At 49.3% G+C, this 115343-nt stretch carries 108 protein-coding genes, 1 pseudogene and 1 riboswitch (2 of these 110 running past the window's edge); of the genes and pseudogenes, 49 read left to right on the top strand and 60 right to left on the bottom strand.

Annotated features, from left to right (window positions below):
- The 3 genes in view from NZM01_05280 to NZM01_05290 are tightly spaced (at most 12 nt apart) and all read right to left on the bottom strand, a layout consistent with a single transcriptional unit that may run on beyond the window.
- Positions 1–305 carry the 5' portion of a hypothetical protein gene (locus NZM01_05280; protein MCS6959442.1) on the bottom strand. It extends 661 nt beyond the left edge of the window, so 305 of the gene's 966 nt are visible here — the first part of the coding sequence; its start codon is at positions 303–305; its stop codon lies off the left edge, out of view.
- Entirely contained in the window at positions 268–876 is a 609-nt protein-coding gene (locus NZM01_05285) for a hypothetical protein (GenBank protein MCS6959443.1), read from the bottom strand. The genes NZM01_05280 and NZM01_05285 overlap by 38 nt, the downstream gene beginning before the upstream one ends.
- A 12-nt stretch (positions 877–888) precedes the next feature.
- Positions 889–2235 carry a dihydroorotase gene (locus NZM01_05290; protein MCS6959444.1) on the bottom strand — a complete coding sequence of 449 codons (1347 nt, stop codon included), beginning with the start codon at positions 2233–2235 and terminating at the stop codon, positions 889–891.
- Between the two features lie 67 nt (positions 2236–2302).
- Between NZM01_05290 and rpsL the strand changes: the two genes are divergently transcribed.
- The 8 genes from rpsL (at position 2303) to NZM01_05330 (ending at position 9205) form a co-directional block, all read left to right on the top strand.
- Complete coding sequence (rpsL, locus tag NZM01_05295) at positions 2303–2710, top strand: 30S ribosomal protein S12 (protein MCS6959445.1); 408 nt, start codon at positions 2303–2305, stop codon at positions 2708–2710.
- Between the two features lie 10 nt (positions 2711–2720).
- Entirely contained in the window at positions 2721–3191 is a 471-nt protein-coding gene (gene rpsG / locus NZM01_05300; protein MCS6959446.1) for a 30S ribosomal protein S7, read from the top strand.
- Between the two features lie 62 nt (positions 3192–3253).
- Entirely contained in the window at positions 3254–5377 is a 2124-nt protein-coding gene (gene fusA / locus NZM01_05305; protein MCS6959447.1) for an elongation factor G, read from the top strand.
- 32 nt (positions 5378–5409) lie between these two features.
- Positions 5410–6642 (top strand): elongation factor Tu, encoded by a 1233-nt coding sequence (tuf, locus tag NZM01_05310; protein MCS6959448.1) that lies wholly within the window; start codon positions 5410–5412, stop codon positions 6640–6642.
- 68 nt (positions 6643–6710) lie between these two features.
- Entirely contained in the window at positions 6711–7133 is a 423-nt protein-coding gene (ruvX, locus tag NZM01_05315; GenBank protein ID MCS6959449.1) for a Holliday junction resolvase RuvX, read from the top strand.
- Positions 7134–7165: 32 nt separating this feature from the next.
- Positions 7166–7693: a DUF3727 domain-containing protein gene (locus tag NZM01_05320; GenBank protein ID MCS6959450.1), complete on the top strand. Its 528-nt coding sequence runs from the start codon at positions 7166–7168 to the stop codon at positions 7691–7693.
- Positions 7674–8693, top strand: a complete 1020-nt coding sequence (gene mltG / locus NZM01_05325; GenBank protein MCS6959451.1) for an endolytic transglycosylase MltG — start codon at positions 7674–7676, stop codon at positions 8691–8693. Before NZM01_05320 ends, mltG begins: the two co-directional genes overlap by 20 nt.
- Positions 8690–9205 carry a YqeG family HAD IIIA-type phosphatase gene (locus NZM01_05330; protein ID MCS6959452.1) on the top strand — a complete coding sequence of 172 codons (516 nt, stop codon included), beginning with the start codon at positions 8690–8692 and terminating at the stop codon, positions 9203–9205. The genes mltG and NZM01_05330 overlap by 4 nt, the downstream gene beginning before the upstream one ends.
- Here the strand turns inward: NZM01_05330 and NZM01_05335 are convergent.
- The 6 genes from NZM01_05335 to NZM01_05360 form a co-directional block, all read right to left on the bottom strand.
- The gene (locus tag NZM01_05335) at positions 9177–11114 is read right to left on the bottom strand and encodes an FAD-dependent oxidoreductase (GenBank protein MCS6959453.1); all 1938 of its coding nucleotides are present in this window, start codon (positions 11112–11114) and stop codon (positions 9177–9179) included. The two genes, NZM01_05330 and NZM01_05335, sit on opposite strands and share 29 nt — an antisense overlap.
- Before the next feature lie 153 nt (positions 11115–11267).
- Positions 11268–12713 carry an Hsp70 family protein gene (locus tag NZM01_05340; GenBank protein ID MCS6959454.1) on the bottom strand — a complete coding sequence of 482 codons (1446 nt, stop codon included), beginning with the start codon at positions 12711–12713 and terminating at the stop codon, positions 11268–11270.
- Position 12714: 1 nt separating this feature from the next.
- Positions 12715–13560, bottom strand: coding sequence for a carboxylating nicotinate-nucleotide diphosphorylase (nadC, locus tag NZM01_05345; protein MCS6959455.1), 846 nt, complete (start codon positions 13558–13560; stop codon positions 12715–12717).
- 1 nt (position 13561) lies between these two features.
- Positions 13562–13846 (bottom strand): hypothetical protein, encoded by a 285-nt coding sequence (locus tag NZM01_05350; protein MCS6959456.1) that lies wholly within the window; start codon positions 13844–13846, stop codon positions 13562–13564.
- Complete coding sequence (gene plsY / locus NZM01_05355) at positions 13846–14481, bottom strand: glycerol-3-phosphate 1-O-acyltransferase PlsY (protein MCS6959457.1); 636 nt, start codon at positions 14479–14481, stop codon at positions 13846–13848. The genes NZM01_05350 and plsY overlap by 1 nt, the downstream gene beginning before the upstream one ends.
- Before the next feature lie 2 nt (positions 14482–14483).
- Positions 14484–15446, bottom strand: coding sequence for a DUF3086 domain-containing protein (locus tag NZM01_05360; protein MCS6959458.1), 963 nt, complete (start codon positions 15444–15446; stop codon positions 14484–14486).
- 147 nt (positions 15447–15593) lie between these two features.
- Between NZM01_05360 and NZM01_05365 the strand changes: the two genes are divergently transcribed.
- On the top strand, positions 15594–16691 hold the full coding sequence (locus NZM01_05365; protein ID MCS6959459.1) for a response regulator: 1098 nt from the start codon (positions 15594–15596) through the stop codon (positions 16689–16691).
- Entirely contained in the window at positions 16672–17781 is a 1110-nt protein-coding gene (bioF, locus tag NZM01_05370) for an 8-amino-7-oxononanoate synthase (GenBank protein MCS6959460.1), read from the top strand. Before NZM01_05365 ends, bioF begins: the two co-directional genes overlap by 20 nt.
- Before the next feature lie 74 nt (positions 17782–17855).
- On the opposite strand, the gene NZM01_05375 is transcribed toward bioF, so the two are convergent.
- The 5 genes from NZM01_05375 to NZM01_05395 are packed head-to-tail and all read right to left on the bottom strand — an operon-like array spanning position 17856 to position 23301.
- Positions 17856–19337, bottom strand: a complete 1482-nt coding sequence (locus tag NZM01_05375) for an FAD-binding protein (protein MCS6959461.1) — start codon at positions 19335–19337, stop codon at positions 17856–17858.
- Positions 19321–21015 (bottom strand): pilus motility taxis protein HmpF, encoded by a 1695-nt coding sequence (hmpF, locus tag NZM01_05380; protein ID MCS6959462.1) that lies wholly within the window; start codon positions 21013–21015, stop codon positions 19321–19323. The genes NZM01_05375 and hmpF overlap by 17 nt, the downstream gene beginning before the upstream one ends.
- A 9-nt stretch (positions 21016–21024) precedes the next feature.
- On the bottom strand, positions 21025–22041 hold the full coding sequence (locus NZM01_05385) for an ABC transporter permease (protein MCS6959463.1): 1017 nt from the start codon (positions 22039–22041) through the stop codon (positions 21025–21027).
- Positions 22022–22885, bottom strand: a complete 864-nt coding sequence (locus NZM01_05390; GenBank protein MCS6959464.1) for an SPFH domain-containing protein — start codon at positions 22883–22885, stop codon at positions 22022–22024. The genes NZM01_05385 and NZM01_05390 overlap by 20 nt, the downstream gene beginning before the upstream one ends.
- A 29-nt stretch (positions 22886–22914) precedes the next feature.
- The gene (locus tag NZM01_05395; protein MCS6959465.1) at positions 22915–23301 is read right to left on the bottom strand and encodes a GIY-YIG nuclease family protein; all 387 of its coding nucleotides are present in this window, start codon (positions 23299–23301) and stop codon (positions 22915–22917) included.
- A 67-nt stretch (positions 23302–23368) separates the two neighbouring features.
- Here NZM01_05395 and NZM01_05400 point away from each other — a divergent pair, with 67 nt between their 5' ends.
- A complete protein-coding gene (locus NZM01_05400) occupies positions 23369–23896 on the top strand; it encodes a cob(I)yrinic acid a,c-diamide adenosyltransferase (GenBank protein ID MCS6959466.1) in 528 nt (175 codons plus the stop codon).
- A 385-nt stretch (positions 23897–24281) separates the two neighbouring features.
- Here NZM01_05400 and NZM01_05405 read toward each other — a convergent pair whose 3' ends face one another.
- Together NZM01_05405 and clpB are read right to left on the bottom strand one after the other, a co-directional pair.
- A complete protein-coding gene (locus tag NZM01_05405) occupies positions 24282–24488 on the bottom strand; it encodes a hypothetical protein (GenBank protein MCS6959467.1) in 207 nt (68 codons plus the stop codon).
- Between the two features lie 116 nt (positions 24489–24604).
- A complete protein-coding gene (gene clpB / locus NZM01_05410; GenBank protein MCS6959468.1) occupies positions 24605–27226 on the bottom strand; it encodes an ATP-dependent chaperone ClpB in 2622 nt (873 codons plus the stop codon).
- Between the two features lie 1153 nt (positions 27227–28379).
- On the opposite strand from clpB, the pseudogene NZM01_05415 reads away from it, so the two are divergent.
- The 3 genes and pseudogenes from NZM01_05415 (at position 28380) to thrB (ending at position 31267) form a co-directional block, all read left to right on the top strand.
- Positions 28380–28942 (top strand): annotated as a pseudogene (locus tag NZM01_05415) (Uma2 family endonuclease).
- A gap of 41 nt (positions 28943–28983) precedes the next feature.
- Complete coding sequence (locus tag NZM01_05420; protein MCS6959469.1) at positions 28984–30267, top strand: hypothetical protein; 1284 nt, start codon at positions 28984–28986, stop codon at positions 30265–30267.
- Between the two features lie 88 nt (positions 30268–30355).
- Positions 30356–31267: a homoserine kinase gene (gene thrB, locus NZM01_05425; protein MCS6959470.1), complete on the top strand. Its 912-nt coding sequence runs from the start codon at positions 30356–30358 to the stop codon at positions 31265–31267.
- Here the strand turns inward: thrB and NZM01_05430 are convergent.
- Positions 31264–31938: a DUF1614 domain-containing protein gene (locus tag NZM01_05430; GenBank protein MCS6959471.1), complete on the bottom strand. Its 675-nt coding sequence runs from the start codon at positions 31936–31938 to the stop codon at positions 31264–31266. The genes thrB and NZM01_05430 overlap by 4 nt on opposite strands.
- Before the next feature lies 1 nt (position 31939).
- A complete protein-coding gene (locus tag NZM01_05435; protein ID MCS6959472.1) occupies positions 31940–32686 on the bottom strand; it encodes a ChaB family protein in 747 nt (248 codons plus the stop codon).
- A 239-nt stretch (positions 32687–32925) separates the two neighbouring features.
- Here NZM01_05435 and gyrB point away from each other — a divergent pair, with 239 nt between their 5' ends.
- The 8 genes from gyrB to NZM01_05475 all read left to right on the top strand — a co-directional run bounded on the left by gyrB (position 32926) and on the right by NZM01_05475 (position 42199).
- Positions 32926–35475, top strand: coding sequence for a DNA topoisomerase (ATP-hydrolyzing) subunit B (gene gyrB, locus NZM01_05440; GenBank protein MCS6959473.1), 2550 nt, complete (start codon positions 32926–32928; stop codon positions 35473–35475).
- A 2-nt stretch (positions 35476–35477) separates the two neighbouring features.
- A complete protein-coding gene (gene argS, locus NZM01_05445; GenBank protein MCS6959474.1) occupies positions 35478–37202 on the top strand; it encodes an arginine--tRNA ligase in 1725 nt (574 codons plus the stop codon).
- A 54-nt stretch (positions 37203–37256) separates the two neighbouring features.
- Positions 37257–38240, top strand: a complete 984-nt coding sequence (gene plsX, locus NZM01_05450; protein ID MCS6959475.1) for a phosphate acyltransferase PlsX — start codon at positions 37257–37259, stop codon at positions 38238–38240.
- The gene (locus NZM01_05455) at positions 38237–39190 is read left to right on the top strand and encodes a ketoacyl-ACP synthase III (GenBank protein MCS6959476.1); all 954 of its coding nucleotides are present in this window, start codon (positions 38237–38239) and stop codon (positions 39188–39190) included. Before plsX ends, NZM01_05455 begins: the two co-directional genes overlap by 4 nt.
- Positions 39191–39238: 48 nt before the next feature.
- Positions 39239–39535 carry an acylphosphatase gene (locus NZM01_05460; protein MCS6959477.1) on the top strand — a complete coding sequence of 99 codons (297 nt, stop codon included), beginning with the start codon at positions 39239–39241 and terminating at the stop codon, positions 39533–39535.
- Positions 39532–40683: a lipid-A-disaccharide synthase gene (lpxB, locus tag NZM01_05465; protein MCS6959478.1), complete on the top strand. Its 1152-nt coding sequence runs from the start codon at positions 39532–39534 to the stop codon at positions 40681–40683. Before NZM01_05460 ends, lpxB begins: the two co-directional genes overlap by 4 nt.
- Positions 40684–40767: 84 nt before the next feature.
- Positions 40768–41751 (top strand): solanesyl diphosphate synthase, encoded by a 984-nt coding sequence (gene sds / locus NZM01_05470; protein MCS6959479.1) that lies wholly within the window; start codon positions 40768–40770, stop codon positions 41749–41751.
- 199 nt (positions 41752–41950) lie between these two features.
- Positions 41951–42199, top strand: coding sequence for a replication restart DNA helicase PriA (locus NZM01_05475; GenBank protein ID MCS6959480.1), 249 nt, complete (start codon positions 41951–41953; stop codon positions 42197–42199).
- On the opposite strand, the gene dacB is transcribed toward NZM01_05475, so the two are convergent.
- Positions 42156–43442, bottom strand: coding sequence for a D-alanyl-D-alanine carboxypeptidase/D-alanyl-D-alanine-endopeptidase (gene dacB, locus NZM01_05480; protein MCS6959481.1), 1287 nt, complete (start codon positions 43440–43442; stop codon positions 42156–42158). The two genes, NZM01_05475 and dacB, sit on opposite strands and share 44 nt — an antisense overlap.
- 112 nt (positions 43443–43554) lie before the next feature.
- Here dacB and NZM01_05485 point away from each other — a divergent pair, with 112 nt between their 5' ends.
- From NZM01_05485 to NZM01_05505, 5 genes are all read left to right on the top strand, one after another.
- Positions 43555–44640 carry a GGDEF domain-containing protein gene (locus NZM01_05485; protein ID MCS6959482.1) on the top strand — a complete coding sequence of 362 codons (1086 nt, stop codon included), beginning with the start codon at positions 43555–43557 and terminating at the stop codon, positions 44638–44640.
- Positions 44641–44662: 22 nt separating this feature from the next.
- Complete coding sequence (locus tag NZM01_05490; protein MCS6959483.1) at positions 44663–45133, top strand: YlqD family protein; 471 nt, start codon at positions 44663–44665, stop codon at positions 45131–45133.
- 20 nt (positions 45134–45153) lie between these two features.
- Complete coding sequence (locus NZM01_05495) at positions 45154–45792, top strand: 1-acyl-sn-glycerol-3-phosphate acyltransferase (GenBank protein MCS6959484.1); 639 nt, start codon at positions 45154–45156, stop codon at positions 45790–45792.
- A 52-nt stretch (positions 45793–45844) separates the two neighbouring features.
- Positions 45845–47785 (top strand): cation:proton antiporter, encoded by a 1941-nt coding sequence (locus NZM01_05500; GenBank protein ID MCS6959485.1) that lies wholly within the window; start codon positions 45845–45847, stop codon positions 47783–47785.
- 71 nt (positions 47786–47856) lie between these two features.
- Positions 47857–48021 (top strand): hypothetical protein, encoded by a 165-nt coding sequence (locus NZM01_05505; GenBank protein MCS6959486.1) that lies wholly within the window; start codon positions 47857–47859, stop codon positions 48019–48021.
- Here NZM01_05505 and NZM01_05510 read toward each other — a convergent pair.
- Both NZM01_05510 and NZM01_05515 read right to left on the bottom strand, forming a co-directional pair.
- Positions 48008–50710: a cation-translocating P-type ATPase gene (locus NZM01_05510; GenBank protein ID MCS6959487.1), complete on the bottom strand. Its 2703-nt coding sequence runs from the start codon at positions 50708–50710 to the stop codon at positions 48008–48010. The genes NZM01_05505 and NZM01_05510 overlap by 14 nt on opposite strands.
- A gap of 28 nt (positions 50711–50738) precedes the next feature.
- On the bottom strand, positions 50739–51911 hold the full coding sequence (locus NZM01_05515; GenBank protein MCS6959488.1) for a DNA double-strand break repair nuclease NurA: 1173 nt from the start codon (positions 51909–51911) through the stop codon (positions 50739–50741).
- 74 nt (positions 51912–51985) lie between these two features.
- Between NZM01_05515 and NZM01_05520 the strand changes: the two genes are divergently transcribed.
- Complete coding sequence (locus tag NZM01_05520) at positions 51986–52600, top strand: hypothetical protein (GenBank protein ID MCS6959489.1); 615 nt, start codon at positions 51986–51988, stop codon at positions 52598–52600.
- Here NZM01_05520 and NZM01_05525 read toward each other — a convergent pair.
- Positions 52597–53310 (bottom strand): response regulator transcription factor, encoded by a 714-nt coding sequence (locus NZM01_05525; GenBank protein ID MCS6959490.1) that lies wholly within the window; start codon positions 53308–53310, stop codon positions 52597–52599. The genes NZM01_05520 and NZM01_05525 overlap by 4 nt on opposite strands.
- Between NZM01_05525 and NZM01_05530 the strand changes: the two genes are divergently transcribed.
- From NZM01_05530 to NZM01_05540, 3 genes are all read left to right on the top strand, one after another.
- Positions 53309–54433: an AI-2E family transporter gene (locus NZM01_05530; GenBank protein ID MCS6959491.1), complete on the top strand. Its 1125-nt coding sequence runs from the start codon at positions 53309–53311 to the stop codon at positions 54431–54433. The two genes, NZM01_05525 and NZM01_05530, sit on opposite strands and share 2 nt — an antisense overlap.
- A gap of 315 nt (positions 54434–54748) precedes the next feature.
- A complete protein-coding gene (locus NZM01_05535) occupies positions 54749–55432 on the top strand; it encodes a zinc metallopeptidase (GenBank protein ID MCS6959492.1) in 684 nt (227 codons plus the stop codon).
- 88 nt (positions 55433–55520) lie between these two features.
- Positions 55521–56180 (top strand): ATP-binding cassette domain-containing protein, encoded by a 660-nt coding sequence (locus NZM01_05540; protein ID MCS6959493.1) that lies wholly within the window; start codon positions 55521–55523, stop codon positions 56178–56180.
- Here NZM01_05540 and lysS read toward each other — a convergent pair.
- Positions 56170–57693 (bottom strand): lysine--tRNA ligase, encoded by a 1524-nt coding sequence (lysS, locus tag NZM01_05545; GenBank protein ID MCS6959494.1) that lies wholly within the window; start codon positions 57691–57693, stop codon positions 56170–56172. The genes NZM01_05540 and lysS overlap by 11 nt on opposite strands.
- 100 nt (positions 57694–57793) lie before the next feature.
- On the opposite strand from lysS, the gene NZM01_05550 reads away from it, so the two are divergent.
- From NZM01_05550 to NZM01_05560, 3 genes are all read left to right on the top strand, one after another.
- Entirely contained in the window at positions 57794–58174 is a 381-nt protein-coding gene (locus NZM01_05550) for a RidA family protein (GenBank protein ID MCS6959495.1), read from the top strand.
- Between the two features lie 6 nt (positions 58175–58180).
- The gene (trpS, locus tag NZM01_05555; GenBank protein MCS6959496.1) at positions 58181–59188 is read left to right on the top strand and encodes a tryptophan--tRNA ligase; all 1008 of its coding nucleotides are present in this window, start codon (positions 58181–58183) and stop codon (positions 59186–59188) included.
- A gap of 378 nt (positions 59189–59566) precedes the next feature.
- A complete protein-coding gene (locus NZM01_05560) occupies positions 59567–60481 on the top strand; it encodes a CbiQ family ECF transporter T component (protein MCS6959497.1) in 915 nt (304 codons plus the stop codon).
- On the opposite strand, the gene NZM01_05565 is transcribed toward NZM01_05560, so the two are convergent.
- The 5 genes from NZM01_05565 to gatA are packed head-to-tail and all read right to left on the bottom strand — an operon-like array spanning position 60450 to position 65167.
- The gene (locus tag NZM01_05565; GenBank protein ID MCS6959498.1) at positions 60450–61019 is read right to left on the bottom strand and encodes a thermonuclease family protein; all 570 of its coding nucleotides are present in this window, start codon (positions 61017–61019) and stop codon (positions 60450–60452) included. The genes NZM01_05560 and NZM01_05565 overlap by 32 nt on opposite strands.
- A gap of 50 nt (positions 61020–61069) precedes the next feature.
- Complete coding sequence (locus NZM01_05570; protein ID MCS6959499.1) at positions 61070–61690, bottom strand: hypothetical protein; 621 nt, start codon at positions 61688–61690, stop codon at positions 61070–61072.
- A 6-nt stretch (positions 61691–61696) separates the two neighbouring features.
- On the bottom strand, positions 61697–62881 hold the full coding sequence (locus tag NZM01_05575; protein MCS6959500.1) for an aspartate aminotransferase: 1185 nt from the start codon (positions 62879–62881) through the stop codon (positions 61697–61699).
- Positions 62882–62894: 13 nt separating this feature from the next.
- Entirely contained in the window at positions 62895–63698 is an 804-nt protein-coding gene (gene sppA / locus NZM01_05580) for a signal peptide peptidase SppA (GenBank protein ID MCS6959501.1), read from the bottom strand.
- Positions 63699–63703: 5 nt separating this feature from the next.
- Positions 63704–65167 (bottom strand): Asp-tRNA(Asn)/Glu-tRNA(Gln) amidotransferase subunit GatA, encoded by a 1464-nt coding sequence (gene gatA / locus NZM01_05585; GenBank protein ID MCS6959502.1) that lies wholly within the window; start codon positions 65165–65167, stop codon positions 63704–63706.
- 79 nt (positions 65168–65246) lie between these two features.
- Between gatA and NZM01_05590 the strand changes: the two genes are divergently transcribed.
- A complete protein-coding gene (locus NZM01_05590; protein MCS6959503.1) occupies positions 65247–66863 on the top strand; it encodes an asparagine synthetase B family protein in 1617 nt (538 codons plus the stop codon).
- Here the strand turns inward: NZM01_05590 and NZM01_05595 are convergent, their stop codons facing one another.
- The 5 genes from NZM01_05595 to acnB all read right to left on the bottom strand — a co-directional run bounded on the left by NZM01_05595 (position 66864) and on the right by acnB (position 74222).
- The gene (locus NZM01_05595; protein MCS6959504.1) at positions 66864–67784 is read right to left on the bottom strand and encodes a hypothetical protein; all 921 of its coding nucleotides are present in this window, start codon (positions 67782–67784) and stop codon (positions 66864–66866) included.
- Between the two features lie 400 nt (positions 67785–68184).
- Positions 68185–69366: a decarboxylase gene (locus tag NZM01_05600; protein ID MCS6959505.1), complete on the bottom strand. Its 1182-nt coding sequence runs from the start codon at positions 69364–69366 to the stop codon at positions 68185–68187.
- Complete coding sequence (locus NZM01_05605; protein ID MCS6959506.1) at positions 69356–71020, bottom strand: asparagine synthetase B family protein; 1665 nt, start codon at positions 71018–71020, stop codon at positions 69356–69358. Before NZM01_05605 ends, NZM01_05600 begins: the two co-directional genes overlap by 11 nt.
- Positions 71020–71637 (bottom strand): DUF3859 domain-containing protein, encoded by a 618-nt coding sequence (locus tag NZM01_05610; protein ID MCS6959507.1) that lies wholly within the window; start codon positions 71635–71637, stop codon positions 71020–71022. The genes NZM01_05605 and NZM01_05610 overlap by 1 nt, the downstream gene beginning before the upstream one ends.
- A 59-nt stretch (positions 71638–71696) precedes the next feature.
- Entirely contained in the window at positions 71697–74222 is a 2526-nt protein-coding gene (gene acnB, locus NZM01_05615; protein MCS6959508.1) for a bifunctional aconitate hydratase 2/2-methylisocitrate dehydratase, read from the bottom strand.
- A 232-nt stretch (positions 74223–74454) separates the two neighbouring features.
- On the opposite strand from acnB, the gene NZM01_05620 reads away from it, so the two are divergent.
- From NZM01_05620 to NZM01_05630, 3 genes are all read left to right on the top strand, one after another.
- Positions 74455–74745 (top strand): hypothetical protein, encoded by a 291-nt coding sequence (locus NZM01_05620; protein MCS6959509.1) that lies wholly within the window; start codon positions 74455–74457, stop codon positions 74743–74745.
- A 430-nt stretch (positions 74746–75175) separates the two neighbouring features.
- On the top strand, positions 75176–76609 hold the full coding sequence (gene atpD / locus NZM01_05625; protein ID MCS6959510.1) for a F0F1 ATP synthase subunit beta: 1434 nt from the start codon (positions 75176–75178) through the stop codon (positions 76607–76609).
- Positions 76610–76672: 63 nt separating this feature from the next.
- On the top strand, positions 76673–77461 hold the full coding sequence (locus NZM01_05630; protein ID MCS6959511.1) for a HEAT repeat domain-containing protein: 789 nt from the start codon (positions 76673–76675) through the stop codon (positions 77459–77461).
- On the opposite strand, the gene accD is transcribed toward NZM01_05630, so the two are convergent.
- From accD to NZM01_05665, 7 genes are all read right to left on the bottom strand, one after another.
- A complete protein-coding gene (gene accD / locus NZM01_05635) occupies positions 77453–78337 on the bottom strand; it encodes an acetyl-CoA carboxylase, carboxyltransferase subunit beta (protein MCS6959512.1) in 885 nt (294 codons plus the stop codon). The genes NZM01_05630 and accD overlap by 9 nt on opposite strands.
- Positions 78334–79713 (bottom strand): glycogen synthase GlgA, encoded by a 1380-nt coding sequence (gene glgA / locus NZM01_05640; protein MCS6959513.1) that lies wholly within the window; start codon positions 79711–79713, stop codon positions 78334–78336. The genes accD and glgA overlap by 4 nt, the downstream gene beginning before the upstream one ends.
- 15 nt (positions 79714–79728) lie before the next feature.
- Entirely contained in the window at positions 79729–80481 is a 753-nt protein-coding gene (locus NZM01_05645; protein MCS6959514.1) for a response regulator transcription factor, read from the bottom strand.
- 100 nt (positions 80482–80581) lie between these two features.
- Complete coding sequence (locus NZM01_05650; protein MCS6959515.1) at positions 80582–81517, bottom strand: PhoH family protein; 936 nt, start codon at positions 81515–81517, stop codon at positions 80582–80584.
- A 4-nt stretch (positions 81518–81521) separates the two neighbouring features.
- On the bottom strand, positions 81522–82643 hold the full coding sequence (locus NZM01_05655; protein ID MCS6959516.1) for a peptidylprolyl isomerase: 1122 nt from the start codon (positions 82641–82643) through the stop codon (positions 81522–81524).
- Positions 82644–82689: 46 nt separating this feature from the next.
- Entirely contained in the window at positions 82690–82881 is a 192-nt protein-coding gene (locus NZM01_05660) for a hypothetical protein (protein ID MCS6959517.1), read from the bottom strand.
- Positions 82882–82891: 10 nt separating this feature from the next.
- Positions 82892–83059 carry a hypothetical protein gene (locus NZM01_05665; protein MCS6959518.1) on the bottom strand — a complete coding sequence of 56 codons (168 nt, stop codon included), beginning with the start codon at positions 83057–83059 and terminating at the stop codon, positions 82892–82894.
- A gap of 54 nt (positions 83060–83113) precedes the next feature.
- Here NZM01_05665 and NZM01_05670 point away from each other — a divergent pair, with 54 nt between their 5' ends.
- Complete coding sequence (locus NZM01_05670; protein MCS6959519.1) at positions 83114–83608, top strand: DUF2993 domain-containing protein; 495 nt, start codon at positions 83114–83116, stop codon at positions 83606–83608.
- Here the strand turns inward: NZM01_05670 and ruvB are convergent.
- Positions 83605–84630 carry a Holliday junction branch migration DNA helicase RuvB gene (gene ruvB / locus NZM01_05675; protein ID MCS6959520.1) on the bottom strand — a complete coding sequence of 342 codons (1026 nt, stop codon included), beginning with the start codon at positions 84628–84630 and terminating at the stop codon, positions 83605–83607. The genes NZM01_05670 and ruvB overlap by 4 nt on opposite strands.
- Positions 84631–84693: 63 nt before the next feature.
- Between ruvB and bioB the strand changes: the two genes are divergently transcribed.
- Entirely contained in the window at positions 84694–85626 is a 933-nt protein-coding gene (gene bioB, locus NZM01_05680) for a biotin synthase BioB (GenBank protein MCS6959521.1), read from the top strand.
- Positions 85627–85642: 16 nt separating this feature from the next.
- On the top strand, positions 85643–86920 hold the full coding sequence (locus tag NZM01_05685; GenBank protein ID MCS6959522.1) for a hypothetical protein: 1278 nt from the start codon (positions 85643–85645) through the stop codon (positions 86918–86920).
- Between the two features lie 28 nt (positions 86921–86948).
- On the opposite strand, the gene NZM01_05690 is transcribed toward NZM01_05685, so the two are convergent.
- From NZM01_05690 to NZM01_05715, 6 genes are all read right to left on the bottom strand, one after another.
- Entirely contained in the window at positions 86949–87581 is a 633-nt protein-coding gene (locus NZM01_05690) for a DUF3386 domain-containing protein (protein MCS6959523.1), read from the bottom strand.
- 41 nt (positions 87582–87622) lie between these two features.
- Entirely contained in the window at positions 87623–88963 is a 1341-nt protein-coding gene (locus NZM01_05695) for a hypothetical protein (GenBank protein ID MCS6959524.1), read from the bottom strand.
- Positions 88963–90189: a Fe-S cluster assembly protein SufD gene (gene sufD / locus NZM01_05700; protein MCS6959525.1), complete on the bottom strand. Its 1227-nt coding sequence runs from the start codon at positions 90187–90189 to the stop codon at positions 88963–88965. The genes NZM01_05695 and sufD overlap by 1 nt, the downstream gene beginning before the upstream one ends.
- A gap of 1525 nt (positions 90190–91714) precedes the next feature.
- Complete coding sequence (sufC, locus tag NZM01_05705; protein MCS6959526.1) at positions 91715–92482, bottom strand: Fe-S cluster assembly ATPase SufC; 768 nt, start codon at positions 92480–92482, stop codon at positions 91715–91717.
- Positions 92483–92503: 21 nt separating this feature from the next.
- The gene (locus tag NZM01_05710; GenBank protein MCS6959527.1) at positions 92504–93550 is read right to left on the bottom strand and encodes a class A beta-lactamase-related serine hydrolase; all 1047 of its coding nucleotides are present in this window, start codon (positions 93548–93550) and stop codon (positions 92504–92506) included.
- Entirely contained in the window at positions 93543–94253 is a 711-nt protein-coding gene (locus tag NZM01_05715) for an RNA methyltransferase (protein ID MCS6959528.1), read from the bottom strand. The genes NZM01_05710 and NZM01_05715 overlap by 8 nt, the downstream gene beginning before the upstream one ends.
- Before the next feature lie 68 nt (positions 94254–94321).
- Here NZM01_05715 and rfbB point away from each other — a divergent pair, with 68 nt between their 5' ends.
- Both rfbB and NZM01_05725 read left to right on the top strand, forming a co-directional pair.
- A complete protein-coding gene (gene rfbB / locus NZM01_05720; GenBank protein MCS6959529.1) occupies positions 94322–95383 on the top strand; it encodes a dTDP-glucose 4,6-dehydratase in 1062 nt (353 codons plus the stop codon).
- An 83-nt stretch (positions 95384–95466) separates the two neighbouring features.
- A complete protein-coding gene (locus tag NZM01_05725; protein MCS6959530.1) occupies positions 95467–96081 on the top strand; it encodes a radical SAM protein in 615 nt (204 codons plus the stop codon).
- 51 nt (positions 96082–96132) lie between these two features.
- Here the strand turns inward: NZM01_05725 and NZM01_05730 are convergent, their stop codons facing one another.
- Together NZM01_05730 and NZM01_05735 are read right to left on the bottom strand one after the other, a co-directional pair.
- Positions 96133–96285, bottom strand: coding sequence for a hypothetical protein (locus NZM01_05730; protein MCS6959531.1), 153 nt, complete (start codon positions 96283–96285; stop codon positions 96133–96135).
- Between the two features lie 90 nt (positions 96286–96375).
- The gene (locus NZM01_05735; GenBank protein MCS6959532.1) at positions 96376–96978 is read right to left on the bottom strand and encodes a hypothetical protein; all 603 of its coding nucleotides are present in this window, start codon (positions 96976–96978) and stop codon (positions 96376–96378) included.
- On the opposite strand from NZM01_05735, the gene NZM01_05740 reads away from it, so the two are divergent.
- Both NZM01_05740 and NZM01_05745 read left to right on the top strand, forming a co-directional pair.
- On the top strand, positions 96977–97510 hold the full coding sequence (locus tag NZM01_05740; GenBank protein MCS6959533.1) for a CGLD27 family protein: 534 nt from the start codon (positions 96977–96979) through the stop codon (positions 97508–97510). The two genes, NZM01_05735 and NZM01_05740, sit on opposite strands and share 2 nt — an antisense overlap.
- A gap of 59 nt (positions 97511–97569) precedes the next feature.
- On the top strand, positions 97570–97800 hold the full coding sequence (locus NZM01_05745; protein ID MCS6959534.1) for a hypothetical protein: 231 nt from the start codon (positions 97570–97572) through the stop codon (positions 97798–97800).
- On the opposite strand, the gene NZM01_05750 is transcribed toward NZM01_05745, so the two are convergent.
- The 6 genes from NZM01_05750 to NZM01_05775 form a co-directional block, all read right to left on the bottom strand.
- Entirely contained in the window at positions 97797–98405 is a 609-nt protein-coding gene (locus NZM01_05750; GenBank protein ID MCS6959535.1) for a hypothetical protein, read from the bottom strand. The genes NZM01_05745 and NZM01_05750 overlap by 4 nt on opposite strands.
- 22 nt (positions 98406–98427) lie before the next feature.
- On the bottom strand, positions 98428–98925 hold the full coding sequence (gene coaD, locus NZM01_05755) for a pantetheine-phosphate adenylyltransferase (GenBank protein MCS6959536.1): 498 nt from the start codon (positions 98923–98925) through the stop codon (positions 98428–98430).
- Positions 98926–99211: 286 nt separating this feature from the next.
- The gene (locus NZM01_05760) at positions 99212–99346 is read right to left on the bottom strand and encodes a hypothetical protein (GenBank protein MCS6959537.1); all 135 of its coding nucleotides are present in this window, start codon (positions 99344–99346) and stop codon (positions 99212–99214) included.
- Between the two features lie 224 nt (positions 99347–99570).
- Positions 99571–100488: a tRNA epoxyqueuosine(34) reductase QueG gene (queG, locus tag NZM01_05765; protein ID MCS6959538.1), complete on the bottom strand. Its 918-nt coding sequence runs from the start codon at positions 100486–100488 to the stop codon at positions 99571–99573.
- Between the two features lie 88 nt (positions 100489–100576).
- Entirely contained in the window at positions 100577–101890 is a 1314-nt protein-coding gene (gene aroA, locus NZM01_05770) for a 3-phosphoshikimate 1-carboxyvinyltransferase (GenBank protein MCS6959539.1), read from the bottom strand.
- A gap of 66 nt (positions 101891–101956) precedes the next feature.
- The gene (locus NZM01_05775) at positions 101957–104374 is read right to left on the bottom strand and encodes a DNA topoisomerase 4 subunit A (protein ID MCS6959540.1); all 2418 of its coding nucleotides are present in this window, start codon (positions 104372–104374) and stop codon (positions 101957–101959) included.
- 180 nt (positions 104375–104554) lie between these two features.
- On the opposite strand from NZM01_05775, the gene NZM01_05780 reads away from it, so the two are divergent.
- Genes NZM01_05780 through NZM01_05790 form a run of 3 tightly spaced genes read left to right on the top strand, consistent with a single transcriptional unit; the run spans position 104555 to position 107971 of the window.
- The gene (locus NZM01_05780; GenBank protein ID MCS6959541.1) at positions 104555–105883 is read left to right on the top strand and encodes a cation:proton antiporter; all 1329 of its coding nucleotides are present in this window, start codon (positions 104555–104557) and stop codon (positions 105881–105883) included.
- 10 nt (positions 105884–105893) lie between these two features.
- Positions 105894–107447 (top strand): DUF3685 domain-containing protein, encoded by a 1554-nt coding sequence (locus tag NZM01_05785; GenBank protein ID MCS6959542.1) that lies wholly within the window; start codon positions 105894–105896, stop codon positions 107445–107447.
- Between the two features lie 8 nt (positions 107448–107455).
- Complete coding sequence (locus NZM01_05790; protein MCS6959543.1) at positions 107456–107971, top strand: SMI1/KNR4 family protein; 516 nt, start codon at positions 107456–107458, stop codon at positions 107969–107971.
- Positions 107972–108116: 145 nt separating this feature from the next.
- On the opposite strand, the gene rocD is transcribed toward NZM01_05790, so the two are convergent.
- The 5 genes from rocD to NZM01_05815 all read right to left on the bottom strand — a co-directional run bounded on the left by rocD (position 108117) and on the right by NZM01_05815 (position 114777).
- Entirely contained in the window at positions 108117–109349 is a 1233-nt protein-coding gene (gene rocD, locus NZM01_05795) for an ornithine--oxo-acid transaminase (GenBank protein MCS6959544.1), read from the bottom strand.
- A gap of 325 nt (positions 109350–109674) precedes the next feature.
- Positions 109675–110640 carry an iron ABC transporter permease gene (locus NZM01_05800; GenBank protein ID MCS6959545.1) on the bottom strand — a complete coding sequence of 322 codons (966 nt, stop codon included), beginning with the start codon at positions 110638–110640 and terminating at the stop codon, positions 109675–109677.
- Between the two features lie 23 nt (positions 110641–110663).
- The gene (locus NZM01_05805) at positions 110664–111608 is read right to left on the bottom strand and encodes an ABC transporter substrate-binding protein (GenBank protein MCS6959546.1); all 945 of its coding nucleotides are present in this window, start codon (positions 111606–111608) and stop codon (positions 110664–110666) included.
- A gap of 232 nt (positions 111609–111840) precedes the next feature.
- Positions 111841–112707, bottom strand: a complete 867-nt coding sequence (locus NZM01_05810) for a (2Fe-2S) ferredoxin domain-containing protein (protein MCS6959547.1) — start codon at positions 112705–112707, stop codon at positions 111841–111843.
- 12 nt (positions 112708–112719) lie between these two features.
- Positions 112720–114777, bottom strand: coding sequence for a TonB-dependent receptor (locus NZM01_05815; protein ID MCS6959548.1), 2058 nt, complete (start codon positions 114775–114777; stop codon positions 112720–112722).
- Positions 114778–114799: 22 nt separating this feature from the next.
- A riboswitch (cobalamin riboswitch) is annotated at positions 114800–114942 on the bottom strand.
- A 301-nt stretch (positions 114943–115243) separates the two neighbouring features.
- Here NZM01_05815 and NZM01_05820 point away from each other — a divergent pair.
- Positions 115244–115343, top strand: the start of a protein-coding gene (locus tag NZM01_05820; GenBank protein MCS6959549.1) for a chlorophyll a/b binding light-harvesting protein. The gene runs 935 nt beyond the window's last position; only the first 100 of its 1035 coding nucleotides appear in the window; it begins with the start codon at positions 115244–115246; its stop codon lies off the right edge, out of view.

A 115343-nucleotide genomic window follows, 5' to 3' on the forward strand; every position in this document is an offset into this window, starting at 1 on the left:
TGTTGACAGATTTGCCCTAAATTCCGCCTCTGCGTTTTAATTAGTCTGGGTTTGGGAATATTCTCGAAAGCTTCACGAGTGATATTGCCGTCTTTGTCAAAATAAACCGAACACTCCCTCGTCACCTCTTCGTTGGGGTCTCCACAGGCACTCAGTAGTCCCACTAGCATCAGCCCCATTGCCACGGCGGAATATTTGCGCATACCTGACTTCAACTCCTTCGCCACGATTCTAGTCCCTTGGGGCAGATTTGGCAACCATAAAAAGTCATTCCTCTTGGTCAAGACCATGGGTGAATTCAGCATTGTTTTGTTCCAAAATGACAAGAGGACGCTCACTAACTTCGATCGTTTTTACCAGCACTTTGTTATCTGCTAAACGCTCCCCTTCTGTGACATATTGGGTTGTACCGCCCGGCACAGACACAATCGCATAGTTTTTGCCGCCAATTGCCATAGCGCCCATGACTCTGATCTTTTCTGCTTCTAGGGGGGGAGGCGTGGTTTTTTCCACCACAGTTGGGGCAGGTAATTCTTCTTTTTGTGCTGGCACAGGAACTGTGGGTCTAGGGGGTAATTGTGGCATTGGGGGAGGGGGTAATGCTGTGGCAAAGGATGGGGGTTCAGGAGTTGTCTCTGGTATAGGTAGTTCCTCAACCACCGCAGGTGGACTCGCTAAATTAAAGGAAGGAATGCTACTTACTTCTCCTTTGGCAAACAGCACACCTGAATATCGAGGATTTGTTTTTACAGACTTATTTTTACCAGAATCTGCCAGGTTAGGCAGTTCACCCGATCGGTCAATTCCTGAAAACAGCAAACTGTGGAGAATCCCTATCCCTATAACACAAGCCCCAATTGCCACATACCTCTTCATTGTTTTGGGCACCTAAACCATCACCCTATTCCCTACTACAAAAGGCAAAAATTGTAAAGGCTTACCTCTAGTTTCACTGATAATTTTACCCTGGGCATAGACCACCTGACCATTGACGATTGTATATTGGGGAAATCCTGTTAACCGCCAGCCAGTAAACGGGCTCCAACCGCATTTTGTCTGTAATTGTGTAGTTTCTACTGTTTGCCAGCGGTTAAGATCAACTAAGACTAAATCGGCATCCCAACCAACTCTAATTTCCCCTTTGCGGGGAATGCCATAGGCTATAGCCACATTGCGACTCAACCAATTACTCACTTGGAAGAGAGTGCATTTGCCCTGGACAGCGGCTGTCAACATTAGAGGGAGAGAAGTCTCTACCCCTGGCATACCTGAGGGGGAGTGGGGGTAGGGTTTGGCTTTTTCCTCTAGGGTGTGGGGAGCATGGTCAGTAGCAATAAAATCTAGAATACCGTCCTGTAATCCCTGCCAGAGGGCAGCGTTATCTGCTTCCGATCGCAGAGGCGGGTTCATCTGGGCTAGGGTGCCTAGGGTCTCGTAGGCAGCGGTATTGAGAAATAGGTGCTGGGGTGTAACTTCGGCGGTGATCCAGGGAGCCTTGTACTGGCGGAGGTAGTCCACTTCTAACTTAGTGGAGAGATGGAGAATGTGCAGACGACGACGATACTTAAGGGAGAGATGTACAGCTTTAATGGTGGCTAGCAGAGCGGCTTGATCGTCTTGGATCAGGGAATGTAAACAGGGGTTAGCTGCCGGGAGATTGTCCAGTATTGCCGCTCGTCTCTGGCGAATACGCTGTTGGTCTTCCGCATGCACGGCAATTAGACGACTACCCTGGGCAAAAATTCGCTCTAACAACTCGTCGTCATCTACTAGCAAATCCCCGTGCATTGACCCCATGAAAATCTTGATGCCGCAACAAGGCTCTACCTTCTCCAGTTCCTCTAGGTTGTAGCTGGTGGCACCGATGAAAAAACCGTAGTTGACGATCGATTTTTCCCTGGCTCTGCGCAACTTATCTTCTAAGGTAGCCTGATTGACCGTGAGGGGTTTGGTATTGGGCATTTCCAAAAAACTGGTCACTCCCCCCCTAGCGCAGGCATAACTAGCGGTCTGTAAATCTTCTTTATGCTCCAACCCTGGCTCGCGGAAATGCACCTGGGGGTCAATTACTCCTGGCAGTAGAGTCAACCCCGTGCCATCAATTACCCGATCGGTCTCTAGGGCAATCTCTTCCCCAATTTGGGCTATCTTTTCTCCCTGTACTAGCACATCCAACTGTTGCACTGTCCCTGTTGGCAGGAGGACATGACTACCGCGAATTAACAAATCCTGCATGGCCAGCTACCTTGACTCACTCTATTTTATTGTGGTAGATTTTTAGACCGTTGACAAAATAGCCCCTATGCCCACGATTCAGCAACTGATTCGGAGTGAGAGAACCGCTTTAAAGCAAAAGACCAAATCCCCTGCCCTTAAAGCCTGTCCCCAGCGGCGGGGAGTCTGCACTAGGGTTTACACCACCACCCCCAAAAAACCCAACTCTGCTTTACGTAAAGTAGCGCGCGTACGTCTTACCTCTGGGTTTGAAGTAACAGCCTACATACCTGGGATTGGTCATAATTTACAGCAGCACTCCGTAGTTCTGATTCGGGGCGGACGGGTTAAAGACTTACCCGGTGTACGTTACCACATCATCCGGGGCACCCTGGATACCGCAGGGGTCAAAGACCGCAAGCAAGGGCGCTCCAAATATGGGGCAAAACGACCTAAACCAGGACAAGCCGCTGCTCCCACTGGCAAGAAGAAGTAGGAGGTGAGAAATGTCCCGTCGTAATCGTGCTATCAAACGTGTAACTCCCCCTGAGCCTGTTTACAACAGTCGCCTAGTTAATATGCTCATTAAAAGGCTGATGCTCAACGGCAAGCTGGCCCTGGCATCCCGTATTGTCTACAAAGCTTTGGATTTGGTGGGTCAACGCACAGGTAATTCGCCCCTAGAGGTCTTTGAGCGGGCAGTCCGCAATGTCACACCCCTGGTGGAAGTCAAGGCAAAGCGAGTAGGGGGAGCCACCTATCAAGTGCCAATGGAAGTGCGCAGCGATCGAGGTGTTTCCCTTGCCCTACGATGGATTATCCAGTATGCCCGTCAGCGCAATGGCAAGGGGATGATCATCAAGTTGGCAAACGAGATTATGGACGCTTCCAACGAGACAGGGGGAGCTATTCGCAAGCGGGAAGAGACTCACAAGATGGCAGAAGCCAACAAAGCCTTTGCCCACTACCGCTACTAAAGGCAGTTTGTGCTATTCTTTATACTGGTTTCAGATTTTCGCCCTGTGACGAGGACAACAACGTGGCAAGAACTATCCCCCTAGAGAGAGTACGCAACATTGGTATCGCCGCCCACATTGATGCGGGTAAGACGACGACAACGGAACGTATCCTGTTCTACTCCGGTCTCATCCACAAGATGGGGGAGGTGCATGAGGGTACATCGGTCACCGACTGGATGGCACAAGAGCGGGAGCGGGGTATCACCATTACAGCAGCAGCTATCAGTACCGCCTGGACTATAAGAGACCCCAACAACCCCAGTCAGCCCTTGCCTGGTGCACCAGAACATAGGATTAACATCATCGATACCCCTGGTCACGTTGATTTCACGATCGAAGTAGAGCGATCGATGCGGGTACTAGACGGGGTGATTACGGTTTTGTGCTCGGTAGGTGGTGTACAGCCCCAAACAGAAACGGTGTGGCGGCAGGCAGACCGCTACAGGGTGCCCCGCATTATCTACGTCAACAAGATGGACAGGACAGGGGCTAACTTCTTCAAGGTGTATAACCAGGTAAGGGAACGGTTGCGGGCTAACGCTGTGCCTATCCAGATTCCCATTGGCAGCGAGTCTGACCTCAAAGGCATTGTTGACCTAGTGCGGATGAAAGCCTACATCTACTACGACGACCTGGGTAAAGACATCAGGGTAGAGGAGATTCCTAGCGAAGTCAAAGAAGTGGCTGAAGAGTATCGGGTCAAGATGGTGGAATCGGTAGTAGAAACTGACGATGACCTGATGACCAAGTACCTAGAGGGAGAAGACCTGACAGAGGAAGAGATTAAAGCAGCTTTGCGCAAAGGGACAATTAACGGCACGATCGTGCCCATGCTATGTGGTTCCTCCTTCAAGAACAAGGGGGTACAGTTACTCCTGAATGCAGTGGTGGAGTACTTGCCATCCCCGATTGATATTCCCGCAATTAAGGGCAAATTACCCGATGGCACAGAAGTGGAGCGCAAAGCCAGTGACGAAGAACCGATGTCTGCCCTGGCATTCAAGCTGATGAGTGACAAATTTGGTGACCTGACCTTCGTGCGCATATACTCAGGGGTGATGACCAAAGGCTCCTATGTCCTCAATGCCAGCAAGAATAAGAAAGAACGAGTATCCCGCCTAGTGGTGTTGAAGGCAGATGAACGGATTGAGGTAGATGAACTGCGGGCGGGCGACCTAGGGGCAATTATTGGTCTGAAGGACACCACCACAGGCGACACCCTCTGCGACGAAAGCGCGCCTGTCATTCTGGAATCCCTGTTTATTCCTGAAGCGGTGATTTCCGTAGCAGTGGAACCCAAGACCAAAGCCGACATGGACAAACTGTCAAAGGCACTGCAAGCACTGTCCAAGGAAGACCCCACCTTCCGTGTTTCTCTGGATACAGAGACCAATCAGACAATTATTTCGGGAATGGGTGAGTTACACCTTGAAATTCTGGTTGACCGCATGATGCGGGAATTCAACGTAGAAGCCAACGTGGGTGCACCCCAGGTAGCTTATCGGGAGACGATTCGCAAGCCTGTCAGTCGTGTAGAGGGCAAATTCATCCGCCAGAGTGGTGGTAAGGGACAGTATGGTCACGTAGTGATTGACCTGGAACCAGGGGAACCAGCCAGTGGGTTTGAATTCGTCTCCAAGATTGTCGGTGGGGTGGTACCCAAGGAATATGTGCCAGCAGTGGAGCAGGGGATCAAAGAAACCTGTGAATCAGGGGTACTGGCAGGGTATCCTTTGATTGATATTCGTGCTACCTTAGTGGATGGTTCCTACCATGAGGTAGACTCTTCGGAAATGGCATTTAAGATTGCCGCATCGATCGCCCTCAAAGAAGCAGTGATGAAGGCATCACCAGTCCTGCTGGAACCCATGATGAAAGTAGAAGTGGAGGTACCAGAGGATTACATTGGTACTATAATAGGAGATCTCAACTCACGGCGCGGACAGATCGAAGGACAAACCGTAGAGATGGGAATTGCCAAGGTGACAGCGAAGGTTCCCTTAGCCCAGATGTTTGGCTATGCAACGGACATTCGCTCTAAGACTCAAGGTAGGGGCATCTTCACTATGGAGTTTAGCCACTACGAAGAGGTACCTCGGAATGTTGCCGAGACTATCATTGCTAAAAGCAAATCCAAGGAATAATACATAGTAGGAAGGAAGGGACAACTCAAACAATGGCACGCGAAAAATTTGAACGGAGTAAGCCTCACGTTAACATTGGCACGATCGGTCACGTTGACCACGGCAAGACTACTCTGACTGCGGCTATTACCATGACTCTGGCAGCAGCAGGAAAGGCGAAGCCAAAGAAGTACGATGAAATTGATGCTGCTCCTGAAGAGAGAGCGCGGGGGATTACAATTAACACTGCCCACGTAGAGTATGAAACGGAGAAGCGGCACTACGCCCATGTTGATTGCCCTGGTCACGCTGACTATGTGAAAAACATGATTACGGGGGCAGCTCAGATGGACGGGGCAATTTTGCTAGTGTCAGCAGCGGATGGACCTGAACCCCAAACCAGAGAGCATATTCTCCTTGCGCGCCAGGTAGGTGTACCACGGATGGTGGTGTTCATGAACAAGGCAGACCTGATGGAGGGGGAAGAGGAGTTGATTGAGCTAGTGGAGCTAGAGGTGAGAGAACTACTTAGCTCCTATGGTTTTGATGGAGACAATGTGCCCATCATTCTTGGTTCTGCCAAAAAAGCCCTTGACCATATGCTGGAAAACCCTAACACTCAGCGGGGGGAAAATCCCTGGGTAGATAAGATTTGGGAACTAATGGATGCAGTGGATGAGTACATTCCTACGCCTGAACGGGATGTTGACAAACCTTTCTTGATGGCAGTAGAAGATGTATTCTCCATCACAGGTCGGGGTACAGTAGCCACGGGGCGGATTGAACGTGGTCGGGTTAAGCTGGGTGATCAGGTGGAACTGGTAGGGATTAAGGAAACGCGCAGCACCACAGTTACAGGAATTGAAATGTTTAAGAAGACCCTGGACGAAGGTATTGCTGGCGACAACGCTGGTCTACTACTGCGCGGTATGCAGAAGGACGATGTACAGCGAGGTATGGTGCTAGCAAAGCCTGGCTCAATTACGCCTCACACGGAATTTGAAGCACAGGTATACGTCCTGACGGAAAAAGAAGGCGGTCGCAAAACTCCTTTCTTTGCCGGCTATCGTCCCCAGTTTTATGTGCGCACTACCGATGTAACAGGAACAATTAAGTCCTTTACGGCAGATGATGGCAGTCCAGCAGAAATGGTGATGCCTGGTGACCGCGTGAAGATGACAGTAGAACTGATTAATCCTATTGCCATTGAGCAGGAGATGCGCTTTGCTATCCGTGAAGGCGGTCGTACAGTTGGTTCGGGAGTAGTGACTAAGATTCTTAAGTAGTATTGCCCGTGGTTACGGAGAAGTCAGACCAGCCTTAAGATAAAAATTTAGGGTTGGTCGACTTTATCTTGGAAAGGGTAGCAGCTTTAGGGTTAGACGTAGGACGGAAACGCATTGGTGTAGCAGGCTGTGATGGCTTGGGTCTGTTCGCCTGGGGCATCACCACGATCGAGCGCAAGAGCTGGGCACAGGACATGGCACAACTAGAGCAGATCGCCAGGGAGCGCCAGGTGGATGTTCTGGTAGTAGGGTTGCCCTACAACATGGACGGTAGTTTGGGGTACCAGGGGCGGCAAGTACAAAAGTTCGCTGAGCGTTGTAGTGAGTATCTCAAACTACCTGTTGAGTATGTGGATGAGCGGCTGACTTCCTACATGGCAGAACAACTCCTGCTTGAGGAAGGTGTTTCCCCTAGAGAATACAAAGCCCTTGTCGATCGCAAAGCAGCGGCAATTATTTTGCAGCAGTGGCTCGATCAGCGGCGAAAATAGGGTAGATTTTTATTATTATCTAGGAAATGGGTATGGAGTCGGAAATCGTTACTTTGAAAGATGAACAGGGAAGGTCACTGTCTTGTATTGTGGAGAAAGTTTTGCCTGTGGAAGATGAGAAATATCTCCTACTCCAACCCGTCGACCCCTGTGTGTATATTTTTGGCTGGGAAGGAGAAGGGGAGGAAAGTGCCCTCAAAGATTTAGATGACGAAGAGATAGACGTAATTTTTCCCACTGCCCAGGCGGTCTTGGCAGAATTAAATCTCAATTTGCTGCGCACCGCTTTTAGCTTGACAGTGGAGGGAGATATTCCCGAACCAGAGGAAGAAGACATTTATGTCCTCAATGAAGACGAAGAAACCTATGAAGAGCTACAACAACTAGCCAGTTTCTTCCATGAAGAGCAAGAATATGCCATTTTTGTTGCCCTAGAGCCGATGATTTTTTTTGCCAAATACAACGATAGGCAGGAGTTGGAAATCCTGGGAGAAGAGGAACTAGAAAATCTACAGATGCACCTAGAAGCTCTGATGCTTGATGAAGCGGAAAACGCTTAAGCCGGGCTTATGGCTACTCTGTCTCCTGTGGGGATGGTTAGCAGGGTTACTGTGGCGGACAGGGACAGCTGCGCCCCAGGGCAACAGGCGTGTAGTGCGGCTCCATGTGCCCGCTAATACTCCCACCCAAGCACTGATTCAGGAATTGAGAGCCCAGGGGTTAATCCGATCGCCATGGGCAATGCGTCTATGGCTGCGGTTGACGGGGCAGGGCATTCAAGCAGGGACTTACGACTTGGCCAGCAATCAATCTCTTTTCCAAGTGGCAGGGCAATTGCAAAAGGGTTTTGTTGCCACTAATCGAGTCACTATTCCCGAGGGCTGGCGGATTGAGGAGATGGCAGCACACTTTGCCAGGTTGGGCTACTTCAGCAGCAGAGAGTTCAAACAGGCAACCCAGCGGGCTACTGCTCAATATTTTCCCGACTGGCTACCGCCCGAAGTGGATACCCTAGAGGGTTTTCTGTTCCCTGATACCTATGAATTGCCTTTGCAGGGGGTCACTGCCTCTGAGGTGGTGAAAATGATGACCGATCGGTTTGCTGCCGTTGCTTTACCCCTCTATCGGGAGAAAAATCAAACTAACCTTTCTTTAGTGCAGTGGGTAACTTTAGCCAGCATTGTGGAGAAAGAGGCTGTTTTGGACAGGGAACGCCCCACAATAGCAGGGGTATTTTGGCAGCGCTTACAGCGGGGCATGAAATTGGAAGCTGACCCCACGGTGGAGTACGGGTTAAACATTAAACAGACTCCTGAGGCACCCCTCACCCTGGAGCAGGTGCGTACCCCTCACCCCTTCAATACCTATGTCAACCCTGGCTTACCCCCCCACCCCATTGCTGCCCCTGGGTTAGCTAGTCTGCAGGCAGCCCTTGCCCCCCCCCAGACAGATTTTCTGTTTTTCGTCGCTCGCTACGATGGCAGCCACATATTTAGTCGTACACTGGAAGAACACGAACAAGCAGTGGCAAAGATAGCTGAACAGTTCCCTGGGCAATGAAAGTCTGGCAATTACTAGTCCCTAAACTAGTGGTGAAGCAGCCCATCTGGCTGCTGGATGTGAATTCATTGCAACAGAAGGGCATCAAGGGCATGGTGCTAGATGTGGACAATACGCTCCTGGGCAACAGGGAAGTGGAAGTTTCCCCAGCCGTGCGCCACTGGGTAAAACAGGTGCGCCAACAGATGCCCCTTTGGTTGGTCAGTAACAATTGTTGGCACAAGCGCATCAAAACCATCGCTGACTCGTTGGAACTACCTTTCTATGCCAGTGCTGCCAAGCCGTCCCGACGGTGTGTAAAAAAAGCGATCGTGGCAATGGGTCTGGAACCTGCACAGGTGGCAATGGTAGGTGATCGGCTGTTGACGGACATCTTAGTGGGGAATCGCCTTGGTATGTACACAATCTTGATTCAGCCCCCCGCCCCTGTAGAAGGGACATCCCGTCTAGTGCGAGAGGGGGAATTTTGGTTAGCCCGCCTATTTAACGCCAATTATCCCAGTTGTTATTGAAAATTGAGGTATCGGGAAACCTAGTGGGATTGCCATTACTGTTGAGAATTTGTTGTAGTTCTTCCAGCAGGGGTTCCGATCGGGGCAAGTCATCTACCAGCGTGTAGGGCAGGATACCCTTGCGTAGGGCAAAATCAGCGGTAGTACCAGCGGCAGCCCCCGATGACCACTCAAAACTGTGCACACGATAGGCGGCAGCAGCAATGTGACTAGTAGCTATACTTTTGCCGGCTACAATTAAGTTGTCAATTTTCTGGGGAATCATGGCACGGAGGGGAATTTGGAAGGGATAGGCTGATCCTTGGGCACGGCGTTCCCCTGGGCGTTCCCGATTGCCTGGCAGCTCCACAGGGTATTTTTCCATACAGGGGTGAAAGTCAATGGCGTAATGCCCAATTCCCACTGAGTCCACAAAAATGGTGGAACGGGACCGTTTTTTCACCTGTTCAGGCTTGACCTGTCCTGTAATGACTGTAGCACTCTCTAAGCCTGCCAAGATCGCCATTACACTGCGGTACTGTGCGGGAGTCAGCACTTGCCGATAGTAGGGGTCTGTGTAGTCGCGGCGGGAGATGTCTAGTTCCGTCACAGTGAAGCCCTGGGGATGCCCCCAACCAGGACGACCAATGATGCGTCGACTTTCGCGGATGTAGGGGTACTTAGACAAACCATGGGCTGTATTCATGGGGCTGGCAAACCCCTCTAGGTAACGGATGTTGGGATAGGGCTTCTTCACACCATCTCCCAGCTGGGAATCCGTTGTGCCTGAATGCAACCAGTGAAAATACCCCCTAGCCAGGAGTTCCCCCTGCCTCAGAGTTTCTACCCGCAGTCCCCCCTGCCAGCCCCCAGGTTTTAGTTGCCCCAGTTGCTGCAGTTGGTCTCTGGTGTAAATGAGGTTGTCCTTGCTGGTACCCGGACGGTAGTCGTTGCCCCATGTCCAGTTTTGCATGGAAATATCCCCCACCACGATCGCATCATCGCGCTTGAAGTCGGCAAAGGGGAAATTGCGTTCAAATCTTTCTGGGGTAGGGGTGAAAATGCGCCGATAGGTGAAGACAAAGGGAAAGCTAGCCAGATTGGGCAGTTCGTAGCTGTAGTAGGGAGCATAGCGCTGGTAAAAATCAGGTAGGGGAATCTCTTGAGGTTGGGCGGTGGCTTCCATGGCAAAAGTGTAGGTGAACCCCTGCGTGCAGTAGGGGTCAGGAACAGCACTAGAGGAGGAAGGTTCTAACACCGATCGGGCATCAATACCTAACCTATAGGGGACATCCGCTAGGGCAACAATCTCGCCTGTCTCCGTCGCTTCAATGACAAATTGGGGGATAACACGGGTGATAGTTTTAGTGAACCGCGGAGAGTTCTCATAGCTGTAAGCCTCCGGCAGCAGTTGGGACAGAGGCAGGGTATTGAGGGGAAAAGCACCTGGAGCAGGGGTGTGGGTGATGACAATTGCCGATCGGATTTGTCTGTCTTTAATTTCCAAGTCCTTCACTACGGAGGAGAGGAGAAGATGAAGTTTCCCCTTGCCCTTTTGTTCTGCCTCTTGCAGCATAGCGAGAATAATTTCATGGCCATCCTTGGGCAAAAAGCAAGCAGCACTTACCCAGCAGCCGCCAGGATTCTGTCTGCCATACCTTTGCACAATCCGATCCCGTAGTTCCCGATAACCCCGATCGAAAAATAATAGCTCCCTTTGGGTCGGTCGTTCATCTAGGGCTGCAGTACCCTGGGCGGAAATCTGTCCCCCTACCCAGTCTGTGATCTCCGTTAGGCAAACCGTCCTACCGGCAAGGAGCGCTTCATAGGCAGCCCCCGACCCCGCTAACCCACCCCCTACAATCAAAATATCGCAGCGCAACTCCCGATCGATTCTCTGCCCCCAGGCAAACAACGGACAAACTGCCACCAGGAACCCTAGCCCTAACCAACGCTGTAACAATTCCTTGCTCCTCCCTAGCCCAAAATCGGGTCTATGATACAACAGACCTTACATCCTGTCCCAGCCTTCAACCAGGCTCACACAAGCTGACAGTCTTAGTATTAGTAGCTAAGCGGAGTGTCAAAGCAGTTTGACGAGGGGCTGCTCTGCCAGGAGTGTTTTACCTGTCTGTAAGTCCACCACTGTTAAACGGAGGTTTCTCTGATTGTCCACATAGAATGTCAATTTGACCCGATCGATACCTGGCTGGCCTGGGGGATCAAGTTGGGCAATTTGCGGTTGGCTTTCGTTGAGAGGCACAGCCCGAAAATAGGGTTGGTCTAACAGGCGGTTAATCAGTTGTCCCCGTTCAAAAATAATTTCCGTCGTGGCTTCCCCCAGTTCGCCAATGATTAGTTCTATGCCAGTTTGATCGGGACTAGAGGCACCCAAAATCAGTTCGTAGGTGAGGGGATAGGTCTGTCCTTTCTTGATGATGGGATGCCAACTGTGCTGTTTTAATCGCTTGTCCCAATACCGTATGCCGTAGTCATGGTACAGCCGGTCTTCCAGTTCCCATTCCCCTGCTTTGAGTGCCCCTAAAGCAATCGCTTCTAACGGTCTGTCGCATTCTACTTTCTCAGCTGAAAATTTCTGCTTGACCCATGCCTGCACTGCTGGCAGTAGAGATGTGCCCCCCACTAATAAAACCCGATCGATTTTCTCTAGGGGGATTTTGCCCACTGCCTGTTCTAACCGCTGGAAAAAGTGCTTTTCTGTGAGTATCTGTTGCAAACCAGCACGATCGAGTTCTAATTCTCTATCTTGCCAGGGAACGGCAGCACTCTCCTGCTGGGAGAGAGTAATTTTTAACTGTTCTGCTAGCTGTAGGGTCTCATTGGTGCAGGGCAGGTCGGGAAAATGTTGCACAATCCACCGATCGATGTCTAGCCCCCCCAAATTCTGTCCTACTTTGGCTATTATTCTGGCACTGGGCTTGAGTTTGGTCTCTTTTCTGTGATACCAACGGAGAATATTTCCCCAGCCTAAATCCCGATCGGGGGGTTGCCTTTCTACCAAAACTATATCCAAGGTGCCACCACCAAAATCTATCACTAACAGACGGGACTGCTCCTCCGGCACACCATAACCCAGAGCTGCTGCTGTCGGCTCATCTAAAATCCGCACCTGGTCAGTATTTGCTACACTCGCCAGCCAAGCCCCATAGGTTTCATAACTATCGATCGGGACGGTGAAGACTAACCGGGAACAATCGATCAACTGTTCTAAAATCCGTTGTAAAAAGCGCTGTCCCAACCACTCAAAGCTAATTTCCCGTCCCTCAATCTGGGGTAAAAAACCAAACTTCTGTCCAATCCCCCGCTTAATGCCAGCAAAACAGTGGGGATGCTTCTCCCAACCCCTTGCCTTTACTTCCTGACCGATGTAACAACGCTCGACCGTTTCTACATAAATCAAACTGGGAATCAGAGGGGCATCAGGAAGGGATAGACCTGGTAAAGATAGACAAGTATTGTTGCAGGCAACGACGGTGTTGCTGGTACCAAAATCGATGGCGTAGAGCATCCTACAAAAACTTCATACTAATATCCAACCAATGGGAACGACTCATCATGGCACTGGTGGAAATATAGTCTACACCCAGTTCTGCCACCGATCGGATGTTGTCTAGGGTGATATTACCCGACACTTCAATTTTAGTGTGGGGAGCAGCACGGCGAATCATCTCCACTGCTGTCCGCATACTGGCGAGATTCATATTGTCCAGCATGATAATGTCTACTTCCAGGGCGAGGGCTTCTTCCACCTGGTCAAGGGTTTCCGTTTCCACTTCAATCACCGTCGTAATTGGTAGCTTTTGCCGCACCTGATAGACCGCCTGGGTAATAGAACCAACAGCCCGAATGTGGTTGTCTTTGATAATTACAGCTTCATCCAGACGACTGCGATGGTTTTTGCCACCTCCCACTAAAACGGCGTATTTCTCCAATGCCCGTAGACCAGGGGTCGTTTTGCGGGTATCTACTAGTTGCGCGGAAAAATCTCTAATCTCCTGTGCCAACAAATAAGTAGTAGTGCTAATCCCTGACAGACGCATGACGCAATTGAGAGCTACCCTCTCCCCCATCAACAAAGCAGCGGTTTTGCCTTCAATTGTGCATAAAATTTTCCCCTGTTCTAACCACTGCCCTTCCTGACAGGCAATAATAAAGCGAGAATTGGGGTCAAGGAGTTGAAACACCCGCTGGGCAATCCCTAAACCACAGACTACCCCTTCCCCTTTAAGTAGCCACTTGGCGACATGCACTGCCTCAGGGAACTTCAGCGCCTGAGTCGTGCGATCGGCAAAGCCTATGTCCTCTGCCAGCCATTCCAAAATTAAACGATCGAGTAATGGTGGGGGGGGTAGCATCTTACCTCTCCGTCAAGGACTGCCAGTCTTGCCAGGTTAAACCCCGTTGTAGATAGACAGGGGCAGCAGGATTGTAGGGTGCTCTTACCCGATCGATCGTTTTCAGTTCTGCACCAGGGGGAATGACAGGTTCCTCGGGATTAGCAGGCGTGGGATTGGTCAAAGAGCTAGTAAAACCTCGAAAGACAATTAGTTGTTGCTCTTCGTCATCTACCACGATCGTGACCAGCAGGGCTTCGTCTTTGTGCTTGGTTGTGTATTCTTCCAGTTGTCTTTCCAGCATCATTATTCGCCTGTCCCTGTTGATACTTTACCCCAAATCTGGGGTTCCGTGCCCGCGAGGATGCGTTGGATGTTGCTACTGTGCCGCCAGATGACAAACAAACCTGCTACCGTTGTTAACAGCAAGTAGGGCAAACGACCATCAAGGAAATAAAACAGAACAGGGGTGGCAAAGGCTGCCAAGATGGAACTGATAGAGACCGTCCGCCAAATCAACAAACTCACACCCCATACCCCAAAGGCAACAAGGGCTACCTTTGGATTTAAGGCAAACAGGACTCCCAAGCCACTGGCTACCGACTTGCCTCCCTGGAAACCCAACCACACCGATCGGCTATGCCCCAGCACCACCATTAGAGCACTGCCCACCACCCACCAAGAATGCAAAGGGTAGTTAGGAAAAAGCTGACCCCAGTGCAGAGCCAGCCATACGGCACCATAGCCCTTGAGGGAATCAACTAGCCAAACAAATACCCCTTCTTTTTTGCCAATCACTCGCCAGACATTGGTTGCCCCTGTCGAACCAGAACCGTGTTCGCGAATATCAATCCCCTTGACTTTTCCTACTAGATAGCCTGTCGGAATTGAGCCTAACAAATAGGCAACCACTAAGCAGATCAGACCACTGGTATATTCCATAGCTAAAAGTCAAAATCGCGGAAGGCAGGCTTGGCATTTCTATCTCTAGCAAAGCACATCAGCAGGGGAAATTTCAACATCTCCACCGCAATAAATTCCTCCGACTCGTCCACAATCACGAAGGGCATGAGGTTTTCCTTGAGCATCTTCTCCCCTTTATCTACCAGGGGTTCAGCATCTTCAAACAGAGTTACACCCCGATCGGGACCAAAGGCATCACGGTTAATCCCCAAGCAATCCTGTAGACCCCGTCGCCATTCCCCCAATCGCTCTGGTGATGTAGCTAGAATCAACAACTTGACCTTATTGCCATAGAGTACCCGTAACACCGAAGTTGCTGCTGATGCCACTAGCACATTTTGTAACCGCGTCCCCAGGGAGGGCACCGCTCCCCGCCCTGCTAGCTTAAAGAACCAATCCGCTACCCGATCGCTATGGACTTTTTCAAAGGTGCGGCGCAATTTCCAGGCAGGACCATAGTAATCAGGCATGGTGCGGTAACGATCGAGGAGTTGGGTAATCTTTTCTTTATAGTCGGCAAAGACCTCTTCCGTAAGGGGTGGTGTTTCGGGTGGTTTGGGTGCAGGGGTTTCCACCACAGTGGGGGCAGGGGCTGGTAGGAGGGGCAACTTTTCTACACTAGTGACTAAATCTTGCAAGCTACCCACTAAATAGTCCCGAAATCCTTGCACCCGCACAGCAATATCCTGGGACACGCCTGCATAGGTAGTTTTCATCTCCTGTTGGATACGCTCTAACTTGCGCTGCAGCACAGTAATTTGGTCTTGCAGTTCCTGCTTACGCTGTTCGTAGACACCCAGGCTATCCTGTAACACCCTAGGCAAATCCTCTAGGAGCTGAGCTTTTTGGGTCTGCAAATGGGCAATTTCCCCTCTCAGGTTGGCAATCGTTCTTTGCAGTTCTTCCAGTTCAGGGTTTTCCCCTAAGGGAACATCTTGACTCATGGACATCTGTAGCGCCTTTTGTTTATATTAAACCCGATCGGTAGATTTATGCAGATTAAGGACAAGCCTTGAAATTAGCAGCTTTTGCTACCATGGTCTAGGGACTAATAGGTAACATCTTTTGCTGTAGAGGAACTAGGGGGCGTAATGGGCAAGCATAAAGTCCTGATAGTAGAGGATGAACGCCTAGTAGCGCGGGATATTGCCCTTGCCTTAGAGGAAGCCAACTACGAGATAGTGGGGATTTTGAGTTACGGCAATGAGGTCATAGAAAAAGTACCCCAATTAAAACCCGACCTTGTGCTCCTGGATATTAAAATTGCAGGACCGATCGATGGCATCCAAGTTGCGGAATATTTGTACAGATATTGGCAAACAGCAGTAGTATTTTTAACTGCTAACTCTGACCAGGAGACGATTGAGCGTGCTAAGAAGGCTTCCCCCTACGGATTTTTAATTAAGCCCTTTCAAGACCGCCAACTACTAACTGCTGTTGAGTTTGCCATTGAAAACCATCAGCGGCATCAGGAGCGCTTAGAACACCTACGGCGCAATATCACTACGGCTCTGCCCCATGAACTGAACACTGCCTTAAATAGTATTCTGGGACTATCAGAAATCATCATCACTGAGTTTACTAACCTGGAACGAACAGAGATTTTGGAATTTGTTACTGATATTAGAAATTCTGCCCAACGACTGCACTTCTTCACCCAGCGCTATCTATTCTTTACCCAACTAGAGCTACTATTGTCTCGCCCCGATCGGTTACAAATTTTAACCAAAATGGAGCCGACCTTACATCCTGCTGCCCAAATTGAGCTGGTTGTGCAAGAGTTAAATCGGGAACAGCAGCGGGAATTTAGTCTGGAATTGTTCGATCAACAGTTGAGCATACCCTTGGAATTTTTTACCAAGTTAATCAAGGAACTGATCGATAATGCCCTACGCTACAGTATCCCCCATACACCTATCGCTATTGTTACCGCCTTGGAAAATAGTTACTATCGTCTGTTGGTTAGGAATGAGGCAGCTAAATTTGAGTTAGATAGCATTGCCGATAGTGGTGCCTACGTTCTCTCCAGTTCTGTATTCCATGACTACCATGGCTCTGGTTTAGGTCTCGCCATTGTGCATAGAATTTTGCGTCTAGTGGAAGGTATTATTAATTTCAACTTTACTCCCCCCCACGTAGAAGCTATAGTTCAGTTGCCTGCTATTCCCAATGCCCTACAGTTGGATTGACCACGATCTACAGGTACTAAAGCGCGCTAAGTGGTTGCGATCGGTTACAGAAATTCCCCCCCATTTCCTCAATTTCGGCAGTAATGATTATTTGGGTCTAGCCCAGGACGATCGGTTAAAAACGGCAGCCATAGAGGCAATTCAGCAATACGGTACGGGAGCCACGGGTTCCCGCTTGTTGTCAGGGCATCGGGATTTGCATCAAGCTTTGGAAACTAAAATTGCCCACCTCAAGGGGACAGAAGCAGCCTTGGTATTTAGCTCAGGATATTTAGCCAATTTGGGGACAATTTGTGCCTTAGTGGGCAAACGGGATTTAATCCTTGCTGATGCCTATAATCACAGTTGTTTGGTACAGGGGTGCCGTCTTAGTGGCGCTTTAGTCCTAAACTATGACCATTTGGACTGTAATCATCTGCAGCATTTGTTGCAAAGTAATCGATCGTCTTTCCCGCGCTGTTTAATTGTCACTAATACAGTCTTTAGTATGGACGGGGATATTGCCCCCTTACCTGATATTGTGCAGCTTGCCGATCGGTTTGGTTGCATGGTGATGGTGGATGAAGCCCATGGGACAGGTGTATTTGGGGCACGGGGGAGTGGTATCGTGGAACTGCAATCCATTGACTATCCCTTGGTGCAGGCGGGCACGCTGAGTAAGGCGATCGGGAGTCTGGGGGGGTACGTAGCGGGGTCAGCTAAGTTAATTGAATACCTCAAAAGTCGCACCAGCACTTGGATTTACACTACTGCCCTTTCCCCTGCTGATACTGCAGCTGCCCTCAAAGCCGTAGAAATCATCATGACCGAGCCAGAACGTCGTTATAAACTATGGGACAATGTTTTCTACCTGCGCAAGTTGCTGGGGGATGAGCAAAAATATGTCTCTCCCATTTTTCCCCTCATCGGCAAAGATATAGACACTGTCCTGGCCCTGTCCCAACTCTGCTGGCAAGAGGGTATCTATGCCCCTGCCATCCGCCCCCCTACTGTCCCCACAGCCCGCATCCGCCTCAGTATCACTGCCCAACACTCCCTAGCAGACCTCGATCGGGTTTGGCAACTCCTCCGTAGACATTTAGCAAAATAGACGGTGGTTCGACAAGCTCACCACACCTAGGCACAGGGAGAGAGTTTTGGGTGAAAAAATGGGAAGAGAACAACTCACCACACCTTGTCTGCCAGAGTCTCCTTCGCGGCGGGATTAGACAGCAAGAATTTGGCACTTTCACTACAGGTACGGGGTGTAGGGAAGATTTTACTAGGGTTAGCTAACTGCTGAGGATCGAACACCTGGCGTACCCATTGCATCGTCTCTAGGTCAGCAGCAGTAAACATAGTGGGCATATAACAGCGTTTGTCTGCCCCAATCCCATGTTCCCCCGAAATACTACCCCCCACCTGCACGCACAGCCTGAGGATTTCTCCCCCTAGATGCTCCACCCGTTCTAACTGCCCTGGAATAGACTGGTCATACAGGATGAGGGGATGTAAATTGCCGTCCCCTGCATGAAAGACATTTGCCACGCGGAAGCCATATTCTGCCCCTAGGCGCTCGATCTCTGCCAAAACGTAGGGTAATTGGGTACGGGGAATTACACCATCCTGGACGTAGTAGTTGGGACTGAGTTTACCCATCGCCGCAAAGGCTGCCTTGCGTCCCTGCCATAGCTGCAATCTCTCAGTAGGAGTGGTGGCAACCTTGACTTGCTTGGCTCCGTTCTTAAAACAAAGTTCTCTGACCGCCTCTGTATACACTGCCACTTCAGGGGTCATGCCGTCCACTTCTACTAGCAAAATCGCCTCTGCGCCCTCTGGGTAGTAACTACCTGCCCCCGCTGTCTTTACCGCTTCCAGGCTCAACCTATCCATGATTTCCATGCCCGCTGGCACAATTCCTGCTGCAATGATGTCGGATACAGTTGCCCCTGCCGCCTCTACTCGATCGAAATCCGCTAACAGCACTTGTACTGCTTCGGGACTTTTTAACAACCTCAGGGTAATTTCTGTAGCCATCCCCAAAGTCCCCTCCGAGCCTACAAACAACCCGCAGAAGTCATAGCCTGGCATTTCTGGGATTGTGCCCCCCACTTCTACCACGGTGCCATCCGGTAAAACCCACTTCATCCCCAGGACATGGTTAGTTGTCACACCGTATTTGAGACAATGCACACCCCCTGAGTTTTCGGCAATATTTCCCCCAATGGTGCAGACGCTCTGACTGGAGGGATCGGGCGCATAGTAGAAACCCGCCCCGCTCACTGCCTGGGTCACCCAATTGTTTACCACCCCTGGCTGTACAACTACTCGCTGATTTTCATAGTCAATACTGAGAATTTGCCGCATCAGGGAGGTGACCACTAACACACAACCTTCTACAGGTAGCGCTCCCCCTGATAGCCCCGTCCCCGCTCCCCTAGGGACAAAAGGTACACCCTCTTGATAACATAATCGCAGTATCTGAGAAACTTCCTCTGTCGATCGGGGCAAAACCACCAAGCCCGGCTTCTGTTTGTAGCTGGTTAGTCCGTCACACTCGTAGGGCAACAGGTCTGCGGGGGCACGAATTACTCTGTCCTGGCCTAGGAACCGCTGGAATTGGGCATACAGACGATCGAGGGGAGTTCGTTTACCAATTAGGTTCATCTTTACCAAGCAGGGCGTTAATCTTCTGTTCTAGTTTAGCTAAAACTTGCTGGTTGCCTTGGGCGCTGACTCCCCGCTCTAATTCTGCTTTGGTCTCCTCTAGGATGGGACGAATAGTGTCAATGATGTCCTGCACAGGTCTGAGGATTCTCTCTAGGGATTTCAATGTCCCCTCTGCCTCTGCTTGTAAACGCAACTTTTCTGCCAATTGTTCTTCCAGCTCGCGTAACTCCTGCTGCTTCCTTTGCTGATTAAGCTTCTGTTCGTTTACCACCAACTCCTGCTGCTTGATGATGGCTCGATCCTGTTCAATCTGCCGCTCCAATGCTTCTAGGGATTCCTTTGCCTGCTGTTGCATTGACTCCAGTTCCGTCACGATCGGACGCAGCACTTCCAAGGGATCGACAACATCCGAACCTAAGCGTTTCTCCAGAATCCGCCGCTGTTGCTCTAGGATAGATTTGCGCTCCTCTACCGATCGTCTCTGCCCGGCGAGGGAATTTTCCTGGTTGCGGTATTCCTCCTCTAGGGATTCCTTCTCTGCTTCTAGCTCTAGCTTTTCAAATTCATTGACCGTGGCAATCTTTGCCACAATTTCGGCAATTTCCCCCTCGATTGCTGCTAACTCATCTTCCTGCAAGCTGACAAAATTCTGGGCTTTTTCTAGCTCCGCCTCCGAGTTTTTGATAATTTCTTCTAGTTCTGCCACGGGAATCTCCTGTAGGCGCTTTACCTCTTCTGGGGATAGCAAACCCGTAGAACCACTCAACTGAATCAGGGCTTCGTTAGAATTTTGGTAGAGTTCCTGCTGGGACTGGTAAGCAGTGCGGAGCAGTTGAGCAATATTTTCCTTGGGTTGCAACTGTTCCTTGCGTAGTTTCAATTCTGTCTGAGCTTCCTGCAAAATGGCTTGAATCTTGCCCCATTCCTGCAGAAACTTGTCAAGGCTGCGCTTAGCTGCCTCTGCTTCCTGCTGTGCCTGCTGCACTTTGCCTCGTTGCCCTTCTAGCTCCCGCCAAAACTGGTTGAGAGTCTCCTGCCGCGTGTAAATCGTCTCCAAGCATTGGCTCACTTTTTGCTCGATCGTGGGCAGACTAAAGTTAGTGTGGGACAGTTGCTGCACCAAATCCCGCAGTTCCTGGACTTGTTCTGCCGTGAGGGCAGAGGCTCTCTGGGCAAACTCTTCCTCCTTGCGCCGAATCTCTTCCCGTAAGCGCCTTACTTCCTCCTTCTCCCGCTCAAATTGCTCTAGTTGGGCTTCCATTTCTTCCTTGCGGGCTTCTAATTGCTCTAACTCCCGCTCCCGTTCTTCTACTTCAATTTCCCGCCGCTGTACTTCTTGGGTTTGAAATGTTAAAGATTGTTTCCATTGTTCAATTTCTTGCTCCCCTTGTTTGAATTTCTCCTGCAGTTTGCCAAAATTTTGTAAAAGCTGTACCAGGCGGCGGGAAGCTTCCTGCAAGGATTTCACGTCGTTATTGCTACCGACTAAATCGGCGATCGCTAGCTGTCCATCCTTAAGGTCCTTTGCCATGTTGGGGTCAGGCACGGGGACTATCTGTTCTGTGTTGATGGCTAACCAGATATTTTCGGCAGTATTTTTTGCTAGTAGTTTTAGCTCTACCTTGTCACCGCCTACAAAGGCTTTGGTTCTGCGCACTTCCGTCAAATACTGCATGGTTTCTTCTCAGCTAGACAGGGGTTTACTATCAAATATATCCCTAAGTGTGTCTCCCACCACATTAAAAGCCAGGGTGGTGATAATGATTAGGGCTACTGGTGACCAAATTAACCAGGGCTGGAGCACAATCACTGAGGGGTTAGTGGCAATAGATAACATATTACCCCATGAAGGGTCAGGTGGTTGGATACCCAAGCCAATTAAACTCAAAACTGATTCCGCTTCAATCAAGCCAGGGATTTCCAAGGTTGCCAGAATAAGCAGGTCAGTGCTGAGTTGGGGAACGAGGTGGTAAACGATCGTGCGCAGGGTACTTGCCCCCATGACTTGGGTTGCTAGGACGTAGGGACGTTCTCGGAGGGAGAGGACTTTGCCTCTAATCAAACGGGCTAGACCTGCCCAGCCGACGCTGGATAAAACACAGACTACTAGCAAAAAGCGTTGGGTACTGGAGAGTTGGGGGGGAAGAATAGCAGCTAAACCTACCAAAAGGTAGATTTTAGGGATGGACATGAGGACTTCTGCCAAACGCATAAGGAGTTGATCAACCCAACCGCCGAAGTAGCCAGAAATTGTGCCTACCAGTGTTCCGATGGTGAAGGAAATGCCGGTGGCAATTACGCCTATAAATAGACTGATTCTGCCTCCGTAAAGTAAGCGACTGAGTTGGTCTCTGCCCTGTTCGTCTGTGCCTAAAAGGTGGACTTTCCCTGCCCCCGTAGTTGTGAATAACTTGCCCTTGGTAAAAAATTGGATAGGTGTGGGATTATCTCTGTCTATGATTAGCTTCCGCTCCCCTGTTTCAATGTCAACTGCTCCCTGCTGGGTGGGATAGACATAAAAGCCAGATTGCTTATCTACCGTGAGCCAGTAGATGGGGGTAGGGGGAAGGAGGGAAGCATTGGGGTCGGTTTCGTTGTAGCCGTAGGGGGCAAAAAAGTCAGCAAAAATGACTAGAAGGTAAAGGATAGCAAGGGTGACTACCCCCAGGACAAACAGGAAACTACGCCTCAGGTTTGCCATTTGCAGTGGTGGGGGTGGGGTTAGTGGGGGGTTGCTTTAGTCCTAGTAGGTCAATATTGATAAAGGGCAGGGGTTGTCCACCATAGACCATCGGTAGTCTACCGTCCCAGGCTTCTAGGGCCTTGTTTTGCAGGACTTCGGGGGTAAGAGTCATTTGCAGCAATCTTTGGGCTTCTGCTTTACCCCTGGCGCGATTGACTTCGGCTTCTGCTTCCCTTTGAGCTTTCTGGGCGATGTAGGCAGCTCGTTGGGCTTCCTGTTCGGCAATTTGTTTTTGCTCAATGGCGTTGGAAAATTCTGGTGAAAAATCCACGTCTAGGAGGGAAACACTGTCTAAAATGATGCCGTAGTTAGCTAATCTTTCATCCAGATTGTCGTCAATTTCTGCCTTGAGTTCTGGTCGTTTGGTGAGGATTTCTTCCGCATTTTTCTTAGCTGCTGCCGCTTTAACTACTTCCCCCACTGCCGGAATAAGAATGCGATTAACTACCTGGGTTTCATCACCAATGTTTTGATAGACTTTGTTGACTTTCAGGGGGTCAATATGCCAGTTCACTGCCACATCCAGTTTGACATCCTGTAAATCCCGTGACCCTACCTGGGCTAGGATGTCAGTTTTTTGTACGCGCACACTCATCTGTTTAATTTCTGTCATAATCGGAATCCGAAAATGCAATCCCTCATCCAAAATGGTGTCTTGCACTTTGCCAAAATTCATCACCACGCCGCGATAACCTGCCCCTACTACGACCAAAGGACCAGCTGAAAAGAGGAGAAATAGAAGGGCAGCCACGAATCCCAACGCAATGATCAGGTTCTGATTGACTTCTTGAGCGCTACGCATAGTTTGTCCAGTTTGCCTTCTTATTCACTTTAGCGCAACGGCACGGTAATTACACTCAAGAAGGCTACGCCTACTAAACTAACAAAACTGGCCATCCGCAGTCCGATCGTTATCTGGAGCCTGGTTTTTTCCCAGTCGGTTAGGTTAGGTCGATAGTTCCAGGGTGGGCACAGTCGCTTGATTTCTCTTTGTTCCCAGATAGTCAGTTGGTGGGGGGGCAGGAGGCGATAGTGAATTCTGCCAAAGGGGGCTAGGCTGTGAAATTCCCGGCGACGATGATGGGTGCGCCACCGCTGGCGTAAGTTTTGGGATTTGCCTACGTAGAATATCAACCAGGCGGCGGTAATGTAGTAAAGTCCCGATCGGGGGGGCAAGTAGTGGGGTTGGGGTACAGAGGGTAGCAAAAAGACACGCATAAACCCACCAGCAACTATATATGGTGTCTGGTATCATAGTTTCTAGCATCTAAACACTATATCTACAATGGTTGCCCAAGTTGAACCCCAGCTTTTGTCCCCGCGCTCAACCCGCAAGTTGCCTAGAGGGATGGTACAGGTCTTTTCTACTTCCGATCGGTGTTTCCCTGCGGATGTGATGGTGAATGCTTGGCGGGCAGCAGGTCAAGGTACAGCAGTTTTGATTGTGCAGTTTTTGCAGGGGGGAATTGGTCAGGGGGTAGGTTATCCCCGCCGCCTCTTGCAAAGTTTGGACTGGGTGAGAGCTAATTTACACCGCCGCCTCGATCTGAATCAGCCCCATCTTACGGAGGAGGAGCAGGAAAGTATTCTTTCTCTTTGGCGCTTCACTAAAGGGTGTCTCCAGGGCTATCCCTATCAGATGCTGGTTTTGGATGAAGTTTGTGCTCTAGTGGAATTGGGGTTGGTCAGGGAAGGGGAATTGATTGAAACCATTGCCAACCGTGCCGCTACCCTTGATGTGGTGATTACAGGGGTAAATGTCCCCTCAGGATTGCTAGAAATTGCTGACCAGGTAACCCACCGCCGCATCTAATTGCACTTGTTGAACTGTCCTAAAGGTGAGACAAGCTCCCTTCGACAAGCTCCCTTCGACAAGCTCCCTTCGACAAGCTCAGGGAGCTAGCTATCTCTAAGTCGATCGGGCGATCAGGAATGTAGCGTTCGACAAGCTCCCTTCGACAAGCTCAGGGAGCTAGAGTAGCTCTATAGGGGTAATTTGAGTTTGTTCACCGTTCTTAGGGAGCAACGGAGGTAGGGAACCTGCTCTGAGCTGGTTGCAGCGGCTTTAGACTATGATAGGCTTCGTAGTAGGTTCATGTTGTTTTCGAGGAGGGCTTCCTCTTTCCTGCGGCTCCAACCCCGCAGCTGTTCTTCTCATTGATAAGCGTCAGCAACCCAGGCAATACACCAATTCACTGCTAACCTTCTGGCTGTGTAATTTGCTCAGTGGTCGGCTGGTCGTCTCTCCAAATCGATCGGGCTTCCTGTGTAGTAACTTCCGTCACAACATCCCACAATGTGCATCTGCTCCCAAACTCTGAACTTGGCTTATTCCGAGGGCTGAGCTTGCCGCCGAGGGCTGAGCTTGCCGCCGAGGGCTGAGCTTGCCGAAGCCCGACATTCATAGAAAGGCTCCCTTCGACAGGCTCAGGGAGCTTCGACAGGCTCAGGGAGCTTCGACAGGCTCAGGGAGCTTCGACAGGCTCAGGGAGCTTCGACAGGCTCGGGGAGCATGGAGGTTTTAGGTGGTTATTAGTTCTGCTTCTACAAGGCGATGGAAGACGGGACGTTCGTTTTCAATTTCTACCAGGATTGTGTCTCCTTCAGTAAATTCGCCCCGCAGAATGGCTTTGGCAATCTGACTTTCCAGTTGCCGCTGGATGACTCGCTTCAGGGGACGTGCGCCATAGACGGGGTCATAGCCTACTTCTGCTAGGAAGTCGAGGGCAGCATCGCTCAGCTCTAGCTTGATCTTCTTCTCGGCTAAGCGCTGTCTCAGTCTGTCCACTTGCAGGTTGACAATTTGCTTAAGCTCCGATCGGTTGAGGCTGTGGAAGATAATGATTTCATCGATGCGGTTGAGAAATTCTGGGCGGAAGTTACTGCGGAGGGCTTCCATAACCCGATCGCGCATTTCTTCATAGCGGTCTTCGTTGCCTGCCACATCTAAGATGTATTGGGAACCAATGTTGCTAGTCATAATGATGATGGTGTTTTTGAAGTCCACTGTCCGCCCCTGTCCGTCGGTCAATCTACCATCGTCGAGAATTTGCAGCATGACGTTGAAAACATCGGGATGGGCTTTTTCAATCTCATCAAAGAGAATGACGGCGTAGGGTCTGCGTCTGACTGCCTCTGTTAATTGCCCCCCTTCGTCATAGCCCACATAACCTGGGGGTGCCCCCAGTAGACGGGAAACAGTATGCTTTTCCATGTACTCCGACATATCGATGCGCACAAGGGCGTTTTCTGTATCGAATAAAAAGGCAGCCAGGGCTTTGGCTAACTCGGTTTTACCCACACCCGTGGGTCCCAGGAAGATAAAACTAGCGATCGGTCGATTGGGGTCAGCCAACCCTGCCCGCGATCGTTGAATTGCCTCTGCTACTGCCTGCACTGCCTCTGTTTGTCCAATCACTCGCTTGTGCAGTTCATCTTCCAGGTGTAACAGGCGTTCTTTTTCTGATTCAACCAGTTTGCTGACAGGAATACCTGTCCACTTGGAGATGATTTCGGCAATGTCTTCTTCTGTCACTTCTTCCCGCAATAGGCTCTTACCCGATGTCTGGGCTTGACGGAGTTGTTCTTCTGCTTCTTTTAACTGGCGTTGCAGGTTGGTCATTTTGCCGTATTTCAGTTCAGCGGCACGGTTGAGGTCGTAGTCCCGCTCTGCCTGTTGAATTTCCACATTTACTTGGTCAATCTGTTCTTTCAGCCGACGGATGTGGTCGATGATCTCTTTTTCCCGTTGCCATTGGGCAGCCAGGGTGGCTTGTTCATTTTTCAGGCTAGCCAGTTCTCTGCCAATTCTCTCCAGCCGCTCTTTAGAACTGGGGTCGGTTTCCTTTTGCAAGGACAGACGCTCCATCTCCAATTGCAGGATTTTCCGATCGATTTCATCCAATTCTTCGGGCTTGGAGGTGATCTCCATCTTCAATTTGGCGGCGGCTTCGTCTACCAGGTCAATGGCTTTGTCGGGAAGGAAACGATCGCTGATGTAGCGAGTGGAAAGTTGGGCAGCGGCAATCAGAGCACTGTCAGCAATTTTTACGCCATGATGGACTTCATAGCGTTCTTTTAAGCCCCGCAGGATGGAGATGGTGTCTTCGATGGAAGGTTGGTCGACATAGACCTGTTGGAAACGACGTTCCAGGGCTGCATCCTTCTCGATATATTTGCGGTATTCGTCTAGGGTGGTAGCGCCAATGCAGCGGAGTTCGCCCCGCGCTAGCATAGGTTTGAGGAGGTTACTAGCGTCCATTGCCCCTTGGGTAGCCCCTGCCCCCACAACGGTGTGAATTTCATCGATGAAGAGAATTATTCTGCCTGCCGATTCGGTGACTTCCTTCAAGACAGCTTTTAGGCGTTCTTCAAATTCCCCCCGATACTTCGCCCCTGCAATCAATGCCCCCATATCCAGGGCAATTAGTTTCCTGTCCCGCAAGGATTCTGGTACATCCCCTGCCACAATTCGTTGTGCCAAACCTTCCACGATCGCTGTTTTACCGACACCAGGTTCCCCGATCAATACAGGGTTGTTTTTGGTACGACGGGAGAGAATCTGAATGGTGCGCCGAATTTCATCGTCCCGACCAATAACGGGGTCTAATTTGCCCTGGCGGGCTAGCTCGGTCAGGTCCCTGCCGTATTTACTCAAAGCATCATATTTACTTTCCGGTGTTTGGTCTGTCACTTTTTGGCTCCCCCTTATTTTCTCAATTGTTTCTCTCAATGCTTTCTCAGTTATGCCCAACTCGCGGTACAGTTCTTTGCCAAAGCGATCGTCTTGACAGAATGCTAGCACCATGTGTTCGATGGAAATATAGTCATCCCCCATGGCTTTGCGGTTAGCTTCTGCTCGATCGAGGAGGGCATCTAAACTGCGTCCTAAGTATACGGCGCTTTGTTCCGTGTGTACTTTGGGTTGACGACGGATGAAGTCTTCGGTACGGTCTCTGAGGCGTTGGACACTCACCCCCATCTTGTTAAAAATAGCCGTGGCTAAGCCCTCTTCCTCCAACAAAGCCTTCATCAGGTGCTCACTTTCTATCTGCTGGTGTTGAGCAGCCTTTGCCAGTTCAGGCGTACGCACGATCGCGCTCCAGGCTTTTTCTGTAAATTGATTGGGGCTAGTGGGTTGCATCGGCTTTCTCCAACTCTCAGTGTCTCTATTTTAGTTGGCTGTATCTAGGAGAGTAGGTTAGGAAAACCGTTGGGCTGGGGGTGGTTTACCCGACAGTGAATTATGCTGGCGAAAAGCAACTGTTGTTCGCCATGCAAGCAACACCTTGTTTTATTAAATCTGCCAGACTATCCCCCCTCCCTGGACACACCTTCACATGTGGAGTTAAGCCAAAGTCGTTGTGTTGTGACAGTGCCTTCGTTCCAGCTCCAGTTACCAGTAGACCGCTGGTGTTGTTATTGGAAACAGCTATCAAAGTTAGTAAATCTGCCACACAATCCTGTAAAATTATAATAACTAAAACAACTCACTGATGCAGAGTTCAAAGAATATTGCGGTGTTGACAAAATTATTTTTATAACATGAATGACATTGTCCAGCAAGCTAGAATTAGTAATCCCAAACCAGCAACTCAACTCCTCATCTCTCTCACTTTTATACTAGCAAGAATATTGTATCTTATTTACTAAGGAGGAGACATGTAGCAGGGCAAGTAATTAGGAAGCAACAGAAAAGAGATAGGGGTTAATAGATAACATCTGTGAGTGGGAATTAAGACTAAAATAACTTGTTCTACTATGTTAAATGTACCAGATTTCAGTTCATGGTCAGACCCAAAACTAAAAAATTAAGAAGGGATGTGGATAGTCCTGTAGCTTGTTTTTTCTATATAGTCGTTATGTGGTAATAATTTGAGAATCAGTTTGAAAGCTCTTTTAATTGAGCTAGCATAAGATATTGCTTTTGGATTTATAGCGGCTAGATTAGCGTTTTCTGGTCTTTGATCTCACTTTAAGCTGCCTTGGAAAATAACTGATGAGGATGATGACCGAAAGCATATTTACAATTCACTACAAAAGCATTAAGTTTTCATTTAGGAGCTTTGGGTAGAAGCATGTTAAATTTCGTATCAAGATTCAACACTACCAGGATTAACCAAATTTGAACAGACCTTTGAGTTTAAGATAATTATTGGCAGGCAAAGTTAGGAATAACCCCTTAGGAATTTTAGTGAGATGTGTTAGCATGGAGTATCAGTGTTACCCGTTCTTCTTTTGGAGTTCCACTATAATTCAGCACGATTGCTATCCAACTTATAGGAGGATAAGCTCAAATGATTAGCACATCATCCCAGACAATAACTTTGCTAGAGTTTTTGCAACTACCAGAAACAAAACCTGCCCGTGAATACATAGATGGTCAAATTATTCTGAAACCAATGTCCCAAGGAAAACACAGTGCGCTACAAGGAGGAATTGTATCGGTTATCAATGCTGACCTTAAATCAAAGCAAATTGCCCGCGCCTTCCCTGAATTGCGTATCACCTTCAGTGCAGTATCGATCGTGCCTGATATTTCTATATTCCTGTGGCAGAGAATTCCCCGCGATGAAAACGGTGAGATTGCTAACACTTTTTCCCTGGCTCCTGATTGGATAATTGAGATTCTTTCCCCTGACCAAAGTCAAACTAAAGTAATGAAAAAATTCTATACTGTTTGCACCATGGCACAGCTATGGGCTGGTTAATAGACCCGACAGAGAAAGTGGTGTTTGTTTTCTGTCCCCGCCAAGAACTACTAGTACTAGATGACCCTGATGCTCTCATCCCTGTACCAGCCTTCGCTGACTCACTCGAATTGCCAGTTAAAGATTTATTTAGTTGGTTGCCAGAATAGAGACTTTGCTATAGTGAAATCAGAGATAGCTATTACCTGGTATGCTCCCTAACCCCAGAGTTATTGAGGCGGTAGAAAAACTTAACTACCAAGTCACGATCGCTGATGTGGCAGCACAAACGGGCTTAGCTTTGGGTATTGTCAACCGTGAAATTGCTAATCTCGCTAGTTTGACAGCGGGAAATTTATTGGTCACAGAGACAGGGGAAATCTGCTATAAATTCAGTCCTAACCTGCGAAATATATTGTTACAACGATCGTTGCGTGCGCGCCTGCAAGCCTTTCTAAAACAGGTGTGGGGGGTTTTATTCTATTTAATTCGTATTTCCTTCGGGATTGTCTTAATTATCTCGATCGTTTTGGTGGTTCTCGCTATTTTTGCCGCGGTCATAATCATCAGTAGTAGTTCTGCCAGCGATCGGGAGCGGGAGGATGAAAGACGATCGGGTAGTTCTGGGGGTGGTATTGGCTTTTTCCCTTGGTACTGGCTGGATTTTAGCCCAATCTTTACACCTGCACCCTACAGCAGATCTGCTCCTACCCCTACTAGAGATGAAGAGATAAAAGATAGAGGTTTTTTGGAGAACGTGTTTGCGTTTTTGTTTGGGGATGGTAACCCTAACTTTGACTTAGAAGAGAGACGCTATCGTCTAATTGCTAATGTCATTCGTAACAGTGATGGAGTGATTGTCGGTGAACAGGTGCTGCCCTACCTGGATGAGTTGCCTGCCCATATGTTAGAAAGTGAAGACTATATCCTGCCTATCCTAGCCAAGTTCAATGGCTATCCTGAAGTTACCCCCACAGGTTCTCTTGTTTATCGTTTCCCCGATTTGCAAAAAGTGGCTTCCCGTCGCCCTAAACAGTCTGTGCCTGATTATTTGGAAGAAAAACTCTGGCACTTTAACTACTCTGGCGAGGGAGCTAATCTGCTCTCGGCTGGTCTGGGCATCTTCTACCTGGTAGCATCCCTTGTCCTGGGAGGACTGTTGCAAGACCCGATCGTTAAACGTAACCTGACAGGGCTTTTGGGCTTTGTCAATAGTATCTTTGTCTTTTTACTGGGCTATGCTATTTTGTTTGTCACTATACCCACGGTGCGCTTTTTCTGGTTACAGTGGCTAAATCAAGGCATCAGATACCGCAATGACTTGCGCCGTTGCCGCCTACAACTGTTATCCCAAGCCCAGGTCAAACAAAAGCTGCAATACGCCCAAACACTAGCTATTAGCCAGAGCGCGATCGACGAACAAAAACTCGCCTATTCCACCGAACAGGACCTCTTGCCCCAAGAGTTAGAACGACTCCTCTCTACCCCTGACTGAGTATATTTACGTTAATTTTTGTGTGCGGTAGTGGTGCTTTGGTAGTACTCTAGTCTATCTATTTATCTGTTGTTTTTTACAAGACCAGATGAAGGGCTATAAAATCACTGTACCCGCTACCTGTGGCAATGTCGGTCCTGGCTTTGACTGCTTTGGCTGCGCTCTCACTCTCTACAATCACTTTGAAGTGCGTCCATCGGAGGAGCTGAAGATCACTGCCAGTGGAGCTTACGCCGATCGGGTGGCGAAAAACAAGCACAATCTGGTCTATCAAAGTTTTGAACAGGTCTTCACCCACTTGGGGATGACCAAACCGATCGTTTCCCTCCACATCGATGTGCATATTCCTCTGTCGCGGGGCTTGGGCAGTTCGGCAACAGCAGCTATTGGCGGGTTGATGGCAGGTAACGCTTTGGCAGGTAGTCCCCTCAGTGCCCTGGAAATTCTGCAGCTGGCGACGAATATAGAAGGTCATCCTGATAATGTGGCGCCGGCGGTATTGGGGGGATGTCAGCTGGTGGCAAGCAGTAAGCCTGGGGAGTGGCAGTTTTGCTCTGTGCCTTGGCACGAAAGTTTGGTGACGGTGGTGGCTATTCCTGAGTTTGAACTTTCTACGGCGAAGGCGCGGCAAATTTTGCCCAAAGAAGTCCCCTTGGGAGATGCTGTCTTCAACTGTGCCCACCTGGGAATTTTGTTGCAGGGATTAAGTCACGGTCAGGCAGAGTGGGTACGCCTAGGATTAAAAGACCGTCTGCATCAGCCCTATCGCCAAAGTTTGATTCCTGGTATGGAGAGGGTGCAAACTCAAGCCTTGGAGGCAGGAGCCTTGGGGGTTGTTATTAGCGGTGCCGGTCCTACCCTGCTAGCAGTAGCTACGCCTGCTGTTGCACCTACGATCGGGGAAGCCATGGTCAAAGCCTGGCAACAGGAAGGCATCAAGTCTGTTTATCTTGTCCTAGATATAGACCGAGTGGGGACAGTAGTGACAGAGATAGATTAGGTGAGCAGGACAGCAAACACCCCGCACAGAGCAATACCATCAAAGACCCCCGCCCCCCCAATACTCAAAATCCCTGGGGTCATCCGTTCAATTTGGGGGAGATGGAGTAGGTCAGCCCCAATCAAAGTGCCAAGGACTCCCCCCGCAAACGCAATAGGAGGTGCGTTCACACCCCCTGTTACCAAAATGGCTGCCATAGCTGCTGTGAGAGGAGCCACCAAAGCATTCATTTGAATACCGATCCCTGGCACAATCTGGGCAGAATAGTAGCTGACAATAGTAACGATCGCTGTCACTGCCAGGATTAGCAACGGGTTGGCACGACTGAATTGATACAGAGCTAAGACCGTGGGAATAAGACCACCCCCTACATTCACAGCCACGATCGTTTTTTGCTCAATCCGCCGCAGAGGAATTCCCCAAAAGAAGCGCATACTCCACAGTTCTAGCCAGTCGGGGATGAGTTCTACCCGCGAAACCCGTTCATAGAGAGGGATGTTGATCGTACTGCCTACAATTACTGCCAAAATAATCAGCAAGGAGACATCAGGGGTAAACCCCAACTTACTGACAGCAATGCGCACAGCTTCTAAGGTGATGACCAACCACAGAAAAGGAAAAGTCAACAGCAGGATAAGAAAGAGAAAAAGAGTAACAGGTAGATAGATCATTTCACTTCCTTTGGGAGAAAATACCCCGATCGTCACGATTGAACAATTGTTTGACTTTTTCCCACGCCCTGAGGAGAGCGTTATTGGGTTCAGGGGATTCCTGGAGGGCTTGGTTGTAGCTCTGTACAAATTCTTTTTGTGCCTCTTCGGAAAGGTCAGCCTTCATTTCGGGAGAAAGACAGCCTTCCGTTGTGCAGGGAATTTGCATATCTGTCGTTGCCACCTCTTCTCCCCCCAGCCCCTGCAGCAGCAAGAAAATCTGTCCTGCTTTGTCCGCCTCTACTTCCACCACCAACAAAAACTCCCCTGCCTGTACGCGCGTTTGATAGATAGCTGCCTTATCTTGGGGCATCCCAAAGGACATCAACACTGACCCCAATCCCGCTCCCAATGAACCGTAAATTGCCCCACTTGTTGCTCCCAACAAAGCCGCTGCCAAGGGACCCGCTGCCACCACCGTACCAATAAAAGGGATAAAGAGGACTCCTACCCCTGTCAGCAAACTGAGCACTGAGCCAAATAGCGCCCCGTAGAGAGCACCCGTAGTAAAGCCATCCAAAATCACATCTTTTTTGGTCAGAAAACCCGTAATCCGTGCTTCCGTCTGAAAATTGCGCCCTATGATAGAAATTTTGTCCCTGGCAATACCCCGATCGATTAGTCGTTGCACCGCTTCTTGTAGCTTTTCTTGCTGCTTAAACGTTGCCGAGACACACTTAGCTGCACTGACAGCAGAAACATCTGTCATAATTTTGTGACAATACTTACTCTGTACTTTACCTACTATAGCACAATATTTAGTGTTAAGTTTGGGGCTAATTTCGTTACACTTGCCCTAGAATTGATAGAGGAGCCGATTTGTTTTACTAATAGCATTTTCTGTGGCAGCCCTAAATTCCTGCAGACTAGTTTTGTTGAGGGGAAATTCACCGATGGGAGCCAGAGAGGGTATAATTTAAGCCTGTCCCATTGCGCGCGTCTTTAACTATGGCAAAAGCAAGCTCTGTTACCTCCCAAGCAGCGCCAGACAACTACAGTGCTGACAAAATTCAAGTCCTAGAAGGGATCGAGCACGTCCGCAAACGCCCAGGGATGTACATTGGCTCTACGGGGGCAAAGGGCTTGCACCACCTCGTCTTTGAAGTGGTCGATAACAGTGTCGATGAGTCCCTAGCGGGCTATTGCGACCACATTATTGTGGAGGTGCACCCCGATAATTCTGTCTCTGTCACTGATAACGGGCGCGGTATTCCTACAGACATCCACCCCAAAACGGGGAAATCAGCCCTGGAAACGGTAATGACAGTCCTAGGGGCAGGGGGTAAATTCGGCGGCGGTGGCTACAAGGTGTCGGGGGGCTTGCACGGCGTGGGCGTGTCTGTGGTCAATGCTTTGTCAGAGTGGGTGGAAGTGACGGTATGGCGGCAAGGCAAGTGTTTTCAGCAACGCTATGAACGGGGTGTACCCCAAACGGAAGTTACAGTTGCCCCCGAATCCACCGATCGGCGCGGTACCAAGGTGCATTTCAAACCCGATGCCCAGATTTTCACCACTACTACTGCTTTTGACAATGCTATTTTGATGGGCAGACTGCGGGAATTAGCCTATCTAAACGGTGGATTGAAGATTGAATATATTGATCATCGGGAAACACCTGCTATAAGGGAACTGTTTTTATATCACGGTGGCATCAAAGAGTATGTCTCTTACATGAACAGAGAAAAAGAACCCTTGCACAATGACATCATCTATGTGCAGGGGGAAAAGGATAACGTCCAACTGGAAGTGGCTCTACAATGGTGTGCTGATTCCTACAATGAGAATATCTTGGGATTTGCTAATAATATCAGAACGATCGATGGGGGGACACACCTAGAAGGTCTCAAAGCGGTTCTCACTCGCACGATCAACAACACTGCTAGAAAGCTAAAAAAGCTGAAAGAGAGTGATAGTAACTTAGCAGGGGAAAATGTCAGGGAAGGATTGACAGCGGTTATCTCTGTGAAGGTACCAGAGCCTGAATTTGAGGGACAGACAAAGACAAAGCTGGGCAACCCTGAGGTAAGAGGTATTGTGGAGTCTTATGTCGGGGAAGTTTTAAGTGAATATTTGGAATTTCATCCCACAGTAGCCCAGACAATCATAGAAAAAGCGATTCAATCCTTCCAGGCGGCAGAAGCAGCAAGAAAAGCCAGGGAATTAGTGCGGCGCAAATCGGCATTAGAGTCGTCCACTCTGCCGGGGAAATTAGCAGATTGTAGTTGCCGTGACCCCAGGGAGTCAGAGATATTCATTGTAGAAGGGGACAGCGCTGGTGGTTGCTTTGCCGGGGAGACCTTAGTTGCCCTGGCAGATGGCAGAAATATCAGTTTCAAGGCATTAGTAGAGGAAGAGAAAGCGGGTAAGCAGAACTTTTGTTACACTATCCGCACGGATGGCACGATCGGTGTGGAAAGAATCCTGCACGCTCGGGTTACCCAGAGAAAGGCAGAGGTAGTTAAAGTTACCCTTGACAAGGATGAGCAGATTATCTGTACTCCCGATCACCTGTTTATGCTATGGGACGGCAGTTACAAACCTGCTAGCTTACTCACCTGCAGAGATGTACTGATGCCTTTCCACCCTGATTTGACTGTTAGTGAACAGAAGAAGTCCAACTACTACCACAATGTGATAGGCATAAAGATGCCGAAAAAGGTAGCAGTTTTAGCAGGTGATCTGGAAGTGACAGACAGGTCTGTCCTCAGCCTGGCAACATCCTGTGACCTTTACGCTAGTGATGACCAAGGACTGGCTCTCCAAACACGCCGGGTCGTCAATGTAGAAAGAATGACGGAGAGGATGGATGTATATGATATAGAAGTACCCCATACCCATAACTTTGCCCTTAGTTGCGGTGTCTTTGTTCACAATAGCGCCAAGCAAGGACGCGATCGCCATTTTCAAGCAGTTCTCCCGATCAAGGGTAAGATTCTCAATATCGAGAAGGCAGAGGATAGCAAAATCTACAAAAGTACGGAAATTCAATCTTTAATTACTGGTCTAGGTTTAGGGATTAAAGGGGAAGAATTCAACATCAACCAGTTGCGCTATCACAAGATTATTCTCCTGGCTGATGCAGATGTGGATGGTGCTCATATTCGCACGTTGTTACTGACATTCTTCTATCGTTATCAGCGGGAATTAGTGGATCAAGGCTTTATCTACATTGCCTGCCCCCCCCTCTACAAGGTGGAGAGAGGTAAACAAATTCAATACTGCTACAGCGATCGGGAACTGCAACAACTCCTCAGCACCTTCCCGCCCAACGCCAACTACACCATCCAAAGATTCAAGGGATTGGGGGAAATGATGCCGCAACAACTGTGGGAAACAACGATGAATCCTGCTACCAGAAAATTAAAACAGATAACTATTGAGGATGCAGCGGAAGCCGATCGTATCTTTACAATTTTGATGGGGGATAAGGTGGGACCGAGACGGGAATTTATCGAGACCTATGGACCGAAGTTGAGTTTAGCGGAGTTAGATATTTAGCTATGTCAGTTTTAGTGGAACTAAAGGCACGGTTTCGCGCAGCTATCAGTAAGGGATTACAGTTAGAAATTGACCCCCAGGTGACTGCAGCCAAGGAACCGAAGTTTGGTGATTACCAGTGCAATGATGCTATGCCTTTAGCAAAGCAATTGGGGGCTAAACCCCGGGATATTGCCCAAACTATTGTGGACAATTTAGACATTGCCGATATAGCAGAAACACCCACGATCGAGGGCCCTGGTTTTATCAACTTACGTTTGCAAGTAGACTATATCAATCGCAAATTGTTTGCCGCCTGGCAAGACGATCGGTTAGGAGTGCCTCTGGCAGAGCCGCCGCAGCGGGTAGTAGTGGATTTTTCCAGTCCCAATATTGCTAAAGAAATGCATGTCGGTCATTTGCGTTCTACCATTATCGGGGATTGTATTGCCCGCATTTTAGAGTTTTTGGGGCATCAGGTGTTACGGCTGAACCACGTAGGGGATTGGGGGACACAGTTTGGCATGTTGATCACCCATCTCAAGGAGGCGTTTCCCCAGGCACTGGTGGAATCCGATGTTTTAGCATTGGGGGATTTGGTCAATTTCTATCGGGAAGCGAAAAAACGGTTTGACGAGGATGAAGACTTCAGAGAAAGGGCACGTTTAGCAGTAGTTGATTTACAGTCAGGCGAACCAACTGCCAGAAAGGCCTGGCAATTACTGTGTGAACAGTCGCGGCGGGAATTTCAAAAAATATACGAAATCCTGGACATAAAGTTAGAAGAGAGGGGGGAGTCGTTTTACAATCCTTTTTTGCCTGAGGTGATCAAGGACTTAGCTGACAAAGGACTGTTACAAGAAGACGAGGGGGCTAAATGTGTCTTTTTAGAGGGATTTCAGAATAAAGAGGGAAAGCCATTACCTCTGATTGTGCAAAAGTCTGACGGTGGATACAACTATGCCACAACGGACCTAGCGGCACTGCGCTACCGCGTTAATGTGGACAAAGCCGATCGGATCATCTATGTTACAGATAGTGGACAGGCGGATCATTTTGCCCAGGTCTTTCAGGTAGCCAAACGGGCAGGATGGTTGCCTGCCCATGTCAAGGTGGAACACGTCCCCTTTGGTTTGGTCTTGGGTGAAGATGGGAAAAAATTTAAGACCCGATCGGGAGATACCGTTGCCCTCAAGGAGTTACTCAGTGAAGCAGTAGAACGTGCTTTTGCTGACATCAATAGTCGCAATCCCGATGCACCCTTGGAATTCAAGCAAGCAGTAGCACAAGTCATAGGCATTGCTGCCGTCAAATATGCCGATCTCTGCCAAAATCGCAACAGTAACTATGTCTTTAGTTTTGACAAGATGTTGTCTTTGCAGGGGAATACCGCTCCCTATCTCCTCTATGCCTATGTCAGAATTCAGGGAATTGGCAGAAAAGCAACAAAACCCATCGATCGTTCTTTACCCATCCACATCAGGCATGGTAGCGAAATTGTCTTAGCCAAACATCTGTTGCAATTTGCCGAAGTGATCGATGCCGTAGCAATAGACCTCATGCCCAATCGTCTCTGTCAGTATTTATTTGAACTGAGCCAAAAATTCAATCAATTCTATGACCAATGCCCCATTCTCCAGGCAGAAGACCTAGAGCGTAACTCCCGTCTTGCTCTCTGTGACATTACCGCCCGTACTCTGCAACTTGGTTTAAGTCTCTTAGGTATTCCTGTATTGGAAAGGATGTAAAAATTTGGGTGCACAGCGTGATACAATGCCAGGGGCAGTTCAAGAAAAGTCTCAGTGCGGATTGCAGTCGACGGCATGGGGGGCGATCACGCTCCCAAAGAAATAGTGGCGGGGGCAGTGCTGGCAGCCGATCGTTTGGGTGTGGAGATTCTCCTAGTGGGGGAGGAAGGGCAAATCAAGCAGTATCTACCTCCCAAGGTCAGAGGCATCACGATCGTGCCTGCCCAGGAACAAGTTGGTATGGCGGAGGAGCCCCTCGAAGCGCTGCGCAAAAAGCCCCAAGCCTCCATCAATGTAGTCATGGACTTAGTGAAACAGGGGGAAGCCCAGGCAGTGGTCTCAGCGGGGCATACAGGGGCAGCAATGGCAGCAGCTTTGCTGAAATTAGGTAGGTTGAAGGGAGTTGATCGACCGGCGATCGGGGCATTACTACCGACACTAGTTCCCCACAAACCTGTGTTGTTATTGGATGTGGGAGCAAATGTGGATTGCCGTCCTAAGTTTCTTTATCAGTTCGCCACGATGGGAGTGTTGTTTAGCCGTTTAGCCTTGGGGGTGCAGTCCCCCAGATTGGGTTTACTGAACATTGGGGAAGAAGCAGTCAAAGGCAATGATTTAGCAGTGCAAGTCTACCAGATGTTGCGGGAGAGTGATTTACCCTTTGCGGGCAACGCTGAAGGCAGGGATGTGATGTCGGGTAAGTTTGATGTGATTGTCTGCGATGGTTTTACGGGGAATGTGCTCCTTAAGTTTGCCGAGGGAGTGGGCTTGGTGGCAATGCAAATTCTCAAAGAAGAGCTACCTAGGGGTTGGCACGGTCAGTTAGGTTGCGCCCTCCTCCAACCCAATCTAGCGAAAGTAAAAGAAAGAATGGATTACGACGAATATGGCGGCGGCTTGCTGTTGGGGGTAGCGGGGATTTGTGTGATTGGGCATGGCAGTTCCAAAGCCACGGGTCTCTATCACTCCGTGCGGGTAGCACGGGATGCGGTACAAAACCGACTCCTGGAACAACTAAAAGAAGCCCTTGATCAATGAGGGGGGTAAGAATTTGGGGACATGGGGCAGCGCTTCCCCAGCGGGTAATTACCAATGATGAGATAGCGCAACAAGTGGAAACATCCGATGAGTGGATTTTCACGCGCACGGGCATCAAGGAACGGCGAATTGCAGCTAAGTCTCCCGATGCTCTGGTGCAACTAGCGGTAGAAGCGGGGATGCAGACCTTGACTAGCACTGGTATCGCTCCCCAGGAGCTGGATTTGATTTTGCTCACTTCTTCTACTCCCGACGATCTATTTGGTTCAGCCGCCCAGGTGCAACAAAGGTTGGGGGCAAACCGATCGGTAGCCTTTGATCTAACAGCCGCTTGTTCGGGATTTGTTTTTGGGCTGATTACAGCAGCACAATTTGTGCGGGCGGGGACATATCGCCATATTTTGGTAATTGGGGCAGATGTACTCTCGCGGTGGGTGGACTGGCAAGACCGCCGTACTTGTATTTTGTTTGGGGATGGGGCGGGGGCAGCTTTGGTCAGTCAGGGGGCAGGGGAGAGTCTCCTAGGCTTTGCGATGGCAACGGATGGCAAGGGCTATGAACTGTTGAATTTGCCCTATGACCCCGATCGGGCTTGTTTTGCTCCTATTTACATGAACGGCAGGGAAGTCTATCGTTTTGCCGTGACAAAGGTGCCAGAAACGATCGAGGCAATTCTCCAGGCAGCCAACCATCAACCCCAAGAGATTGACTGGTACATCTTACATCAGGCAAACCAGCGCATCATTGATGCCGTAGCAGAGCGGTTGGGGGTGGAACCCCGCCGGATGGTCAGTAACATTGCCCAGGTGGGGAATACTTCAGCGGCTTCTATTCCCATTGCCTTGGCTGAGTATGTGCGGGCAGGACAAATTAAACCGGGGGATAAGATTATGGCAGTAGGGTTTGGGGCGGGCTTGAGTTGGGGGGGGATATTATTTCAGTGGGGATAGCCTGTGTTATCCTATACTACGGATTTGGGGGTAGTGGTAGAGCCTTGATTGAGTCCAGTTCAGCTGATGAGTGACCGCGTTGTCTATCAAGTGTGGATCAGTGGCAAAGTCCAGGGAGTGGGCTATCGCTACGCTACCCAACGCATGGCACAGAAATTAGGGGTAACGGGTTGGGTACAAAATTTACCCGATGGCAGGGTAGAAGCTATGTTTGCCGGCAGTCGCGCCCAGGTGGAAGCGATGATCCAGTGGTGCTATCAGGGCACTAGGGAGTCTAAGGTCGAAAAAGTGGAATATGTCCCTGTCCCCGATCGGGTCTTTTATCGTTTTGAAATTCGCCGATGACCTATCGGATTTTTATTAGTACAGGGGAAGTGTCGGGGGACTTACAGGGAGCGGCACTAGCCCAAGCACTGTATCGGGAAGCCCAGGCAAAAAATATGCCGTTGACGATCTCAGGGTTAGGGGGGGAAAAGATGGCTAGGGCGGGCGTAACCCTGTGGGGTAATACGGCAACGATCGGTTCCATTGGCTTACTAGAAGCGCTCCCATTTATTGTTCCTTCATTTCAAATACAACAGCAAGTCAGACAGAAACTGTGGGAAAACCCTCCCCACTTAGCAGTCTTCATTGATTATGTCACCCCCAACCTCGCGATGGGGAAATTCCTCAAACGTAATTTTGCTGTCCCCATTGTGTACTACATTGCCCCCCAGGAATGGGTGTGGGAGTTTGGCAACAATACCCAGCTAATTACGCAGTTTACCGATCGCATCCTGGCTGTCTTCCCCGCTGAAGCAGAGTATTACCGCCGCAAGGGGGTAAATGTAACTTGGGTGGGGCACCCCCTGGTGGAGATGATGGCACAGGTACCCGATCGGGGTGTTTGTCGTAGGGAATTGGGCATTGCCTCTGATGCCCTGGTCGTGACCCTCTTACCCGCCTCCCGCCGCCAGGAGATTTACTTTCTACTCCCCGTGATGCTAGAGGTAGCCCGCCTGTTGCGCCAACAATTAGCTTCGGTGCAATTTTTACTGCCCCTTTCCCTCCCCCGCTACCGCCCCCAAGTGGAAGGTCTAATTGCTGCCTTTGGACTGCCCATCCAAGTAGTGGAGAATGCCCATCACGCTATTCGGGCTGCCGACCTCGCTCTGTCCAAATCTGGTACGGTGAACCTAGAAACTGCTTTGCTGGGTGTACCCCAAGTTGTCCTCTACCGTGTCAGTGCCCTGACCGCCTGGGTAGCCCGCCGCATTTTCCGCTTCCAGATTCCCTTCATGTCTCCTGTCAACCTGGTCTTGATGACAGAAGTAGTGCCCGAATTTTTCCAGGAACAAGTAGAGCCCCAAGGAATTGCTCACACCTGCCTGGCATTACTGCAGGACGAGCAGCGACGGGGGGAGATGCTAAAACAATACGCAGTCGTGAAAAGCAAATTAGGCGATGGCACTGCCACCACCCAAGCCGCTCAAGCGATTTTGTCTATGCTCTAGTACCCCCTGGGGGAGATTTCGCCTAAACCCATCGGCAGGACAGGCAAGTTCTTTTACAATTGGTATGAAGATATGTAAATGGCTATGGGTTCTAGAACTGTAACGATCGCTGACCTCCTCGCACCTGTGCAGGACGATCTACAGCTATTGACCCAGAACCTCAAAGACCTAGTGGGAGCTAGCCATCCCATTTTACGTGCCGCAGCCGAGCATTTATTTGAAGCAAAGGGGAAGGGATTACGACCTGCCCTAGTGCTGTTGACTTCCAGGGCAACTATGGAAGCAGGGGATATTACTCCCCGTCACCGCCGTTTGGCAGAAATTACCGAGATGATTCATACTGCTAGCCTTGTTCACGATGATGTCATCGATGAGTCGGAAGTGAGGCGGGGCATTCCTACTGTTAATTCTTATTTTGGCAATCGGATTGCGGTTTTAGCGGGGGATTTTCTGTTTGCCCAATCTTCTTGGTATCTAGCAAATCTCGACAATTTAGAAGTTGTCAAACTGTTATCGAAAGTCATCAAAGATTTTGCGGAAGGGGAAATTCGCCAGAGTTTGACTGCTTTTGATGTGACCATCACCCTCAACGACTATTTAGAAAAAAGTTTTTACAAAACAGCCTCCCTTATGGCGGGGAGTTGTAAGGCAGCAGCGGTACTGAGCGATCGTTCCCCTGGGGAATGTGAACAGTTTTATTTGTTTGGCAAGCATTTTGGCATTGCCTTTCAGATCATGGACGATATTTTAGATTTCACCAGCTCCACGGAAACTTTAGGCAAACCCGCTGGCTCTGACCTTAAGGATGGCAACCTCACTGCCCCCGTCATTTTTGCCTTGGAAGAAAAGCCCCAGCTCCATACTCTCATTGCCCGCGAGCTCAAAGAAGAACTCGACCTCACTGCTGCTCTAGCTTTAGTTGAACAAAGCTCTGGGATTGAACGCGCCAAAGAACTGGCAAAGCAGCATACCAAACTAGCCGTGCAAGCGCTGGAGTTTTTGCCCCAGTCCCCCTACAAAAAATCTCTAATTGGCTTGGCAGAATTTAATCTCGATCGGATTTTTTAATCTTTTCTTTAGAATTGCGTGATTACTTACGTAGAGTAGCATTTACCACTAGCGAGCGGGTTTCAAGGCATAGAGCCTATACCTGGAGAAGGAAAAATAACGTAATTGCATAAACTATAATACGGCTACTATAGTTGTTCTAAATAACTGTTTAGAAACGTTGCTTTTTAATAAAAATTTTTAAGCGGGGAGGTGGATTATGGCTTTGGTAGAGATGGTGCGTTGTCCGAATTGTGGTGCCTATGCCGAGCGGCATCATTTACCTTTAGCAGGTCAGGTCAAGACGGAGTGTGAGGTGTGTGACTACTTGCTGATCCTGGATACTAAGACGGGACAGGTGGTAGAATTCCATGCCCCTGGTACGGATGCTGATTACCTCTACATGCGCAAAAAGCGCTTATTTGTCAAGATGAGGGACGCGATCGCTCACAAAGTTCTAAGTCATTGATCGTGGTAACTAGTTGATCGACTTTCTGGCGCAGTTGCTCCCTAGGGAGTAGACTCTGGTTAACCATGACGACAAACACCAAAGGAGGATGGCGGGGGGGAGCAAGATAGCCTGCCAGAGCGCTGATGCCCCGTAAGGTACCTGTTTTAGCTTGGAGAGAGAGGTGGGATAGGCGGTGGGCGAGGGTGCCATCTTTACCTGCCTGGGACAGGCTGTTACGGAAGTGGGGATTGGGGGTCATCTGGAGCAAGAGGGCAGCAATTTGGTGGGGCGTGGCCTGGTTGTGGCGGGATAAGCCTGATCCATCGGCAATATAGAAACCCTCTGTGGTTACAAATTGTTTAACGATTTCTCTCCCCGTAGTTTCGTAGTCCTGGTCTGGCTGACGAAATTGTCTGCCCAGTAGTCTGAGAACCTGCTCAGCGTAGAGATTGTCACTCTCCTTGTTAATAGTTTTAATCAGTTCTGTGAGGGGAGGAGAAAAAAGGATTGCCGTCCCTGGCTCCACCTTTGTTAAACCCTGTTTCTGTAATTCTGCGTGCAACAAATTGACAAATTGTTGTTGGGGGTCAGGAATAGGTGTGGCGTACTCGATCGCTTTGGGAATTGTCCCCTCTAGGATTAACTTTTGCCCTTGCACTTTTATTTGCAGAGTATCTGTTGTGCCCAGTTGCACGCGATTCTCCACCTGCCAATTGAGGGCTCGATCGGGGTATTGCCAACTAAAACTAGGGTCTAACCGCCAGGGCAAAATGTTGCCATCGATAACGAGACCACCGATAGGGGGGGCATAGGGGGCACTGAGGTCAGACCATTCCCAACCATAGCCGTGGGGTGGTCCCCAGGGTTCCCCTGCTATCTCGATTTTGGTTATGGGTATATTGCCTGGCTTGATCTGGGCAACGAGAGCAGGTAGAGCATGGGGGGAACTAAAACTAGGGTCTCCACCGCCTCTAACTTGTAAACTACCGTCAGGCTGAACAGTGAGAGTAGTATTGGTGCGAAATTCTGGCCCCAATTTGCGGAGAGCTACGGCAGTGGTAAACAATTTTTGCAGGGAAGCAGGAATAAAAGCTTGTTCCCCATTGAGGTCAACGATTATTTGATCTTTAGTGCGCACTACTATCCCTAATCGGGCACTCGATTCTGACCACTGTCGTTGCAATTCGGCTGATAGCTGATGGGGACATATACTCCAACTGGGACAACTGAGCAGTAACCATAGCCAGAAGTATTTCAGCATCGGCAGTAGTTAGATATTAGAGAAATTTATGATAAATTATCAGCAAGTTTTTGCCAAGTTACGCTATTGAATGGTGTGATATACAAATTATAGACATGGGTAGTATCGGGGTATGCTGACCTTTAGCCCTGCTATAGAAGCAGAGTATGTTTATGCTCAAAGCCAAAGGAATCTTTTGGTCGCACGTTTTCTTTGCCTAGCTAACTGTTGTTTCCTCCTCAGCTTTGTTTTTTGGGATTATTATATCGACCCGCAGTCAGCTAATTCTACCCTATTTAAGCGCGGGATAGCCGCTAGTTTTTCCCTGGCAATATTTTTTCTATCCTTCCTACCGCGCCTGCATAGATTTACTTTTTTGCTGAGCTATACTAGTGCCTTAATTAGCCATCTCGCCCAATCTATTATTCTGATTTCCCTCAACTCTGGTCTTCTCTATGGCACAACCGCCTTGACTTTTTTCCCGCTAGTTTTAGCGGTAATTCCTCCCCCCTCATCAGCAACTTTAAGTATCAGTGCCTTTGGTTTCTTTGTAATTCCCAATGTGGTGATGTGGCTAAATCGCACCGATCGGTTTCTCTGGCTGAATGCTAACATTTTCCTGCTAGCCACTTGTCTCTTGTTTTGTGTGTTGGGACTACTGACCGATCGGGCGCGACGGCAGCGCTTTCTCTTGGAGAAGAGTTTAGAAAAGCAGGCAAATCAGGATGTCTTAACGGGACTGGCTAACCGCCGTCATTTCTTGGATTGTGCTAACAGGGTCCTAGCTCTTGCCCAACGTCATCATAGACCTCTAAGCTTACTACTAGTCGACATTGACCACTTCAAACGGATCAACGACAATTACGGGCATCCGATCGGTGACCAAGCCATCATTGCCCTGGCGGAATTGATTGTACGGGTTGTGCGCCATACGGATATTATGGCTAGATTTGGCGGGGAAGAATTTGCCATCCTATTACCGGAAACCGATCGGTTGGGGGCAGAGTGTGTGGCCGAGCGTCTCCGCAAAGCGGTAGAGGAGATGGTGATCCCGCTGGGGGACAGCATCATCAAATACACAGTCAGTGTGGGGGTAGCAGCGAGGGATAGTGATACTATTAGCATCGATCAACTAATTCAGCGGGCAGACAGCGCCCTCTATCAAGCCAAACACCGGGGGAGAAACTGTGTTGTAATTGCCAAAAACGGGTATGATTAGCAGGGTGTTTCATGGACTAACTATGACCTCCATCGATTTTGCGAACCAACTGCTGCTCAAGCGCACTGTCAACATTAAAGTCATTGTCACCCCCCGCTGGAAAGAGGAAATGCAACAGCAATTACAGGCAATGATTGCCCAGTGCGATAGCCAAATTCAACAAATCGACAGCCAAGGCAACCGTGCTATTACAGAAATTGAACGGCAGACTATAAAGCCCATCCCGATCGAAGTGCAGCGCCAGATTGACAGTATTCGTGTGGAAATGAATCAAAAGAAGACAGAGGTACTACAACAAAAAAATCAACTACTGCAACAACTAAATCAGGTGCAAGTATTGGAGCTAGAACAGGAAGTTAACCAGGGGCAACTGGAGAGCTTCTTCCCTGTGGGCAAGGGGGATAACTTGATTGCTTTGATGCAAGTAGATGTGGTACTTAGGGATGGTGTCGTAGAAGATATTAAAGTGGGATTTCCTTCTGTCTTTCAGTAACTAAAACCATGGCAGAGGAGTTGTCCGATCGCCGCGAGCCGCCCTTCTATCTGTTTATGTACCACCTGTTCAAGTGGTCAGTGGTAGCACCCACTTTCTACGGTCTATTGCGGGGGCGGGTCTATGGGGCAGAGCACGTGCCAAAACGGGGAGGGTTTGTGGTAGTAAGCAATCATGCTAGCGATTTTGACCCTCCTTTGCTTTCTAACTGTGTTGGTCGTCCCGTTGCTTTTATGGCAAAAGAGGAACTGTTCCGTATTCCTGTCCTGCGGGAAGCTATTCGCCTCTATGGTGCCTATCCTGTGCGGCGGGGAGAATCTGACCGTCAAGCTATTCGTAGGGCACTGCAATTTCTAGCCCAGGGTTGGGCAACAGGAATTTTTCTCCAGGGGACGCGCACCCTCGATGGCAAAATTACAGAACCTAAGCTGGGAGCAATGTTGATTGCCGCTAAAGCCCAAGTGCCTATCCTGCCTGCCTGTCTCTGGGGTACCCATGCCATCCTGCCCAAGGGAGCCAAGGTACCGCGCCTTGCCCCCGTCACTGTCCGCTTTGGCGAATTGCTACCTCCCCCTAAAACTACTGATCGGGCGGAACTGGCAGCCCTTGCCCACACCTGTCAACAGATCATCAATGGGTTCCATGATCTGGGTAGATGATAGGTAATGCTACTATAGGAGGAAGTCTTGGGTATAACTAGTACGCCTGCTCATGGATAACGCCCCAGAGCTAACAGCAATGATGATAATCACGATCGGTTCTGGGGTACTAGCACAGGTTATTGCTAACTATCTGAAGCTGCCCAGCATTGTTTTTCTGTTAATTTTTGGCATTATTGCGGGTAACGATGGGTTGGGGTGGGTGCGCCCCCAGGATTTAGGCACAGGACTGGAAGTGATTGTCTCTCTATCTGTGTCTTTAATTTTGTTTGAAGGGGGACTAAACCTCAAGTTGCAGGATTTGGGCAGAGTGTCGGGCAGTTTGCGCAATCTAGTTACCATCGGTGCTCTGTTTACCCTAGTGGGGGGGGGAGTAGCTGCCCATTACTTCAGTGAATTTCCGTGGCAGTTGGCATTCCTCTATGCCTCTTTAGTGGTGGTCACAGGCCCAACGGTCATCAATCCCCTGTTGAAGAATATTGGTGTTGATAAGCGCTTGAGCACGCTCTTGGAAGGGGAGGGGGTGCTGATTGATGCGGTGGGGGCGATCGTGGCGGTGGCAGTGTTGAATGTGGTCTTGAATCGGGATGCCAGTGCTATTGAGGTTGTCAAGGGATTGATCTCCCGCTTGGGCATCGGAGGAGCGATCGGGATTGTGGGGGGATACATCCTGGGGGAGTTTTTGAAACGATCGCAGTTTTTAGCCGATGACCTCAAGAGTTCCGTAGTCCTAGCAGCGGTACTCGGTTTAGCAGGTTTAGCCCAATCGATAGAAAGTGAGTCAGGTTTAACAACGGCGGTGTTAACAGGGATCATGGTCAGAGCGGCTGCCATTCCCGATGAAAGATTGTTGTTGCGGTTTAAGGGTCAACTAACTCTTTTGACTATTTCTGTGGTCTTCATTCTTCTGTCAGCTAATTTGTCGATTCCCAGTTTGTTTGCTCTGGGCTGGGGTGGGGTTTACACGGTTTTGACCCTCATGTTTATCATTCGTCCTGTGAGTGTCTTGGTCTGTACTTGGAATAGTAATCTGAATTGGCGGCAAAAGGCTTTTTTAGCTTGGTGTGCTCCTAGGGGGATCGTGGCAGCTTCCGTGGCTTCTCTCTTTTCTTTGTTATTGACCCAAAGGGGCATCAGTGGGGGGGAAGCAGTGAAAGCCCAGGTGTTTTTGACGATTTTAATGACTGTATTTTTGCAGGGATTAACGGCGAGTGGGGTGGCAAAGTTGCTACGGTTGAAGGATGACCCTAGTTTGTCCAATTTAGTAATAGTCGGTGCCAACGATTTAGGTCTCTTTCTTGCCCGTATTTGCAAAGAGCGGGGGAAAAAGGTCGCTGTCATTGATACTAACCCTGACTCCTGCCGCCGCGCCCAGGAAAATAATATTCCTGCTTTTGTCAGCAGTGGCTTAGATGTCAATACTCTTAATTCCGCTGGTTTGGACGGCGTAGGGACTTTCATTGCCCTGACTGTCAATACCGATGTCAACCTGGTTCTAGCCCAGCGCGCCCTAGAGGAGTTTCGCCCTTCCCGCGTTTTTGCTGTCTATCCCCCTCAAGTGGAAGAAATGAGTGATATTATCCCTGCCTTTGGTTACCGTGTACCGATTAAAACCTGGAATCAGTATATCAATCAACAGGAATGCAAATTAGGAGAAGTAGTGCTAGGCAAAGATATCGATCGCCAGCTCTCCCAATTCAACATTTTTTACACTGCTAATCTCCTCCTGCCCCTGATGTATGAACGGAACGATCGTTTAGAAATCGTCCCCGCCAATATTACCTGGATGGAGGGCGACCGCATTTTGTATCTTGTGCATCGCCCCAATTTACTGCCCAATGACCGCCGTACGATCAGCACCATCCCTGATACCTTCGACCTAGATGCCCCCACGATCGATGTGCAATCGGTCACCATTCCTCGCCTGGAAGGGGAGCAGGACTACCTCAACATGGCGCGGGAAATCCTCAAGCGTAACCGCAACTCCCAGTAGGTGGATACTGGAAATTATCTTCCTGCTAGGATATAATCATAGACCCGCTCACACATTTAAGGACAATCTCTATGCAATACCTGATGATGGATACCCATCAGCGCTTTTTGGGTACGGTTGTGCTGGAAACCCCCCTCAAAGTAGGTGCCAAGTTCTCTAGGGATGCCAAAACCTATATGGTGGTGGGCATTCGCAACACGGGGAATAGACAGGCAGTCACTGTTATCCCTTCCTAAGGAGTTTGTCCGCCTCGATCGTGAGGAATATCACTACACTTGCCCCCAGGCAGAGACCCAACTCTCCTAAACTCAAGACCTCAGTCCCGAAAAATTGCCGTAGGACGGGTACATAGAGGAGCAAAATCTGTAGAGCGGTGGTGCAGATAACGGCTCCCAGTAAAAACGGATTACCCCAAGGGGAGAGGTGGAAGAGTAAGTAGCGATCGGAGCGGCAGGATAGAGCGTGCCCCATCTGGGCTAGACACAGGGTGGTAAAGACGATGGTGCGCCAGTGGGCAGAGGGAGTGGCATAGGCCCACAGCATCAAAGCAATTGTAAGGGAGCCAAAGACAATACCAACGCGGATGATATAGCTGCCCAGTCCTCTAGCGAAGATACTTTCCTGGGGGTTGATGGGTGGCTGTTTCATTATGTCTGCTTCCCCTGGTTCCACGGCCAAGGCTAGAGCAGGTAAGCCATCTGTTACCAAATTCATCCACAGGATTTGCAAGGGGGTCAGGGGGACATCAGGTAAGCCTAGGAGGGGGGACATCCCAATTGTCAAGACCTCACCAATGTTGCTCCCCAGGATGTATTTGATGAATCGCCGAATGTTGGCATAGACTACCCTGCCCTCTTCCGCTGCCGCCAAAATGGTGGCAAAATTATCATCCCGCAAAATCATGTCACTGGCTTCCTTGGCAATGTCTGTTCCTGCTATGCCCATGCTGATACCAATGTTTGCTTGCTTGAGGGCGGGTGCGTCGTTGATGCCATCCCCTGTCATTGCTACGAATTCGCCATTTTGTTGTAGGGCTTGCACGATCGCTAGCTTGTGTTCAGGGTTGACGCGGGCAAATACCTGGTGGTGGGCAACTACCTGGCGGAGTTGGGTCATATCCATAGTGGCTAGTTCTTTGCCTGTGATGGGGGGCTGGCTTTCTTGGAGGATACCGAGTTCTAAAGCGATCGCTTGGGCAGTGGTGGGATAGTCTCCCGTGATCATAATGGGGCGAATACCGGCTTGGTAACAGAGGGCAACCGCAGCTTTTGCTTCTGGGCGGGGGGCATCCCGCATAGCCACTAAACCCAACCAAGTCAACCCCTCCTCCTGCAAATCCTGCCGGTCAGTGGCATAGGCAACCCCCAATACCCGTTTTCCCTGCCGCGCTAGTAGTTCATTGTGCCAGGAAATTGTTTCCCGATCGTTGAGGGTAATTGCTACATCCCCTTGGTCAGTGTAGAGGAATTGGCAGCAGTCTAAGACACTCTCCACCGAACCCTTGGTGAAAATATAGGGGGGGCAGAATACGGACATACGTTTGCGTTCAGCAGTGAAGGGAATCTCATGGCGGCGGGGGAATTGCTGGCGTAAGCGATCGGGGTCAATACCTGCCTTAGCCACTAGGGTCAACAGTGCTCCTTCTGTCGGGTCACCCAGAACCTGCCAATCTTTCTCGAACTGTAACCGCGCGTCATTACAGAGGGCACAGGCGTAGAACAGGTAGGTAAAGTGGTCACTGAATTCAGTCAGGGGCAGCCCCTCTACCACAAATTTGCCCGTCGGTTGGTAGCCTTCCCCCGTCACCAGGGCTGTCGTCTGGGGCAGCACGATCGTGTCCACTACCATCTTGTTTTGGGTTAGTGTTCCTGTTTTATCCGTACAGATGACCGTGACCGAGCCAAGGGTCTCCACAGCGGGCAATTTGCGGATGAGAGCATTGCGTTTTACCATCCTCTGGGTGCCCAAAGCGAGGGTAACCGTAACGACAGCCGGCAAGCCTTCAGGCACAACTGCCACTGCCATACTGAGGGAAGTATTGAGGAGAATTTCTAGGTTGCTCTCCCGCCAAAACCTGCTCCAGGTCAAGTTTTCTGACCCCAAAACACCGCTTTTCATAACCCCAATTGCAACAACAATTCCCACTAAAATCAATGCCCCTGTGACCAGAGCACGGCTGAGCTGTTCCATACGGCGTTGCAGGGGGGTGGGTTCTGCTTCTACAGTTTCCAAGGATTGGGCAATCTGTCCTAAAACAGTCTGCTTACCCGTAGCTACCACAACTCCCTTCCCGCGCCCCTGGATTACCTCTGTGCCCTGATAGACCATGTTGAGGCGATCGGCAATTGGCGTATCCCAGGGGAAGACTACGTTACTGTCTTTAGTGATGGGCTGAAATTCTCCTGTGAGGGCAGCTTCCCGCACTTGTAAGTTGACAGCTTCAATGAGTCTGGCATCAGCAGCCACCTGCATACCCGCTTCCAACAGGATAATGTCTCCAGGGACAACTTCGGGGAACTTGATGTCCTGAACTATGCCCTGCCGCACCACCCGCGCAAGGGGAGCTGAGAGTTGTTTGAGGGATTGCAAAGCTTTTTCTGCCCGACTCTCCTGCACAAACCCCAAAGCTGCATTGAGGAACACGATCGCCAGAATCGCTAGGGCATCCTTGGGAAATTCCTGCTCATACCAATCTAAGCCCCCTGACACCACCGCTACTCCCAACAACAGAACCAGCATGACATTGGTAAATTGTTCGTAGAAGATGCGCAGAAGGGAGCGGGTGCTGCCCTGGGGTAATTCATTTTTACCAAACTCCCTTTGCCGTTGGGGGACAGTCGTGTAATCCAAGCCCCGATCGGGGTCAGTTTGCCAATAGTGCACAACATCGGAAACGGGGAGGCTAAACCAAGCGGGTTGGGGCATAGGGGGGAGAGGGCTGTTTTTAGCAATTTTAGGCAATACTGCGGCGCTTGCGGGTCTCTTTTAGGGAAACACCAATTTGGGTCAGACCTGATTTAATCAACTGCTGCTCCAGGAGGAGGAAGAAACGACGACGATCGCTGCTGGTCACCACTGCTTGATTGTGGGCTTCCGCCAGGGCGACGGGATAACCATAGCCTTTTTGCACCTGGGCGTAAACTATGCTGAGGGCTTGTTGACGGAGATAGGGGTCAAGGGCAGTCCAGGCAGGCATTTCCAGACGAGCAATTTCATCACCGATGTTGAGGTACGTCACATAGATGGAATGATCACCATACTCCTCTAGGATGCGGGCTTGACTGCGCCACAGTCCACAGCTATAGCCAGGGGGCAGACATTTCTGCCAAAGAGTGGCATCCCGCAGGGGGTGGAGTTTACTGCAGGGCGCATCTTCCAAAGCTAGATGGGAGCAATGTTTGGTGCATTCGGGCACACCGTAGGGACACACTAGCAGGCGGAGAAAATTAGTGATTTCCACCGATCGGGGGGCACTGACATAACCCACCAGGGGAACGCGCCGCGCTGCTAATTCATCCCAGCAAGCCAGGATTGGTGTGAGAAACTCCCTTCTCGCTTCAGCGGGATAGGCTTCCAGGTACCAGTGGATGAGAGAGCCATCCTCTAGGGCAAGGAGGGGAGTATTTCTGGTGTGGGCAAGACACAGTTCTGTCAAATTCTTCACCTCAGCTACCCGCCGTTGTAGTCCCATCCACTCTTCTGGGCTGATTCCCCATTGTCTGGCTTTGGCAAGGTCAGTGGCTTTGTAGTAAATCTCAGGCACGCTGTCGAGGGTGGGATATTCGCCCGTACCGTAGTGCAAAACCACTCTGCCAATGTTGATCAAATAACAGTAAGCGATCTCATGGCGACTGGGGGCAATCTGGGAACCATCCGTAGCAATCACTGTGTGGGGGCTAGTCAGAGGTGATACCAAGTGGGGGGAAAGGTCAACAGGTGTGGCGCAGGTGAAAGGGAAACCCGATCGATAACTCTGAAACTTGTCTTGTAACTCTGTTTGTTTTTGTTGTAACTCATCTAACAGAGATAAAGCCCAACTACCTTTGCGCGCTAGATGATTGACTTCTTCCGCTAGATGAGATGACATTCCTGCCATTTGGGCACTGAGTTTGACAAAGTTGAGCATAGCTGACCGATCGGATATATTCTTGAGTCTAAGACGAACTAAACGACAAGGCAACAACTAAGCAGAGGAAATTTATGGTTTTATCTGTAACCGATCGGTTTGCGGAGGTAATCGAAACCAGTACAACAGAATACCTAGCCCAGTGCTTAGAGCCAGACAACCTGGATTTTGCCGTGATGCCGCCCTTTGCCAGTTGGGTAAAGTCCTTTGATGAAGAGAAAGACAATCCCGTGATTATTTACGGTGTAATTTACCATGTGACCACCAGCCCGATCGATTCTGTACACAAGGCGCGGGCCCTGGGTATGGGCTTAAAACAACTACGGGAGGAACAACCCCATATTTTTGCCCTCTTCAAGACAGAAGTAAAAGTCAAATTACTGGGCTTCAGTCACAAGGGAACCATCTATCAACACCTGCCTAGCCGTCCCCCCCAAATTCACCAGGGCGTTTATTTTTGTACTCCCCAGGAAATTGAGCAGTTCACCGCCTCTTTCCACTTTTTGCGCTCCCTCTGGCAGGCAACAGGCATTCCCACTGATGAACTGATTAGCGCTATTCTGCGGGATGTCTACCAAGTGCGTAAATGCGATCGCAACTGGTTGGTACAGGCAGGTAGATTCTTAAGCAATCTCTTGAAAGACGACTACGATCGATTAGCCGCCATTCTCGCCCAAGTCCATCCCTAATTTTTACGCCCAAACCAATAACCCTTGCCATAAACTGTGTGGATTAGAGGCTGGTCAGAATTACTATCAATTTTACGGCGGAGTAGTTTAATTTGCGCCACCAAGGCATTGCTATTGGGTGTATTTTCCTCCCCCCACAAATAATTAATCAACTCACTATGAGGGATCAACCGATGGGGATTTTGCAAGAAGAAATGCAACAGCTGTAGTTCTTTATCTGACAGATTGACTACCCGATCGTTCCTTCTACAAATATAGTTGCTGCAATCAAGGGACAAATCCCCATAACTGAGGAGCGAACCCCTAGGACAACTAACATTCACCCGTCTGAGTAGTGCCCGCACCCGTGCCAACAGTTCCCGCAGCTCGAAGGGCTTCACTAGATAGTCATCCGCCCCTGATTCCAAACCAGTGACTCGATCGTCGAGGGTATCCTTAGCGGTAAGGAACAAAATGGGCACCGAGGGGTCAACTTGGCGCAGGCGACGACACAAATCTAACCCCGATAGTCCTGGCATCAACCAATCCAGAATCACCAGCTGGAACTTTTCCCGTTGCCATAACTCCCAGCCCTGTTCGCCAGAATCAGCAATCATGACAGAATAGCCCTGTTGTTGTAAAAATGCCTGCAAAGGTCTGGTGAGTTCTATCTCGTCATCAATGAGCAAGAGGCGTACTAGAATACCAGTGACAGATTGGGGACAAGTCATGCAGCAGGAGAAACTGTGGCGCTACCTGAGATGGGTGGGCATCGGCTTGGGTGTAGTATTCCTATTATACTTACTGTTCCATTTCATTGGTAAGACCATCAATCTATTGTTGATCAGTGCTTTTTTTGCCGCTTCTATTAGCCCCTTAGTTGAGGAGTTAGAAAAACACAGAATCCCCCGTTCCTGGGCAATTGCCATCATCTACACAGTGCTTTTGTTTGTAATTATTTTAACAGTTGCCCCTGCCCCTAGCATCATTGCTGAATTGAGCCTGTTTTTTACCAAGCTACCTGAGCTGATCAATCAAATTAACATTCCCGATGTCAGCGTGTTTGGCATCACTAGAGAGCAAGTTTTGAACCTGTTGCAATCTACATTTATCCTCGATCGGGCGCAAGCAATTGGCAGGGAATTAGCTAGTCGTACTGTCAGTATCACTATAGGTTTAATCAATGCCCTAGGGATAGCTCTGCTGACCTTAGTATTCACAGCCTATTTTGTTATCAATGCCCCGACGCTTGTGCCGAGGTTGTTATTTCTGCTGCCGCCCAAATTACGAGTAGAGGTAGAAGTTTTACTCCCCCCTATTAATCGTTGTTTAGGAGCCTATGTCCTAGGTAAAATCGGCACCTCAGCTCTGCTGGGATTTCTAACCTATTTGGCAATTTCCACTGTCAGAGTTCCCTACGCTGCTGCCCTAGGATTGTTGGTTGCTGTTACTAATCTCATCCCCTTTGTTGGTCCTATTTTGGGGTTAGTTCCCATGGTAATCGCTGCCTGGAAAATGGGCACTACAATTGTTATCACCGTCATCGGTATATCCTTTATTTTGCAACAATTAGAGGCATGGTTCTTACAACCTTGGTTGGTTGGGCCCTATCTCAATCTTGACCCCTTTGAATTATTATTGTCTCTGCTGGTTGGTGCAGAGGTGGCGGGGGTAGTAGGTGTTTTAATCGCTCCCCCTATTGCAGGGACTGCTCGCATTATTTTCAATCACATAGCGAAAAAATATAACCTAGTAGAAGATAAGGAAGTCGCTGTAGTTCCGCTCTCCTCTACCAATGGGGTAGAAGAATTGACAGTAATACCTTCTCCAGATACAGAAATGACCGAAGGGTAAGACATCCTTGCCAGAACAGGGGTCAACTAGTAATTCTTTCCTGCTCTGTTGCAAACTAGCTCTAATAAGTCTACTTTTTGTTAACTCAAAGGAGGACGTACGAGCAACAATTTATTCAGGACATAGCACAGAGAATAACCGAGAAATTGTCTAGCAACAGCGCCTGCGGGGTAAGTATGTGAGAGAGGTTGATTTCTAATTATTGAACTGCAGTTAATTGACAGGCAGCATTATGACTCCAGCAACGATCGGTTAACACCACCTGGTTACTGTTTTAGTTGCGCTAACCTAGAATTAGTGACTGGGAGGAGAATTATGTTTTTTGATCCCATGTATTTCTTGTTTGTTGCTCCTGCTTTGGTGTTGGGGTTAATCGCCCAGGTAATGGTGCAATCCCAATTTAGCCGCTATTCCCAGGTCCCAACTCAGACTGGCATGACAGGAGGCAGGGCTGCCCGTGCCATTTTGGATGCCTATGGTTTGTATGACGTAGCGGTGGAACGAGTGGGAGGCTTCTTGAGTGACCATTATGACCCCATCAATCGTGTACTGCGTCTCAGTCCTGATGTCTATGACAGGGCAACTCTGGCAGCAGTGGGAGTAGCCGCCCATGAAGCAGGTCACGCTCTCCAGCATAAAACGGGGTATGCGCCTTTACAGTTCCGATCGGCGATCGTGCCGGGGGTAATTATCGGCAGCAATCTCGCTCCCATTCTGTTCATGATTGGTCTGTTCATCAATCAGGCACTGGCTTGGTTAGGGATTATTCTCTATGGCTTAGTAGCTGTGTTTACCCTAGTGACTTTGCCCGTGGAATTTGATGCTAGTAATCGCGCCAAGAAACTGTTGGTAGCAGAAGGGATCGTTTCCCCCGTAGAAGCAGAGGGAGCAGGGGCAGTGTTAGATGCGGCGGCTTGGACCTATGTGGCAGCAGCAGTGCAGGCAATTCTAACTCTTCTCTACTACGTCTACATTTTGACTGGCAGTCGGCGGGACTAAAACTAACCTAGGCTAGGGGAGGCATTCCCCTAGTCAAAAGGACATCCCTCTTGTATATGTATCTTTGTTTGCTTGCGATAGGTAGTTTGTGCCCATAGTCCTTCTCGATCGGGTAAGTAAAATCTATGCCAACGGCGCGATCGGTTTACGAGACATCTCCCTTAGCATCCAGGCAGGGGAATTTTGGTTAATTACGGGGCATTCGGGGTCTGGTAAATCTACTCTCCTCAAGTTGCTCTACGGTGGGGAATTCCCCACCCATGGCACAGTGGAAGTGCAAGGTATGGCAGTTACCCCTGTTAATCTGGTTCCTCTGCGCCGCCGCTTGGGGATTGTCTTCCAGGATTACAAGTTGATTAGCAATCGCCCAGTATTTGCCAATATTGCGTTGGTTTTACAATGCCAAGGTTACAGCCCCCTGGAAGTGAAAAAACGAGTCAGCTATGCGCTACAGCGGGTGCATCTTACCGATAAAGCCCAGTGTTTACCAGGGGAACTATCCGGGGGCGAACAGCAACGGGTGGGCATAGCTAGGGCGATCGTGCATAACCCCCCTCTGCTGCTGGCAGACGAACCTACGGGCAATCTTGACCCCGAAAACACGCGCCACATAATCCACATCCTGCAAAAATTACATCAAACAGGGATGACAATCCTAGTGACAACCCACGATCGGCAATGGCTGGGTACTGACTACCCCTACAAACGCTTGGAACTCAACCACGGGCGCATTCAATCTATTGCCTAGGACGCATAGTAGGAAACATGACCACATCGCGAATACTAGCCGTGTCCGTCAGGAGCATGATCAAGCGATCGATGCCAATGCCCATGCCAGCGCAGGTGGGCATACCGAGGGCAAGGGCTTGAATAAAGTCTTCATCCATGGGGTGGGCTTCCTCATCCCCCGCATACTTTTGGGCTAACTGTTGTTCAAACCGACGGCGTTGTTCCTGGGGGTCATTCAACTCAGAAAAACCATTGGCGTATTCCATGCCCTGAATAAACAGTTCAAAGCGTTCCACAAACCCCTCTTTACTGCGATGTTGTTTTGCTAAAGGACTGACTTCCACAGGGAAATCAATGACAAAGGTTGGTTGTTCTAACTGGGGTGCTACACACTTGTCAAACACAGCATAGAGTAGATAACCTAAACTCTGTTCCTCTAACTGGGATAAATGAATATTTTTAGCTTTGACCGCTGCCAGTGCCGCCGCTAGGTCAATATTGGTAAAATCTATACCCACATATTTTTGCACTGCTTCAGTCATAGTTAAAATTCGCCAGTGTTTCTTACCGTTGTACTCGTAAGCGGGAGTTAAGTCGATCGTTTTCCCCTGGTAAGGAATCTGACTTATATCTGGGTAAACAGTTTTGGCACAGTGGATGATGACATCTTCTACCAAAGTTAAAATGTCAATGTAGTCGGCATAGGCCTGGTAGACTTCCAAAGAGGTAAATTCAGGGTTATGGGTACTGTCAATCCCTTCGTTGCGAAAAACCCTGCCCAACTCAAATACCCGCTCAAACCCCCCGCAGATTGCTCGCTTGAGATAGAGTTCAGGGGCAATCCGCAAATATAAATCTACATCTAGGGCGTTATGATGGGTGACAAAGGGACGAGCCGCTGCCCCACCATAAATAGATTGTAAGATGGGAGTTTCGATTTCAGCAAAACCGCGCTCAGTTAAAAACGATCGGATTTGAAAGATGATTTGACTACGCAATTTGAAGCGTTGCAATACGGCGGGATTACTAGCCAGGTGCATTTCCCGGTGACGACGACACACCTCTACATCGTTAACACCGTAATAGACATCCGGAAAAGGAATTTGCGCCTTAGCCAGAATAGACATTCTTTCCACCTGGAGGGAGAGTTCCCCCTTGTTTGTGCGGCAGGCAACACCCTCTGCACTGATAAAATCCCCTTCATCCAATAGTTTCTTGATTTGCGCAAAGGATAAAACTGAGTCTTCCCTAACTCCTTTTTTCTCAATTTTCAACTGCAGTCTGCCAAATTCATCCCGCAAATCGATAAAGACCAGATTACCGCTGTCCCGTTTAGCCGTGATGCGACCGCAGAGTTTAAGCACCTTGCCTTCAGGGTCAACCATGCCATTTGCTAACCGATCGCCAAACTGCTCAACTACTGCTTGGGTAGTATGGGTGCGCTCTACAGACTGACTGGGGTAGGGATTGATGTGGGCTTGGCGCAGTTCCTCGGCTTTGGCGACGCGGACTTCAGCTTCGTTACGGGACATGGATCACGCTGGAGAATTTACTTTACAAATTTTAATCCCTGGGGGTACCCGCGTAAAGCATGGGGCGGTAGCATAGAGAAATGTTGCAAAAGCATTGGTTATGCTGGAAGTAGTGACAACCGATCGTGCGCCTGTACCTGTAGGTCCCTATAGTCAGGCAATCAAGGTCGAGGGGAAGTTTTTATTTTTGTCGGGACAGATTCCCCTTGATCCAGCCACAGGCAAGTTGGTAGAAGGGGATATAGGCACCCAAACAGAGCAGGTGATGGCAAATATTAGAGCAGTCCTGGCAGCGGCGGGGAGTAGTTTGGAGCAGATTGTCAAGACAACCATTTTTCTGGTGGATATGGCGGATTTTGGGCAGGTTAATCAGGTCTATGGCAAATATTTTAGCGAGCGTCCCCCTGCCCGTTCCTGCATTCAAGTTGCTGCTTTGCCTCTGGGGGCTAGAATTGAGATTGAGTGTATAGCGATGATCTGACACACAATGGGCAAACGGGTACTATCTGGCGTACAACCAACGGGCAACCTACACATCGGCAACTATTTAGGCGCAATTCGCAACTGGGTAGAGTCCCAGGGAGAGTACGAAACTTTTTTTTGTGTCGTTGACCTCCATGCCATCACAGTACCCCATGACCCCCAATTGCTGACGGAGCACACCCGCACCACGGCTGCCCTCTACCTGGCCTGCGGTATCGACCCCCAACTGTCTACGATCTTCGTCCAATCCCACATCCCTGCCCATAGCGAACTAGCCTGGTTACTCAATTGCATTACCCCCCTCAACTGGCTGGAACGGATGATTCAGTTCAAAGAAAAAGCCATCAAACAGGGGGAAAACGTGGGGGTAGGTCTGTTGGACTATCCTGTGCTCATGGCAGCGGATATTTTGCTCTATGACACCGATCGCGTCCCTGTGGGAGAAGACCAGAAACAACATTTAGAATTGACACGGGACATTGCTCGCCGCTTTAATGACCAGTTTGGCGAAACTTTCAAAATTCCGGAACCGTTGATCCGCGCGGAAGGGGCACGGGTGATGAGTTTGCAAGACGGCACAGTGAAGATGTCCAAATCCGATCCCTCTGACATGAGTCGCATCAACCTGTTGGATGACCCCGACACCATTGCTAAGAAAATTAAGCGCTGCAAGACTGACTCCATCCGTGAGATCACCTATGACCCCGATCGACCGGAAGCGATGAACCTTCTTACACTTTACCAAGTGCTGGGCGACAAAACAAAAGAGGAGGTGGAAAAAGATTGCAGCCAGATGCGGGGCTGGGGGGATTTCAAAGCAGCGTTAACTGAAGTTGTCGTTAGTCATCTTGCCCCCATCCAGCAGAAGTACAAAGCAGTCATCCAGGAAAAAGACTATCTGGAAGAGATTATCCGTGCTGGCACTGCTAAAGCAGAAGAGGTAGCTAACAGCACTCTCACCAGAGTCAAACAAGCCCTTGGTCTTTGGCTGAAAAAATCACTAGTTTCCTAGACTTTGATCTTTGTTGTCTCTTCGCAGCCAAAGGGACTCTTGGCTAAACTACAAGCTTCCCAATTACCAGCGACAGGTACTTGTAATCTACGGCACATACCTCCCCGTGTACCCTGCGGTTCATAGAACCTACATAGATGGCAGTGAGTGACTTTGGGTGTATTTATTTCTTTCCAGGTTGGCATTGGATAGTGATATGTTATGCAATTTTACCATATTGGCTCATCATAGATAAGTCTTGGCAGGAGATGCATTTTTTTAATAATTTCTTCCGATCGGCGTGATTGGGGTCACAATAAGTAATACTAACTAGAACTTACTCCTGTGGTAGAAGGGGGTTTTGTGTGTATCCTGTTAGTTTAGCGTTGAGTTAAGACTTTGGATTTCCTGCGTTCCCAAGCGATCGGTTTATACCTAGAGCAACCTGTTACCTGGCTGCACAAAATTGATGCCCGAGTAAAGATTCTCTGGGTTTTGAGTTTATTAATTTCCCCGATTTTGGCAAATAATTACTGGCGGGTAGGGATGGTATTATTACTTATTCTCGTTACCCTATCTACAGGGCTACCAATGCGGGTATGGAAGCAACAGATGGGGATATTACTGTTACTAGCAGCTCTGACCTACACGATTGCTATTTTCTCGGGTGATGCCCTTTTGCTCAATCCCCAGCCCCGCCGTCCTACCTCCGAATTTATTACCTATGTCCCCAATCGAGGCAAAAGTTGTCCCCAACCCCAACCAACAAATTATTGTTATACTCTCTTTAAGGTAGGGCGTTTACAGATTACGCGGCGCTCCCAGGATTTGGCTGTGCGCATTAGCACGGTGATCTTTACTTATACCTATGCCCCAACGCTATTTCTGTTAGTGACTGCTACAGAAGAGATTACCGCGGCAATTACTTTTTTGGCTGCCCCTCTGCGATTTCTTGGTGTGCCTGTTGCTGAATTGGCTTTAACTTTAACCCTAGCTTTAAGGTTTATTCCCCTGGTAATTGAAGAGGTACAAAATCTGGCTCGGGCTGTGCGGACCCGTTCCATAAATTGGCGTAAGTTGGGCTACAGGCGATCGGTGGAAACTCTGATAATTTTAATAGAAAGATTTCTGCGCAATTTGTTTGACCGATCGGACCAGATTGCCAAGGCAATGATTTTACGGGGTTTTACTGATGCCCATCACCATCAATCTAACTGGATTAAGTTGCAATTGCAATGGGGGGATATTATGTTAATAATTTTAGCCGTTGTATTCTGGGCAATCAGGTTAATGATTTCCCTCCCTGTTGTTTAAGGCGGAAATGTTCGCTGGGAGTGAGGCGCAGGGGATTGCGGGGGTCCCAAATACCTAGACCTAGGATACGGGCACGAGCTTGGGCATTTTCCAGTAACTTTTGATACCGATTGTTGGGGGGTCTGACATCCGCTAATACGTAGCCCTCTTCTACCAAGATGAGATTGACCAATCTGCCATCTGCCCAAATGTAACCTAATAAACGATTGCTGTCATCTATCTCTTCTGCATCTTTTTCTAATAAGAAAGGGTCACCCCCCACTAGTTCTTCTAAACGACTGCGGGCCGCTAAACCCCAGGGGTCTTGATCAAGGGCAGGAGCACTGATGCCAATTAAACGGATGCGCTTTCTCTGATTAGAACCGACCGGCACTGCCTCGATCGTTTGCCCGCTGATTATCCGTTTTGCCTGCCAGGATTCCTGGTTTTGGGGTTTGGGTTTGCCCAAGACATCGAGGGCTATATTGGTACCACCACAAAGAAGAAGTCCCCCTGCTAGGAAGACTAAACGGCGAGTTAGTACGGAATCTGTCAACATCCTGCTGCCAAGAGCCAACAACTTGTGTTTATTTTTAGCACTTTCCCATGTCACAGCGTCTTAGAAGGCAGCAAAAAATGCAGGAGAATAGGAAATACTTGGTCGAGGTCTGCTGGCACACGGTAAAGATTTAAGTCCTGTTGGATTAATTTCTGCGGGCGGTCTAAAATGCCAAATTGCCAGATGTTGCCTGTAGTAACTGCACCTAAAATTTGGGGTTGTTGATTTTCTAGCCACTGATCGAGGGCAATCAGCTCTGCTGTCAGTTGACTAAATCCTCTACTGAGGTCAGCTTGCTTAGCTTCAATAATAACTACAGCCTGCTCTGCCTCTATATGATAATCAATAATTCCCTGTAGTTGGTCATTCAATTTAAGGCTGTATTCTACTCTTAATCTTGCTTTGGTGTAGTAAATCAACTCACTGATAATTGGTGCAATCATAAATTCGCGCCGAGCTGTTTCATTCTCCAATTCTAGGTAGGGCAATATGTCTTGAATCCTCTGCCGCAAGAGCTCTAATCTGTCTATGTCAACAGCGTACGCTGGTAAGCAGAGATGTAGTTTTTGAAAATTATAACCAAATTCTTGGGCAAGCTCCCGTGGAATTATGCCCATCTCAAAGTAATTGCTAAAGGTGTAAGAACGATCGAGTAGTAGCTTTCTCGCCATAGTTTACTACCCATGAAACCCAATACCTGCTGCTGCCCACCGATCGATCGCCTCTCCTAATCTATCGGGATTAGCAATCAAACTAATGCGCACATAACCTTCGCCGCCGGAGCCAAAAGCATTACCTGGTGTCACTACTACGCCAGTAGTTTTTAAGCTATGCAGGGCAAAATCCGTGGAAGAAAAACCGCTAGGACAGGGAACCCATAGATACATAGTGGCTTTAGTTTTTTCCAGTTGCCAGCCCAATTTGTTGAGGCGTTCAATTAAAAAGTCCCGCCGTGTTTGATAGCGCTTTCTTACCTCCTCTAGGTAGGATTCTGGTAAATTTAGGGCAGTCTCCGCCGCGGCTTGAATGGCAGCAAAAATACCATAGTCTAGGTTAGTTTTTAGGGACCTTAATTGCTGAATGACATGGCTATTCCCCACGACAAAGCCCACACGCCACCCTGCCATATTGTAGGTTTTGGACATAGTGTGAAACTCTACCCCCACTTCCTTAGCCCCAGGAATTTCTAACAGGCTAGTGGGACGATACCCATCAAAGGACAACTCGGCATAACAGAGGTCATGGACTAATAAAATTCTGTGCCTATGGGCAAATTCAACTGCATCAACAAATAAAGACCGGGGAGCCACAGCCGCCGTGGGATTGTGGGGATAGTTGAAGTAGAGTAATTTAGCCCGATCGGCAATTTCTGCAGGAATACTGTGCAGGTCAATGAGCCAATTATTGGGGGCAGTGAGTAACATTTCATAAATTTGGGCACCAGCAATGAGAGGACCGCGAAAGTGGGCAGGATAGGCAGGACTGGGTACTAATACCAAATCCCCCGGATTGACAAAGGCTAACGCCAAATGGGTAAGACCTTCTTTGGAACCAATCAGCGGCAAAATCTCACTGTCTGGGTCAAGCTGGACACCGTAGTGGCGATAATACCAACGGGCAATGGATTGGCGGAAATTTGCCGTGCCCTCGAAGGGGGGATAACCGTGATTCTGTCTGTCTTGGATGGCTTGCACCGCTCGATCGATAATCGGCTGGGGTGGTGGTCCATCAGGGTTGCCCATGCCCAAGTCAATTAAATCCAAACCCTCCTCCCGCGCCCGTAGTTTCAATTCCTCTAAGCGGGCAAAGACATAGGTAGGTAAGCTCGCCAACCGATCGGCAGGTTTTAGCCAAGTTTGCATTAACGCTCCATCCTCAACAACTGCCCCAACCCCGCCACAACCACAGAGGCATACCGCTGGTTTCCAGTTCAAACCGTAACCGCTGCCAGACTTCCGCGCTCCCCGGTAGGAAACGATTCAGCAAAGGCTTGGGAGGCTTTATAGTATAAAACTTTGCTGTTTTGGGGTCTAGTCCCGCTAACTCCGCCGCCCATAATCTGGCATCCTCCTCTGAACCCAGGCGATCGACTAAACCTAACTCTAACCCCTGCTGTCCTGTAAACACTCTGCCATCAGCAAAAGCCCGCACCGCTTCCTCTGTCATCTTTCTGGCTTCCGCCACTACTCGCACAAACTGCTGGAAACTGCTGTCAATTAACTGCTGCAAAATAGCAATCTCTTCCGGTGTCGCAGGACGATCGAAGGCCAAAATATCTTTGTAGGGGCCCGATTTCACGACTTTGAAAGAAACTCCCACCTTATCCAGCAGTCGCTCCAGATTGTTCCCCCGCAAAATCACGCCAATGCTGCCCGTAATCGAGCCGGGGTTGGCCATGATGTACTGTGCTCCCATAGCTACATAAACTCCCCCGGAGGCAGAAATATTGCCAAAGCTGGCAACCACCTTCATCTTGGACTGTAACCGCCGCAGCGCTTCGTATATCTCATGGGAGTCAACTACCGTCCCTCCAGGGCTATCAATGCGTACGACCAAGGCGGGGAATTTTTGTTTCTCTACCTTCTCTAAGGACTCTAGGGTGCGATCGCGCATGTTCCGATCGATCGGTCCAATGATTTCAATCCGCGCTATCTGCTTGTTTTTGAACCATCCCAACATAAGAATTAACCTAGCACAGGGAAGGGCTGTTTGTGCCAAGGCGTGGACTGTTCGTAGGCATAAGCCACCTGTAAAAGTAGGTCCTCTCGCAGGACGTTGGCAATAATTTGTAAACCGATCGGTAACCCTTCTTTGCTGAAGCCACAGGGCAAACTGAGGGCAGGTAGACCCGCTAAATTGACAGGAATAGTCATCAAATCTGAGAGGTACATACTGAGGGGGTCGTTGGTTTTGCTGCCCGCGGGGAAGGCAGGGGAAGGAGTTGTAGGACAAATGAGCACATCCACTTGACTAAACGCCCGCTCAAAGTCCTGTTTAATCAATGTCCGCACCTTTTGCGCCTTTAGGTAGTAGGCATCATAGTAGCCCGCCGATAGGACATAGGTGCCAATCATGATCCGTCGTTTCACCTCTGCCCCAAAGCCCTCATCCCGCGTTTTACCGTACATTTCCAGAAGATTTTTGGCTTCTGCCCTGAGACCGTATTTCACACCGTCATAGCGCGCCAGGTTAGCCGAAGCTTCCGAAGGAGCAATGATGTAGTAAGTGGCAATCCCGTACTGAAAGCGCGGGCAAGAAACTTCTTCTACCACTGCCCCCATACTCTCTAGGTGTTTGATGGCTGCCCCGATCGCTTCTGCCACTTCTGGATCGAGGCCCGCCCCCATCGTTTCCTTGATCACACCGATTTTTTTCCCTGGCAAAGATTGGGTTAAATCAGGAGTCAACAGACTGGTGTAATCAGGAATAGGCACGTTTAGACTAGTGGAGTCTTTGGGGTCATGCCCCGCTATCGCCTGCAACAAAAGGGCACAGTCTTCTACGGTACGGGCAAAAGGTCCCACCTGGTCGAGAGAGGAAGCAAAGGCAATCAGGCCAAATCGGGATACTAGTCCATAGGTAGGTTTTAGCCCAACGACACCGCAAAAGGCGGCGGGTTGACGGATTGACCCCCCCGTGTCGGAACCGATGGCAAGGGGAGCTTGGTTACCTCCCACTGCTGCTGCTGATCCCCCCGACGAACCACCAGGCACACATTCTAATTTCCACGGGTTAGCTGTAATGTGGAAGGCAGAATTTTCCGTGGAACTGCCCATAGCAAATTCATCCAGATTGGTCTTGCCCACCATGACTGTTCCTGCCTGCTGTAATCTAGCTGTCACCGTGGACTCAAAAGGAGGGACGAAATTTGCCAAAATGCGGGAAGCGCAGGTAGTGGCTATGCCCTGGGTACACAGATTGTCCTTGATGGCGATCGGTACACCCGCTAGGGGGGAAAGAGTTTCACCTTTGCTGATTTTGCGGTCTACCTGCTGCGCTTGCTCTAGGGCTACTTCTGGCGTAAGGCGGATAAAACTGCGCAACTGGGGTTCTGAGCGCTGGATATAGTCCAAATACTCTTGGGTGATTTCCACCGCCGATCGTTCTTTCTTATGCAGCCAGGATTGAATTTGCCGAACAGTATACATAGCCCTTTTGTCGCTGGGTTTTAATCTTAGCACGGTTCTTAGAATTTATACTGATGCTTACCCGCAGGCAGAGAAATCTATGGCTATTACACATCCAGGAAAAAGTTGGTTAGTGGGTTTCGGTCAGGTTAAACCAGAAAATTGTCTATGGCACGATCGGGGGAAGGTGGCTATTTGGGGGTCAGGAAAGGAGATAGTTTTTTCACCCAATCGTCGTTTTGTGCTAGTGGGAGAGACAACAGGGGAAGTAGGCATTGATGAGATTATCAGGCAGTGGGAAGAGAGAGGGATAGACAGTTTTAGTAGCAGTAAATCTTTTTTCGCCTTGGTGATTTGGGATTGTCAGGAACAGGTACTTTACTTATGTCGGGATGGCGTAGGCGGCAAAACTTTATACTACACTGATGACGGCAAAACCCTGTGGATTGCCCCCCGTCTAAAAACACTATTGCCCTATCACAAACGGGAAATTAATGTAGTGGCATTGAGGGATTACTTATGTTGTGCTTTTGTCCCTGGTACCCAAACAATGTGGCAGCATGTACAGGAACTATCCCCTGGCACTGTTTTATGTTTACCTAAGCAGGAAATTAAAATATTCTGGCAACCTATCTCTCAAGTTAGCACCAATAAATACCAAGACTTAAACTCCTGTGCTACAGAGTTACTGGAATTACTAACTCAAATAGTCCAGGAAAAACTACCTAGTCAGACTCCAGTTGGTGTGTTTTTGTCAGGGGGAATAGATTCCAGTGCTGTCACTGCTCTGGCTGCTAAACTGCATAGGGAAAAAGTTATCTGCTATTCTATCCATTTCGGCAAGGATTTACCCAATGAGTTGTATTTTTCCAGTCTAGTGGCTAAACATTATGGGTTAGAACATAGGTTACTAGAAATTAGTTTTCAGGATATGTGGCAGTATTTGCCAGAGACTATGGCATTACTAGACAACCCGATCGGTGATCCTCTCACTGTCCCCAATCTTTTATTGGCAAAACTAGCCCAACAATCTGTCAGTGTGGTATTGAATGGTGAGGGGGGAGACCCCTGTTTTGGTGGACCTAAAAACCAACCTATGCTTCTCAGTCAGGTTTACGGTGGGAGTTTAGTTAGTTGTTATGCCCGATCGTTTCAAAAATGCTTTGACGATTTACCCCATTTATTGCGACCAGAGATTTGGGCACTGGTAAAAGATGCTCCCTTCTTTTTTGGGCCCGACCTCAACACAGATATAGAGCTTTTACAGAGATTATTTTTAATCAATATCAAATACAAAGGGGCTAATCATATCCTGACTAAGGTCAACAATTTACTCAGTGCTGTGGGACTGCAAGGGCGATCACCCATGTTTGACCCACGTATAGTAGATTTTAGTTTGAGTATTCCCGTTGAGTACAAAGTTTCTGGAGCAGAAGAAAAAACTGTCCTCAAACAAGCTATGGTCAATTTGTTACCACAGGCGATAATTCATCGTCCCAAGAGTGGCATGATGGTACCAGTCCAACTAGGCTTCCAAAAATACTGGCACAGACAAGCGAAAGATTTGTTGCTGAGAAAAAATGCCGCTATTGCCGAGTATCTAAGACCAGAAGTTATCCGATCGTGGTTAGACTATAAGGGCGATCCCTGGCGACGCTATGGTATTAAACTATGGCTATTAGTCAGTTTAGAAATCTGGCTACAACAAAATCGCTAATTAACCAAAAGTTTCGATACCATAAAAATCATCATCCCCGACAATAACTAAATTGCTCTCCCTATCCTCAATACTACCTAACTGGGCACCTAAGTAAATACTACGGCTGAGGGTTTGGATAATTCTTTGTGGTGGGAAAAATTCCAACAAAACGTAATTACCTACATCTAACCATTGCAACTCTGCGGGTGACAAACTAGCCCGAATAGCGGATTCCAAGCGCAACGCTGACCGCATAGATTCCTCACTACTTTGTACCAGAACCGATCGTTTAGCCCCTAAAACCTGCCGCGGGGAAATGCCCACATCTATGATGAGGTAATCCTGTCCACCAAACCAGTTGGGATCGCGCTTGACTGTGTGGAGAGTCCGCACTCCCTCAGGACTACAATCATGTAAAACATACACACCCAATCTGGGGTTGCGCTTCGCCATTGTCATTATTGTTGCAAACAGACTATTGGGATACCCTCCTATACTAACTATGCCGCTGTTGTATTCAAAATGGAAATTGTTGGCAATCAACATCTTGGCAATATCACTGCTTTGGCAAATCACTAAACGATCGAAGCTATAGTCAGTTACATCAGCTCCTGGTAGGGGGAAAAAATCATTAAAACTAGCTTTTTCTAATAGTTTTTGCGGGAAGCCATGGGCGTTAGTCCATTTTTCTAACAAAGAATCTAGCAAGTCAGGGGTGATAGGCAGAGATGCTTCTATCATGTTAGGTATTCGTCGCACCTGCCAAACTCCTAATCCCACTGCACTCATGCCTACTAGCCAAAATAAAATGGCAAGCAAAAATTGCTGGAACCAAACGCAAGCTAAACCAAAGAGCATTGAAATTATGCCCAAGTTTTGCAGTGACCGTGCTTGTACAATGCGCTCCCGCCGCAACAGATTGAGATTCTGACTCTGCAACCACAAAGATATAAACCAAATTATATTGTAAATCAGTAAAGGTATGAATGGTGCTGCGTTAGACGCATTAGACTCAAAGTCAGACAAATTGAACAAATTGACTAAAAAAAATGCAAGTAAAACAATAGGAATTAAAAGAAAAATGTAATTAACCCAAAATTGTCCTACATTTCTGATTCCCACTTTCCTTGCTCTTCTAGCTAAGGTGTAAAATAGCTGTTTCTTTGTAAAATAGAGGGTATTGTTAACTGACAACTCATCTAATAGTTTTTGAAAGGCAGCATCAGTAAATCGCTGGTTATAAGGCATTGTAGTTGGTTCAAAGGCAAAGGGAGTGCCACAGTTTTTACACCGCCCCTGATGTTCTGTTCTATCTCGTAAATTATTGTCGGTACCACAGCTAATACATTTCATAGATTTGCTCCATGTTTTGTTGGTGGGATAACAATACGCTGTAGTCTTCTCGCGATCGCACTAAAACATGATCAGTACCTTTGATTAGTACTTCTGCGGGTTTAGGACGATGCAAAAAGTGAGAAGACATAGCATAACCGTAAGCTCCCACATCTAGGATCGCCAATCTATCACCAATTTGTAAAGGGGGTAAAGGCATGTTTTTGCCTAAATAATCACGGGAATAGGTGGTGTTGCCGCATACATCTGTAGGTATTTTATAGTCACTATCTTTGAGGGCAATAATTTCCCGATAGTCACCATAGACACTAGGAGCTGTTAAGTTGGCGATCGTGGTGTCTACCCCCACAATTTGTTTCTCTCCCTGATACTTAACTGACACAACTGTAGTTAGTAAAACCCCACAGCCAGCTACTACGTTCCTTCCTGGCTCTAATATTAGTTGTATACCAGTACCTGCTAGAGATTGTGTTAGTGCTTCGCCAAACTCTTGCCAGTCAAATTCTACTTTGCCATGGCGATAGGGGTAACCAAATCCGCCGCCAAAATCCAAGTATTGCCAGTCAGGAAGTGTTCTGCCAATTGCTAATAGCTGATCAATAACTGCTGTAAAGGCTTTAGTAGCGTTTGTCCCTGTACCGCGATAAAAATGTAAGCCCTGAATTTGGCGGTTGTATTTATTAGCAACTGCTATAGCGTGCGGAAATTCCTGGGGTTGGATACCAATACGACTTTCCCCAGTGATTTGGGGTTCATTTAATCGCAACCCTAGTTTTAGGTGGCTAATACCTTTAGCAATTTCACACAATTGTTGTACTTGAGTTATGCTATCTAGGTTGAAAGTAGTGACCCCCCAAGCTAGGACCTGTTCCATATCATTTATGCTCAGATTGCTGCCACTGTAAACTATTTGGCAGGGCGGAAAACCAGCTTTTAGGGCTAGATAAATGTCCCCTGGTGTATTGGCGTGAATGTGCCAACCTGCTCGTCTTACTATCTGTAAAAGAGCTAAATTACCATTGGTCACAACGGCAAAACAAAAAGTGGTGGGTCTGTACTTAACTTGTTGGGGAATCTGTTGCAAGGCTTGCCAAAACCGATCGGCATCATAGACATACAAAGGGGAACCATAAACTTCTAAGAGTTTGTCCCACAGTTTAATACTCATTTCTATTCCTCCAGTAGGAATACAAACCTGTTTTCGTCCAAAACCAATAGGGTAATAAAAATGGATGTCGCCAGGATGTTTCACAGGGGTAATTCTGCAGTTGGGAACGCCAAAATTGCCATGCCAGTAACAGCCACAAAATTTCTCCCACGCGGCGCTTGCGTAATACACTCCCCAACCTACCAAATGCTACTTTGGCTGCTAAATCTGCTTGCCATAGGCCCTCTCTGGCTAGAACTTGCGGATTTAACCATTTGCCGAGGTCGTGCCACAAAGGTTGTAAACACCACTGGGTTAATGGTACGCCCATGCCCCGTTTGTCCCGCCACACTACTTCTGGGGGTAGCCACAGTTCCACCGCCCGCTTCAAAATATACTTCTCACAGGCTCCCCTGAGAAAGAGGTCAGAGTGGACAGTAAATGTCCATCTAGCTAGGTTTTCATCGCAAAAGGGTGATCTGAGCTTGATTCCTTGGTATAAGGCTAAATTGCTGGCGCGGGGATGGATGTTTTGTGCCCCCTTGAGCATGAGGGTCGCCCGCCGTAGCCTTGCTAGTAGTGAACCCCTCCCTGCCAAAGCTGCTGTCAACCAAGTACCTGGCTGCCAATCCTGCACACATTGCCAAAACTGCGGTGTGAACACTTCTGCCTCATACCCCCATAGGCGATGAAAGGTCTGTAGGTATTGCGCTGTAAAATCGATCGCGGGTTGTCGATAGAGGGAAGCAGCGATTATGGGTTTGTTTGTCCAGCCGGCAAATAGTTGATCTCCTCCCTCACCATTGAATATGACATCACACTCTTGTCTCGCTGCTTGATAGAGCAACCATAACGGCACACATACGCCATCACCGAAGGGCAGGTCTAAAGCTAGGGCTGTCTCTAAGACCGATCGTTTTACTCTCTGGGGGGAACACTCCACTTTCACTAGGGGAATGTCCAAATGTCGTGCCACCAGTTCGGCGTAGGGTAGTTCAGATATGCCGTATTGCCCAAAGTCGAGGGTGTAAGCACGTACTCGTATGCCCGATCGTTTCAACAAGGCGGCAACAGTGGCAGAATCTAGCCCCCCCGACAAGAATATGCCAACGGTCTGACCCTGCAGGTCATCTACTTGCTGGGCAACGGCTGCGGTGAGTAAAAACTGTAGTTTCTGTACGGCTGTCCCTTCATCAGTAAGCAGTTCTGTCTGTTCCTGCCAGTCCTCGAGGATGGGGTCAGTAGCTTTGGTAATTAAATTTTCCCCCTCCCAGGTGTATCGCCAGCCTGCCTCGATCGCTTTAATGCCTTTGTAAGGGGTGAGAGGCGTGGGTACATAGGAAAAACAGGCGTAGCCATAAACCGCCAGGGGGTCAATTTCCTGCTCTACTAGGGGTAGCAGCCACCGCCAACGGGTAGCAAACCATAAACCCTGCTCTGTCTGGCACCAATAGAGCGTTACTCGCCCAAAGGGATGTCTGCCTAAAGTAAGGGTGTCGTCCTTTTCCTCTGCCCAGGCATCTCCTCCCTGGTTGACAATGCCTCTGCCTGCCTCTATGCCAACTTGTTGACTAGTGATCTGTTGCCAAGGTACTTGGGAGTTTTGCGAAATTAAGTGTGTCAAGTCACCCCGCCAACTGCCAATGAAGCCAAACTGGGTAACTGCAATTTGCATTACCTCACTTCAAACGTGGAACTAGATACTTCTCTCCCCTTTACGTACATCTTGACTCGCCAGATACCAGGACTATCGGAGGTACTCAGCTGATATTTGCATTGGGTGTTCCAAATACTCTTGTTGACTTCCTTGGTCTGGTAACGGTTTTGGTGCACTACTGTCCCCTGGGGATTCAACCAGTCACAGCCCATGGGTAGCTTCTGCCCGATCGGGGCGTTTGTCAAGGTCACTCGATAGACTACCTCGTTGGGGCGATTCACTACCTGCACAGCTTGGTCTTTATTACTCCCAATCGTCACCCTACTGGCTTGACTGCTGACGTTAGCAATAGCGGCTTCCTGCCCTCGACGGAATAAAAACGTACCGCCAATCCCTATTCCCACAACTAATAGGGCACCCACGATTACCAGAAAATTAACTAGGGTCTGGCTCTTTTGGGCTTCCCTGCGCTTGACTTGTAAAATTGCCTCCTCTAACAGTTCATCGGGTAAGTTCATGTCCCGCAGGATTTCCCTGGCTTGGTCTACGGTGATACTCCCCTCCCGCTGACTAGAAATTTTTTGAATTTCGGCGATCACCTGGTTGAGCTGCTGGGGGTCAATATATTCCGCCATCCCTCTCTCCTGGAACCCTACCTAAATGGTACCAGTTGGCAGCTCCTTCTCACCAAAGTTTAGGCATATTGGGGCATCCGATCGAACTGTAGATAGCGATATAACTCCTTGGCAAAGGGATCGATTTTAGCAGTCACGATCGAGCGATACTCTTCCACAGTAGGAATCCGCCCCAGGAGAGCACAGACTGCCGCTAGTTCTGCCGACCCCAGGTACACCCGGGCATCTTTCCCCATGCGGTTATTAAAATTGCGGGTAGAGGTGGAAAATACAGTTGTCCCATCCCCCACGCGGGCTTGATTGCCCATACAGAGAGAACAACCTGGCATTTCTGTCCTAGCTCCCGCTGCTGCAAAGATGCCGTAGACCCCTTCTTCCCGCAGTTGCTCTTCATCCATCCTGGTGGGGGGGGCAATCCACAGACGCACTTTCACCTGCCCTGCTCCCTCTAGCACCTTAGCCGCGGCTCGATAGTGCCCAATGTTGGTCATGCAGGAACCAATAAACACTTCATCAATGCGATCCCCCGCTACTTCTGAAAGCAATTTCACATTGTCAGGGTCGTTGGGGGCAGCCACGATCGGTTCAGTAATTTCATTTAGATTGATGTCGATCGTTGCCACATATTCCGCATCGGGGTCAGGTTGGAGCAGTTGGGGATTTTCCAGCCAGGCTTCCATCTTTTGGATACGACGGAGCAGAGTACGACTATCCTGGTAGCCTTGGGCAATCATATGTTTGAGCAGGGCAATGTTGGAGCGCAAATACTCACTTACTGTTTCTTTACTCAGCAAAATGGTACAACCAGCACAGGAGCGTTCTGCGGTGGCATCAGTCAACTCAAAAGCCTGTTCTAACTGTAGATCGGGGAGTCCTTCCATCTCCATAATCCGACCAGCAAAAATATTCTTTTTATTTTGCTTTTCTACAGTGAGCAGCCCTTTTTGGATGGCAACGTAGGGAATAGCATGGACAATATCCCGCAGAGTTACCCCTGGTTGCAATTCCCCTATAAACCGCACCCGTACGGATTCTGGCATGTTCAAAGGCATAACCCCCAAAGCTGCTGCCAATGCCACCAACCCCGATCCGGCTGGGAAAGAAATCCCCAACGGAAACCGTGTGTGGGAATCACCCCCTGTGCCCACTGTGTCTGGTAGTAACATCCGATTGAGCCAGGAATGGATAATGCCATCTCCTACCCGTAAAACCACACCGCCTCTGGTAGCAAAAAAATCAGGTAACTCCTTGTGTACTTTGATGTCAGCAGGTTTGGGATAAGCCGCTGTATGACAGAAAGTTTGCAAAACTAAATCCGCATTGAAGCCTAGACAAGCTAGTTCCTTCAACTCGTCCCTGGTCATCGGTCCCGTCGTGTCTTGGGAACCAACAGTAGTAATGATCGGCTCACAGTAAGTGCCAGGACGTACTCCTGGTAAGCCGCAAGCCCTGCCCACCATCTTCTGTGCCAAGGTAAAACCTTTACCTGTATCTTGGGGAGGACGGGGACGGATGAATAATTCACTGGGGGGTAATCCCATAACCTCCCGCGCCCGATCGGTCAAGCCTCTGCCAATCATCAAATTGATCCTGCCCCCAGCTCTTACTTCATCACTGATAGTTTCTGGCTTCAACTGAAACCTGCTAATTACTTCCCCCCGATCGTTTTCGATTTCTCCGCGATAGGGATAGATGTGAATGACATCCCCCGTCTGCATTTTAGTTACATCGCACTCAATGGGCAGTGCTCCTGCATCCTCAGCCGTATTGAAGAAAATAGGAGCGATCGTGCCACCTAAAATCACGCCGCCGCTGCGCTTATTGGGGATATAGGGAATGTCATTACCAATGTGCCACAGGAGAGAATTAATTGCTGACTTACGCGAGGAGCCTGTACCAACCACGTCTCCCACAAAAGCAACGGGATAACCCTTCTGTTTCAACTCCGCAATGGTCTGAAGAGCACCAGGGGCACGGGACTCCAACATGTAAAGAGCGTGCAAGGGAATATCAGGACGGGAAACTGCCTGGGGAGCAGGAGATAGGTCATCAGTGTTAATTTCCCCTGCTACTTTGAATACCGTTACCGTCAGTTTCTCTGCTAGGGGAGGACGATCGGTAAACCACTCTCCCTCTGCCCAGGACTGCAAAACAGCACGGGCATTGGTATTGGTCTGTGCTAACTCCACCACTTGGTGAAAACTATCAAATACCAGCAGAATCCTGGATAGGGCACGTGCCGCTCTTGTCCCCAAATGGACATCCTCCAGCAACTCAATCAAGGGCTGGACATTGTAACCGCCTACCATCGTGCCCAGCAAATCTACTGCCAACTCTGGGGAAACGATCGGGGAGACCACTTCTCCCTTAGCCACTGCCGCCAAAAAACCCGCCTTCACATAGGCTGCCTGATCCACACCAGGTGGTACACGCTCTTGCAACAGATAGAGGAGATATTCTGCTTCCCCAGGAGGAGGGCTTTGCAGTAATTCACACAACTGGGACGTTTGTTCTGGTGTTAGGGGCAGGGGCGGAATACCCAAGAGCGATCGTTGGGCAACCTGTTCGCGGTAGGCAGTTAACATGGCTTTATTGGCAAGTCAGTCAAGAACATTTTAAGTATTACACACTATTGACAGTGTAACAAACGCAACTAGTTTTTAACGTTCTCTTAAGTTAGAGTTACTACAGTGGGTACAAACCCTGCCCTGTTACAGGCATAAAGCCCAGTGACATATCCCAAAAAAGATGCTAACTGATTGGCGTAGAGCAGCTGACGTAAAAATTTCCAGTAAGTTTGGAGAGTGGTTGGACCCTATGCTTGATCCTATACCAGAAAGACGATCGGCAAGTTCGGCAGATGCTCTGTCTGTGCTCAAAGGGTCAAAGCCCAAGTATTTTCTGCTTAAATCCCCACCTCCACAATTGCCAGGTGAAACGTTGATCGTTGACAGAACAAGGAATAAGTTCTATGTCGATTTCAGAACTTCTCTGGAAAGGAACTTTCTCTTTCCTTCTCTTAGCTATCGTAAGTTGATTGCAGTTCCTATGATTTTTACCTTATTTATCTGGTTAGTCTTGGCATATTTCTTCATCGAAGAATCTTAGATGCGCCCAGCATAACCTGTGTATTCTGTTATCGCCTATTCTATGGAGATGGAGAAGATACTCCACCTGAACCTACGCGCAACCCAGCTGAATGGGGACTGAATTGGCAAGGAGTGGTATGTTCGTGTGCCTTATGGGCTGGTAGGTTGGTTAGCCCAGGAAATTTCCTATTTTCTGGAGTTAGATTAGAGGGGTTCCTTTACTCACTACATGGGGAGAATTGTTAAGCTGTAAGTTGATACATTGACTACGCTTGGTTGGTTTAGCTAGAGAGTAATGGCGCTGAGTGCTCCCGTGCCCTTTTAGGCTGTGGGTCTAGCCCAAGGAGATTAAAACCTGGTTATAGGGATCATCCTAGTCCAAAATGATGCCCACGGTGCTATCGTAAAACCAGTGCATAAATATAAATTCATTCAAGGTTAGAAGCAGCATGGTAGCAACGGCACAAAAAACAAATGTTGGCAAAGTTGTCCAGGTCATCGGTCCTGTAGTGGACGTGGAGTTCCCCAGTGGCAAGTTGCCGGAGATTTACAATGCCCTGGTAGTAGCAGGCAAAACCAACGCTGGGGATATTCGTGTGGTCTGTGAAGTACAGCAGCTTTTGGGCGATAACCAAGTCCGCGCAGTGGCTATGAGTAGCACGGATGGCATTGTGCGGGGGATGGAAGTGGAAGATACAGGGGCTCCCATTAGTGTTCCCGTCGGCAAGCCCACCCTGGGCAGGATTTTTAATGTGCTAGGGGAACCGATCGATGATTTGGGTCCCGTGGAAACATCGGAGCGTCTGCCCATTCACCGCCCTGCCCCTGAATTTACCAAACTAGAAACAAAGCCCTCTACCTTTGAAACAGGGATTAAGGTGATTGATTTGCTCGCCCCCTACCGCAAGGGTGGTAAGGTAGGTTTGTTCGGTGGTGCTGGCGTGGGCAAAACCGTCTTGATCATGGAATTGATCAACAACATTGCTAAGGAGCACTCAGGAGTGTCAGTATTTGGCGGTGTAGGGGAGCGCACCCGCGAAGGCAACGACCTGTACCAAGAAATGAAGGAATCGGGGGTGTTGAATCAAGTAGCTCTGGTCTATGGACAGATGAATGAACCCCCAGGAGCCAGAATGCGGGTAGGTCTGTCAGCCCTGACAATGGCGGAATATTTCCGTGATCAGGCAAAGCAGGATGTCCTGTTGTTTATTGACAACATCTTTAGGTTTGTGCAAGCGGGTTCAGAGGTGTCGGCTCTGTTGGGGAGAATGCCTTCAGCCGTGGGTTATCAGCCTACCCTGGGCACAGATATGGGGGATTTGCAGGAACGCATTACCAGTACGGTGGATGGTTCGATTACTTCGGTGCAAGCGGTCTATGTGCCTGCGGATGATTTGACAGACCCAGCTCCTGCTACTACTTTTGCCCACCTGGATGCAACTACAGTACTATCCCGCAGTTTAGCCGCTAAGGGCATTTACCCTGCTGTCGACCCCCTAGCTTCTACTTCGACAATGTTGCAACCAGGGGTTGTCAGTGATGAGCATTACCGTGTGGCGCGGGGTGTTCAACAAACTCTGCAAAGGTTCAAGGAGTTGCAGGATATTATCGCTATCCTCGGTATGGACGAACTCTCGGAAGAGGATAAGATCACGGTCTATCGTGCTCGCAAAATTCAGCGTTTCCTGTCCCAGCCTTTCTTTGTGGCAGAAGTGTTCACGGGTTCTCCTGGTAAGTATGTCAAACTGGAGGACACAATCAAAGGTTTTGACATGATCCTCAAGGGGGAACTAGATGACCTACCTGAGCAGGCTTTCTACATGGTGGGGGACATCAACGAAGCGATTGCTAAGGGTGAAAAACTGAAGGCGGAAGCTAAATAATTCAGTGTCCTGACAGTGGAGGATGGGGTTTGTCGCCCTGTCTTTCTTTTCTAGGAGGAGGCTATGACGGGGGAACAGTTAACAGTTGAACAGGCGATTGCTAACCTGGAGGGGCAGGATTTGGGAATGCGGCTCTACAGTGCCTGGTGGCTGGGACGGTTCCGTGTGAAGGAGGAGAGGGCAATTCAAGCCTTAGTCAAGGCTCTGCAGGATAGAGACGATCGGACTCCCAACGGTGGCTATCCTCTGCGGCGGAATGCGGCACGGGCACTGGGTAAGTTGGGGGATAGGAATGTGGTACCCCATTTGATGGACTGTCTGTCCTGCGAGGATTTTTACGTGCGGGAGGCGGCAGCCCAATCTCTGGAAATGTTGCAAGACCCAGTCTGTATCCCCCATTTGATCAAGTTGCTGGCAGAGCCAGAATCCATACCCCATCCTGCGCCGGAATTGCCCTATCTAGCTCAGCCCTTTGATGCCATCATAGAAGCCCTCGGCACTTTGGGAGCGATCGAGGCGGTCGGTTTAATTGCCCCCTATCTGGAGCACGAGGTGCCTCGCATTCGTTTTGCCGCTGCCCGTGCTCTCTATCAACTCACTGATGACCGCAGTCGTTATGGTCAGATTTTAATTGATGGTCTCAATAGCCCCGATTTGCAACTACGGCGGGCAGTACTGGCAGACATTGGCGCGATCGGTTACCTGCAGGCAGCTCAACCTGTAGCGGATACGTTGGCGGAAAATAGCCTGAAATTGTTGGCTCTGAAAGGTATTCTGGAACAGAATTTACCCCCCGATTACTTGACGGCAGAAACGATCGCGGTCATGGATTTGATGGATTCTTTACTTTGACAGAGCAGGGCAATAGTTGTGCAACCGCAATAACTGTACCAGCGTCGATCGTAGTTTCAACCGTGGTACTACCATATCCACAAAACCATGTTCTAGGAGATATTCCGAGGTTTGAAAGTTGTCGGGGATTTTTTGTTTGAGAGTTTGTTCAATCACTCTTCTTCCAGTAAAGCCAATCAGTGCCTTGGGTTCAGCAATGATGATGTCCCCCAGCATAGCAAAACTGGCGGTTACTCCCCCTGTGGTGGGATTGGTCAAAATAGCAATGTAGAGTTGCCGTGCGCGTCGGTGCCGATCGAGGGCAGCCGCCGTCTTTGCCATCTGCATCAAACTTAAGATTCCTTCCTGCATCCTAGCCCCCCCAGACGCACAAACTAGTAGGAGGGGCAAAGCACTATCGGTGGCAGTTTCGGTCAGGCGGGCAATCTTTTCTCCTACTACCGACCCCATGCTCCCCCCCATAAAGCGAAAGTCCATCACCCCCAACGCCACAGGAATACCTTCCATCTTGCCCAATCCTGTTACTACGGCATCCTGTAACTCCGTTTTGCTGCGATATTCTTCTAACCGATCGGGATAGGGCTTGCGGTCACAGAAATTGAGGGGGTCAGTGGAGACAAGATGACCGTTGATTTCCCTCCAAGAGTCGGGGTCTAGGAGCTGGGCAATGCGATCGGGGGCAGGTACCTGGTTGTGGAAGTGGCAGTGGGGACAGACGAGTAAGTTATTCTGTAAATCCTTGATGTAGGTGAGGTGATTGCAGTTAGGGCACTTGTGCCAGAGACCATCAGGAATCTCCCGCTCTTGGTAGGCAGGGGGGGCAAGCTTTTCCTTCTTGCGGGAACGGGCTTCCGCAAACCAGTCAAAAATCGTCATGCCACTAACTCCGCTAGACTGGGAATCGATCGGTATAACTCTATATATCTTTCGGCGGCAGTATCCCAACTAAAGTCCATGGCCATACCCCGCTGCTGCAATTTGCGCCAGGTGTCGGGATAGCGATAAGCTTCGTAGGCACAGACCAAAGCGGTGTACATATCCATCGGGTCGTAACGATCGAAACAATAGCCATTGCCTTTGCCTGCTACGGGATCATGGTGCTGCACAGTGTCGACTAAACCCCCTGTACTGCGGACAATTGGCACACAGCCATACTTGAGGGCAATCATCTGGCTAATGCCACAGGGTTCAAAGCGACTGGGCATCAAAAACGCATCACAACCGCCATAGACCCGCTGGGACAAGGGGGAGCTAAATAAAATCTGGGCGGACATCTTGCCCGGAAAGCGAGCCGCTAACTGCCATAACTGGGATTCGTAATATCTTTCTCCGGCACCAATCACGACAAACTGGGAGTTAGTAAAGGAGAGAAAGTTACCGATCGCTTGAATCACCAGATCAATCCCCTTTTGCTCCACCAGACGGGTAACCATCCCCACCAAAAAAGCTTCACGGTTAATTTGTAAACCCACTTCCTGTTGCAGGGCTACCTTATTTTGCTGACGTAATTCTAAAGTCTGACTATCGTAGTTTTTCACCAAGTAGGGATCAATGCGGGGGTCAAGTTTCTCGTCAATGCCATTCAAAATCCCCCAGGGCACCAACTGGGCTAATAGACCTTCTAGTCCCTCTCCATAGGCGGGTGTGCAAATCTGCCGGGCGTAGGTGGGGGAAACTGTATTAACCCGATCGGCAAAAATAATCGCCGCCGCCATGGTTGTATCGCCACGAAAGTACCAGGGCACCCAGGTTATCTGCTCTAAGCGCCAGCGCCAGGGACCTTGATACGCCAGATTGTGAATTGTGAACACAGTAGAAATATCAGGGGTCTGGTGCATCCACACGGGGATCATGCCCGTATGCCAGTCATGGCAATGGATAAGGTGGGGTTTCCAGTAATTCCAGGCGAACTCGGCACAGGCGTTGGCAAATAGGGTAAAGCGCCAGTCTTCGTCATCCCCATAGTAAATCCGATTCGCCATAAATGCCCCATGCCCCACTAGGTATAGCGGTACATCGGAGTCAGGCAGACGGGTTTCAAATACGTCAAAATTCTGGTACATACAGTGCCCCCGCCATACCAGTTCCACAGGGTCAGTGAGGCGATTGTTGACCACGCCGTAGTAGGGCAGGATGACACGGACATCAAACCCTTTTTTGTGCAGCACTTTGGGCAAACTACCCACCACGTCCGCCATACCCCCCACCTTGGCAATAGGGGCAGCTTCAGCAGCGGCAAATAAGATTTTCATGGGGATGACTATCTACTACTTCTGGTTATTTTCAACCGTCGGGGAAACTTTGGCAACTTCTGGTTCAGGGGGTGGCAGTTCTAAACAGTAGCCTGCGCCATAGACGGTTTTAATGTATTTGGGGTGGCGGGGGTCAGGCTCCATCTTGGTGCGCAGGTGACGGATGTGGACGCGGATGGTCTCTATATCATCGTCAGGCTCGTAGCCCCATACTTCCCGTAAAATTTCACTGGGGGAGACGGTCTGCCCATGGCGCTGTAACAGACAGTGCAATAGCTCAAATTCTAGGTGGGTAAGCTTAATTTTTTCCCCCTGCCATACGGCTTCAAACCGCTCGGGAATGAGGGTGAGTGCTCCATAACTAAGGATTTCATTGTGCTTGGCAGCCTGGGGAATCCGATCGGTGCGGCGCAGGAGGGCACGGATACGGGCAAGCATTTCTTCCATCTCAAAGGGTTTGGTGAGGTAGTCATCTGCACCGGCGTTGAAACCCTCTACCTTATCCTGGGTCTGGCTCATGGCTGTCAGCATTAGAATTGGTATATCTTTTGTCCGTTCATCCCGGCGCAAGCGCTGACAAATGGTAGTCCCGAATACACCAGGCAGCATAAGGTCGAGAATGATCAAGTCAGGAAGTAGCTGAATTGCTAATGCCTGCCCCCGAATGCCATCTTCTGCTTGCTCGACTTGGTAGCCTGCTAACTCTAGGTTTACCTTTACGACTTCGGCGATGGCACTGTCATCTTCTATTACTAGTATGCGCGGCATCATTCCCCTCTGTCTTGAGTTAGCTGCAGTCTATTTGAATTTTAGTAAATTTCTCAGGGGCTGTCTTCATCTTCTGATACATTTTTTAATGGAAAAGGCGCTATAATTCCGCCCGGTCGTAAGCGGCAATGATTTTTTGTACTAAGGGATGACGTACTACATCGGCACGGGTGAACTCGACAAAGCCAATGCCTTCGACCTGACGGAGAATGTTGCGGGCAATGATTAAGCCTGATGTTTGGTGGGGTGGCAGGTCGGTTTGGGAAATGTCGCCGGTGACAACCATTTTCGACTGGGAGCCGAGGCGGGTGAGTAGCATTTTCATCTGGGCAGGGGTGGTGTTCTGGGCTTCGTCCACAATTATGAAAGCCCGATTGAGAGTGCGTCCCCGCATATAGGCAAGGGGAGCAATTTCAATTATGCCTTTCTCAATTAGCTGGGGCACACGCTCTACTTCCATCAGTTCATAGAGGGCATCGTAGAGGGGACGGAGGTAGGGGCTAATTTTTTGTTGCATGTCTCCTGGTAGAAAGCCCAGTTTTTCTCCTGCTTCTACGGCGGGACGGGTCAAAATCAGACGGTCATAGATATTTTCCTGCAGTGCTTTTACTGCTAATACAGCTGCTAGGAAGGTTTTTCCTGTCCCCGCCGGTCCAATGCCAAAGGTTAAATCGTGGGTTTGAATGGTGTTGACGTAGTGCTGTTGTCGCCAGGTGCGGGTCTGGATAATCTGTCCCTGCCTAGTGCGGGCTAGGGGTGGTCGCCGTTTCCATTCCTCCAGTAAGGAACGATCGAGAGCAGTTTGAGCGCTGATTAAGTCTGCCTCCCCAATGGTATTGCCCTTACTCCAGAGGGGTTCTAGGGCTTCAATCAGTTTGAGGGCGCGGTGCGTGGCTTCCTCTTCTCCTTCAATCCAAAGTTCCTGTCCCCGCAATACAATTGTTGTCTGGGTGAAGGCTTGAATCTGTTCTAGGGCACGATCGAGGGTAAGGGCAGCAGTCAGACTGGGGATGGGGAATATGAGCCGATCGGTCATCCAGTTAGAGGGGCGGGCTTTCTAGGGGTGTTAAACTGGGGGGGAGTTCCAGGTTTTCTTCTCCCTCTACTAACTTAGCATGAATAATTTTGTCCCCCAAGCGCAGGGAGCGTAATACTTCTTCTCCTTCGATCATATAGCCGAAGACGGTGTAATTGCCGTCCATAAGATTCAAACCCGCGGGGGTGAGGTCGGATTCAAAGAGATAGAGGAAAAACTGGGAAGAGCCACCGTTGGGGTTGTCGTAGCTATGAGCCATTGCCAAAGTGCCATAGGCAGAAAAGGGCAGGACTGGTAAAACTCGATCGTAACCCGCCTCTGCCAGGGTCTTGCCGTAGATGGGTAGGGGCTGTCCTGGGAGCATAATTTCCATGGGGACGGTGCGCACCTTACCTGTGCGGGGGTCAACATAGCCATCTTCGGGACCAGGGGGGTCACCTGCTTGGACATAAAAACCTTCATCGGCACGGTTGAACTCTAAACCATCGTAGAAACCCTGGCGCACTAGGTCAGCAAACTGTCCCGCATTTACAGGGGCATTATAGCCGTCCAATACTAGCTTGATTGTCCCTTTGTTGGTCTCTAGCTCCACCACTGCCCTACCCTTAAGCTGGGGTAAATGGCGATACTCCTGGGGTACAGTAAAGGGGAATTTTTGCACCATGTCCTCTTCAATGGTGGTCACATACTCCAGGGCTGTCTCTACCAAGGGGGGGACATCCAGACGCTTTTTCTTCTCGATCGCTTGCTCTAGTTGGGGCAAAAACGCTACTAGTTGCCCATAGGCTTGGGTCGCCTCCTCAAGCTGGCGGGGGTTGATGCTTGCTAAGATCGATTCCTGTTTTTCTGTGAGAGTTGCCTCTATTTCTTTAATCCCTTTGCGCAGACTGCTCCACCGCTTCATTTTGGCTTCCTTGGGCATGCCCTCTAGGGTATGTTGTACTAGGCGAATGTCGGGGTTATCGATCGGTAGGGCGTTGCGTAACAAAATACGGGGGTCTTTGATTGCCGTGGTGGAGGGGAGAGAAGCATAACTGATCTGGGGCAACCATACTAACCACAGGAAAGAGCACAAAAAAGCAATAACCTGGCGCAGCATAGCTAGACAATAGGTGACCATTTGCATTATCCCACACCCAGGGATTTTGCCGAAAAGTCTGCTACTGCCTTAGCTAGAGGAGTAAGGATGACAATGGCAGAGGCAGCTTCACGATCGTGGTCACCGGTCTAATCAGGTTATCACTGGCTTTTGGGTAGGTTTCTAGACGATCGTTTGACTTTTGTATCTCTACTTCTAACTTGTCAACTTTCTGTTGCAGGATGTTCAGGGCATCAAGGATTTTTTGTTCAGTTTCCGTACTCATGGGTATAGCACTAAGTCTTGGGCTTGAACCGATCGGCGGCAATCTGAATCATACGATCGATAGATGTGTTTGCCAAAAATTTCCTAGTCTGTTCCAGGTAGGGTAGATGGGGGCACTTGTCACCCAAAACACAACCGTTGACGCAGGCTTCTTTGCAATTAATGGTAGTGGGGTTCATTGTTCTTCACAAAATAGACTTACTATAACTTAGTATTTTCTCACAGACTTCCCAGTGACAAAATTACTCACCAGGACGATCGTACCCTTCCTCAAGTTGTGGCTGCGCAGTCAAGTGGAGGGAGTAGCTCAGTTAGACATAGACATCGACAGTGGCGATGGGCAGCTGCTGCAGGGCAATATTCCCTACGCCCAAGTAACAGCAAGGGATGTGCGCTATCAGGGTTTAGAGGCTGCCTATGTCCGCCTAGTAGCCCAGGCTATTCATCTCAATTTGCCCCAAGTTCTGCAAGGACAGCCGCTGCAGCTACTAGACCCGATCGTTGTGCATGTCCACCTCAGTGCTACCCGTACCCAGTTACAGCAGGCTTTGCAATCCCCTCTGGTCACTGCGGCTTTGGGCTATGGTGTCAATCCCCACATCCCAGCAGGGGAAATGCAGTCAGTTTTATCACACTTGCTGCAGTCTTTGGGAGTTCAGATTGACCACTTAGAAATTGATGCGGACGGTATTTCCTGCCAAGTGCAACTGCAAATCAAAGCCACCTAGTAACCCAGGTGTTGGTAAGCCAGGGGAGTAACAATTCTACCTCTGGCTGTGCGCTGGAGATAGCCAATTTGTAGTAAGTAAGGTTCGTAAACTGCCTCGATCGTTTGGGCATCTTCCCCAGTGATAGCAGCGATCGTCTCTAGCCCGACGGGTCCGCCCTGGAAATTTTCAATCATGGTGGTCAGAATCTTGCGGTCAATCCAGTCTAAGCCCATGGGGTCAACTTCAAATAAAGTCAGAGCTTCGACAGCAATCTGGGCAGTGATAGTGGCAGCGCCTTGCACCTGGGCATAGTCCCGCACGCGGCGGAGTAAACGGTTGGCAATTCTGGGCGTACCCCGCGATCGTTGGGCAATAGCCTGGGCAGCGGCTGGGTCGATCTCTAGTTGGAGAATGTGGGCACTGCGCAGAACAATCTGGCTTAGTTCCGCCACTGTGTAAAAGCGCAAGTGATGGGTTAAACCAAACCGATCCCGTAGGGGTGAGGACAGGGCTGCTACTCGGGTTGTCGCTCCCACCAGGGTAAAAGGGGGCAAGGGTAAACTACGGGTACGGGCACTCTGACCTTTACCGATCGTTATATCCAGGCGGTAGTCTTCCATAGCAGCGTATAGAATTTCCTCTGTGACGCGGGGCAGGCGGTGAATTTCATCGATAAAGAGAATGTCCCCCCTTTGTAAACTCACCAACAGACCAGCAATATCCCTGGGGCGTTCCAGGGCAGGGGCAGCAGTGATTTGGCACTTGGTCCCCATCTCAGCGGCAATAATTAGAGCCAGGGAAGTTTTTCCCAAGCCAGGCGGTCCGTACAGGAGCAGATGGTCTAGGGCATTGCCCCGTGCCTTGGCAGCTTGGATGGCGATCGTCAGCTGGGCTTTTAATTCCTGTTGCCCTATGTATTCAGCCAGGGTTTGGGGACGGCTATGATCGATACTGACTTGCTCAGCGGAACTAGGCTGGGGAGCTACCACCCGCGAAGGCGTTGGCTTTTTCCCTTGGTCGAAGGAAGAGATGATTGCCATAGCTGGGTCTGGGGTGCTACTAAATTTAATCTAGGATAGTCTAATTGCAACCGAGGTCAGATTTTGCTCAGCCTGGAAACTGTTCAAGAAATTTATCACCGCCCCCTGTTGTCTCTGATTTTTACGGCCCAAGCGGTGCATAGGCAATACCATCCTGCCGATCGGGTGCAGCTGTGTACCCTTGCCAACATTAAATCGGGAAACTGCCCAGAGGACTGTAAGTATTGTCCCCAAAGTCGCCGTTATACCACAGGGATTGCTGTCTACCCTCTCCTGAGTGTGGCAGAAGTTTTACGACAGGCAGAAGTTGCCAAAGCTAATGGTTCCACCCGTTTTTGTATGGGGGCAGCCTGGCGGCAAGTGCCGGAGGGGCAAGAGTTTGCAGCTATTCTGGAGATGGTCAGGGGGGTACGCGCCCTGGGACTGGAAGCCTGTATGACTTTGGGAATGGTCAAACCCCACCAAGCCCAAGCCCTCGCCCAAGCGGGATTGACTGCTTACAATCATAACCTGGACACTTCAGCCACCTTTTACCCCGAAATTATCACCACCCGCGCCTACAGCGATCGCCTGGAAACGATTAAACATATCGCCGCTGCTGGCATAGAGGTATGCTGTGGGGGCATCATCGGCATGGGGGAAAGTCATGAAGACCGCATCATGTTGTTGCACACTTTGGCTAACCTGCAGCCTCCACCCCAATCTGTGCCCATTAATGCGCTGGTGCCTATCCCTGGTACTCCCCTGGGAGACCGCCCTCCTGTCTCAGCCTTGGAATTAGCCCGGGTGATTGCTACCGCTCGCCTCCTTATGCCCCAGGCAATGATTCGGCTCTCGGCGGGCAGAAAGCAGATGAGTGTTAGCGATCAGGCTCTATGCTTCCTGGCGGGGGCAAATTCTATCTTTACCGGGGAGAAACTGCTCACTACCCCTAACCCTGGCACTGACTCCGATCGAGACCTCCTGGCGCAATTAGGGTTAACCCCTTTGTGCTAAGTTGGTAGGAATGCGGATGCGACGAAGAAGTTACTACTACCGATCGGGTACACCGACCTGGCGGCGCATATTACTCCTGGTTTTGGGGGGCGGTTTTGTCCTTTTTTTGGCAGTGGAAATTCTTCTAAGGCTGGTGGGGGGACGATTTTTAACTACAAACCCTTCCCTCGCGGAATACTATCAGTTACGCCTAGCTACTTCCCAGGGGGAACCCATCGCTAACAGCTCCAACTATGGTCTAAAAGTAAAGTTTAGCTCTCCCCTCCCCTACACCCTCGTACCCAACCAAAGTAGTCCCCACTGGCACATCAATCCCCAGGGCATGCGGGACAAAGAACCTCTACCCCAGGTCAAACCAGCTAATGAATTTCGCATCTTTCTGGTGGGAGGATCAGCAGCGTTTGGGCAATATGCCCCCGACAACGAGAGCACGATCGGTGAAATCCTAGAGCAAAAACTAAAAGAACGCGTCAAGCAACAGCGGCAATTCCCCCAAAATTTTCAGCCCCCTAGCCTCCCCTTCTTTGCTGAGCAGGTAGAAGCGGCGCTGGCTTTACCCCCCCGCATACCCGATCGGGAATATCGCGTTATCAACAGTGCTGTGCCCGGCTACACTTCCCAAGAGGAATTGACTCTCCTCGCCCACGAAATTTTAAGGCTCCAGCCTGACTACATCATTGTTTTGGATGGTTACGCTGATCTACTGCCCCCCCAACCCCTCTCCTACCAGTTAGACCTCTGGCTGCGCCAACCAGGTCTCCACTTTCGGCAAAGCCTGGGCTATCGCCTCCACCGCCTCTGGTCCCAATTAGCGATCGTGCGTTTGGGGAAAAGGTTGTCTACACCACCCCCCATACCTCAGAGACATTACAAGCTGGCTGCCAATTGGGCAGAGCGCTGGCAAAAGTATCGTTTTAATCTGAAGCAGATGGGCAAATTAGCAGCAGGTAAACCCCTACTGGTCATTCTGCAGCCGGAAATCACTGGCAGTGGCAACCGATCGGACAGGCAAGAGCAGCAAATCTTAGGGCAACTAGACCAAACCTATCAGGAAGTTATCCAACAATCCCTCGGTATGCTCACACCTGCAACACTGAAAATGGATTTACCAGGAGCAACCGTACGTAACTACTACCAAATTTTCCGCCAATTCCCTCAAGCCGCCTTTGTTGACCCCATACACTTTACCGTAGCGGGCAATCAATATCTGGCAGAACAAATTCTCAATGAAGTAGTACGTACTATTCAGCTTACCCCCAATGCTCCCCCACCTAATCCCTCCCTGGCAGAGTAATTTGCCCCCGTAGGGAGGGTGTACCCAGCTAACCTAGGTGGATGTTGTCCAGGGTAAAAGTGACGGCGTTGCCCCCCTCATCCTCGATCGTTCTTTTGCACAAAATATAGTAGTCCCCTACTTTTTGGTATTCATCGGTGAAGTATTGCCGCGGTTTGATTTGCTCACCGGTTTGGGGATTGTGGTAAATAGAAGTGTAGCGGTGGGAGAGATAGCCCGCCTCCGTGGGATGGACAGACAGGGTATCGATCGTGACCACAGTGCCGTGAATGTGACGGTGTACCATTGTCACCACATTGTCTTTGACTTTATAACGGTCCCCAGCACTAGCACCACCTACTAGGATTTCCTGGGCACCGTCCTCGTCCTTGCTGCCAAAGCTAAAAGTATTCTTACCATGGGTATCCTCGAAACTGCGGCGGACACGGTGAATCGTGATTTCCCAAATTTGCTCTTTGATAGCGTTTAAGACCTCTTCATTGTCAATGCCCGTGATTTCTGCCTTGAGTTTAGCATCTACTTTCACTTGACCGCTGTAAGATTGCCCCCCTTTGGTCATAGTGACATCAGCAGTAAAGCCAGGGAAATTGCTATCCCAGGTGTAACGGTTCTCATAGGCAGCGCGGAATAAATCTTGGGCACTAAGGGTTGCGGTAGTCATAGGTGTTTCCTAATGCATTTTACTAGCAACAATATCCTAGCCTAGTTTGGCGGTGGGATCATGAATTTGCGTTCCCGATCGGACTCAGGCTCGATCCAACCATAGACAAAGTGGCTCAGGCATTGAATTTGGGGTGTGCGTTTTTGAATTTCTGCCATTTGCACCTCTAGGGGGGCGTGCCCGTTGAAGGGTTTACCCCAGATACCGGCTAGAGCAGGACAGACCAGGGTTTGGGGGGGTGATTGCTGCAGCACTTGTGCCACTTCCTGGGCAACACATTTGCCATCTAAGCACAGCCCGTAGGTCATGGGGTGCCGTTGCCAGTGGGCAGGAAATCTGTGCCAGGGTTGCATTCTCGTATCTAACTTCTGTCCCTCTTGGCGGTTGCCCCCAGGGAAAAAGACTGTCCCGATCGCTATTGAGGCAGGAATGGGGCGGGTGATAGTTTGACTGAATTCTAATACCCCAGTGTAGGCGTGTTCGGTGACTTTCTCCCATAGATTGGGGTCATTGCCCCCCCGATCGAGATATTCCTCTAATTGTGCTCTCTCTTCACCATCCCTTGCTTTTGCCAATAACGCTTGGCGAGATGCCTCTCCGTATATCCATAGGTTTTCCACGCGGTCATTCATTCTGGGAGTGGTCAAAGGATAACGAATGTAATCAAACACTAGACCATCGGGCTTAGCCTTGACAAATTCCTGCACCACCCTCTGTAAGTCAGCCCTGGCTTGGGGATGGTAGGGGTCAACAAACAGATGTTCTGTCTCTGTCAAAGGCAGATAAAAGGATTTGCCATCTTTCCCTTCCGCAGGAGTGAATTTCGCCCTGCTAATACTAGTCTCGCCTCTGCCATTGCGGGCAAGGACACCTAAACGATCCCTATTTTCCCCATAACCATAGCCAAAATTGAGAGTGAACAACCAACCATAGACCTTTAAGCCCCTCTCTTTGCCTTTTGTTACTGCCATTTGCCAGAGGTCTGTATCAGGGGTCAGTTTGCCTACTTGGACTGCCTCTAACGTGACCGATCGCCAGGGGCTTTGATTTTGACTGACAGGTAACAACACTCTGCCATCATAAAAAACTTCCACAAAGACTTGGTTATAGCCCAGGTCAACAATGCGATCAAAGACAGATTCCAGCACCCCTGGCAGGGCATCGGCAGGGTAGAGACGGAGCCAGATAGCCTGGGTGGGGGGAAAGTTTTTTTGCCGACAGCGCTGTAGTTCTGCTGCATCAGCCTGGACACGTTTTTGATAGGCAATGGGGTCTTGTAGCCTCAACCTCTGTTTTGTCTGACTAGCTGCTGGACTGACTTGACAGGTTGCCCCCACCGCTGTACAAGGTAAAAAAGCCAAGAGAATCCCTAGCCACTTCATCAGACTACCCTGAGCCAATCCCGCATAGATGGGAGGGGAATATTTTTGATAATCTCCCCCGCAAAGGCATAGGTGAGTATATCAGTGGCAGTAGCCAGGTCAATCCCTCGACTTTGCAAATAAAATAGTTCGTCCCGATCGATTTGACTGACAGTAGCACCGTGAGCACACTTGACATTATCAGCGACAATTTCTAACTGGGGTTTTGTATCAATGCGGGCATGGGGAGAGAGTAAGAGATTGCGGCTGAGTTGACTAGCATCAGTTAATTGTCCTGTTTTTGCCACACAGATTCTACCATTAAACACGCCGTGACTATGTTCTCGCAAAATGCACTTGTGCAATTGGTTACTCCGCCCCTGGGGATGACTGTGGATAATAGCCGAATGGGTATCAGCTAGTTGCGTCCCGGCGATAGAAACTAACCCCTGGACAATTGTCGTGGTGGCTTCCCCCTGCTGTTGGATATGCAGATTGTGACGGGACAAACGAGCACCTAGATCGATCGTTTGCAACTGATAGAAACTCTGCTTTGCCTGTCTCACTCTGGTGGTTTTGGTATGAAACCCCAATCTTCCTTGCTTTTGCAGGATTACATGATTTAGCTGGGCTTGCTCACCGATGTAGATTTCTGTAACAGGGTTAGACCAGTATTCTGCTTCTGTGCCTGTGTGGATTTCCACGATCCTCAAGCGGGTATGGGGAGATAGCACGATCAAACAGCGGGGATGACTGACGGTGTGGTGACCAGAGTTGAGAAAATGCAGACCGATCGTTGTTTCCTGTTGCCACTGACTAGGGGCATAGATAAGAGCGAGATCGTGACAGGCTTGACTATTCAGTTGCGTAAGATAATCCCCGTCATCTGTATATTGACCGAGATGGGCAAACAAAACATGACCACACTGTTTGATGTCCCCTGCCACGGAGCCAAGCACACAGAGGTTATCTATACAGAAGAGCGATCGTTCCCTCTGGCAAATACCATTGTGGAAAACTAACTGATAGTCCGCCTCGGGGAGGGAGCAAGGCTCGATCAGAGCATCTATTTGACCTGTCTGCCAGGGAATTTCCTTGATGGGGGTAAGGTCCGTATATTTCCAGTCCTCTTCTCCCACAGAGGGAAAATGTAACTGAGTTAGTCTTTCCGCTGCTTCTGTTCTAAGAGAATTAAGCAATCTCTCTACTTCTGGGTTCATCATTCCTCTGTCAACCAATCTTGACATACTCCCCACCCTAAAGTGCGGGGATTCTGGTTCCTGCCTCAACGACAGCGCTTACCAGATGGGGTTCCCCTCCCTGGCAGTGGCGCACATCTCCACAGGCGTTCCCTCTTGCTCGGTCGACGTCGGTCGACGAGGCTCCCGAGTCGGAGGCGGTTCCCTTTTGCCCAAAGGTACCCTTTGCTCCTAGCATTGCCAACCCTTTCTTGAGAATGTTCATGGCCGCTGTCTGGTCACGGCAAGCAACAAAACCACAGTTGGGGCAGATATGAGTGCGAGTGCTTAGCGTCTTTGGTACCCGATACCCGCACTCAGGACAGTCTTGGCTTGTGTACTGAGGTGGCACCGCTATCACTACCTTATGCCATACCCTACCGTAGTAGTCTAGCCATTGAGTGAATTGCCCCCATGCCGCGTCATGAATTGACTTTGCTAGGTGCCTGTTCTTCACCATACCTTTTATGTTCAAGTTCTCATACACCACGATGTCGTTGGACATCACGACGCACCGAGCGAGTTTAATCGCCCAGTCTCTACGCTGGCGTTGGACTTTGAGGTGAAGCCTTCCTACCCTCTGTCTTTGTTTGTGGTAGTTCTTACTTTGCGCCTTGCCCTTTCGGTCGACGTCGTTCGACGAGGCCGCTCGGTGAGACTCGCGAACCGCTCTCGAGTCGAAGCTCCCGAGTCGGCGGTATTTTCTGCTTAGTTTCCGCTGCTGTTGTTTTAATCGCTTCTCAGATTTGCGCAAAAACTGCGGACACTCTACCGTGTTCCCCTGTTGGTCTGCATAGAAATACTTTAATCCCAAATCTAAACCTATCACCTGCCCCGTATATGGGACTGATTCTTTCCTCTCGGCATCAAGGACAAACTGGGCGTAGTAGCCATCAGCACGGCGGATAATCCGTACTCTGTTTATCTTCAACCGCAAGATGTCTTGTCTTGCCTCTGCGTTGCAGTACAGAGAAAAACTGCCAGCCTTAAACCCATCAGTCAAGGTAAGGGTCCTGCCGTCAGGAGATAATTTCCACCCTGATTGCTTGTACTCCACGCTACGCGTATGTTTCTTAAATTTGGGATAGCCCTTCTTTCCCTCCCCATTGCGACAGCGGTCATAAAACCGTGAGATAGCAAACCACGCCCGCTCTGCACTGGCTTGTCGGGCTTGGGAGTTTAGCTTCTTGGCAAACGCAAATTCTTGCGCTAATTCTTTGCACACCCTATACAACTGTGCTTTGTTCACGCTCGGTCGGTGTTCGGCGAGCTCACCAAAGCCGCGAGGCTCCCGCGTCACTTGATTGTCCATCCAGTACCGTAAACACTTGTTCCTGACAAACTGCGCCGTACGGATGGCTTCATCTAAAGCCTGATACTGGGAGGCTATCCCCTTGAGTTTGCATTCTCTCACTAGCATAGGAGCATCTTATCACAAAGTCTTATGGATAAAAAGCCGTCGTTCGGTGAGGTCGGTCGACGTCGCTCGACGAGGCTCCCGAGGCGCTCACGAGCTGCCCTAAAAGGCGGGGCTTTAGACCCAATCAATTTCCTGGTAACCGCGGGATTCCAGTTCTAATGCCAGGTCTTTCCCCCCTGTTAACACAATTTTTCCCTCTTCCATGACGTGCACAAAATCAGGGACTATGTAGTTTAACAGTCTTTGGTAGTGGGTAATTACGATCGTAGCGTTTTGGGCATTGCTGAGTTGATTGACCCCTGCCGCTACAATTTTGAGGGCATCAATATCCAACCCTGAGTCCGTTTCATCTAGGATAGCTAGCTCTGGCTCCATCACTGCCATCTGCACAATCTCATTTCTTTTTTTCTCACCGCCGGAAAAGCCTTCATTGACACTGCGCTGTAAAAAGGCAGGGTTCATCTCCACAATCTTTAGTTTCTCTTCTATAAAGTCACTAAAATCCAACAAATCCAACTCTGGCAAACCACGGTGCTTCCGTACAGCATTACAGGAGATGCGTAAAAACTCCGAATTGGTCACCCCTGGAATCTCTAGGGGATACTGAAAAGCGAGGAACAACCCTTCCCGCGCTCGGATTTCTGGCTCCCACTCTAGTAAGTTGTGTCCCTTAAAAGTGATACTGCCCCCTGTAACAGTGTAATCGGGATGTCCTGCCAGCACTTTAGAAAAGGTACTCTTTCCCGATCCGTTGGGGCCCATGATGGCGTGAATTTCTCCCCGTTTCACTTCCAGGTTGACTCCCTTCAATATCTGGGTGCCATCTACTTCAGCAGTCAGGTCTTGCACAGATAACAATGTCTCTGCTTCAGGAATGATCATGTCTTGCTACTTAACTTTGCCCTAGTTTAACACTTCGTTGGTGAGGGAGGTTGGGGGTAAGGGTGCCTTGCCGGACTGGAAGTAGTCGTACACCGTGGCGGAAATTTTGCGGATTAGTTCTTCTGCCGTGCCGTCTTCGGGGGGACGTTTCACCATCACCGTTAAAAAGTAGCGCTTGCCATTGGGAGTATCAATCATAGCAGTATCCCCTACCAGAGTAGCGATCGTGCCGGTTTTGTGTCTAACGCGGCTAGTTTCCCCCAGGGGAGCAGCAATTAGATTATTGTTTTTGGTCTGGAGCAGAATGTCCATAAACAAGTCACGACTGCGGAGAGACAGTAACTGGTTTTGTTCCACTTTGTTAAACAGTTCCACTAACTCCTTGGCAGTGGTGGTATTCGTCCCCTGGAGGTCTGGTAGGTAATTGCGCAACCGCGTCTGACTCATGCCCCATTGCTTAAACCGATCGTTGATTGGCTCAATCCCCCCTAAACGCTTGATCAGCATATTGGTAGCAGTGTTATCGCTCTCCGTGATCATCAAGGTAGCCACTTCCAGGGCAGGTACTTTTGTCCCCAGCGGGCGGTCTTGCAGGATACCCGCTTCAGGAGCTTTCACATCCTCTGTCAGTTGCAGCGTTTCATCGAGGGCAATCCCTTGCCGGTCAACCTGTTCTAAAAAGGCAACCAGAATAGGTAGTTTAATCAAGCTAGCGGCAGCGGTGAGGGTACTGGCATTGATGTCCACATACCCCCCCTGGTCCGGTTCATAGAGCATAACATAGAGGGTGAGTTTATCAGCTTCACTTTTGGGGACAAGCTCTTTGATAGCAGCAGCAAGAGTTGGGATTTCCTGTTTTAGGGGCAGGGGTGGAGGAGTAGGTGCAGTGGGCTGCTGGGCAGCGGGGGAAGGGGGAGCAGGACGATTGAAGAGGGCAGAAACAGTACCGATAATCAAACTGAGAGCCACGAGGGGCACAAGGATGACAATCAGCAGGCGAGCCAACAGCAGCCAGAGGGGCATAGGCTTTCTCTGGGCACGACTACGACGCTGCCGCAATCTACGCATGGGTTTTATTCCCCTCTACCGCCCACTGTACCTGACTGAGGATGCCCCTGAGCATCGTCACTTCCTCTTGGGTTAACTGCGCACGCTGCACCATTTTACGGAATTTTTGCATGCGGGCAAAAGCAGTATGGGGGTAAAGGTAGCCAATTTGCAATAAAACCCGTTCTAAGTGACTGAACAAGCCCTCGATCGCTTCCACGGGGGCAGGCACGATCGGTGGGGGGGTGGGGTCATCTACCTGGGACAGCCGCCATTGGTAACAACAGATTGCCACTGCTTGGGCGAGATTGAGGGAAGGGTAGGCTGCCACCGTGGGAATGGTGATTACCCCTTGACAGTACTGTAGTTCCTCCTTGCTCAGTCCTCTGTCTTCTGCGCCAAACACGAGGGCACTTTCTCCTACTCCTTGCAACCAGGCTATACCCTGGGGGGGGCTGACACAGGTCAAACAATTGTTTGAGCGACCACAGGTACCTAATACCCGTTGGCAACCTGTAAGAGCTGCAGGCAGGGAGGGGAAAATCTGAGCCTTGGCGAGAACATCCTGGGCGTGGACTGCCATTTGCTTAGCTTCTGAGTCATAGGGACTGCACAGGGGATTGACCAGATGTAACCGATCGAGTCCCATATTTTTCATCACTCTGGCAACAGCCCCTAAATTTAACGCGCCTTGGGTCTCTACCAGGACAATTCTTAAGGACATACTGCGCTTATATAACTAATAGTTTTATGCTACCTTAGGAGGGACAATTACTACTAGATAGGGGCAAAATGGAGACTTGGTTGGTCACAGGGGGAGCGGGTTTTATTGGTGGTAACTTTGTGCTACTAGCCAGGCAGAAACAGTGGGCAAATATTGTCAATCTCGACAAACTAACCTATGCAGGTAATCTACAAACATTGCAGTCCTTGCGTAACGATCGGGGTCATCATTTCATCCAAGGGGACATCGGTAATCGGGAGTTAGTCAAATATATTCTGGAACAGTTTGCTATTACAAAAATTATCAATTTTGCAGCAGAAAGTCATGTCGATCGTTCTATTCTTGCCCCTGACAGCTTTATCCAGACAAACATTGTAGGCACTTTCCATCTGCTAGAGGTAGCAAAAAATTACTGGCAAAATCTAACCCCAGCCGCACAGGACAATTTTCGCTTCCTGCATGTTTCCACGGATGAAGTCTATGGTAGTTTGAGCTTTACTGACCCCCCTTTTACGGAAGAAACACCCTATGCCCCCAATAGCCCCTACAGTGCTTCTAAAGCCGCTGCTGACCACCTCGTACGATCGTTTCACCACACCTATAAATTGCCTACCCTCACCACTAACTGTTCTAACAACTATGGACCCTATCAATTCCCCGAAAAATTAATTCCCCTCACCATTCTCAATGCCTACGAAAATAAACCAATTCCTGTCTACGGCAAAGGGGAAAATGTGCGGGATTGGTTGTATGTAACTGACCACTGTGAAGCTATCTATCAAGTCCTCACCCAGGGTAGACCAGGGGAAACCTACAATATCGGCGGCGAAAGTGAAAAACCCAACCTAGAAGTGGTGACAACAATCTGCACTATCTTAGATGAAATTGACCCCCAACCCACTAGCCGTACCTCCCTCATTACCTTTGTCAAAGACCGCCCTGGCCACGACCTACGCTATGCTATCAACTGCAGCAAAATCAAAACCCAATTGGGCTGGCAACCCCAGGAGAATTTCGCCAGTGGCATCAGAAAAACGATCGAGTGGTACCTCAATAATTTAGCTTGGGTGAACGGCGTGCGATCGGGTGCCTATCGCCAGTGGCTAAAACAAAACTATGACGATCGCTAAAGCTTTTGTTAAAAATCTCTGAGCAGGGAGTGCCCGATCGGTAAGAGGAGATTAAATTAAAAAGGAGCTAGGGCAACGCCACTATGAAACAACCACCTGTACAAGATTTTATTCCCCCTGGGCACCTCAACATTATGGGTTTGATCCACGAGTCGGCGGTGAATGGACCAGGGCGACGGGCGGTAGTGTGGGTACAGGGCTGTCAGCAAGCATGTCTCGGCTGTTTTAACCCCCAGTCCTGGGAGTTTGTCCCTAACCAGATTGTCCCTGCCCCTGACCTGGCAGCGCAAATTTTAGCTAATCCCCACAACGAAGGGGTAACATTTTCAGGGGGGGAACCCTTCTGGCAAGCAGAGGCACTGACGGAGTTAGCCAAGTTGTTGAGAGCTGAGGGCTTAAGTGTGATGTCCTTTACAGGCTTTACCCTGGAAGAATTGCGCTCCCCCCAGGCTCCCCCCTACAGCCAAGCCCTCCTAGACCAGTTGGACATATTGATCGATGGTCCCTATGTGCAATCCCTGGCGGTCAACTCCCCTGATTCCTTGGTTTCTTCCCGCAACCAAAGAGTCCACGTGTTTAACCCTGCCTTTGCCGATCGACTAGATTGGGCTTCCGACCAGGCGGAAATTCACATCCTTAAGGACGGCACGCGTATTATTACTGGTTTTCTTGGCTCCCTCAATCTGTCTGCCAACTAAATACCCCCCGCACCATCACGGAGGGCATCTAGGCAGTGGCTCATAGTCTATCTAGCTAACGTAGGGTTTCCAAGTGTGATCCGCAGCTTCCTTAACGGTTAAGCCGACTTTGGCAGCAATGCGACCCAGTGCCTTTTCCTGGCGTTGTTGGTCTTGTACACGGTTGTTGATGGTGGCTTGGCGGAGTTGTTCTTTGATGTTCATAACCTTGTCCTTTTTCTATCGACAATTACATTATACAGAAAATTCTGTAGCTTATGCTACCAAAATATCAAAATTTACAAAAATACATCTTTAGGCAGGGCGGTAGGTGGTGAGCCACTCCCAGAAGTTACGCCAGAGTTTGACCAGCCAGGCTTCCAGGCGGGCGACTAGCCGATCGAGCCAGAGCAGGAAGTTAATTAGGGGACTGTAGACGTAGCCGAGGGAGGTGGCAGGGGTATCAATCCAGGCTTGCAGGGGTGGTTCGGGGGGGTCTAGTTTAACGGAGGTGACTTCGAGGGGTAATTCAGGAGGGGGGAGGGGGGGCCAGGGTTCCGTGTCGTTCTCGTAGGCTTGTTGGGTGGGGGAGAGCCTAGGTCGACGGAGGAAATAGTCCATGGCTTCTTCTAGGAGGGTGCGCCAACGGTGGAGTATGATCGCGCGGGGGCGGGGGGAGAGGGTGTTTGCAGGGGCAGTAGGAGAACTCAAGTCAGCGGGGGGAGGCGAGTAGAGGGGGGAGGTAGTTTTACCTCTTAGCAAGTGCGGTAGGGTGTCTTGGCAGAACTGAGCAACGGCTTGGAGGGTTTGCGGGGCTTTTGCTAGCCAGTGGTGGAGGGCATGGCGTAATTTTCTGCCCCATTGGAAGGGTAGTGACTGGTAAATCCAACGAAACAAACGGCTTTGGAAGGGAGGCATGGCAGTCGTGCTATCATCAGTCAGTAGGAGCTATTGTGCCATAGCGGGCATTATGACTAATCCCGTTCCCCCCGAACAACAACCCTTGAACGAGTTTACGGCACTTAGTGAATCCTATTTTTTCGCTTGGGGCAAGGCGGAGGGTTGGCGGTTTTGGCGAGTAGTGCTCTGCATCTGGTTGGGCTGGTCGGTGGTGGCTATTCCCCTGGCAATGGCGAGTTTTGATCCCCATAAGCAATTGGGTAAGTTCCTCAGTGCCACGGGAGCAGGGGCATCGATCGGTCTAGCTTTTATTCTGCTGCGCCTCTTTCTGGGCTGGAGTTATGTCTATCACCGCCTAAATAGTGACACCATTCTCTATGAAGAAACAGGCTGGTACGATGGACAAATCTGGCAAAAATCAGAGGTGGAACTGGCACAACATCGCCTAATTGCCAATTACCAAGTGTTGCCGATTTTGCGACGGATTCGTGCGGTGGGGTTAGTAGTGACAGTGGTGCTGGGGGTGAGTTTGGCAGGGGCGATTTTTTAGGAATGCTTGCCTTAACGGGGGGAAAGCGCTAAATTCTACGGCAGACCATTTCACATGACTTGAGGGAGGAGGGTGTGAATTCCCGATCGTTAAAAATAGACACCTCAATACTCCATGCGGCAAAGCAGGCTTACCGCTCCTACATGGATGCCTACGACGACCAGTTGCCTCGTCCCCTGGGGATCGCTGTCAATCGCTATGACCTCACGGGCAAACTAGTGTTCCGTAAACCGATCCTCCTGCCCCAGGAAAGTTTTGTGCCGATCGAGGTGGTGGAATCCCACCGTTAGCTCAGTTCTTTGCGTCCGTTTTGTACTACTCTCAGCATCTCCAGCAGTTGGGCTTCCAGGTTGCTCAGGATTTTATCGGAATAGGCATCTGCCCCGCGTTGCATTTGCTCTACTTCCGCTGCCACCCGCTGCCGTAGGCTCTCTAATTCTTTTTGCGCTTGGTTGCGTCTCTGGGTTACTTCGTTAATGACCTCATTGCGCATAGCTTCGCATTCCCGTTGCGTTTGCTGCAGTAATTCCTGGGCTGCTGCCTCGGCTTGCCGCATAATTGTTGACTCTTCCACTAGCCGTTCTGCCCGCTGTTGTGCCATCTCGATCGTGCGTTGGGCGTAGCGCTCTGATTCAGTGATAATCTGCTCGCGGTATTGCAGGATTTCCTCTGCTTTGGCAATGGATTCGGGAATAGCTAGCCTCACCTGGTCGATTTGCTGACACAATTTCTCTTCGTCCAGGATTGCCTTGCCCATAAAGTGAATGCCTGTATCGATAACTAGCTCCTCTAATTTGTCCAGTTCCTGGTGCAGTTTCATGTAATATTTGACTTGGTCTTCGCTAATCTGCGTCAGTTCCTGGGGAGAAAGGGGAGACAAGTTTTCCGACAGCATCGTTTTTTCCCATGTGACAGGCTTAACCACTTATCATACCAGACTTGATGCCATAGCGGCACTCCAGGGCAGCCACGATCGGGGGGGGGACGAGATGATCGATTGCTCCCCCTAGACGGGCAATTTCTTTCACGACACTGCTGCTCAAAAAGCTGTACTCCGTTTTGGTAGTGAGAAAGACAGTTTCAATTTCTTTGGCGAGGGTCTTGTTGATATGCGCCATTTGTAGCTCTAACTCAAAATCCGACACCGCCCGTAGTCCCCGAATCAATACCCTAGCTCCCTGCAGGCGGGCATAGTTCACTGTCAAGCCTGTAAAACTATCAACCCTAACATTGGGTAGGTGTGCCACTACGTCCTTGATCTGCTCTACTCGTTCTTCTAGGGTAAATAGGGGGGTCTTCTGGGGATTGCGTACTACCGCTACGATCACCTGGTCAAACAAAACACTCGATCGGGTAATAATATCCAAGTGCCCGAAGGTGATGGGGTCAAAGCTACCAGGATAGACAGCAATCAGATTCATCACAGACTCCTAATTCCACCCCGACTAATCTCAAGGACTGGTCATGGGTGCTATTGCTACAATACTACCATCCTGATCAGGGGGTCGGTGGGAGTAGGTATACTTTTGTTCTCCACATGTTTTTAGAGATGCCCTTGAACCTCAGAAAGAATGACGAAAAACTACCTAATACCAGTACCTGAACAAAGGAATGTGACTAAATCTTGGTTGTATTGCGCCATCAAATTTCTTTAGTGCTTCTTCAAAAGATTACACGATTAACCTAGGCAAATCTCACAGGCTAGGAGTCTTTCTGCCAAAACTCCCGCTTCTTTATGTTTAACTCTTGCCATATCTGTTTCTGTCTCTCGCTTAGTTCCCCACCCTCTTCAATATACTCCGCTAGCTGACCGTAGTTAAATTTGTCAATAAACATTTACTCAAACCCTCTTGGGTGGTCAGGGGAAAAATTTCTTTATCTTGATACTCCATATAAGTCACCTCAGCTGTTAAATCTATTGTAGAAGAAGGTCTTTGCTAATCCTATAACTAGGAGGGGGGGAATTCTTCCACACTCAGCAGTAAGTGCGTTTGCTCCTGGAGGACGGTTCTTAGGAGGCAAATTTCTATGCCTTAATACCAGTAATAACCGAGCATCTTTCAGAGCCGATCGGTAGTTTGAATTGCTTTGGCATTGCGCCGCCATTGTTCTGGTTTGATGCGCTTTAGGGCTGAGCCATTAAATTTTTGCTCCCATTCTTGGTCTGTCATTTCTGCTAGTTCTGTAGGGTCAGGGTTGAGGTTGCCAGGATAGGGGTGGAATTCTGCCACTGTTGTCTCTTTGGCAAATTTGCGATTCCAGGGGCATACATCCTGGCAGATGTCACAGCCTGCTACCCAGTTCTGCAGGTTTTCCACGATGGCGGGGGGGAGGATAGGGGCGCGATTCTCGATCGTGTGATAGGCAATACATTTACGGGCATCTACAACAAAAGGGGCAACGATCGCTTGGGTCGGACAGGCAACAATGCAGCGAATGCAGGTGCCGCAGTGTTCAGTGTGGGGACGATCGGGTTCTAGGTCTAGGGTGGTGAGGACTTCACCGAGGAATACCCAGGAGCCGTAGTCTTTGGTAATCAGGTTGCTGTGTTTGCCAATCCAACCAATGCCTGCCCGCTCTGCCCAGGCTTTTTCCATGATCGGTCCTGTGTCAACATAGTAGCGGGTTTGACATGGGGTTTGCGCTTCTATCCACTGTGCCAGTTGTTTGAGTTTTTTGCCTAGTACTTTGTGGTAATCCTTGCCCCAGCCGTAACGGGAGATTTTCGCCCGATCGTTTCTGTGCTTGTGGGGAGTGTAGTAGTTGAGGGCAACGCTGATTACTGATTTCACACCGGGGAGTATTTGGTTGATGTCCTGTCGCTTGGGATTGCGCATCCACTCCATGTCGGCATGATAACCCCGATCGAGCCAGGCTCGTAGTCTTTCTACTTCTTGTCCAGGGGTAGCAGGAGCGATTCCTACTTTCGTAAATCCTAGACTAAGGGCATAGTCTTTGACGGCTTGGGCAGTCAGCATAAGGCTTCGGTTCGGCAAGCTCTGGTTCGACAGGCTCTGGTTCGGCAAGCTCTGGTTCGGCAAGCTCACCAGGCGGGGGAGGGCTTGGTTAGGCATCGGTACTATTGCCAAAGAGGAATTGCAAGGTAGGTATGAAAGAGGGGTAGGAAACAGTCACGCAGTCAGCGTGTTCAATCTCGGTGGGATTTTTCTGTGCTACTAAACCAGCTATGGCAAAACTCATGGCGATGCGGTGGTCGTTGTAACTATCGATCGTTGTGCCCACTAGGGGTCTGCCACCAAAGATTTCCATGCCGTCGGGATGTTCAATGACCTCTGCTCCCATTGCCCTTAAGCCCTGGACGGTGGCAGCAATCCGATCGCTTTCTTTAACTCGCAGCTCTTCCGCATCTCTGATCACTGTCCTGCCTTCAGCACAGGCAGCAGCTATTGCTAACACAGGCAATTCATCAATCAAGCGGGGAATAATACTGCCGCCAATTTCACAGCCCTTCAAGGCAGCAGTTTTAACCCGTAAATCAGCGATCGGTTCCCCTGTGATTTCCCGTTCGTTTTCCAGGGTGAGGTTCGCTCCCATCGCCCGCAAGACTTCCAAAACTCCTGTGCGGGTTGGGTTGACTCCTACATTTTTAATCACAATTTCTGAGTTGGGCACGATCGAGCCTGCCACTAACCAAAACGCTGCCGAACTAATATCCCCCGGTACGATTACTTCTTGACCGCGTAGGCGATTGCCCCCCTTGAGGATAACTGTGTGACTATCCCGATCGACGCGTACATCGGCACCAAAGGCCTTTAACATCCGCTCGCTGTGGTCGCGGGACTGCTCCGGTTCCGTAACGATCGTTTCCCCACTGGTGAGGAGTCCTGCTAGCAAAATAGCCGACTTGACTTGGGCAGAGGCAATGGGGGAGATGTAGTGGATGGGGTGGAGTTTTTGCCCCATGACGGCTAGAGGAGCTTTTGCCCCGTTCTCCCGTCCCCAGATTGTTGCCCCCATCCGCCGCAGGGGATCGACTACCCGCATCATGGGACGCGCCCGCAGGGAATCATCGCCAGTAACAGCAAAGAATCGCCCCACGTGACTGGCTAGAATGCCCAACATTAACCGCAAAGTTGTGCCAGAGTTACCCGCATCAAGGATGTTACTAGGCTCCTGCAAATTCCCTAAACCTATCCCTTTAATCCGCACCAAGTCACTATTGAGGGGGGAAATTTCTGCTCCCATGGCACTAAAACACTGGGCGGTACTGCGGGGGTCTTCCCCGAGCAGCAATCCCCTAATAATTGTTTCCCCTTCTGCAATTGACCCTAACATGAGAGCACGATGGGAGATGGACTTGTCCCCTGGCACAGTGATTTCCTTGCCCTGGGTGGCATAGGGACGGGGATGTAACACCAGTTTGTGGTTTTGCAGAAGTTCGATCACGACAATGCGGGCACTGACACTTCCTATTAGCCTACCTGATCATGGCAGCACGATCGCAATTACTCTTTCTCCTGCCGCCAGTTCCAGTAAGGGCACGCCCTGAGGACTACCATTCTCCACTGGTAAGGGCACAGTTACCAACCGCTCCCCTGGATTGAGCAGCAGAGTGACTTCCTGGCAATCAGAGGTTATAGTGGCTAAAACTGCTAGGTAATCGTCACTACTCTTAAACCCCATCCCCTGCACACCCAAACTGCCCTTAGTTGCTACTCTAATTTGTCCCCGCTGTAACACCTTGCCGTAACCCTGGGCTGTGACCAAAAGTACCCGATCGGTTTCCCCTACCGCTATGCAACCCATCAAAATCTCATCGGGTTTGAGTTTGAAGCAGGGATTGCCCAAGGCCGATCGGGTTTGCAGGGGGATGAAATCATCCTGAACAGGAAGGCGGGTCATGCGCCCCTTGGCAGTGGCAATTACTAGGTCTGTCCCAGGGGGGAGATAACCTGCCCACAACAACCGATCGTTTTCCTTTAACTTAATGGCTAGGAGTCCCCGACTGGTAATATCAGCAAATTCTTGGGCTTCCAGTCGCTTTGCCCGTCCCTGGGCAGTGACTAGACCAATGGGGTGTACCTCAGGCAGAATAACACTGACAATTTTTTCCACCTTCGCAGGGAGGAGGGGCAGGAGGGGAGTACCTTTACTGCGGGTGCGGGGCATGGGGGGAATCTCTGCCACAGGTAGGGGAAAAGCCACCCCCGTGGAGTCAAACAGCAACAGCTCCCGATCGTTGGCAGTAACTATTTTGGTTATGGGGGGGTCATCGGAGCGGGTGGGGGGTATCCCATCCCATTTACGCACGTAGCCGCGATAGGTAAATTCCAAAATGACTTTCCGATCGGTGGGGGCAGGGGGAGGAGCAGCCACAGCTAGGGCAAGGTCGGATTTAGAAACAATGCGAGTACGACGACTGTCGCCAAATTCTGCTTTGAGGGCTTGCAATTCCTGCTTGAGAGACTCTAGTAAAGCCGATCGGTGGTTGAGGAGATGTTCCAGGCGTTGAATTTCTGTGACTAGGTTTGCTCTTTCTTCCTGTAATTTCTGTTGTTCCAGGTTGGTCAAGCGGCGTAGGGGCATAGCTAAGATAGCTTCAGCCTGGGTAGGGGTAAGATTAAATTGCCTTTCTAACTGCGCACGGGCACTAGTAATTTCCGCCGCATCTCTGATGGTGGCAATCACAGCATCGATCGCTTGGAGGGCAAGCAACAGACCTTCCGTTATGTGTAATTTAGCCCGACATTGGTCTAATTCATACCTATAGCGGCGGGTAAGAGTTTGCTCCCGAAACTGGAGAAATTCCTGCAACAATTGGCGCAGAGATAACTGACAGGGACGGCGATTGACTAATACCAACAGAATTGCCCCAAAATTAATTTGCAAAGTGGTAGTGCGATAAAGTTGGTCAATGATTTCCTCTGGATTAACCTCTTTTCTTAACTCCAGCACCACCCGCATCCCCGCTCGATCGCTTTCATCGCGAATATCTACAATTCCTTCTAGTTTGCCCTGGTTGACTAATTCTGCCACTTTCTCGATCCATGCTGACTTATGTACCTGAAAGGGCAATTCTGTGACTACAATGGCAGTACGCTTACGGGTCTTACTGAGGCTAATTTCTTCCACGGTGGCTACGCCCCGCAAAGTGAAACTGCCGCGTCCCGATCGGTATAGCTCCTGCAAGTTGCCGTCCGCCACAATAATTCCCCCCGTGGGAAAGTCTGGTGCAGGAATCAAATCAAACAATTGTTCATCCGGTAATTGGGGGTCATCGATGAGAGCAATCAAACCATCCACCACTTCCCCTAGATTATGGGGCGGAATATTAGTCGCCATCCCCACCGCAATCCCTGTTGCCCCATTGAGGAGTACGATCGGTAGGCGGGCAGGCAAAACCGTAGGCTCTCGCTGGGACCCATCGAAATTATCTGTAAAGTCGACAATCTGTTCGTTAACATCCTGGAGCAGAGCATGGTAGCCCAGGGGAGCAAGCCGACATTCCGTATAGCGCATTGCCGCCGGCGGGTCATTATCGATCGAGCCAAAATTGCCATGCCCTGCCAGGAGGGGATAACGGCTAGAAAAATCCTGCACCAAGCGCACCAAGGCATCGTAGACCGACTGATCCCCGTGGGGGTGATACTTACCCAGCACATCCCCTACTACCCTGGCACACTTGCGGAAAGGACGATCGGGTAACAGACCCAATTCCTGCATAGCGTAGAGGATACGGCGGTGCACAGGTTTTAAGCCATCTCGCACATCCGGCAGCGCCCGCCCCACGATCACACTCATGGCATACTCCAGGTAGGACTGCTGCATCTCCAAGTGCAAAGCCGTGGGGATAATCCCCCCCTCCTCCGTGGCACTATTAAGCAGATTTAGTTGTTCTGTCATCACTCCCTCTCTTCGGCAAGCTTGGTCGAGCCGTGCGACTCCCTAGCCGTCCATTCCTATCAAAACACAAATCACCACTGCTTTTGTCAAGGGGGGGAGATTAAGTAATTTTGGGCACAAATTTTACCGTTTGGTCTTCCTAGATGGGAGTAAGCTAAAGAAGTTGTTAAGAAAATATGTATGACCTGGTCACTGTTAGCCGTAGCGCAAGGGGAAGCAGTAGAGGAACCGATCGTGTTTGCTGGTGTCCTCCTAAGTTTGGTTGCTATCTACATTGCTAGCAAGATTGGTGGCGAAATATCCAACCGGCTGGGGTTCCCGCCTGTATTAGGGGAGCTAATCGGTGGTGTGCTCATTGGTATCTCCGCCCTGAAATTAGTGGTTTTCCCGGGGGAAGGGGTCAGCGCCCAAGATTCCCTGCTAATGCAACTATTACAATTTAGCGCTGGTCTTAGCCCTGCTGCTGTGGCACAACTTTTCCAAGAGGACAGTCAAGTAATTTCCGTTCTGTCGGAGTTAGGGGTATTCATTCTCCTGTTTGAAATCGGCTTGGAATCCAACCTCAGTGATTTGTTGAAGGTGGGGACGCAAGCAGTCCTGGTGGCAGTGGTGGGGGTAGTGGTTCCCTTTGCCGCGGGGACTTTGGGTTTGATGTACATCTTTCACCTGGATGCTATTCCGGCTGTGTTTGCGGGAGCAGCTCTGACAGCTACCAGTATTGGCATCACTTCTAGGGTACTAGCGGAACTAGGACAACTGACGACTAAAGAGGGACAAATCATTCTCGGGGCGGCTGTAGTGGATGATGTGTTGGGAATTATTGTGCTGGCAGTGGTCGCTAGTCTTGCCAGTACAGGGGAGGTGGACATCACAGAAGTAGGTTTAATTATTGCCAGTGCTGTTGGCTTTCTTTTGGGTGTGTTGTTTGCTGGGGGTCTGATTAACTCAGCTTTTCTGAAAATGGCGGGCTTTTTCCAAACCAGGGGGGGAATCATTGTCCCTGCTCTCATCCTGGCCTTTATTTTGGGTTATCTGGGCACCGTCTTGAAACTAGAAGCGATTTTGGGAGCTTTTGCGGCAGGGCTTGTCCTGGATGAAACTGACAAGAAAGAAGATTTGGAAAAACTCACCAAACCGATCGCCGATATTCTGGTGCCTGTCTTTTTTGTGGTGGTGGGGGCGCGTACAGACTTAAACGTGCTCAATCCCGCTATTCCGGAAAATCGCACTGGTTTAATCATTGCTACCTTTTTGATCACAGTGGCAATTCTCGGTAAGATGGCAACAGGTTTAGCCGTATTTGGCAAAGATAAACTCAATCGCCTAGCGATCGGTGTGGGTATGATTCCGCGGGGGGAAGTAGGTCTAGTGTTTGCTGCTGTGGGTACAGCTAGTGGTACACTCACGCCTGCTCTGGATGTGGCCATAATTTTGATGGTTATCTTCACCACCTTTTTGGCACCACCTCTGTTGCGGTTTGTCTTTCCTAAACAACCCGTAGGAGCATAATCTAAAAAGTATGGTCAATGTCTTGCTGGTAGATAGCGATCGGTCTTTTCGGTTAGGTCTGCGGGCTTGGCTAGAAAAGTACCCTGGCTGGCAAATCACGGGGGAAGCAGGTACTAAAGAAGAAGCTCTTGCTCTGATGCAGCGCCAATCTTTTGACCTATTGATTCTGGAACTGGCGATCGAGGGGGGGCTAGAACTCTGCCAGCAAGTCAAACAAAACTACTCCACGGTCAAGATTTTTCTGCTCACGGAGTTACCCCGATCGGTATTGGTGGAGGGTGCTCTGGCTTTAGGGGTGGAGGGTTATTCCCCCAAGGGGGTAAGCGGGCGGCGATTACTGCAGTCCCTCACAACGGTGGCAACAGGGCACAAATATCAGTGGAGTTCTCCCCTTTCCCCTTCTCTGTGGCGCTTGGTGCGGATGTATATGCGGGATACGGGTTTAGCAGAAATTGATCTAACCTTGTTTGCTGTCCATCAGCAGTTGTCCCGTCCCGGTTTAGCCCCTTTTGTTCGCTTGGTGTTAGAGGGGAGAAGAAGGGAACTAAGATGTGCCCGCTGGCTAGTGGAACGGCTCTGGCGGGTAGAGCAACCCTCAGAGGTGATCTTTGCTTCCCCCAAACAGGAATTGACCCTATCTTTACCCGATCGGTTACTAGCTAACATTCCCCCCAAATGGCAACAGGGCATAGAAAATTTAACTGAGTTTCCCCTCGAAATTGACATACTACTGCCGGAAAAACGTCAGGAACTCTTAGCTATTACCCTGGCAGAATTTCGCCATACCCTAGCCCAATGCCAACGATCGCAAATAACTGCTGACCAACTGCAAACTCAGTGGTTAGAAATAGTCACCGACCTGTGGCAACGCACAGCGGAATCTTTTTTTGGTAAATACACAGTCATTACCGATCGGGTTCTGCAAGACCGCCCATTGGTACAAAAAGCCATGCTGCAACCCCTGCCCCTGGTACCAGAACTACTCTCCGCCTTACTGTTTGGCACACCCCTAACTTTGCTTGATGAAAATGCCAACCTCACTGCCGAAATGTATCTGCAGGATTTACTAGACAACCTCTGCATTCAAGTAGCTAATGCCGTTGTACAACCCCTCCTCAACAACTTCGCCCAGGACGAAGGGGTACGTAAACGATTATTTCAGTACAAATCGACGCGGGAGATAGAAAGATTCCGTAATGAACTGTCCTGGAAATATCGCTACAAAAACTGGTTTGGCGAACCCCGTCATATCTTTGAGAGCAAACAAGAACTACTAGTATTTACAGCAACAGGCATCGATCGGGTTTACATCAATCATTCCCGTTTGCAGGAACTAAAGTCTTTACGGGGCTGGCAACTGATATTTACCCTGGCTTTAGAATTTCAGGATGCAGTAGCCCCCAGATTAAGGTCGATCGTTGATTTTTTGGGCAGAGCCTTGGTGTTTCTACTAACAGAAGTGATCGGGAGGGGGATTGGCTTGATTGGTAGGGGGATTTTACGGGGGATTGGTTATGCCTGGCAACCAGAGGGGAAGGTACGTCGTCCTAGCAATTACAACTAGAGGGTTTTATGTATGATATTGACTTAACTGACTTTTGGCTAGATAGTGACTACGCCCGCAATTTCTATGTATGTGAACCTCCGACAGAAGCAACCATAAAAATGGTCGAAGCAGAATTAGGTTACAAACTGCCATTATCTTATATTGAACTGATGAAAACACAAAATGGGGGTTTCCCCCGAAGAAATTGTTTTCCTACCGCAGAAAGAACTTCCTGGGCAAGTAATCACATTGCCATAGAGGGTATTTTTGGTATTGGCAAAGATAAAACTTACTCCCTATGTGGGGGTATGGGCAGCCAATTTTGGATTACGAATTGGGGCTATCCACCCATCGGTATCTACTTTGCTGACTGTCCCTCTGCTGGTCATGACATGGTTTGTCTGGATTATAGACGAAATGGTAGGCAAGGAGAGCCAGAAATTGTGCACGTCGACCAAGAATTTGACTATAAAATTACCTTCCTCGCTCCTGACTTTGCCGCATTCATCAAGGGATTAGTAGATGAAAGTGAGTTTGATTAATGCAGAAACTATTGATCCTATGCTTGCAATAAGACAAAAGATTTGACAACAGGATTTTCCTTCAGAAAGTTGGGTACCTTAAATCCCTGTCTAGGCAGGGAGCAAGACCTAGCCATCTCACCCCCGCCTATAAACCTGAACAGTGTCAGTGCATCAATACCTTGGCAATCCGTTCCAAAGCCCAATCCAGTTCCGATCGGCTAATTACCAAGGGAGGAGCGAAGCGAATAACATGTTCACGAGTTTCCTTCGCTAGGATGCCTTCCTTCATCAGCGCCTTGCAGAAGCGGCGTGCCCCACCCGCCTCAGGTTTTAGCTCCAACCCAATCAACAGCCCCCGTCCCCGTACTTCTTGGATATAGGGACTCTCGATCGCCTGCAGTCCCGTCATAAAATAAGCCCCTAGCTCAGCTGCCCGATCGGGTAACTGCTCTTCCACAATCACATCCAACGCTGCTATACCGACAGCCGCTGCCAGCGGATTGCCCCCAAAGGTACTACCGTGATCCCCTGGATTGAAGACCGACATCACCTCTTGGGTACTGACAAAAGCAGAAATCGGATAAAACCCCCCCGACAGAGCTTTACCAATTGTGATCCCGTCAGGCTTGACTCCCTCATGTTCAAAGGCAAACATCTTGCCCGTACGACCCAAACCCGTCTGAATTTCATCCACAATGAGCAACACATTGTTCTGCCGACAGATGCGCTCCGCTGCCCGCAGGTAACCATCTGGTGGTATGATGATTCCCCCTTCCCCTTGGATAGGCTCCAAAAAGAAAGCCGCTGTATTCTGAGTGATTGCTGCTTCCAAAGCAGAAACATCCCCATAGGGAATCACCTTGAATCCTGGGGTAAAGGGAGCAAACCCATCCCGATACTGCTCCTCTGTGGAAAAACTAATAATACTGATAGTGCGACCAGCAAAATTGTTTGTGCAGACAATAATTTCTGCTTGACCAGCAGGCACGCCCTTGACTTTGTAAGCCCACTTGCGCACAGCTTTGAGAGCTGTTTCTACCGCTTCTGCGCCTGAATTCATGGGTAAAACTTTGGGCAAGCCAACAATACGGCACAACTTTTCATAGAACCGACCCAATTGATCATTGCGGAAGGCGCGGGAAGTCAAAGTAACCTTAGTAGCCTGCTCGATGAGGGCACGGAAGATACGGGGATGACAATGCCCTTGATTCAAGGCAGAATAGGCGCTTAAACAATCGAGGTAACGATTGCCATCAGTGTCCCAAACCCATACGCCTTGCCCCCTAGTGATTACCACATCCAAAGGATGATAATTGTGAGCACCGTAAATAGTTTCCAGGTCGATGTACTCTTGGGTCGTTAATTTGCTACCTAAGTCAGACAATGTTACTTGCATACTTTTCCTATCAATCCCAAATTATGTGAACTGAAAATAGATAACCAAGCCTCTTACTAGGCTCATGGACAACTGTGAATAAAAGATATAAGGAAGTACTGAACAGACTGTTAGTCAGGTAGTCTCAGCTTGTGAATCCCGTTGCCCACTCCACCTGCACATGGAAGCTAGGCAAAATTACATACTGCTGCATGGGCTTCTCTAGCAATGACACAATACTTACAAATGACAAACATAATTTTACATAACCCAAAGGTTACAAAAGGGTTTGTAACAAAAATCACAAAAATGTATAAAATTTGTCATAAACCTGGGGAGATAAAGACTAGAGTTTGTTATGGCGGAGAATCAACAAAACCACTGGTGCCCCTAACAAGGTAGTGACAGTATTGAGGGGCAGCATGACGGGCGGCAGTTGAGTGAGGAGATCAGCAGCTATTGCCAGCAAAGCGCCAACAACTACGGTAGTTGGGCACAACCAACTGTGATCACTGGTAGACCATGCCAGGCGGCAAATGTGGGGTACGATTATTCCCAGGAAGCTAATTGGGCCACAGTAGGCTGTGACAGTGCCTGACATGAGAGAACTACTCAGGACGAGGAGTAAACGCACTTTGGGTAGGGATACTCCCAGACTGACGGCATATTCTTCCCCCAGTAACAGGATATTGAGGGCAGAAATCAGACCAAAGGCAATACCCAAACTAACTGTAATCAGCACAGAAAAATATCCTAATTCTGCCAGACTCACCCCCCGAAAACTACCCGTCGACCAGGATAGAAACTGTTGTATCCGATCGGTAGGGGCAAAATAGACAAGCAAAGAGGCAAGGGCACTGAAAATATAACTGAGCAGCAGACCAAGAATTAACAGACTGCGGCTATCTGTTAGACGGGCACTGACCAACAGTAAAAGCAATAGGACTGCTGTAGCCCCCAAGCAAGCTCCACCGACAAAACTCAGATCAGGCAGGGGAAAAGGCAATATGCCTTCGGCCAACACTACGATCGCTACACCCAGGCTGGCACCACCACTAATGCCCAGGACAAAGGGTTCTGCCAAAGGGTTGCGAAAGAGAGTCTGTAATTGCAAACCACTTACGCCCAAACCACCACCTGCCAAAATCGCCGTAATTAATTTGGGTATCCTGAATTGCCACAATAGTTGACTTGGGGTAGAGTCAGTCATACCACCCAGAACCATCGACAACACCTGCCCTGGCGATAGAAAAACCCTACCGACACACAGGCTGACTAAAGACAAAATCAACAATAAAATACTTGTTACCATGAGTAGTAATGACCGTTTTTTATTCATGGCTGAATTTTTTGGTAATAGACCAATTCATGATCAGGAAGGAGTTGGGGATGAAAAATTTTAATTAAGTCCGCCAAGATAAGATGGGGATTGGCTACACCACTTTCCCAAAAGTCATTCGCCCCTTTCTCATGCAAACGCTTATTAGCTAGATAAACATTCCTATTTTGCACAGCCCGAAATTGACTGTAACGATCGTCTGTTTTGAGAATATCCTTAACTGTTCGCCAAGTCTGATCACCATTGACCCAATATTCAGCCTGCTGTCCCTTGAGCAAGACATCCTCAAAAGATAGTTGTAAACTCTCCTTGGAAGCATCATTTGCCCACAGATAGTTAGCCCCTGCATCTGCCAATAACTGGGCAGGATAGGTTTTACCCCCTGGTACATACCAAACCCCTTGATAACTAAAACCCGCCATCACTGTGGGTCTCTTTTTGACATTCTGCGTCAGTTGCTTTAACTGTTGATACCTTTTTTCCACCTGATGGAAGTACCGATCGGCTTTTTCTTCAGCGTTAAAAAACAGGGCTAGAAACTTAATCCATTCCGTTCTTGCCAAAGGTGAAGGCTCACGGTATTCTGCCACGATCGCTACTGGTAAATTACCTTTGCGCAACACTGGCAAAACATCGGTATTAGGATTACCCGTCCCATAGGTGAAAACAACATCAGGTTTTAATAAAAAAAGTGCCTCTTGATTGAGAGTAGACCCCTGTCCTAGGGCAATAGTTTTACCCGCGGCAATCTGGTTATGGATTCGTTGTGAATATACGTAATGGGCTAAACCAATACCCTTGATTTTATCAACTACACCCAAATTTTCTAAGTGCGTCAAATAGGTAGTAGAAAGAGCCACGATCGATCGGGCAGGAATTGTAAATACCTGGTCATAGCCCGAAGGCACAGGTGCACCACACATAACTAATGCATACCGCAATTGCTTTCCACCCTTCCAGGGGCTATTAATTGTAACCAGTTTGTAGTATTTGTGATAGGTGACTGTAAATCTTTGGGCATGTTTAACTTGCGTTTTAACAGGAAAATAGTCCTTTTGGGAGTCAAAGTTTCGGATACATTCCCTTGACTCAAACTTAGGGGGCAAAGATTTGTTTAATCCATAGGCAGTAAGCCACGGTACAGAGAATAAAAAGAGCAAGCCCAGACCTAACCTAAATTTCCCCATGACTGGCATACAAATAGCGTTCTACCTTTTGACCATTGACCAGATGGTCTCTGACAATTTGCCTGGCTACTTCGGGAGTAACACGACAATACCAAGTCCGATCGGCAGAATAGAAAACAACAGGTCCCATCTTGCACACCTCTAAACAACCAGAATCTCCTACCCGTACATCCAAACCTTGTTTTTCTACTTCTTCTTTCAGGGCTTGATAAATTGGTTGCCACTCCCGCGACGGCAGACAACGACCCGATCGGCAGACAGAAATATAAGGCTTTTTCAGGGGATTAGCAGGGAAAGGAATCGGGTCTAAGCCCAAAACATAAATACGGCGTAGAGATTCATACAGGCTGAGTTTTGCCAAGTTAGGTTGATGTTCTGGTAACAGGGACTCATCCTCTGCCACAAAGGGATTAGGCAAAAACAAAGTCATCATCTTTTCTGCCTTACCATTCCAAAACTGAATTCCCCAACTGCGGGGTTGCCCCTGCTGATTAAACCGTCGATAAAAAGCACCCTTGCTGACCAGACGGTGTTGTTGCAATTCCTTGGATGTCCGATCGTGGGGACCGCCTCGATGTTCCTCAACGCACAGATGTAAATGCCAACTGTCAGTGACCACAGTTAAATAACCATCGTAAATTACATTGATTTTGGGTGGGGCATTAAACTCTAGTTCCAAAACACTGCCCTCTACCACATGACCTACCTGCACCGATCGCCAATTTTCCTCAAACAGAGTGAACAACAGAGGACCCAAAACATCGATCGTGACAGGAAAGAACTCATATTCAATTTGTCCACCATTGGGTGTATTTTCCACAAGAGTTTGCCCCAGGGGTGTGACATAACGCATAGTTATTTTCTCCTACAAAAAGCTTGCAGTTAAACCTAGGCGATAGGTACGTCCCGCATCAGGAAAGCCAGGAAACAATTCAAACCGTTGGTCAAAAATATTTTCTACTCCCCCTGTCAGTTGCCATCCTTCTCCCAGAGGTAAGCGAAACCGCAGATCAAAAGTAGTATAGCCATTGAGAAATTCCCGATTCAAGTTGTCTGTAGGATAGCCAGATAGGGAGTGCATAAGCAGACCAACGTAAGTACCTTTACGGTCATCAAAAGCCAGCCCTAAATTCAATGAATCAGCACCAGCAAAGCGTAACTCTTTACCGATTACAGCGGGATTAGCATCATCTAAAATAATTGGGTTATTATTGGTGTAATTAGCTTGCAGGAATAGATTAGGTGCCAGTTGCAAGTTTAAACTAGTTTCTACACCCGTAGAGCGGACAAAACCAATATTTGTAAAGGTACCACTGATGCCATCCCTAGGGGGAATAACCCTCGTAAAAGCTACAACATTGCTGATATTATTGATGTAGTAAGTGAACCGCAATAGACCTATATCCCCTAATTTTTGATCGAAACCAAAATCGTAACTATCCCCTGTTTCTGGCAGTAGGTTGGGGTTACCAATAAAAGTGGGATTGGCTGAGAACAAGTTAGAGATAGTCGGCAAACGGAAATTGCGCACATAGTTAGCCCGCACAATTGTGTCGCCAAAACCAAATTTAGTCCCTACGGCAGGAGTAGTTACAGAACCCTTCGCTAAGCTACTAAACTCCTGTCTTAGTCCAGCAGTGACAGCCATAGATGGACTGACATCAACAACATATTGAGCAAAGATAGCCCCCTGGGATACACCTGCATCATAGCCCAATCTGACTTCTTCTGTCGCTAGATTTTGCGTAGTGTTCCTCACAGCGACATCGCGGTAGTCCAGCCCATAGGTAAGAGTTTGATTGGGGGCAAACTGCCAGCGGTGTTGTATCTGGGTTCCCCAAGAACGCTGCCTTGTCTCAAATCTCTGTTGTGTTTGTGGTCTTCTACTTTTCACAGTCCGCCCAGCAGTGTCAACACTCAGGGTTTCGGCAAAAGCAGTGCGATTATCAAAGCGCGTGTTGAGAAAGTCGGCAAAAATCCGAGCTGTTAGCAGAGAATCTGTTCCTGCTCCCAACTGCTGCTGCCAGGATACATCGGTGAGAATCTGGTCAGTATACTTGCGATTGTTATCGGTGAGAGAATTAAAAAACCCCTGTCCAAACTGTGGTTCAGGAATCGGTACTCCCCCTGGTACGCCCTGTTCTTTCGGTAAGTAAAAGGCAGACAAACTCAGTTTAGTCCGATCGGTTGGCTCATAGTTAAACTTTATGCCCAGGTTATTGTAGATGGTGTCATTGTTGACACGGAAGGCAGACACATCAGCGATCGAAAAGAAGTAGTTGTTCTGGGCTTGGGTACGATTGTAGTTTAACAAAAGCGAAAAATCTCCCTCCCTGGTATTCAGGGAAAACTGTTGGCTATTAAAACCCAAATTCCCCAGCTCAGTAGTTAAGCGATAGACTCTGCCCTCCTCTGGACTAGTTGTGATAATGTTGACAATCCCACCAATCGCATCCGAACCATAGAGGGTAGAACCGCCACCAGGCAAAACCTCAATCCTTTCAATGATGTCGGTGGTCAGTTCGGAGAGGTCAAAAGCACCCGCTCCCAGATTGTTGATTGGTCTGCCATCTAATAAAATCAACACCTGTGCCGAATTAGAACCCCTAATGAACTGCCCCGACAGGGCGTTGACCTCTGTACCAACCGTGCCATCAGGCAAAATGCCTGGCAAAAAGCGCAAAGCTTCTCTAACTGTTCTCGCCCCCTGGGCTTCTATCTCTTGTCTTTCGATCGTGTAAGCAGGTCGAGTCGTATCCCTAAGGGTACCTTCACTGCGGAAAGGAGTAGCCAGGGGTCGCCGTAGCAGTTGCTCTGTAACCGTCAGTTCAATGTCATCCTTGGTTTGAGCTAAAGCCCAACCACCAACCAAAGAAACATAAACAAGACTGCCCCAGGACAGCCGCAATAGTAGTTTAGCCATTTTCTGTACCTCGCAGAAAAAAGGGAATAGCAAGACACCTGGCGGGCATTCTGACTGAGGAAGATACTTCCATCACAGCTGCGGGACAGCGTTGGATTCACACCAAACTTTCCCCGTTACCTCTAGGGGCTGCTCCCCCCCAGAACCAAGTCACCTTACCCTAGCACCATCTCCCACCACCGTCAATCTCTGCCACCTACCTCCCAACCTAGTTGTAAAAAATTTCGAATAAATTTATTGCAATAAATTTGCAGCTATGTTAGACTAACCCTAGTCAAGTGAGACATGACTGTTCCTCTCATAGAGTAGGCTAGCTAGGTAGACAGGGGGTTCTACCTGGCTTTTTCCCTGTAAATCTTTCTGTCAAAACGTTTCTTAATACAAATTTAATAGTAAAAACTCTTGATAAACTTGGAACTAGGCAGTAATATTTATCCTAGTTACTGAGTTTGAATATCAATAAGCTATGGAAATAGAACAACGTATGCAGGAGACTGGGGATGACAATATCCCTTGGTGGGCAGGCAATGCTCGGCTGACCAACTTATCGGGTCAACTGTTGGGTG

It is taken from the genome of Pseudanabaenaceae cyanobacterium SKYG29, from assembly GCA_025055675.1.
Taxonomy (GTDB): domain Bacteria; phylum Cyanobacteriota; class Cyanobacteriia; order Pseudanabaenales; family Pseudanabaenaceae; genus M5B4.

What these genes read in the sequence shown, in the direction of transcription:
- NZM01_05285 (MCS6959443.1), bottom strand. Translation starts at nt 876, where the DNA reads ATGAAGAGGTATGTGGCAATTGGGGCTTGTGTTATAGGGATAGGGATT.
- NZM01_05290 (MCS6959444.1), bottom strand. Translation starts at nt 2,235, where the DNA reads ATGCAGGATTTGTTAATTCGCGGTAGTCATGTCCTCCTGCCAACAGGG.
- rpsL (MCS6959445.1), top strand. Translation starts at nt 2,303, where the DNA reads ATGCCCACGATTCAGCAACTGATTCGGAGTGAGAGAACCGCTTTAAAG.
- rpsG (MCS6959446.1), top strand. Translation starts at nt 2,721, where the DNA reads ATGTCCCGTCGTAATCGTGCTATCAAACGTGTAACTCCCCCTGAGCCT.
- tuf (MCS6959448.1), top strand. Translation starts at nt 5,410, where the DNA reads ATGGCACGCGAAAAATTTGAACGGAGTAAGCCTCACGTTAACATTGGC.
- NZM01_05320 (MCS6959450.1), top strand. Translation starts at nt 7,166, where the DNA reads ATGGAGTCGGAAATCGTTACTTTGAAAGATGAACAGGGAAGGTCACTG.
- mltG (MCS6959451.1), top strand. Translation starts at nt 7,674, where the DNA reads ATGAAGCGGAAAACGCTTAAGCCGGGCTTATGGCTACTCTGTCTCCTG.
- NZM01_05330 (MCS6959452.1), top strand. Translation starts at nt 8,690, where the DNA reads ATGAAAGTCTGGCAATTACTAGTCCCTAAACTAGTGGTGAAGCAGCCC.
- NZM01_05340 (MCS6959454.1), bottom strand. Translation starts at nt 12,713, where the DNA reads ATGCTCTACGCCATCGATTTTGGTACCAGCAACACCGTCGTTGCCTGC.
- nadC (MCS6959455.1), bottom strand. Translation starts at nt 13,560, where the DNA reads ATGCTACCCCCCCCACCATTACTCGATCGTTTAATTTTGGAATGGCTG.
- NZM01_05350 (MCS6959456.1), bottom strand. Translation starts at nt 13,846, where the DNA reads ATGATGCTGGAAAGACAACTGGAAGAATACACAACCAAGCACAAAGAC.
- plsY (MCS6959457.1), bottom strand. Translation starts at nt 14,481, where the DNA reads ATGGAATATACCAGTGGTCTGATCTGCTTAGTGGTTGCCTATTTGTTA.
- NZM01_05360 (MCS6959458.1), bottom strand. Translation starts at nt 15,446, where the DNA reads ATGAGTCAAGATGTTCCCTTAGGGGAAAACCCTGAACTGGAAGAACTG.
- NZM01_05365 (MCS6959459.1), top strand. Translation starts at nt 15,594, where the DNA reads ATGGGCAAGCATAAAGTCCTGATAGTAGAGGATGAACGCCTAGTAGCG.
- bioF (MCS6959460.1), top strand. Translation starts at nt 16,672, where the DNA reads ATGCCCTACAGTTGGATTGACCACGATCTACAGGTACTAAAGCGCGCT.
- NZM01_05375 (MCS6959461.1), bottom strand. Translation starts at nt 19,337, where the DNA reads ATGAACCTAATTGGTAAACGAACTCCCCTCGATCGTCTGTATGCCCAA.
- hmpF (MCS6959462.1), bottom strand. Translation starts at nt 21,015, where the DNA reads ATGCAGTATTTGACGGAAGTGCGCAGAACCAAAGCCTTTGTAGGCGGT.
- NZM01_05385 (MCS6959463.1), bottom strand. Translation starts at nt 22,041, where the DNA reads ATGGCAAACCTGAGGCGTAGTTTCCTGTTTGTCCTGGGGGTAGTCACC.
- NZM01_05390 (MCS6959464.1), bottom strand. Translation starts at nt 22,885, where the DNA reads ATGCGTAGCGCTCAAGAAGTCAATCAGAACCTGATCATTGCGTTGGGA.
- NZM01_05395 (MCS6959465.1), bottom strand. Translation starts at nt 23,301, where the DNA reads ATGCGTGTCTTTTTGCTACCCTCTGTACCCCAACCCCACTACTTGCCC.
- NZM01_05400 (MCS6959466.1), top strand. Translation starts at nt 23,369, where the DNA reads ATGGTTGCCCAAGTTGAACCCCAGCTTTTGTCCCCGCGCTCAACCCGC.
- NZM01_05405 (MCS6959467.1), bottom strand. Translation starts at nt 24,488, where the DNA reads ATGAATGTCGGGCTTCGGCAAGCTCAGCCCTCGGCGGCAAGCTCAGCC.
- clpB (MCS6959468.1), bottom strand. Translation starts at nt 27,226, where the DNA reads ATGCAACCCACTAGCCCCAATCAATTTACAGAAAAAGCCTGGAGCGCG.
- NZM01_05420 (MCS6959469.1), top strand. Translation starts at nt 28,984, where the DNA reads ATGCTCCCTAACCCCAGAGTTATTGAGGCGGTAGAAAAACTTAACTAC.
- thrB (MCS6959470.1), top strand. Translation starts at nt 30,356, where the DNA reads ATGAAGGGCTATAAAATCACTGTACCCGCTACCTGTGGCAATGTCGGT.
- NZM01_05430 (MCS6959471.1), bottom strand. Translation starts at nt 31,938, where the DNA reads ATGATCTATCTACCTGTTACTCTTTTTCTCTTTCTTATCCTGCTGTTG.
- NZM01_05435 (MCS6959472.1), bottom strand. Translation starts at nt 32,686, where the DNA reads ATGACAGATGTTTCTGCTGTCAGTGCAGCTAAGTGTGTCTCGGCAACG.
- gyrB (MCS6959473.1), top strand. Translation starts at nt 32,926, where the DNA reads ATGGCAAAAGCAAGCTCTGTTACCTCCCAAGCAGCGCCAGACAACTAC.
- argS (MCS6959474.1), top strand. Translation starts at nt 35,478, where the DNA reads ATGTCAGTTTTAGTGGAACTAAAGGCACGGTTTCGCGCAGCTATCAGT.
- NZM01_05455 (MCS6959476.1), top strand. Translation starts at nt 38,237, where the DNA reads ATGAGGGGGGTAAGAATTTGGGGACATGGGGCAGCGCTTCCCCAGCGG.
- lpxB (MCS6959478.1), top strand. Translation starts at nt 39,532, where the DNA reads ATGACCTATCGGATTTTTATTAGTACAGGGGAAGTGTCGGGGGACTTA.
- sds (MCS6959479.1), top strand. Translation starts at nt 40,768, where the DNA reads ATGGGTTCTAGAACTGTAACGATCGCTGACCTCCTCGCACCTGTGCAG.
- NZM01_05475 (MCS6959480.1), top strand. Translation starts at nt 41,951, where the DNA reads ATGGCTTTGGTAGAGATGGTGCGTTGTCCGAATTGTGGTGCCTATGCC.
- dacB (MCS6959481.1), bottom strand. Translation starts at nt 43,442, where the DNA reads ATGCTGAAATACTTCTGGCTATGGTTACTGCTCAGTTGTCCCAGTTGG.
- NZM01_05485 (MCS6959482.1), top strand. Translation starts at nt 43,555, where the DNA reads ATGCTGACCTTTAGCCCTGCTATAGAAGCAGAGTATGTTTATGCTCAA.
- NZM01_05490 (MCS6959483.1), top strand. Translation starts at nt 44,663, where the DNA reads ATGACCTCCATCGATTTTGCGAACCAACTGCTGCTCAAGCGCACTGTC.
- NZM01_05500 (MCS6959485.1), top strand. Translation starts at nt 45,845, where the DNA reads ATGGATAACGCCCCAGAGCTAACAGCAATGATGATAATCACGATCGGT.
- NZM01_05505 (MCS6959486.1), top strand. Translation starts at nt 47,857, where the DNA reads ATGCAATACCTGATGATGGATACCCATCAGCGCTTTTTGGGTACGGTT.
- NZM01_05510 (MCS6959487.1), bottom strand. Translation starts at nt 50,710, where the DNA reads ATGCCCCAACCCGCTTGGTTTAGCCTCCCCGTTTCCGATGTTGTGCAC.
- NZM01_05515 (MCS6959488.1), bottom strand. Translation starts at nt 51,911, where the DNA reads ATGCTCAACTTTGTCAAACTCAGTGCCCAAATGGCAGGAATGTCATCT.
- NZM01_05520 (MCS6959489.1), top strand. Translation starts at nt 51,986, where the DNA reads ATGGTTTTATCTGTAACCGATCGGTTTGCGGAGGTAATCGAAACCAGT.
- NZM01_05530 (MCS6959491.1), top strand. Translation starts at nt 53,309, where the DNA reads ATGCAGCAGGAGAAACTGTGGCGCTACCTGAGATGGGTGGGCATCGGC.
- NZM01_05525 (MCS6959490.1), bottom strand. Translation starts at nt 53,310, where the DNA reads ATGACTTGTCCCCAATCTGTCACTGGTATTCTAGTACGCCTCTTGCTC.
- NZM01_05535 (MCS6959492.1), top strand. Translation starts at nt 54,749, where the DNA reads ATGTTTTTTGATCCCATGTATTTCTTGTTTGTTGCTCCTGCTTTGGTG.
- lysS (MCS6959494.1), bottom strand. Translation starts at nt 57,693, where the DNA reads ATGTCCCGTAACGAAGCTGAAGTCCGCGTCGCCAAAGCCGAGGAACTG.
- NZM01_05550 (MCS6959495.1), top strand. Translation starts at nt 57,794, where the DNA reads ATGCTGGAAGTAGTGACAACCGATCGTGCGCCTGTACCTGTAGGTCCC.
- trpS (MCS6959496.1), top strand. Translation starts at nt 58,181, where the DNA reads ATGGGCAAACGGGTACTATCTGGCGTACAACCAACGGGCAACCTACAC.
- NZM01_05565 (MCS6959498.1), bottom strand. Translation starts at nt 61,019, where the DNA reads ATGTTGACAGATTCCGTACTAACTCGCCGTTTAGTCTTCCTAGCAGGG.
- NZM01_05570 (MCS6959499.1), bottom strand. Translation starts at nt 61,690, where the DNA reads ATGGCGAGAAAGCTACTACTCGATCGTTCTTACACCTTTAGCAATTAC.
- NZM01_05575 (MCS6959500.1), bottom strand. Translation starts at nt 62,881, where the DNA reads ATGCAAACTTGGCTAAAACCTGCCGATCGGTTGGCGAGCTTACCTACC.
- sppA (MCS6959501.1), bottom strand. Translation starts at nt 63,698, where the DNA reads ATGTTGGGATGGTTCAAAAACAAGCAGATAGCGCGGATTGAAATCATT.
- gatA (MCS6959502.1), bottom strand. Translation starts at nt 65,167, where the DNA reads ATGTATACTGTTCGGCAAATTCAATCCTGGCTGCATAAGAAAGAACGA.
- NZM01_05590 (MCS6959503.1), top strand. Translation starts at nt 65,247, where the DNA reads ATGGCTATTACACATCCAGGAAAAAGTTGGTTAGTGGGTTTCGGTCAG.
- NZM01_05600 (MCS6959505.1), bottom strand. Translation starts at nt 69,366, where the DNA reads ATGAGTATTAAACTGTGGGACAAACTCTTAGAAGTTTATGGTTCCCCT.
- NZM01_05605 (MCS6959506.1), bottom strand. Translation starts at nt 71,020, where the DNA reads ATGCAAATTGCAGTTACCCAGTTTGGCTTCATTGGCAGTTGGCGGGGT.
- NZM01_05610 (MCS6959507.1), bottom strand. Translation starts at nt 71,637, where the DNA reads ATGGCGGAATATATTGACCCCCAGCAGCTCAACCAGGTGATCGCCGAA.
- acnB (MCS6959508.1), bottom strand. Translation starts at nt 74,222, where the DNA reads ATGTTAACTGCCTACCGCGAACAGGTTGCCCAACGATCGCTCTTGGGT.
- NZM01_05620 (MCS6959509.1), top strand. Translation starts at nt 74,455, where the DNA reads ATGCTTGATCCTATACCAGAAAGACGATCGGCAAGTTCGGCAGATGCT.
- atpD (MCS6959510.1), top strand. Translation starts at nt 75,176, where the DNA reads ATGGTAGCAACGGCACAAAAAACAAATGTTGGCAAAGTTGTCCAGGTC.
- NZM01_05630 (MCS6959511.1), top strand. Translation starts at nt 76,673, where the DNA reads ATGACGGGGGAACAGTTAACAGTTGAACAGGCGATTGCTAACCTGGAG.
- accD (MCS6959512.1), bottom strand. Translation starts at nt 78,337, where the DNA reads ATGACGATTTTTGACTGGTTTGCGGAAGCCCGTTCCCGCAAGAAGGAA.
- glgA (MCS6959513.1), bottom strand. Translation starts at nt 79,713, where the DNA reads ATGAAAATCTTATTTGCCGCTGCTGAAGCTGCCCCTATTGCCAAGGTG.
- NZM01_05645 (MCS6959514.1), bottom strand. Translation starts at nt 80,481, where the DNA reads ATGCCGCGCATACTAGTAATAGAAGATGACAGTGCCATCGCCGAAGTC.
- NZM01_05650 (MCS6959515.1), bottom strand. Translation starts at nt 81,517, where the DNA reads ATGACCGATCGGCTCATATTCCCCATCCCCAGTCTGACTGCTGCCCTT.
- NZM01_05655 (MCS6959516.1), bottom strand. Translation starts at nt 82,643, where the DNA reads ATGCAAATGGTCACCTATTGTCTAGCTATGCTGCGCCAGGTTATTGCT.
- NZM01_05660 (MCS6959517.1), bottom strand. Translation starts at nt 82,881, where the DNA reads ATGAGTACGGAAACTGAACAAAAAATCCTTGATGCCCTGAACATCCTG.
- NZM01_05665 (MCS6959518.1), bottom strand. Translation starts at nt 83,059, where the DNA reads ATGAACCCCACTACCATTAATTGCAAAGAAGCCTGCGTCAACGGTTGT.
- ruvB (MCS6959520.1), bottom strand. Translation starts at nt 84,630, where the DNA reads ATGGCAATCATCTCTTCCTTCGACCAAGGGAAAAAGCCAACGCCTTCG.
- NZM01_05685 (MCS6959522.1), top strand. Translation starts at nt 85,643, where the DNA reads ATGCGACGAAGAAGTTACTACTACCGATCGGGTACACCGACCTGGCGG.
- NZM01_05690 (MCS6959523.1), bottom strand. Translation starts at nt 87,581, where the DNA reads ATGACTACCGCAACCCTTAGTGCCCAAGATTTATTCCGCGCTGCCTAT.
- NZM01_05695 (MCS6959524.1), bottom strand. Translation starts at nt 88,963, where the DNA reads ATGAAGTGGCTAGGGATTCTCTTGGCTTTTTTACCTTGTACAGCGGTG.
- sufD (MCS6959525.1), bottom strand. Translation starts at nt 90,189, where the DNA reads ATGTCAAGATTGGTTGACAGAGGAATGATGAACCCAGAAGTAGAGAGA.
- sufC (MCS6959526.1), bottom strand. Translation starts at nt 92,482, where the DNA reads ATGATCATTCCTGAAGCAGAGACATTGTTATCTGTGCAAGACCTGACT.
- NZM01_05710 (MCS6959527.1), bottom strand. Translation starts at nt 93,550, where the DNA reads ATGCGTAGATTGCGGCAGCGTCGTAGTCGTGCCCAGAGAAAGCCTATG.
- NZM01_05715 (MCS6959528.1), bottom strand. Translation starts at nt 94,253, where the DNA reads ATGTCCTTAAGAATTGTCCTGGTAGAGACCCAAGGCGCGTTAAATTTA.
- rfbB (MCS6959529.1), top strand. Translation starts at nt 94,322, where the DNA reads ATGGAGACTTGGTTGGTCACAGGGGGAGCGGGTTTTATTGGTGGTAAC.
- NZM01_05725 (MCS6959530.1), top strand. Translation starts at nt 95,467, where the DNA reads ATGAAACAACCACCTGTACAAGATTTTATTCCCCCTGGGCACCTCAAC.
- NZM01_05730 (MCS6959531.1), bottom strand. Translation starts at nt 96,285, where the DNA reads ATGAACATCAAAGAACAACTCCGCCAAGCCACCATCAACAACCGTGTA.
- NZM01_05740 (MCS6959533.1), top strand. Translation starts at nt 96,977, where the DNA reads ATGGCAGTCGTGCTATCATCAGTCAGTAGGAGCTATTGTGCCATAGCG.
- NZM01_05735 (MCS6959532.1), bottom strand. Translation starts at nt 96,978, where the DNA reads ATGCCTCCCTTCCAAAGCCGTTTGTTTCGTTGGATTTACCAGTCACTA.
- NZM01_05750 (MCS6959535.1), bottom strand. Translation starts at nt 98,405, where the DNA reads ATGCTGTCGGAAAACTTGTCTCCCCTTTCTCCCCAGGAACTGACGCAG.
- NZM01_05760 (MCS6959537.1), bottom strand. Translation starts at nt 99,346, where the DNA reads ATGTTTATTGACAAATTTAACTACGGTCAGCTAGCGGAGTATATTGAA.
- queG (MCS6959538.1), bottom strand. Translation starts at nt 100,488, where the DNA reads ATGCTGACTGCCCAAGCCGTCAAAGACTATGCCCTTAGTCTAGGATTT.
- NZM01_05775 (MCS6959540.1), bottom strand. Translation starts at nt 104,374, where the DNA reads ATGACAGAACAACTAAATCTGCTTAATAGTGCCACGGAGGAGGGGGGG.
- NZM01_05780 (MCS6959541.1), top strand. Translation starts at nt 104,555, where the DNA reads ATGACCTGGTCACTGTTAGCCGTAGCGCAAGGGGAAGCAGTAGAGGAA.
- NZM01_05785 (MCS6959542.1), top strand. Translation starts at nt 105,894, where the DNA reads ATGGTCAATGTCTTGCTGGTAGATAGCGATCGGTCTTTTCGGTTAGGT.
- NZM01_05790 (MCS6959543.1), top strand. Translation starts at nt 107,456, where the DNA reads ATGTATGATATTGACTTAACTGACTTTTGGCTAGATAGTGACTACGCC.
- rocD (MCS6959544.1), bottom strand. Translation starts at nt 109,349, where the DNA reads ATGCAAGTAACATTGTCTGACTTAGGTAGCAAATTAACGACCCAAGAG.
- NZM01_05800 (MCS6959545.1), bottom strand. Translation starts at nt 110,640, where the DNA reads ATGGTAACAAGTATTTTATTGTTGATTTTGTCTTTAGTCAGCCTGTGT.
- NZM01_05810 (MCS6959547.1), bottom strand. Translation starts at nt 112,707, where the DNA reads ATGCGTTATGTCACACCCCTGGGGCAAACTCTTGTGGAAAATACACCC.
- NZM01_05815 (MCS6959548.1), bottom strand. Translation starts at nt 114,777, where the DNA reads ATGGCTAAACTACTATTGCGGCTGTCCTGGGGCAGTCTTGTTTATGTT.